Genomic DNA, 109,205 nt, shown 5'->3' with positions numbered 1-109,205 from the left:
GAATGCGTGACACGTCCCGTGAAATCGAAGTGATCCTATGCCGACCGCGCCAACACTTGAACTTCGCCGCTATTCACGCCTGAAAAATTTGCGGGAGCGCGCAGAACGCCAGGGTGCTGCATTGCAGTTCTGGGCGCGTACGGCATCGCTCGCCGCGATCTCCTGCTTCTTTTCATTGATCAGCCGCTGGGATGCCTCGCTGCTCTTCGTGCTGGCGGGCCTCGTGCTGTTCCAGCTCGTCGGCCTGATCCAGTTTCTCTTTGCGCGCCGCCGCAACGCGCCATGGTGGATCGGTTACCTCGTGGGAACGCTGGACATCATTCTGTTGACCGTTCTGCTGGTAACGCCCAACCCGTTTTCCCTGGAGGTCGCGCCGGCCGCGATGCAACTGCGCGAGGGCAGCTTCAAATTCCTGCTGATTTTCGTATGCCTTGGCGCGCTGACCCTTTCGACACGATTGGCGCTCTATCTCGGCGCGCTCGCGGCCTTGACATGGGCGATCGGGGTGGGATGGGTGATTTTTCATGCGGGAACCGTCATTCCGGCGACGAACCTCTATTCGCTGCCGATGACAGAGCGACTGAACCTCTATCTCAATCCCAATTTCGTCGATACATTCGCGCAGGCGACTAATGTGTTGGTTGTGCTGATTATCGGCGCGATCATGGCGCTGGTCGTCTCTCGTTCCCGACATCTGTCGGAAGACTATGTCAAGGCGGAGCGCGCCCGCGCCAATCTCGCCCGGCATTTTTCGCCCAATGTCGTCGACCAGCTCGCCACGGATGACGAGCCCTTCGGCCCGGTCCGCCGGCAGGATATCGCGGTGCTGTTCGCCGACATCGTCGGCTTCACACACTATTCCGAGGATCATCCGGCCGAAGCAGTGTTCGAACTTCTGCGTCAGTTCCACCGTCGCATGGAGCAGGTTGTTTTCGACCACCATGGCACAGTCGATAACTATATCGGCGATTGCATCATGGCGACATTCGGGGTTCCGCAAGCCAGCCATGACGACGCGACTCGGGCCATCCAGTGCGCTGAAGCGATGATCGCCGCTCTCAAAGACTGGAATGTGCAGCGGGTGTCCAGGGGATATCCGCCGCTGGACGTTCGGATCGGTGCACAATATGGCGCAGTCGTCATCGGCGCGGTCGGCAGCGAGCGCAATCTGTCCTTCGCGGTGGTGGGCGACACCGTCAACGTCGCCAGCCGTTTGCAGGCGCTATGCCGTGAGCTTCAGGCGAATATTTGCTTTGGGTCACGACTGATTGAGACCGCGCAGGCGGAATCGCCCACGACACAGTTGAATGCGCGCGATCATGGACCGGTGGGCATCCGCGGCCGGGACGAACCGGTCCATGTTTGGGTCGAACACAGAGCCGAAAACCAGGGCGCTGCTGTTGCGGTCTCGGCGTGATATAGGCCGCCATGTGAAACGCCTGCACCTCGGCCGGATAGCGGCCGCGCCATAGGGGTATGTCCTGACCAGGCCGAAAGCCGTCACGTGCCTGAGGTGATTGCTCCAGCCTTCGCGGCTGCGGCGTCTGTGCCTGCCTTGTCGTCCCAGGTCACTGCCCGGTAGTCGAAGCCGTATTCCAGCGTCGGCTTGACGATGCGGAAGAAGGGCGACAGGTCGAAGTCGCGCGGCGTGTAGAGCGAGTGGTGGCGGATGTGCAGGATTTCCCTGCGCATATAGCTTGACTGCGCCGAGGCGCGGCCGGGTGCGCGGGTGATCTCGGGCAGGATCGGATAGCGGATCTGGCCATAGGCCTCGGCGATCAGCGTCGAGCAGATCGCACGCGTCGGATCGCCGGACCCGAAAGCCAGCATGCGGCGGCGCCAGCGCACCGGCACCGGCGGCGTCGGCAGGAAATAGCGCAGCATGTCGAAAATGTTCTTGAGATCATATCTGAGGCCGAGCTTGCCGATCATGAAAGCGACGACCTTGTCGCGATCCTCTGGCGACAGCCCGCTCGCCCGGCAGATGCGGGTGTTGTAGGTGCGGTAGCGCGACAGCGGCACGGCGACGCAGCCTTCGCCAAGCGTGACCTCGATCAGGCGGCGCCGTTCCGATCCGTCCGCCGGTTCCGGCAAGGCATCGCCGACATAGAAGGCGGCATGCGACCAGGTCGACTGGGTCAGGTACTTGATTGCCGCCGAGATTTTCTGGTTGCCCTCGACGAGCAGGATGTCGCCGGGCTCGAGCGTCCGGCGCAGCGTTTCGGCGTCGGACGGCGTGTAGGGCTCATAGCCGGAGGATTCCTCCTGCAGCCGGCCGGCAAGCCAGCGGCCAAGTCGGTCCAGAAGCGTGTCGCCGGGCTCGGTCATGGTAGATGGCGATTAGCATATCGAGGTGGGTGGAAGCCAGCCGGGCGGCTGGGCGACAGTGCTGCGGAGAGGCCCCTTCATCCGGCTGCTTCGCGGCCACCTTTTCCCCGCTGGGGAGAAGAGGCTGGCATCGACGCTGGCGTCTCCTCTCCCCTCGGGAGAGGTCGGATTGCCCCGAATTGCCTTTCGCAATTCGGTTGGCAATCCGGGTGAGGGGTAGCGCCGATCAGCCGCCGGGCGCCGCAGCATCCGCCTGCGGCGCAGTGGCGAGATCCTCGCGCACTTTGCGGGCAAGTTTCCTTGTCGAGCGTTTGGGGCTGTCACCGAACAGCTCGGCCGCCTCGGCAAGACAGGTCTTCTTCAGGCTTTTTTCCGAGCGTTTCAGGAGCTTGCCCAGGAGCCGCGTTTCTTGGCGAGAGCCGAGCGGCTGGTCGTCGGCATCAAGAAGCGCGCGCATGACGAACACATCGTGCAGTTCGCCCAGCCGCTCACCCAGTTCATCGACCGCCTTGCGCCGGGCCTTGATCGGCGTCGGCCACAGCCTTCCAAGCAGCGACAAATGCATGCCGTGGGTCTTGGCTGCCTTGCGGAGATCGTGGAAATCGTCCGCCTCGCCGCGCGAGCCAGCCTTGTCCAGCGCCTTTCTGGCGCGCCGCAAGGTGGCGCGGGCGCCCTCGGCAAGTACGTCGGCGGCCTGCTCCGGCTGGTCGGGCAAGACAAGGCTGTCGACCCGGTTGATGCCTTCCTCGCAAGCGGCAGTCGCTGCACCTATCGCGGCACCGAGGCCAGCGCCGCCATGCAATTCCTGCTGGCGAGCGACAAGCCTGTCGCGGACCTCATCGAGACCGCCGCCTGCACTGTGTTCGGGAAAGCTTGCCGCCAGCCGGTCGATGGTCTCGACCAGCGCGGTTGCCTCCCGCGGGCCTGCCAGCAGAGCCGACACCTGGCGGTAGCACTGGTTCTCGGTCTGGCAGAATGTTTCGTCTCCGGAACGGACCAGGCGCAGCAGGGCGCGAACGTTTTTGAGGCGCTTGCGGCATTTGTGCAGCCCCTGCTCCGGCCTGTCGTGCGCCGTGTTCAGATGGACAAGCGCCTTGCCGATCTCCTCGACGAGAATGCGCCTGACCTCGCCGGTCAGCGGCAGGCGTGGATCAATGCGAAAGCTCATGCCGCGATCTCCGGAATCCCCCCAAGGGCGAGCGACGCGTTGTAAAACCCCTGCTCGCCGGTGACTTCGCGGCCGAGCCAGTCTGGCAGCATTTCGTCCGGCACATCCTCCGGCGTCTCGAGTTCGGCAACCACCAGACCGCTAAGCATCCCGCCGAAAACATCAACTTCATAGAGATAGCCGCGATGCCTAACATGGTGGCGTGTCTTCTCGATGACACGTCCGATGGCGAAGGCCAGCAACTCCTGCGCCTCGGCCAAAGGGATCGGATATTCGAATTCGTCGCGCTCGCGGGCCTTGCTGCCGAATTTGAGCGTCAACTTTGCCGAGGCATTGTCGCTGATGCGCACGCGCACGCTACGGCCCGGTGATGCGGCAAGGTAGAACTGGCGAATGCGGATATCCGCCTCGGCCAGATCCCGCCACTCGGAACCGGAGACCAGGAACTTGCGTTCGATTTCCTTGACCATGGCCGCGCACTAAAGCGCGGGATGGCTGATATGGCAAGCCATCTCAGGTTGCCTTCGACCAAGTGCAATGCAGCCGGCATACCGGTACTTGACATTTAATCAATCGATTGATTAAATACTTGACATGAGCAAGACCCCGAACGCCCCGCGCCGCGACCCCGCCGAGATGACGCGCACCGCGCTCGTGCGCGCGGCGCTGAAGCTGTTCGGCCGGCAAGGCTATGACGGCACCTCGACGCGCGAGATCGCGGCGGAGGCCAAGGCCAATATCGGCTCGATCGCCTATCATTTCGGCAGCAAGGAAGGCCTTCGCACTGCTGCGGCCGACTATATCGTCGAGACCATCCAGGCCATCGCCGGCCAGGCGATCGGCAATCCGCAGGCGCCAAGCGATTCCAAAGCGGGCGATTCCAAAGGGGGCGACCCCGAAGCCGCCCGGGCACAACTCCTTGCCGCGCTGGAACGGATGGTGGCCTTCGTCGTGGCGAGGCCCGAAGCTGGCGAGATCGTGCAATTCGTACTGCGCGAGCTTTCGCATCCGACAGCGGCGCTCGACCGCATCTATGACGGCGTGTTCGAGCCGACGCATCGCCGGCTCTGCCTGATCTGGGAACAGGCGACGGGCGAGGCGGCCGAGAGCGAGACGACCCGGCTCACCGTGTTCACACTGATCGGCCAGGTCATCTATTTCCGCATTGGCCGCGAGGCGGTGATGCGCCGCATGGGCTGGCGCGAGATCGGCGACGCCGAGGCCGCAAAGGTGGCGGCGGTGGTGGCGGATAATCTTGAGGCCATATTGGCTGCCCGGAAGGATCGTAGACCATGAGCTTCCTCTGCTCCCTGCCGCTCGCCGCGCAGCTTTTCAGCGCCTGCGCCCCGGCCGCACCGCTTGCCGTCGGCTATGTCGAGGGCGACTATGTGCTGCTGGCGCCGATCGAGGTGGCGCAGGTCGAGACCGTTGCGGTGAAGCGCGGCGATCGCGTCGCGCCGGGCACCCCTGTGGTGACGCTGGAGAGCGCCGACGCCAAAATCGCTGTCGCACAGGCCGAAGCCGGACTCGCCCAGGCGCAGGCGCAGCTCGCCGATCTCAAGGTCGGCAAGCGGCCGGAAGAGATCGCGGTGCTGAAAGCGCAGGTCGACATGGCGAGAGCCCAGGCCGCCGACGCCAAGCGCAGATACAGCCGTGCCAGCGACCTGTTCAAGCGCGGCACCGGCACGCAGGCCGATTTCGATACCGCTTCCGCCACGCTGGAGACGGCCAATGCGCAGGTCGGCCAGGCTGAGGCCAATCTCGCCGTTGGCGGCCTGCCGGCACGGCCGGAGACGATCAAGGCCGCCGACAATCTGGTCAGCCAAGCGCAATCGACGCTGGAGCAGGCCAAGTGGCGGTTGTCGAAGCGCGTGCTGGCGGCGCCCTCGCCCGGCCGCGTCACCGATGTGATCCGCAATCCCGGCGATACGGCCGGCCCGACGGCGCCGGTCATCTCGATGCTGCCCGACGGCGCGGTGAAACTCAGCGTCTATGTGCCGGAAAGCGCGTTCTCGTCGGTGAAAGTCGGCACGCTGCTCGGCGTCCATTGCGACGGCTGCGGGCCGGATCTCAAGGCGCGGGTCAGCTATGTCTCGCCGGACCCGGAATTCACGCCGCCGGTGATCTACTCGCTCGAGAACCGACAGAAGCTGGTCTATCTGGTCGAGGCTAGGCCGGAGGGCGATGCCGGTCCGCTGCAGCCCGGGCAGATCGTCGATGTCGATCTTGCGGACATCGGAAAATGAACGTCATCGACGTGCATGGCCTGGTCAAGCGTTTCGGCGACAAGACCGTTGTCGACCACGTGACGATGACGGTGGCCGAGGGCGAGATCGTCGGCTTCCTCGGCCCGAACGGTTCGGGCAAGACCACCACGATCCGCATCATGTGCGGCTTGCTGACGCCCGACGAGGGCGAAGGCACGGTGCTGGGCTTCAACATCCGCACCGACAGTCTGAGGATCAAGCGCGAAGTCGGCTACATGACGCAGAAATTCTCGTTCTACGAGGATCTGACGATCGGCGAGAATCTTGAATTCGTGGCACGGCTCTACCGGCTGAAACCGGTCGGCGAACATGTCGCCAGGACGCTGGAAGACCTCGGCCTGACGTCGCGCCGGGACCAGTTGGCCGGCACGCTGTCCGGGGGCTGGAAGCAGCGGCTGGCGCTGGCCGCCTGCATCATGCACAAGCCGAAACTACTGTTGCTCGACGAACCGACGGCGGGTGTCGACCCGAAGGCCAGGCGCGAATTCTGGGACGAGATCCATCGGCTGGCCAGCGGCGGGCTGACCGTGCTGGTCTCGACCCACTACATGGACGAGGCCGAGCGCTGCCACCGCATCAGCTACATCTCCTATGGCAAGATGCTGGCCACCGGCACGGTGGACGAGGTGGTGAAAAATGCCGGGCTGACCACCTTTGTCCTGCAGGGCCTAAAGCTCGACCAGGTCGCGACTGCGCTTCAAGGCCGCCCCGGCGTCGACCAGGTGGCGCCATTTGGCGCGACGCTGCATGTCGTGGGCTCCGACAGGAAGAAGCTTGAAGCCGCGCTCGCCGATGTCGAGAAGGAGCACAAGGGCGTGACGGTGAGCCCCGGCGAGACCAGCCTGGAGGACGTGTTCATCCAGTTCATGTCCGGCTCGAAGGACAATATGGCCAAGGACAACAAGGGATGAATGATTTGTTCTCCTTCGCTCGGCTCGGCGCGCTGCTGATCAAGGAGTTCATCCAGATGCGGCGCGACCGCATCACCTTCGCCATGATGCTGGGCGTGCCGCTGATGCAGCTGGTGCTGTTCGGCTATGCCATCAACAATGATCCGAAGAGCCTGCCGGCAGCGCTTGTGGCGATGAGCAGCGACCCCTACACGCGGGCCATGGTCTCGGCACTGCAGACCACCGGCTACTACCGGTTCGACCATGTCGCGCAAAGTGCCGAGGAGGCCGAGTTCCTGATGGCGCGCGGCGATGTCGCCTTCGTCGTCACCATCCCCGCCGATTTTGCGCGCCGCGTCGAGCGCGGCGACAGTCCGCAGATCCTGATCGAGGCTGATGCCACCGATCCGGCCGTGGCCAGCGGCGCTATTTCGACGCTGGGCACCGTCGCCAATCAGGCGCTGCTGCGGGCGCGCGGCATGCAGGAGACTGCCGCCGAGACTGCCCGGGGCCAGCTCGAAGTGGTGGTGCACCGGCGTTACAATCCCGAAGGCATCTCGCAATACAACATCGTACCCGGCCTGCTCGGCGTCATCCTGCAGATGACGATGGTGATGATGACCTCGATCGCGCTGACGCGCGAGACCGAGCGCGGCACGATGGAGAACCTCTTGGCAATGCCGTCCAGCCCGCTCGAAATCATGCTGGGCAAGGTGCTGCCCTATCTGGCGGTCGGCGCCGTCCAGGTCATGGTGGTGCTGGCGGCGGCGAAGCTGCTGTTTGCCATACCCTTCATCGGGTCGATGTCGCTGCTGTTGACCGCAGTCTTCATCTTCGTGCTGGCGCTGGTGCTGCTCGGTTATACGATTTCGACGATTGCACGCACGCAGATGCAGGCGCTGCAGCTCACCTTCTTTTTCTTCCTGCCGTCGATCCTGTTGTCCGGCTTCATGTTCCCCTATCGCGGTATGCCGGACTGGGCGCAGGTTTTTGGCGAGATCCTGCCGCTGACGCATTTCCTGCGCATCATCCGCGCGGTGATGCTGAAAGGCGCCGAACTGCCGGCGGTGGCGACGGAAATCGGCTGGCTGGTGGTGTTCGTGGCATTGTTTGCCGGCGTCGCGCTGGTGCGATTCAGGCGGACGCTGGACTGATTTTCCCCACATCCCCCGCGCGGCAGATGCCGGGCGCGGCCAGCCATGGATAATGGCGGCTGGCGGTGGATTACCTCGCCGATTTTGAGAATGCTGTTTTTTCAAGGAGACATGAAATGAGAAAGTCGTTGATTTTCAGCCTCGCAATGCTGGCCCAGGCTGCCGGCTATTCCAGCATGAGCAACGCTTCGGCCATGACGCTTGGCCGGGTCACGGCGCCGGCCGCGCAGGACGGCATCGTCATGGTCCTGTGCAAGTATGGCACGCCGCATTGCGTCAATCCCAACCCCGGCCCGAAGGCGCCGACGGGTCAACACCACCACGTTTCCGGATGACGGCTGGGTCGATCCGGACTGCAAATGCTATTCCGGCCTGTGCGATTTCCCCAACGAGGACTGGTTCGGATTCCCGCAGCTGTGATCCCGCCGAAATAAGCTGGCGCCGTCGCTGGCATGTTCACTACACCCGCTCCGGCTTGCCGGGGCGGGCCTCACCCTACGCCGCCATGATTTCCGCATAGGCGGCGAAATCGACATTGCCGCCCGATAGCACCACGGCGACGCATTTGCCTGTCAGCTCGATCTTGCCTGACGCAAGTGCCGCCAGGCCAACGCAGCCGCCGGGCTCGACCACCAGCTTGAGATGGGCCATGGCTCAGCATCAAAGCGACAGTTCCATAATCCTCGATGGCAAGATCGGTGCCAACGATGCGCCCGCATCTGCAAACTGCGCGTTTCATCGACGGCTTTTTGCTGGATGATCCCGAGACACCGGCGACGGACGCTGGAGAGGTCGGTCGTTTCATTTCAGCATGACCAGGTCTATACTCCACGGAGGACAGGCCAGATCGATGGATCGTAAGCTTTCCGCCATTCTCGCTGCAGATGTTGTGGGCTATTCCGCCCAGATGGAACGCGACGAGGCCGGCACGTTCGAGCGCCTTCGTGCTCGACGCAAGGAACTGTTCGAGCCTGAGATTGCCCGCTATCACGGCCACATCTTCAAGCTGATGGGCGATGGACTGCTGGCCGAATTCGGCAGCGTCGGGGACGCGGTCGAATGTGCCGTTTCGTTGCAGCACGCCTTGGCGGAACGCAACGCCGCCGTTTCCGAGGATCATCGGATACGCGTCAGGATCGGGATCAATCTCGGCGAGGTGATTGTCGAGGGCGAGGACCGATATGGCGAGGGCGTCAACGTCGCTGCCAGGCTCCAACAACTAGCGGAACCTGGCGGCATCTGTGTCTCGGCAAAGGTCGCAAAAGAGGTTGAGAAGAAGTTGGCTTTCGGCTTTGAGCCGATGGGCCAACAGAAGCTGAAGAACATCGCCGAACCGGTGCAGGTGTACCGGGTGCTGCTCGATCCCGCGGTGGCGGGAAAGCCCATGGCTGTCAATCGACACCCACGCTTCAGGCGCAATCTGGCCGTCGCTATTGGGGTCCTTGTTGTTACAGTCGGCCTTGCAGCAGCGTGGTGGCGACCGTGGGAGCCACCGCTTCGGCCCACCGCTCTGACGGCCAATGCGAAAGCCGACACCCGGCCATCCCTCGTCGTGCTTCCATTTGACAATCTCAGCGACGACAAGGCGCAAGGTTATCTGGCTGACGGTTTCACCGAGGACCTGACCACAGAACTTGCACGCGTGCCCGGCCTGTTCGTCGTATCGCGAAACGCGGCTTCCACCTACAAGGACAAGGAGACTAAACCCGCTGAGGTCGCCGCAGCGCTTGGCGTCCGGTACATACTGGAGGGCTCGATACGTCGGGTCGGCGACGACATGCGTATCAACGCGCAATTGATCGACGGCTCGACCACCGGTCATCTCTGGGCAGAACGTTTCGACGGCCAGTGGACGGATGTGTTTGCGCTGCAGGACAAGGTCGTCGTCAGCATCGCAGGCGCGCTCAAGCTCCGTCTCGTCAGCGCCCAAGGCAAGGCAGATGTCGCGGGCGGCACGCGCAATCCTGCTGCCTACGAAGCTTACCTCCAGGGCATGGAAATCTACAATCGTCGCAATACTCCAGACGAGTTTGCGCAGGCGGTGAGGTTTTTCCAGCAGGCGCTGGAACTCGATCCGAATTTCGGCGTGGCGGCAGCCTCGCTCGCATGGGCCTATTGGGACATGGACGGGCCGCGGGTCAAAGCTTTAGCCTCTTCGGATATCATTGCGCTGTACAACGTCTACAAGTACCTGGGGGAGGCGGCCAAGCATCCTTCGCCGTCCTACTATCAACTCGTCGCCAGTTTGCTGGTTCGCGAGCACCGGTCCGACGAGGCAGTCGCGGTTATGTTCAAGGCAGTGGCGCTCGACCCGAGCGATCCCCTGAACTATGTCGGGCTGGCAGAAGCCCTGAATTTCAATGGCAGGCCGAACGAGGCGCGCGACTACCTCGTCGCGGCCAACCGTGTCGACCCAGGCGGCAATGACCATCGGCACTACCTGGCTGGGCTGGCTGAATTTGGCCAGGGTCGTTTCGAGGAAGCTGTCGACTACCTTGAAAGGATCGATCTCCAATCGCCCGATCCATGGCCGAAATTCTACGGCCTGCAGGTGTTGGTTTCGGCCTACGCACATCTCGGGCGCAGCGACCAGGTCGCGGCCTATAGTGACAGGCTAAGGAACGTCATGTTGGAACGAAAGGATGGAGGGGCAAATCAGCTGGTCACGCAGAGGTACTTTGTGTTCAAGAACCCGGTTGACATCGGGCGTCTGCTGGACGGCCTGGACAAGGCCGGTTTGCCGGAGTTGCCGGAAGAGGTCGATCTGGATGCGAAGGACCGGCTTACCGGTTCGGAGATCAGGTCGCTCATCCTCGGTCGTGACCTGCGCGGGGGAGGCGCATGGATAGATAAGGGAACCAGCTGGGTGCAGGAGAACTTCCTGTGCGACACCATTCCGAAGATTCAGACAACCTGCGGCGCGATCTTCCGCAATCCTGCCGGGACGCCGGAGCGACGCAACGAGTATACGGCAGTCTTCCGTTTCGATCGTTTTGAGTTTTCGACCGTCAAATAAAACCACCCGGGATCTGCCGGCTAATGTTAGTCTAGGTCGTCGCACTCGTGGCGTCAGAGCGCTCCTGTGTGCAAAAGCTTTTGATGCCGGAGGCGCCTGCCGCTCAAGCCGCCGCCATGATCTCCGCATAGGCGCCGAAATCGACATTGCCGCCCGATAGCACCACGGCGACGCATTTGCCTGTCAGCTCGATCTTGCCCGACGCAAGTGCCGCCAGGCCAACGCAGCCGCCGGGCTCGACCACCAGCTTGAGATGGGCCATGGCGTCGCGCATGGCCTGCCGCGTCGCGTCGTCGGAGACGGCAATGCCGCCGGCGAGATTCCTGCGGTTGATCTCGAAGGTCAGCGCGCCCGGTTCGGCGACGAGGAGGGCATCGCAGATCGAAGCGTGGCCGGGCTCGTTCGCGACCCTGGCGCCCTTGACCAGCGAGCGGCTTGTGTCGTCGAAATACTCGGGTTCCACCGCCCACACCGAAGTGCCCGGCGAGGCATCCTTGACGGCGATCGAAATGCCGCTGCTCAAGCCGCCGCCGCCGCAGGGGATGACCACCGCGTCGAGGCTGACACCCAGCGCTTTTGCCTGATGCATCAGTTCGAGGCCGATCGTGCCCTGGCCGGCGATGATGGCCGGATCGTCATAGGGCGGCACCAGGACCATGCCTTTTTCCACGTAGGGTCGGACGACGGCCGCGCGATCTTCGCGGAACCGGTCGAATGGGACCACCTCCGCTCCCATCTTGCGGACATTGCCGATTTTCATCGCCGGCGCGTCGGCCGGCATGGCGATCACCGCCTTGACACCGAACATCTGAGCCGAGGCAGCGACGCCTTGCGCATGATTGCCGGAGGAGAAGGCGACGACACCGCGGCTGCGTTCCTCAGCCGAGAGTGAGGACAGCTTGTTATAGGCGCCGCGGAACTTGAACGAGCCGGTGCGCTGCAATGTCTCCGGCTTGAACAGGATGCGGCCGCCAAAGCGCTTGTTAAGCTCCGGCGATTCGATCAGCGGCGTTTCGACGATCAGGCCGGAGAGGCGCGCGGCGGCGCTGCGGATGTCGGCGATGCCGGGGAGCGTGGCGGTGGTCATGAAGTGATCCTGTGGAAATGTGGTGGCCCATGGTGAACGGAAAACCAGGCCGCGCACCACTGAAAAAATGTGACCGTTACAATGTTTGGGAGTCCTTGCGCCGGACAGCGCCGCCCCTCATCTGGCTGCCGCCATCTTCTCCCCGTAAATGGGGAGAAGGGCGCTTTCGTCGACCATTTTGCCAATCGCCGCCGGCGCAGGAGCGGTGCCGACGTTGCGGCCAGCTTCTTTCTCCCCGTTCACGGGGAGAAATGCCCGGCAGGGCATGAGGGGCAGCGCTGAGATCGGCGATTGGCTTTAGCGACGAACCAAACTTCTCACCCCAAAAGCGTCGGCCGCTTGGCACCACCCAGCTTGCGCCAGGTGTTGAAGCGATGGGTGGCGGCGGCGAAGGAGATCTTCATCTGCTGGGCGACCGAATAGCGCGACTTGCCTTCGTCGAACATGCGGTAGCAGCATTCAGCACCCTCCTCGGTCAGCTTGCCGTCGGGGGTCTTGTTGTGCGGATTGGCGGGATCGAATTTCTCGACCTGCTGCTCGACCAGGCCTTTCAGGCGCTGCAGGTCGGCCTCGATGCTGGCGATTAGGTCGAGAACGGGTTTCGGGTCGAATTGTGGGTGCTGTTTTGCCGGCATCCGTGGCTTCCTTTCTCTTGGCTTAGGTCCAGCTATATAGGTGAACATTTGCTGATAGTGAAGGGCCGGCGAAAGAATTCGGGTGTCAATAATTTTGACCCTCTAGCCGAGATGCATGATTGACCCACGGCGCGGCAAACCCTAGTTTAGAATAATTCTAAACTAGGGTGAATTCCTCATGCTTTCCCGCGTCTTCGGCTTTGGCCGCCGTCCTTTTGAATCGCTGTCGGAACAAGAGATCCTGGCGCTCGCCATTTCGTCGGAAGAGGATGACGGGCGCATCTACCGTGGCTATGCCGACGGGCTGGCGGACAGCTTTCCGCAATCGGCCAAGGTGTTCGAGGCGATGGCGGAAGAGGAGGACGGCCATCGCGATGCGCTGATCGAGCTCTACCGCAAGCGTTTCGGCGAGCGTATCCCCTTGATCCGGCGCGAGCATGTGAAGGGCTATTATGAGCGCAAGCCCGACTGGCTTGTCCGGCCGCTCGGCATCGCAGCCGTGCGGCGGCAGGCCGAGGCAATGGAGCGGCAGGCCTATCTGTTCTATGTCGAGGCGGCCAAACGCACCACCGATGTCTCGACCAGAAAACTGCTCGACGATCTGGCGGCCGCCGAACAGGGCCATGAGAACTCGGCGCATCAGCTGGAACAGAAACATGTACCGGGCGAGATCAAGGACGAAGAGGCGAGCGCCGAGCAGCGCCAGTTCATCCTGACCTATGTGCAGCCGGGACTGGCCGGGCTGATGGACGGGTCGGTGTCAACGCTGGCGCCAATCTTTGCCGCGGCGTTTGCCACGCATGATACATGGCAGACGCTTCTGGTCGGGCTGGCCGCTTCGATCGGCGCCGGCATCTCCATGGGTTTCACCGAAGTCGCTTCCGACGACGGCAAATTGTCGGGCCGCGGCTCGCCGGTGAAGCGCGGGCTGACCGTCGGCATCATGACGACTTTGGGTGGGCTGGGCCACGCGCTGCCCTATCTCATCCCGCATTTCTGGACGGCGACAGCTGTTGCCGCAGTGGTGGTGTTCTTCGAACTGTGGACCATCGCCTTCGTGCAGAACCGCTACATGCAGACACCGTTCCTGCGCGCCGCCTTCCAGGTGGTGCTGGGCGGCGCGCTGGTGTTCGCAGCGGGGGTGCTGATCGGGAATGCGTAGCGAACCCTATCCATGCAGAGCCCGGCTGTCCGCCGGCGCTTCGGCGCGTTCGGTCAGGCCGTAGTCGCGCACGACATGGGCGATGCGCAAGCGGTAGCCGGCAAAGATACCGCCACGGCCAGCCTTTTGCGCCTGCCGGTGCTCCTCGGTGTTGCGCCAGGCTTTCACCGCCTCCTCGTCGCGCCAGAACGACAGCGACAGGATCTTGTTCGGATCGACAAGACTCTGGAAGCGCTCGATCGAGATGAAGCCGTCGATGCCGTCGAGCAGCGGCCGCAGCTCGGCGGCGATGCCGAGATAGGCATCGCGCTTGCCTGCAGCCGGCTCGACCTCGAAGATGACGGCGATCATATTTTCACCAGGGGAGCATGCGGTCCGGAAGCCAATTTCAGGAACATGCGATCCTCCTTCAGGATGAATTTCTCGCGCCGGGCGAATTCATAGTTTGCCTTGCCGGCGGGATCGGCGGCAAGGCGCGCGCGATAGGCTTCGTAGGCGGCGAGGTTTTCGATATTGTAGGCGGCATAGGCCGTGGTGGCCGAGCCTTCATGCGGCGCGAAATAGCCGATCAGGTCGGCGCCGCAGCGCGGGATCGCCTGGCCCCAGTTGCGGGCATATTCCTCGAACGCTGCCTTGCCGAACGGGTCGATCTCGTAGCGGATGAAACAGGTGATGGCCATCTTTGCCTCCTTTGGCAGTGGTGTCGTGTGCATTGACAGTTCGATCAGGGTCGAAACGTTCCGTGGATCGGCGTGCTAGGCAGTCCCTTGGCCGATCATGCCTGCCAGAAGGACTTCGCGCATTCGCGGCGCACGTCTTCTCGTGTCAGGCCAAGGTCGCGCAGCAGGTGGTCGTCGATCTCGGCGAGGTCGAGGCGCTGCAGATGGCGATCGTACCAGCGCGCCAAGAGCCGCAAGCGCAGCCGGCGCAGGAACGGGAACGGCGGGCAAGCGATAGGGGCAGGGGTTGAAGCGGTTTTCGCGGTCATCGTCGTCTCCTTGATCTGACCGGAGAATAATGGTTATCTGACAGGAATGCTTCGATGATGAACGAACTATGCGTGAAGGACCCGACATAGCCCGCATCGCCAGCCTGGTCGGCGATCCGGCGCGGGCAAACATGCTCTCCGCACTGATGGGTGGCACGGCGCTGACGGCGAGCGAACTGGCGCTTGAGGCCGGCGTATCACTGCCGACCGCAAGCTCGCATCTGTCGAAACTGATGGAGGGCGGATTGCTGACGCTGGCGAGCCAGGGACGGCACCGCTACTACGGCCTCGCCGGACCGCAGGTGGCCGGCATGATCGAGGCCATCACCGGCGTTGCAGCTTCCGTCGGACCGCAGCGCGTGCGGCCGGGACCGCGCGACGCGGCGATGCGCGTGGCGCGGGTCTGCTACGACCACCTTGCCGGCGAACAGGCGGTGGCGATGCTGGACCGCCTCGTCGACAAAAAGGTTCTCTTGCGCGAGAACAAGGAGATCAGGCTCGGCCCGTCGGCCGCTTCACATTTCGCAGCGATCGGCATTGATGTGGCGGCCAAGCCGCGGCGGCCGGTGTGTCGCGCCTGCCTCGACTGGAGCGTGCGGCGCTCGCATCTGGCCGGCACGCTGGGGGCCGCCATTCTCGACAAGATCCTCGCCGAGAAATGGGCAAGGCGCGAGAAGGACAGCCGCGCGGTGGTGTTTTCGCCGGTGGGCAGGCAGGCGTTCGAGAAGGTGTTCCTGGCGTGATGGATCGCTGCGCTGCGCACATGCACGCTACCCCCGCTTCAGCACCTTCCCCTGCTTGAAGAAATCCTTCCACGGGTCCGCCTCAGCCAGCCGCTTCAGCGTCGTCTTGTCGCCAATCGGGAAGGCGTTCGGCGCCAGCCCCTTTTCGATCTCTGGCCAGGTCACCGGCATCGATACCGTTGCACCCTTCTTGGCGCGCGACGAATAGGGCGCGACCGTGGTCGAGCCGCGGCCGTTGCGCAAATAATCGACGAAGATTTTTCCGGTACGCGCCTTCTTCGACAGCGTCGCCGTGTAGCGGTCGGGTGCTGCCTGCTCCAGCGCGCGGGCGAAATCATGGGCGAAGGTTTTCACCTCGTCCCAATCCGCCGATGGTTTCAGCGGCACGACGACATGATAGCCCTTGCCGCCGGATGTCTTGACGAAATTGGGCAGCGACAGCTCGTCGAGCTGGCCGTGGATATCGAGGGCGGCCGCGCGCACCGCCTTGACGTCGACGCCTTCGTCGGGATCGAGGTCGAAGACGATCTGGTCCGGCTTTTCCAGTTCGTCTGTTGTGCAGCCCCAGATGTGGATCTCGACCACGCCGTACTGGACCAGGGCAGCGAGGCCGTCGAAATCTTGGATGAACAATATTTCCTCGCCGTCCGTCGGATCCTTCATCCTGGCGATCTTGTCATGCATGCCGGCCGATGCATGCTTCTGGAAGAAGCGCTGGCCGCCAATGCCGTCCGGCGCCCGCACCAGGCTGAGCGGCCGGTTGACAATGAATTGCTGCATGCGCGGCCAAACCAGAGCGTAGTGATCGAGCAGATCCTGCTTCGATATTTTTTCTTCCGGCCACAAAAGCTTGTCCGGGTGGGAGAGTTTTACGGCGGTTTTCGCCGCCGCTGTGGATTTCGGGTCAGCGGGCTTTGCCTTGGCCGCTGTCTTGTCTGTCGATGCTTTCGGCTTTTCCTGCACGACTTCCTCCGCCGGCTTGTCCTCGCGCAATCCCTGGAACGAGGCGTGGCGTATTATACGGTCGGAGGTCCAGCTGCGGAACTCCACTTCGCCGACCAACTCCGGCTTTACCCACACCAGTCCCTTGCCCTTCGGCACGGCCGCATCGAACGGCGAGGCCGTCGCCTTCAGCGCATCGAGCTTTTTCTTCAGATCCGCGGCGGTTTTGACCGAAAAGCCAGTGCCGACGCGGCCGGCATAGTGCAGCTTGCCGCGCTCGTGATAGCCTACCAATAGCGAGCGCAGGCCGCGTCCTGTCTTTTCGGACGGCAGATAGCCGCCGATGATGAATTCCTGGCGCAAGGTGCATTTCGACTTCACCCAGGTGAGGCCACGGCCGCTGCGATAGGGCGCGTCGGCGCGCTTGGAGACGATGCCTTCCAGCCCCATGCGGCAGGCATGCTGCAGCATCACCTTGCCGGGTTCGGCGAAATGATCGCTGAAGCGCACCGCCGCATTGTCCGCCTGCTTGCCGAGCAATTCCTGCAAGGCCCGCTTGCGCTCGACCAGCGGCTCGGCGCGCAGATCCTCACCGTCGAGCCGCATCAAGTCGAAGACGTAGTAGAGAAAGCGGTTGGTGCGGCGCGCCGACAGATCCGCCTGGAGCAGCGCGAAGGAAGAAACCCCGCTGTCGGCGAGCACGACGATCTCGCCGTCGATGATGGCGTCCGAGCATTTCAGTCGCCCGAGTTCAGCGACGATCTCGCCGCCGAATTTCTCGGTCCAGTCGAGACCGGTGCGGGTCAAGAGCCGCACCTCGGTGCCGGCAAGCTGCGCCTGCATGCGATAGCCGTCGAACTTCACCTCGTGCAGCCATTCCTCACCAGCGGGGGCATCCCTCTCCAGCGTTGCGAGGCATGGCTCGATGAAGGTGAGCCGCTTCGCTGCCTTGGCCTTTTTGCCGGCCGCCGGCTTGTTGGAATGCCAGACCTTCGGCTTCTTGCCGTCGGCGGTCTTGCCCTCCGCGACCTCTTCGATCGTCAAGCCCGACCTTACCGATTGCGGCGCCTCTTCAAGGATATCCTCGCCGGGGCGTGCCGCGGCATCGCTGGACTTGATCAGCAGCCAGTTGTCGCGCTTTTCGCCGGAGCGCGGCTTCAGCCGCACCAGATGCCAGAAGCCATGCAGTTTGTGGCCTTTCAGCTCGAAGCTGATATGGCCCTTGTTCATTGCCTTGGCCGGGTCGCTCTCCGGCGCCCAGGTGCCCTCGTCCCAGACGATGACGGTGCCGCCGCCATATTCGCCCTTGGGAATGGTGCCTTCAAAAGGCGCATAGTCGATCGGATGATCCTCGACATGCACGGCCAGCCGCTTTTCATGCGGATCAAGGCTCGGGCCGCGCGTCACCGCCCAGCTCCACAGCACGCCGTCGTGCTCGAGGCGAAGGTCATAGTGCAGCCTTGTGGCGGCATGTTTTTGGATGACGAAGATGCCGCCGGCTTTTTTCCCGACCCGTGAGACCCTGCCCGCCGGTTCGGTGGTCTTCTTGAAATCGCGCTTGGAATTATACTGTTCGAGGTTGGCCATCTTGCATCCTCAAGCCGATTTGCGCTTGGCGGCGGAAGCTTTCGGCTTGGCGCGTTTGGCCTCCGATCTGGCTTTTGCCTGGGGCTTTGCGCCCTCGCCCGACGACAGGCTCTTCTTCAGGGCATCGAACAGATTGACCACGTTTGACGGCTTCGGCGCTGCCTTGGCCTTCGGCGCCTTCTTGCCGGCCTTCTTGGCCCGGATCAGTTCGAGCAGCGCATTCTCATATTTGTCGTCGAATTTCGAGGGATCGAATTTCGCCTGCTTCTTATCGATGATGTGCTCGGCCAGATCGATCATCTCGCCGTCGGTCTTTGTCGTCTTGATCTCGCCAAAGACGCTGTCGGGCTGACGCACCGTGTTGTCATAGCGCAGGGTGGTCAGCACCATGCCCTTGCCCAGCGGCTCGATCACCACCGGGCGTTCCCGGCTGTAGAGCACGATGCGCGCCAGCCCGGCCATCTTTTTGCCCGCCATGGCATCGCGGATGACAGCAAAGGCCTCCTCAGACACCTTGTCGGCCGGCGATACATAATAGGGCGTGTCGAGATAGATCTGCTGGATCGAGGACTTTTCGATGAAACCGTCGAGGTTCATCGTGTGCGAGGATTCGATCTGCACGGCCTCGATCTCGTCCTCCTCGACATGGACGAACTCGCCATCCTCGACTTCATAGCCTTTGATCTCGTCGCCCTCCTCCAGTGGCTTGCCGGTTTCGGCATCGACATAGATGCGTTTGACCGTATTGCCAGTTTTGCGATTGAGGATGCGGAAGGAAACCTTTTCGGTATGGGTGACGACATTGGTCAGTTCGATGGCGCAGGTGACCAGTGAAAGCTTCAGATAGCCTTTCCAGGCCGGGCGCGGCGCCATGACAAACTCCCTCTGCGATGTGGGTTCAACCGAGAACGAGCGACACCCGATCCCGGTTCCCCAACCGCGAAAGGCGAGGCCGGCGCTTCTCGGCGCCGGCCTCGCCTCGTCAATCCACTATTCGGCAGCTTGCAGGTTGATCTTGCTTTCCGCCATTTCGGTGAGCTTGCGGTCGGTCGCCTGCTCCTCCTTCAAATTCTTGGCCAGCACATTGGCGCAGTCGCTGCGGCCAAGCTGCTTGGCCCAGGCGATCAGCGTGCCATAGCGGGTCATCTCATAGTGCTCGACGGCCTGCGCCGAGGCGATCAGGGCAGCGTCGAGAACCTCCTTGTCGTCAATGTCGCCGCTGACTTCGTCGGCTTCCTCGAGAATGCCATCAATGGCCGGGCATCTGACTGTCTTGGCCTTCACGCCATGCAGCTCGAAGACCTGCTCGACGCGCTCGATATGGCCCTTCGTCTGCTCGAGATGCTTCTCGAAACCTGCTTTCAATTGGGGATCAGTCGCCTTGTCGACCATCTTCGGCAAGGATTTCTCGATCTGCTTTTCTGCATAGTAGATGTCGCGCAGCGTGTGCACGAACAGGTCGTCCAGCGTCTTGATGTCTTTCGAAAAGAAGCCCATGGCCTTTTGCCTTCCATTGCTCTTGCTGTGTGAAGTCCGGTGGCAGCTCCGGTAGGAAGCCGCTGCCTGCGGGGCCGGTTCGTTCCGGCTTATCCGGTCAACGTGCCGATGCCGGAGGGGTTCCTGCTTTCCCTGCCCACGCACGGAAATTTCGCGAAGCGGACGAGGGTTGAAACAGAACCGCGCTTAGGCGACATCCAAACGAAACATATGTGATGCAAAAGTCACAGTGGGCGGAATGTCGACAAACCGCATGGAAAGACCCCGAATCAGCCGCATTCCGGCCACGAACCAAGGCATTTCGGACCAGAAATTAACATCACGTTCACCGACTATTCACGCCTCGACGCTATGATGCCCGCAATTCGGAAGGGACATCCGAAATCGGGACAGGGACAGGTAAAATGAACTTCTTGACGCACCTTATCGGCTATGCCGCCGCCATCCGCGAATTCGTCGCGCCAACCTACCGGCCGGAGCGCTATTACATGCGCGGCCCCGGCCCGGCTTGCGCACGTCGTGGCAACTCGCTTGGCATCAGCGCGCACTGATGATGACGCTCGAAAGCCGTCACGATAGCCGGATCTGCAGGCCGGCAGCGAACCATCGCGCAACCACCTACCGCGCTGAGCGCCCCGCGCTGGCCGACAGACGGCGTGCGACAATAGCTGGGCTTTGATGCAGCCACCGGCTGGCTTAGTGTTATCACGCACAAGCAGCCGGGGCGCACGTGACCAAGCTCGCAAAGCCGAACCATCCTCCTGAAACGCCTTCCTTCGATGCAACCCATCCGCTAATCGTATTCGACGGCGTCTGCGTGCTGTGCTCGGGCTTCGTGCGCATGGTGGTCAGGCTCGACCGCAAGCGCCGCTTCCGTTTCGCCACGGCGCAGTCGCCGCTCGGCGAGGCGCTGTTCAAAAAACATGGGCTGCGGACGGACAGCTACGAGACCAATCTGGTCCTCATCAACGGCGCCGCCTTCACGCGGCTGGAGAGTTTCGTTGCCGTCATGGCCGAGCTGGGCTGGCCGTGGCGGGCGGCGAGAGTGCTGCTCATCCTGCCGCGGCCGCTGCGCGGCTGGCTCTACGATCGCATCGCCAAAAACCGCTATGCCCTGTTCGGCCGGAAGGACAGCTGCGAGATTCCTTCGGCCGAGCTGAGAGGACGGCTGATTGGCTAAGCGAAGGCTCCTGGGAAGCTTCTGCGCTACCCGAGGCGGCAGCGCTTGGGAGAGCAGCCGATGAAGGTTCTCATCGTCGGCGGCTACGGCACCTTTGGTGGCCGCATCGTTGAACTGCTGGAGAACCAACCGCGCCTGACGCTCATCATCGCCGGCCGCTCGCTTGCCAAAGCCGATGCCTATTGCGGCAGCCGCCACGGCGCCGAGGCGCGGCTCGTGGCGGCACTGTTCGACCGCGACGGCGATCTTGCGGGGCAACTGGCCTCATTGCGCCCCGACACGCTGGTCGACGCCAGCGGTCCGTTCCAGGCCTATGGCGAGGGGCGCTACCGCGTTATCGAGGCCTGCATCGCCCAGGGCGTCAACTATCTCGATCTCGCCGACGGGTCGGATTTCGTCGCCGGCGTTTCTGCATTCGACGCGGCCGCGCGCGAGACCGGTCTTTTCGTGCTGTCCGGAGCTTCCAGCTTTCCGGTGCTGACGGCAGCGGCGGTGCGCCGGCTATCTCTTGATATGGCGCGGGTCGAGACCATTCGTGGCGGCATCGCGCCGTCGCCCTTTGCCGGGGTCGGCGAAAACGTCATCCGTGCCATTGCCGGCTATGCCGGACAACCAGTGCAGCTCGCACGCGACGGCGAACCGTCGCAAGGCCATCCGTTCACCGAACAGATGCGTTACACGATCGCGCCGCCCGGCCGCCTGCCGCTGAGGAGCACGCTGTTCTCGCTCGTCGACGTGCCGGACCTGCGGGCGCTCGCCGATCTCTGGCCGCGGGCACAGACGATCTGGATGGGCGCCGGGCCAGTTCCCGAAATACTTCACCGCGCCCTGATCGGTCTCGCCTGGCTCGTGCGCGCCGGCCTGGTCCGCTCGCTCTTGCCCTTGGCTTCGCTCATGCACTGGGCGAGCAACCGGCTGCGCTGGGGCGAGCATCGCGGCGGCATGTTTGTCGCGGTGGAAGGCGTGGATCGGTCGCGGACGCCGGTCAGGCGCTCATGGCATCTGCTGGCGGAAGGCAATGACGGGCCGCTGATCCCGTCGATGGCGGTCGAGGCGCTGATGCGCAAGGCGCTGGACGGACATATGCCTGCGCCAGGAGCGCGGGCGGCCGTGCGCGACTTGGAACTCGAGGACTATGAAGCGCTGTTCGCCAGCCGGACGATCCATACCGGCTTCAGGCACGATACCGCCGATGCGGACAAACCGCTCTATGTCGCCTTGCTCGGCGACGCCTGGCAAAACCTGCCCAAGCAGATCCGCGCCATGCACGATGGCATAACCACGGCGCAAGGACGCGCCAGCGTCGAGCGCGGAGGCAATATGCTTGGCCGGCTTGCAGCCTGGCTGGTCGGGTTCCCGAAGGCCCGTGACGACATCCCGGTCGATGTCCGCTTCCACGCCAACGAAAACGAAGAAACCTGGACGCGGACATTCGGCGGGCAGGGTTTCTCCAGCCGCCAGTTCGCCGGACGCGGCCGATCCGAGCGGTTGCTGTGCGAACGTTTCGGCCCGCTGACCTTCGCCATGGCGCTGGTCGCCGAGGAGAACCGGCTGTCGCTCGTGCTGCGCCGCTGGAGCATTTTTGGCCTGAAGCTGCCGATGTGGCTTTGCCCGCGCTCGACATCTTTTGAGAGCGTGGAAAACGGCCGCTTCCGCTTCCATGTCGAGATCTCGCATCCGCTCACCGGATTGATCGTGCGCTATCGCGGCTGGCTCGAACCCTCGCACGGTTCCAGCACGATCGTGCCGCCTGCCGCCTTGCCCAGTTCGCGGCAGTCTTCAACCGTGCACAGTGTCCAGCCTTCGCCGGTGGCGCCGGATGCGGCGAGCACGAGGCGCGGCTGAGGCTTGATCGGGGGCATATAGACCCACCAGCCGTCCCGCAGAACCGCGCCCTCGGGCGGTTCCATGCCGGCGCCCGATCCCTTGACCCGCGCCTCGACGACCTGCAGGCCGGACGGCAGCACGCTCCAGTCCTCCTGCCAGCGCGTCCTTTCCACCGAATGCGTCCAGGACAGGGTGAAGGCGGTGACAGCCAGCGTCACCGTCTTGCTGGCGGCAAGGATGCACAAGCTCATGCCGTACTATTTTTTTGTTTGAGCATGATCTTTTCCGAAAACCGGGTTCCACTTTTTGCTGGCGCTGACCTTCGGTTCGGGATCATGCTCTGGCGCTGGCCGCATGCCGCGCGTGCCAATAGTGCCAGCCGATCCATATGAGAGCGAGCGCCCAGCCGGCCTCGTCGGTGAGTGGCAGTGCGGCAACCAGCAGCGCACCGGCGCAGAAGGCGACGAGGCGTTCCCACAAGGCCATGCGCCGGACGAGAAAGCCGACGGCGGCCGCACCCCAGAGCACGATGCCCATGCATGCCTTGACAACGACATAGGCGACCTCGACGGGATAGCCGAACTGAGCGGCAATCGGGCCGGCGTCCTGTAGCATCAGGGCCGGAGTGTAGACCGCCATGAAGGGAACGACGAAGCCGGCGATGGCGAGCTTGGTGGCCTGGATGCCGATCTTGAGGCCGCTTTCCTTGGCCATGGGTGCGGCGGCAAAGGCGGCCAGCGCCACCGGCGGGGTGAGATCGGCCATGATGCCGAAATAGAAGACGAACATGTGGCTGACCACCAGCGGCACGCCGAGCGACAGAAGGGCCGGCCCGGCCAGCGACGAGGTGATGATGTAATTGGGAATGGTCGGAATGCCCATGCCGAGCACCAAGCAGGTGAGCATGGTCAGCACCAGCGACAGGAACAGATTGTTCTCGCCGATCGAGATGATCCAGCCGATGAAGGTGGAGGCGATGCCGGTGAGCGTCAGCGTGCCGATGACGATGCCGACGATGGCGCAGGCGATGCCGACCGGCAACGCGTTCTTGGCGCCCTCGGCGAGCGAGTCGATACAGATCCGCAGCGTCTCGCGCCCGCCCTTGAAGGTAAAGCAGGCGACAACGAGCGCAGCGATCACAAAGCTGAGGATGTTGACGCCGAACTTCATGAAAGAGGCGGCGGCAAACCCCAGCGCCAGCCAGAAGACGATGCGGAAGGCAAGCGGCCCGATCAACGCCGCCAGCGGCGTGCCGAGGATGAGCACGATGGTCAGTGCCAGCCCCATGGTGCCGGCGAAGATCGGCGTATAGCCGGCAAACAGCAGATAGATGAGCGCGGCCAGCGGCAGCACCAGCGGCCAGTGTCTTCTCACCGCGTCCCACGGATTGGGCAGGTCCGCCTTGGCCATGCCGTGCAGGTCGGCCTTGCCGGCTTCCAGATGCACCTGCCAGAAACAGGCGCCGAAATAGAGCAGCGCCGGGATGATCGCCGCCTTGACCACTTCGGCATAGGGGATGTTCAGCGTCTCGGCCATGATGAAGGCGACCGCGCCCATCACCGGCGGCATGATCTGGCCGCCCATCGAAGAGGTCGCCTCGACGGCGCCGGCGAAGGCCGAACGGAAGCCGAAGCGCTTCATCAGCGGGATGGTGAACTGGCCGCTGGCCACCACATTGGCGACGCCCGAGCCTGAGATGGTGCCCATCAGCGCCGACGACAGCACGCAGACCTGCGCCGGGCCGCCACGCCACGAGCCGACCAGGCCAAGGGCGAAATCATTGAACAGCGCGATCATGCCGGCGCGTTCGAGAAAGGCGGCGAAGACAACGAAGATGAAGATATATGCGGCCGAGACGTAGACCGGCGTGCCGTAAATGCCTTCGGTGCCAAAGGCAAAGGTGTCGACGAGCTGAGCGAAATCATAGCCGCGATGGATGAAGGGCGGCGGCAGATAGTTGCCGGCAAACGCATAGGCGAGGAAGATCAAGGCGATCAGGGCAAGCGGCAGCCCCATCAACCGCCGCGCGGCCTCGAAGACCAGCACCACCAGCACCGCGCCGACGATCAGGTCCGGCGTGGTGAGGAAGCCGGAGCGCCGGATGAGGTCAGCATAGAACACCCAATTGTAGAGGCCGGTGGCGAAGCCGAGCACACCGAGCGTCCAGAACGCTGCTTTCGCCGCGGCGCTTTTGGCGCGCAGATTGGCGATCAGGGCAAAGCCGAGCAGCAGCAGGAAACCAACGTGCATGGCACGCACCACCTGGCTCGGCAGGCTGCCATAGGCGGCGATGTAGATCTGGAAAATGGAGAAGGCGATGGCGATGAGAAAGGCGGCCTTGCCGGCGAGCCCTTCGCCGAAGCCCGGCGGCAGTCCTTCGATCTGCTCTTCGACAGCAAGGACACGGGTCGATGAAGTTTCGGACTGAGCGTCGGTCATTGGCGGGCTCCTGGCGGGGGCGGTTCCCTCCCCCTCGAGGGGAGGGTGGACAGCCGCCGAAGGCGGATGGACGGGTGGGGTCGTTGCGGCAGTGCGCGGCCTCAACCGATGCCACCTGCCTCGACCGTTGATCCAGAAAGCTGGAGCGCGTCGCCGAGGACCCCACCCGGCCCTGCGGGCCACCCTCCCCTCAGGGGGGAGGGAGCGCCCCTACTTCACCAGCCCTTTCTCCTTGTAATACCTCTCGGCGCCTGGATGCAGCGGCACCGGCATGCCGTCGAGCGCCTTGGCCGGGTCGATCGCCTTGGCGGCGGCATGGGCGGCGGCGAGCTGATCGAGATGTTCGAACAGCAGCTTGGTCATCTGATAGGCGGTCTCGTCGGAGACGTCGGCGCTGGTGATGAGGAAATTGCCGACGGCGGCGGTCGCGACATCCTCAGTCTGGCCCTCATAGGTGCCCTTGGGAATGGTCACCGAAAGATAGGGCGAGCCGATCTTGGCGACATCCGCCGCCGGCACGGCAACGACGTTGATCGGCACCGAGGTGGCGAGGTCGCGGATCGAGGCGACGCCGAGGCCGGCCGATTGCAGCGTGGCGTCGAGCTGGCGGTTCTTGATCAGCTCGACCGATTCGGCGAAGGGCAGGTACTCGACCCGTCCGAGATCCTCGTATTTCAGCCCGGCAGCGGCGAAGATGGCGCGGGCGTTGAGCTCGGTGCCGGAGGCCGGCGCGCCGACCGACAGGCTCTTGCCCTTGAGGTCGGCGAGCGTCTTGATGCCGGATTCCCTGCTGGCGACGATCTGGATGTAGTTGGGATAGATGGCGGCGATGCCGCGCAGCTTGTCGAGTTTGCCGGGGAAACCGGCTTCGGTGTTGCCCTCGGCGGCCAGCTTGACGGAATCGCCGAGCGCGAAAGCGATCTCGCCCTTGCCCTGCTGCAGCAGGTTGAGGTTCTCGACCGACGCTTTCGTCGCCTGCACCTGGGTGCGGGCACCTTCGATGCCCTTGCCGTAGATTTCCGACAGCGCGACGCCGAGCGGATAATAGACGCCCGAAGTGCCACCGGTCAGCACGTTGATGAATTCCTGCGCCTTGGCCGACACCGCGCCAAGGCCAAGCGACAGCGCCAGCGCGCCGACGGCAACAAACTTCGTCCTGAAATTGAGCATGTGATTTCCTCCCTGAAATATTTGCCACCGCACGACCCGAGGCGAGGCGAGTTTAGACAGCGGGCGGGAAATGCCAACCCGCAATTGCGCCCATTAGACCAACGGTTGAGTGGGCGCGAAATATATGCCCGCTTGCACAAGACGCCACCGCGGACGAAAGATTTTCCAACGCCTGTCGAAATTGGGCATAGCCACGCGACATACGTCCGGCCCGCACCGACGCGGCCTTCGAAAAACGGGAGAAGACCATGCGATACATGCTTTTGATCTATGGAAACGAAGCCGCCATGATGGCGGCGCCGGCACAGGCGCTGGCTGAGATGAAGAGTGCCTACTTCGCCTACAACGAAGCCTTGAAGAAGGGCGGCGCCTGGATTGGCGGCGACCAGCTGCGTCCGAGCCAGGCGACCGCCTCGGTGCGCATCGTCGATGGCAAGACCAATGTTCTCGACGGCCCTTATGCCGACACCAAGGAACAGCTAGCCGGTTTCTACATGATCGAGGCCGAGGACGCCGACGCCGCGATCGCCTGGGCGGCGCGCTGTCCGGGCGCCAGCACGGGCACGATCGAGGTGCGACCGATCTGGGAACAGCAGCCCAGCCCGTGATGGCCGAACAGCCCTTCACCCGCAAGGGCGGCGGCCGAGACCGCCGCCCGGCAAAGCTACGGCAAGCTGATGGCTTGGCTGCTCGCGGTCGCCCGGCGGCGGCGCGTGGATGCGGTGCGGCGGCGGCTGACCGGGGAGGGAGACGGAGGAGCATGACCAATGAAGAGTTGCCGGATGAGCGGCTCAGGCTGACGCTCGCCTGCGCCCATCCGGCGATCGAAGGCGAAAGATTTTGTGGCGCCTGTCGAAATCGCCCGAGACCGCACGACATAGGGTCGGCCCGCAACGGAGCGGCCGTTCGAGAAAACGGGAGAAGACCATGCGATACATGCTTTTGATCTATGCCGACGAAGCCTCGATGCCGGCCGCGCCGACAGACAAGACCTACGAGATCAGCGCCGCCTATGGCGCCTATACCGAGAGGTTGAAGAACTCCGGAGCGTGGCTCGCCGGCGCTCGACTGAAGCCGACCCAGGCCGCCACCCTGGTGCGGATGGCCAACGGCAAGACCAACGTGCTCGATGGCCCCTATGCCGATACCAAGGAACAGCTCGCCGGCTTCTTCATAATCGAGGCCGAGGATGCCGACGCAGCGATCGCCTGGGCGGAGCGTTGTCCGGGTGCCGGCACCGGAACGGTCGAGGTGCGGCCGATCTGGGAACATACAATGTGATGCAGGATGGCGCGGAGGTCGCGCGGGCGGCGGCGGAAGGGGCCGCCCGGCAAAGCTACGGCAAGCTCGTCGCCTTTCTCGCCGCCCGCACGCGCGACGTGGCCGGCGCGGAGGATGCGCTGGCGGACGCCTTCGCCGCGGCGCTCGAACGCTGGCCGCAAACCGGCGTGCCGCAAAAACCGGAAGCCTGGCTGCTTACGGTGGCGCGCCGACGCGGCATCGACGCGGTCAGGCGGCGTCTGACCAGCGAGGCGAGCCGCGATCATCTCAGGCTGATCGCCGAGGAGATGGAGGCCCGCATGGTCGATGAAGACCTGCCCGACGAGCGGCTCAGGCTGATGTTTGCCTGCGCCCATCCGGCGATCGAGGCCGGCGTGCGCGCGCCGCTGATCCTGCAGACCATTCTCGGCTTCGACGCAGCGACGATCGCCTCGGCCTTCCTAGTGTCGCCGGCAACGATGGGCCAGCGCTTGGTGCGTGCCAAGACCCGCATCCGCGAAACCGGCATTCCATTCCGCGTGCCTGAAAGAGCCGAGCTCGGCGAGCGGCTGGATGCGGTACTGGAAGCGATCTACGCGACGTTTGCGGAGGGCTGGTCCGACCCGGCCGGCACCGAGACCCGGCGCCGCAACCTCGCCACCGAAGGCATCTGGCTTGGCCGGCTTGTGGCCTCGCTGATGCCAGATGAGCCGGAAGCGCTCGGCCTGCTGGCGCTGATGCTGTTTGCCGAGGCGCGGCGGGTAGCCAGGCGCAGTACCGAAGGCGACTTCGTGCCGCTTGCGGAGCAGGATTGCCAGCTGTGGGACCGCACCCTCATCGATGAGGCGGAGGCGCTGCTTTCCCATGCCGCCACCAAGGCGGTGATCGGCCGCTACCAGCTCGAAGCAGCGGTGCAGTCCGCTCATGCGGCACGGCGGCTGACCGGCCGCACCGACTGGATGGCGATCCGCGAACTCTACGACGCCTTGCATTCGATCGCAGACTCGCCGGTGGTGGCGATCAACCGCGCGGTGGCCGTTGCCGAGGCCGACGGTGCGGCGGCGGGTTTGGCGGCCCTTTACGTGCTGGGTGACGACAAGCGGCTCGCAGACTACCAGCCTTATTGGGCCGCCCGCGCCGGATTGCTTGCCAGGCTCGGCAACACCAGCCAAGCCGCCGAGGCCTATGACCGGGCGATCGGCCTCGAGCGCGATCCGGCGGTGCGCCGGTTCTTGCAGCAGCGGCGGGCTGGGCTCGGCGGGAACTGATGCAGCCTCCCGGCTTCGCCATCCCAGGGCGAAGCAGGAGCGAAGCGACGTTGCGGAGATCCTGGGATGACGAAAGGGAGGAAGCCTACGCACCCAGCCCTTCGAACAGGATCGTCGACAGATAGCGTTCGGCGAAGGACGGGATGACGACCACCAGGGTCTTGCCCTTGTTTTCCGGCCGCGAGCCGACGACGATCGCCGCCTGCAGGGCGGCGCCCGAGGAGATGCCGACCGGCACGCCTTCGAGGCGGGCGACGAGGCGGGCATTGGCGACCGAATCCTCGTTCGAGACCTTGACGATCTCGTCATAGATCGTGGTGTCGAGGATCTTTGGCGCAAAGCCGGCGCCAATGCCCTGGATCTTGTGCGGGCCGGGCTGGCCGCCGGACAGCACCGGCGAGGCTTCCGGCTCAACGGCGACGACATGGACCGAGGGCTTGCGCTTCTTCAGCACCTGGCCGACGCCGGTGATGGTGCCGCCGGTGCCGATGCCGGCGACGAAGATGTCGACCTCGCCATGGGTGTCGTTCCAGATCTCCTCGGCCGTCGTCGTGCGATGGATTTCCGGATTGGCCGGGTTTTCGAACTGTTGCGGAATGACCGCGTCGGGCAGCGTCGCCGCCAGCTCGTCGGCCTTGGCGATCGCGCCCTTCATGCCCTTCGGCCCTTCGGTCAGCACCAGCTCGGCGCCGAGCAGCGCCAGCATCTTGCGGCGTTCGACCGACATCGTCTCCGGCATGGTCAGAATCAGCTTGTAGCCCTTGGCGGCAGCGGCAAAGGCGAGCGCGATGCCGGTGTTACCGGAAGTCGGCTCGATCAGCGTGGTGCGGCCGGGTGCAATCCTGCCCGATGCCTCCAGCGCCTCGATCATGGCGACGCCGATGCGATCCTTGACCGAGGCGATTGGGTTGAAGAATTCGAGCTTGGCAAGCAGATTGGCGACGACGCCTTTTTCCCTGGCGAATTTGTCGAGCCGCACCAGCGGCGTGTCGCCGATCGTCTCGGTGATCGAATTGAAGACGCGGCCGCGGCCGGGCACGCGGGCAGGGGTGACGGGCTTGTTCATTGGTTTCGCTCCCAGGTCAGGCAATTGGCATCAGCGGACAGAATAGGACTTTCAACCGCGCAAGATAGGCTGCGGCTCGAAAATATCCGAGTGGGACTCATGCTGAAAACAGTTGCACCCCGGAATACCATTTCCGGGAGCGGCCTCAATTCGGAATGGTTTGGCCGTAAAGGCCCCTATTGCCGCGCGGCAATCGCCGCGGCAGCCCCGACCATGAAGCCGGCGGCGGTGCGGTTCAGGGCTTTCAGCGCCCGCGGCGACTTCAGGAACCAGCGCGCCTTGGCCGCCAGCGCCAGATAGGGCACCAGCACCACCAGGAGCACGATCACGGTGAGCGCGACGAGGATGCCGTAATCGGCAAGCGTGATGGTCTTCAGGTCGACGATGGTCGGGGTGATGGCGAGGTAGAAGATCATGGTCTTCGGATTGCCGAGGGTGACCGCGAGGCCGGCGATGAAGCTCGACGCCAGCCCGCCCTTGCCCTTCTTCGCTTCAACTGTTTCGGGCGTGATGCCGCTCGTCCAGAAACGCCAGCCGAGGAAGGCGAGATAGGCGACGCCGGCCCATTTGATCGCCAGGAATACCATGCCGAAGGTCTGCGCGACGAAAGCGAGGCCGAGCACCACCGCGGTGAGATAGGTCAGATCGCCGAGCATCAACCCGAACGACATCGCCAGCGACGAGCGGAAGCCGGAGCCGAGCGCACGCGCCACAAGCGCGGTGACGCCGGGACCGGGAATGGCGGCGGCGACGCCGAGGGCAGCACTGTAGGCAAGAAATCCTGTAAGGGTCATAGTCAGCCTTGTCGCACAATGGCGGACTGGCGTGAATTCCCTGACGGCCGGATTCGATTGCACCAGTTGCGCGCAAGGCTATCGGATCAGGACCGGCTGGCGCTGTAGGTCACGCGCCAGATGGTGCCGTTGCCGTCCTCGGTGACGATCAGCGCGCCGTCTTTCGCCACCGCCACGCCGACCGGGCGACCCCAGACTTCTTCATCCGAGACGACGAAGCCGGTCATGAAATCCTCATATTCGCCGGTCGGCTTGCCGTCCCTGAACTTCAGCCGAACGACCTTGTAGCCGGTCCTGACGCCGCGGTTCCACGACCCGTGCAGGGCAACGAACGCATCCCCCTGATAGTCGGGCGGAAAGCTCTTGCCGTCATAAAAGACGATGTTGAGCGGCGCCGAATGCGCCTGCATCAGCACGTCGGGAATGGTGGCCTTGCCGGCAAGGTCGGGGCGCTCGCCCTTGCGGCGCGGATCCTCATTGTTGCCGATATAGTACCAGGGCCAGCCGTAGAAGCCGCCTTCCCTGACGGTTGTTGCGAATTCAAACGGCACATTGTCGCCCAGCGAGTCGCGCTCATTGACGACGCACCACAACGCACCCGTCGCCGGCTGGATGGTCATGCCCGCGCAATTGCGCAGGCCCGTGGCCACGACCCGCCTGTTCTTGCCGTCCGGATCGAAGGCCAGCACATTGGCGCGGCCCTCATCCATGCCCCAGGCCGCGCCCAGCGGCTTCGACTTCGCCCAGGCGTCGAGGCCGCCATCCGGTTCCTTCCCCATGCCCTCCTCGCCCACATTCGAGTAGGAGCCGACCGACAAATAGAGTGTCTTGCCGTCCGGAGAGAAGGCGATGTCGCGGGTCCAGTGGTTCTTTCCAGGAATATTGTCGACAATTGTCTCCGGCTTGCCTTGGGCTTTCAGGTCGCCATTACGGTATGCAAAGCGTATGACGCGGTTGCGGTTGGCGGCATAGACCCACTGCGGATTGTCTCCCAGGGGATAAAAGGCAATGCCGTAAGGCCGCGTGAGGTTGCTGGCGAAGATAGACTTCATGGCAGGATCAGCGCTGCCCTCGGCGAGACGATAAACGCGTATCTGATTGTCTCGGCTGTTGGCAACGAACAGGTCACCATTCGGCGCCACACGAACGACACGGGAATCGGCGAGGCCGGAGGCGATAAGCTCGGCGGTAAAGCCCGCCGGCAGGATCGGCTTGACCTCTTCGGGCCGTTCAACGACGCCGGGGCCATTCGAGGCCGATTCGGTAACGAATGGCGGCTGCAGGTCCTCAGGCCTGATCAAGCGGCGCACTCCCGGCCGGTCGGCATGCCAGTCGCCGAAGGCAGCTTCGCCTTTCAGCAGCGGCTCAGCCGCCTCCTCGGCAAAAGCGGCTGTCGCAACAAGCAGGGCGGCGCCCACAAGACCGGCAAATCGCATCATTCTGCCCTCCAGCGTCAAAATCGCGCTTGCCCGTCGCCTCACGTCCCCGCAGCGTAAAAGTCGTCGTCAAGGCGCTTTTCCAGCGTCACGAGGTCTTCCGGCAATGGCAGGCCCATGGCGCGCATTTCCCTCAGCTTTTCGCGCAACTGCTCCTGGATTTCATGCTGGTCCTCGGGCTGATTGACCATTTCTTCCAGCAACATGCTGATCTGGGCCTTGAATGATTCCAACGCCATTCTTTTTCTCCTTACCTCAGCATCCGGGAAATAAGCTGCGCCGTATAGTCGACCATCGGTACTATGCGCGCATAGTTCAGCCGGGTCGGGCCGATCACGCCGAGCGCGCCGATGACGCGGGCATCCTTGTCGCGATAGGGCGCGACGACCAGCGAGGAGCCCGACAGCGAAAACAGCTTGTTTTCCGAGCCGATGAAGATGCGGACGCCCGGCCCGTCCTCGGCGAGGTCAAGCAGCTGGATCAGCCCGTCCTGCGTCTCCAGATCCTCGAACAGGTGCCTGAGCAGCTCGATGTCGGCCTGGGCGGTGACGTTTTCCAGGAGATTGGCGCGGCCGCGCACGATGAGCCGCGCCGGTAGGCCACTTTCAGCGCCGGCCCACACCGCCAGGCCTTTCTCGACCAGATCCTGCGACAGCGTGTCGAGGGCAGCCCGCGTCTCTTCCTTGATGCGGGCGATCTCGATCCGTGCCTCGGCCAGCGTGCGGCCGCGGATATGGGCGTTGAGGAAGTTCGAGGCTTCATGCAGTTGCGACACGGTGATGCCGGCGGGCAGGTCGACGACGCGGTTTTCGACGTCGCCATTCTGCGACACCAGCACGGCCAGCGCCTTGGTCGGCTCGAGCTGGATGAATTCGATGTGTTTCAGCGCCACTTCGTTCTTGGCGGCGAGCACGAGGCCGGCGCCGCGCGACATGCCGGACAGCATCTGGCTGGCTTCGGTCAGCATGTGCTCCAGCGTCGCGCCCGAGCCGGACGCCCGCACCTGCGCCTCGATGATGCGGCGCTCCTCGTCGGAGAGGTCGCCAAGCTCCATGAAGGCATCGACGAAGAAACGCAGGCCCGCCTGCGTCGGCAGCCGGCCGGCCGAAATGTGCGGCGCGTAGATCAGGCCGAGATGCTCGAGATCGCTCATCACATTGCGGATGGTGGCCGGCGACAGCGACGACGGCAGTATCCGCGACAGGCTGCGCGAGCCGACCGGCTCGCCATCCCTGAGATAGGAATCGACTATGCGCCGAAAGATGTCGCGCGAGCGCATGTCAAGCGATTGGAGCGCTGGCGATTGCGACGCGGGATCGACTGCCTTGGTCATTCGGGCCAAAAACCTCCAATATCAAGGATATAGAGTTCGGCGGTGTCCGCGCAACCCGGTTGCGTGAGCGCTGCTCAGTCCATTTTCCTTTGCGCCATGCGCGCCATGCGGTTACAAGCCGGCCACGATTCCGAACATAACAAGAAAGAAGTCCGAATGCGCCCTTCCAAACGCCAACCCGACGAAATGCGCGCGATCTCCTTCGAGCGCGGCGTTTCCAAGCATGCGGAAGGCTCGTGCCTAGTGAAATTCGGCGATACGCATGTTTTGTGCACGGCGAGCCTCGAGGAGAAGGTGCCGGGCTGGATGCGCAATTCCGGCAAGGGCTGGGTGACGGCGGAATACGGCATGCTGCCGCGTTCGACCGGCGAGCGCATGCGCCGCGAGGCTTCCGCCGGCAAGCAGGGCGGCCGCACGCTGGAAATCCAGCGGCTGATCGGCCGTTCGCTGCGCGCCGTGGTCGACCTGCAGGCGCTGGGCGAGCAGCAGATCACCGTCGATTGCGACGTGATCCAGGCCGATGGCGGCACGCGCACCGCCTCGATCACCGGCGGCTGGGTGGCGCTCTACGACTGCCTGCGCTGGATGGAAGCGCGGCAGATGGCCAGTGTCGCCAAGGTGCTGAAGGACCATGTCGCGGCGATCTCCTGCGGCATCCATGACGGCCAGCCGGTCATCGACCTCGACTATATCGAGGATTCCTCGGCCGGCACCGACGCCAATTTCGTCATGACCGGCAAGGGCGGCATCGTCGAGATCCAGGGCACTGCCGAGGGCGAGCCGTTTTCGGAAGAACAGTTCGCGGCGCTGATGGGCCTGGCCAAGAAAGGCATCCAGCGCCTGGTCAGCCTACAGCAGATGGCTGTGGCTTAGTCTGATGCAACCCTCTGCTATCCTTGAGTCAGCGCTCTACGTCACCGATCTCGTCAAGGCCGAAACCTTCTATCGCGACGTGCTCGGCCTCGAAGTGCTCGGCAAGGTCGAGGGCAGACATCTCTTCTTCCGCTGTGGATCCGGCGTTCTCCTCCTCTTCAACGCCGAGGCGACCAAAATCCCGCCGGCGCCTGATGCAAAGCTAAAGGTGCCGCCGCACGGAACGGTCGGCGACGGCCATCTCTGCTTTGTCGCAAGCGCGGACGAAATCCTCCGCTGGAAGGCGCATCTCGAGGCGAAAGAAATCGCCATCGAAAGCGAGTTCGAATGGCCGCAAGGCGGCCGCTCGATCTATATTCGCGATCCCTCCGGCAATTCGATCGAATTCGCCGAACCAAGGATCTGGGGCATCTGATGCATTCGCCAACTGCTCATTCACTCGACGGAAACAGGATCGTCGTCGCCAGCCACAATGAAGGCAAGCTGCGCGAATTCGCCGACCTGATGGCGCCCTTCGGCTTCGAAGCGAAGTCGGCAAAGGAATATGGCCTGCCTGAACCGGACGAGACCGGTACCACCTTCGAAGAGAACGCCTATATCAAGGCTTTTGCCGCAGCCGAGGCGACAGGCCTGCCGGCGTTGTCGGACGATTCCGGCCTGTGCGTCGACGCGCTTGACGGCGCGCCCGGCGTCTACACCGCCAACTGGGCCGAAACGCCGAACGGTTCGCGCGACTTCGGCATGGCCATGCAGCGCACCGAAGTGGCGCTGCAGGACGTCGGCGCGGTCGATCCAGCGCAGCGCAAGGGCCGCTTCGTCGCCGTCATCTGCCTCGCTTTTCCTGATGGAGTGGCCGAATATTTCCGTGGCGAGGTCGAGGGCACGCTGGTGTGGCCGCCGCGTGGCGAACTCGGCTTCGGCTATGACCCAGTGTTCTTGCCGGACGGTTTCGAAAAGACCTTCGGCGAGATGAGTGCTGCGGAAAAGCATGGCTGGAAGCCCGGTCAGCCGGAGGCGCTGTCGCACCGCGCCCGCGCCTTCCAGAAATTCGCACAAGCCCGATTGGATTTGGCGCGATTGGATTTGGCCCGATCGGGCTCGAAATGACCATGCTGCTCGACCGCAGCCCCGGCTTCGGCGTCTACATCCACTGGCCATTCTGCGCGGCCAAGTGCCCCTATTGCGACTTCAACAGCCATGTGCGCCACCAGCCGGTCGACCAGGAGCGTTTCGCGCGTGCCTTCGAGACGGAGCTGGCGGCAATGCGCGCCCGCACCGGGCCGCGCGAGGTGACCAGCATCTTTCTCGGCGGCGGCACGCCGTCGCTGATGAAGCCACAAACCGTGGCGACGGTGCTGGATGCCGTGGCAAAGAACTGGACGGTGCCCGATGGCATCGAGGTGACGCTGGAGGCCAACCCTTCATCCGTCGAGGCCGAGCGCTTCCGCGGCTATCGCGCAGCCGGCGTCAACCGGGTGTCGCTCGGCGTGCAGGCGCTCAACGACAAGGATTTGCGCTTCCTTGGCCGGCTGCACAATGTCGAGGAAGCACTGCAGGCGATCGGGCTGGCCAGAGAGACATTCCCGCGCCTCTCCTTCGACCTGATCTATGCGCGGCCGGGCCAGACGCCCGAGGCCTGGCAGGCCGAGCTCGAGCAGGCCATCGGCCATGCCGCCGACCATCTGTCGCTCTACCAGCTGACCATCGAGGAAGGCACTCCGTTCCACGCGCTGCATGCGGCGAAGAAATTCACCATTCCCGACAATGATCACGCCGCCGATCTCTATCAACTGACGCAGGAGATCACTTCGGCGCATGGCCTGCCGGCCTACGAGATTTCCAACCACGCCAGGCCAGGCGCGGAAAGCCGGCACAATCTGACCTATTGGCGCTATGGCGAATATGTCGGCGTTGGTCCCGGCGCGCATGGCCGCTTCGTCGAGAATGGCCGCCGCACCGTGACGATCGCGGAGAGAATCCCGGAGACCTGGGCCAATCTGGTCGAGGCCAAGGGCCATGGCATCACCGGCGGCGAAACCTTGACGCGTTCCGAAGAAGCCGACGAGTTCCTGCTGATGGGGCTACGACTGACTGAGGGCATCGATCTCACCCGCTATGAGACGTTTTCCGGTCGCGGCCTGTCGACCGCGCGGCTGTCTATGCTGCAGGGCGAAGGCCTGGTGGCGCCGATCGGCAACACCCGCCTGCGCGCCACGCCAGCCGGCATGATCGTGCTCGACGCCGTGGTGGCGGATCTGGCTCGTTGAGCTCAACCGCAAGCCAGCCGATCCATCGCGGACAATTTATCGTCTCGCACAAGAATGTTAGACACTCGGCTCAGTCAAATGAAGCCGTCGCATCCAACATGGGCCTGCCATGAAGTTTCTGATCCATGAGACACTGCGAACTTTGAACACGGATGATGTTTTCGAGCTCAACGGACTTACCCTCGATCAGTACATACCGCTGACCAAGACAATACGTGAGATTTGGGATGAGTAATTGCCTTGGTCGAATAGGTGCTGGCAGATCTTGAAAAACGTCCTCTTCGTCTGCAGCCAGAACCGCTTGCGCAGCCCGACAGCGGAGCAGGTGTTTTCCAAGCGCTGGGATATCGAGGTCGCCTCGGCGGGAACGAACCACGATGCCGATACGCCGCTGACGCATGAGCTGGTTGCCTGGGCCGATATCATCTTCGTGATGGAAAAAGCACACCGCGCCAAGCTGCAGAAGAAATTCAAGGCAAGCCTGAAGAAGGCACGGGTGATCTGCCTCGATATCCCGGATGACTATGAATTCATGGATCCGGTTCTAATTCAGCTTCTGGAGACGCGGGTTTCACGGTATCTCGGTTGAGAGGCCACTTGCGAGGCATGCCAATGAACCTGACCGTTTCCTCCTGGCAATTCTGGGCGCTGTTGTCGGCGACCTTTGCGGCGCTGACGGCGATCTTCGCAAAGGTCGGCATTGAAAACATCAATTCCGATTTCGCCACCTTCATCCGCACGATCATCATACTCGTCGTGCTCGGCGCCATTCTCCTGGCCAGCGGCCAGTTCCAGCCGCCTGATACAATCTCTGGCAAGACCTGGCTTTTCCTCGGCCTGTCCGGCCTGGCGACCGGCGCTTCCTGGATTTGCTACTTCCGCGCCCTGAAAATCGGCAATGCGGCGCAGGTGGCGCCGATCGACAAGCTAAGCGTCGTGCTTGTGGCGGTGTTTGGCGCGGTCTTTCTCGGCGAGCGACTGTCCGGTGCGAACTGGCTTGGCGTCGCCCTTATCGCGGCGGGCGCGGTGCTGGTCGCCTATCGGGGGTAGCGGCACGCCCTCGCGGGCGCTTTTCGTTTCGAGACGGGTGATGAAGATATCGAAGCGATTGGGCATCGTCCGGTCAGTGCTCCGTCGTGCTGTCGGTTTCGGTCTTGGCATCCGCCAACAGGCGACGCAAAAGCCGTTTGCCGGCTTCCTTTCTATCGGCGTCCGCGGCCTCGGCAGGCAGGTTCTTGTCCCTTAGCGCTGCGAAGCGCTTGCGGCCGGCATAGTAGGGTTCAAAAACGTCCTGTATCTTCAGACTGTCCATCCTGCTCCTCCCAAGAGATCAAGATAAAAATCCGCCGGGACCGGTTTCGTTCCCTACTGTGGCGAAGGCATGGCGCCTCCTTGACATCTGCGTGGCTTTTGCAACCGGGCGTCAGCCGTGCCAAACAGGTCAAACGCATTGAAGCGGCTAGAGGGCAGCGGTGACCGGCGACAAACGCAGCTATGTGATCGGGCAAACCGAGCTGGCCGCCCGGCCGCTCGAGCCGGCGCTCTATCTGGTGGCGACGCCGATCGGCAATCTGGCCGACATCACGCTGCGGGCGCTGGAAACGCTGGCGGCCGCCGACATCGTCGCCTGCGAGGACACGCGCGTCAGCCGCGTGCTGCTCGACCGCTACGGCATCCGCCGCCGCACCACCGCCTATCATGAGCACAATGCCGGCGAGGCTGGGCCTAAGCTGATTGCGGCACTCGAGGCCGGGCAGAGTGTGGCGTTGATCTCGGATGCCGGCACGCCGCTGATCTCCGATCCCGGCTACCGGCTGGTCGGCGAAGCGATCGACCGCGGCATCCGCGTCGTGCCGATCCCCGGCCCGTCGGCGCCGCTTGCCGCACTGACGGCGTCCGGCCTGCCCTCGGACGCCTTCCTGTTCGCCGGCTTCCTGCCGGTGAAATCAGGCCAGCGGCTGACCCGGCTGGAAGCGCTGAAAACCGTCCCGGCGACACTGATCTTTTTCGAATCGCCGCGCCGGCTGGCCGAGACGCTTCTTGCCATGGTCGAGGCGCTGGGCGGGGCCCGCAAGGCGGCGATCGGCCGCGAACTGACCAAGACCTTCGAGGAAATGCGGACCGGCACCTTGCAGTCGCTCGCCGAACACTATGAGGCGGCCGACACGCCGAAGGGCGAGATCGTCATCTGCGTCGGCCCCGCCGAAACCAGGGCTGACGAACCAGAAGACATCGACCGGCTGCTTATTTCGCTGGCAGCCGAGATGCCGGCCTCCAAGGCGGCAGCGGAAGCGGCGAAGATGACCGGCGGCCAGAAGCAGGTGCTGTACCGGCGGCTGCTCGAACTCAAAGATAGCAAAGAGGGCCGGGGCATCACCGGGAAAGACGGTGATGGCTGAACGCCCGCTCGCCAGCCGCCAGAAAGCCTATCGGCGTGGCCATCGCGGCGAATGGCTGGCGTCAGCGGCACTGATGCTGAAAGGCTACCGGATCCTGGCCCGTCGCCACCGCACGCGGTTCGGCGAGATCGACCTGATCGCGCGGCGCGGCGATCTGGTGCTGTTCGTCGAGGTCAAGGCGCGCCGCACGCTGATGGAAGCGATGGAGGCTGTTCGCTACGATTCGGAGCGCCGTATCGAAAGCGCGGCCGACCTTTGGCTGTCGCGCCAGCCCGACTATGGCAGGCTGTCAATGCGCTTCGACATGGTGGCGGTGCTGCCCTGGCGCTGGCCGGTGCATGTCGAGAACGCGTTTTATGGAAGGAATTGAGGGAGGTCGTCCGAATCCAGCGAGACGTCAGCGGGACAGCGCCCCCCTCTGGCCTGCCGGCCATCTCCCCCACTTGGGGGGAGATCGGATGTCACCGCTGCTTTCGCCAATCACCAGCGTTGAAGGAAGAGTGCCGCCAGTAAGGCTGCCAATCTCCCCCCTCGTGGGGGAGATGTCCGGCAGGACAGAGGGGGGCGCGAAGGAACTCGACGGAGCAGTACAGGAACAGCCCTGCCGTCACCCCCAGATCATCAGCGCCACAAGCCCGACGCCGCCGACCACAAGCCGCCACCAGCCGAACAGCGCATAGCCGTGGCGCGATACGTATTCGAGCAGGAAGCGCACGACGAGCAGCGCGGTGACGAAGGCGGCGATGAAGCCGACGGCGATGATCGGCAGGTCGGCGCTGCTCAGCACGTTGCGGTTCTTGAACAGGTCGAAGGCGAAGGCGCCGACCATCGTCGGGATGGCGAGGAAGAAGGAGAATTCCGCCGCCGCCCGCTTGTCGACGCCCAGCAGCAGCGCGCCGACGATCGTCGAGCCGGAGCGCGACGTGCCGGGGATCAGCGACAGGCACTGGAACAGACCTATCTGCAGATAGAGCCGGGTCGGAAACCGCTCGACGTCGCGGTAGACCGGCTTCAGCTTCATGCGGTCGACCAGGAGCAGGACCACGCCGCCGATGATCAGCATGATGCAGATCAGCCGCGGCGATTCAAACAGGATCGTCTTGATGAAATCATGCGCCAGCGCGCCGATGATGGCCGCCGGCAGGAAGGCGATGAGGATGCCGAGGGCGAAATGGCGCGTCAGCCGGTCGTATGGCAGGTCCATCGCCATCTTCCACAGACGGTGGAAATAGACGCTGAGGATCGCCAGTATTGCGCCGAGCTGGATCAGGATCTCGAAGGCCTTGCCGGTCGAGTGGAAACCCAGAAAATGGCCTGCAAGCAGGATATGGCCGGTGGAGGAGACTGGAATGAACTCGGTCAGCCCCTCCAGCAGGCCGAGCAGCAGCGCTTCGACGATGGTCTGGCTTTCCATGGCAACCTCGGCGTTCGATTGAGAGCTTGAAGGAACGGCTTGCTAAAGGGCTTGCTTGTCACGGCGCGGAACTCCCCCTATAGGTCGCAGCACCCTGACAGCCCGGTGAATCGGGCGGTCAAGACTTACCGGCGCAGCCGGCGATTTGCCAGTGCGCTCTATTATCGCGGGACCATGCTGACGCTTTTTCACCACCCGATGTTCGCCTCCTGCCGGTTCGTGCGGCTCGCTTTCGGCGAGTATGGCGAGGAACTGGCGCTGATCGAGGAAAAGCCGTGGACGCGGCGCAAGGAGTTTTTGGCGTTGAACCCGGCCGGAACCTTGCCGATCCTGCTGGCCGAAGGCGATGTGCCGATCGTCGGCGCCATGGTCATCGCAGAATATCTCGACGAGACGCGCGGCGTGCTGAAGCGCGACAAGCGGCTGTTCGCCGAAGACCCGATGGAGCGCGCCGAAATCCGCCGGCTGACCGACTGGTACCTCAACAAGGCCGAGAGCGAGGTGACAAGGCATCTGGTGCGCGAACGCGTGCTGAAGCCGGTCATGCCGGAGACGGCGGGCGGCGGCTCGCCCGATTCGGGAGCGATCCGCGCCGCGCGCGCCAATATCCGCCAGCACATGAAGTACACTAACTGGCTGGCCGGCACGCGCCACTGGCTGGCCGGCAACAAGGTGACCTATGCCGACCTCGCCGCGGCGGCGGCACTTTCGGTGCTCGACTATCTCGGCGAGATCGACTGGCGCGAACACTCGGCGGCGCGCGAATGGTACACACGGGTGAAATCGCGGCCATCGTTCCGGCCGCTTCTGTCCGACAGGGTGCGCGGCCTGTCGCCGGTGTCGCATTATGCGGACCTCGATTTCTAAGAACGAACCCCTGCGCGCGCTGATCGACCGCGAGGCGAAGCGCGCCGGCTTCGACGCCATTGCCGTGACCACGCCCGATGCCATCCCGCTGGCGCCGGCCCGGCTCGCCGCATTCGTCGCCGACGGTTTTCACGGCTCGATGGGTTGGATCGCCGAGACGCTCGAGCGCCGGGGTGATCCGGCGGCATTGTGGCCCGAGGTCCGCTCGATCATCGTGCTGGCGATGAATTACGGCCCCGACCACGATCCGCGCGCGGTGCTCAACAAGCGTGACCGCGGCGCGATCTCCGTCTATGCGCAAAACCGCGACTATCACGAGGTAATGAAAGGCCGGCTGAAGGAGATCGCCGGCAAGATCGTGGCCCGCGCCGGCGGTGATGTTAAAGTGTTCGTCGACACCGCCCCGGTGATGGAAAAGCCGCTGGCCGAAGCCGCTGGCCTCGGCTGGCAAGGCAAGCACACAAATCTGGTAAGCCGCGAGCACGGTTCCTGGCTGTTCCTTGGCACCATCTTCACCACGGCCGAGTTTGCCGCGAACCACGCGGAGGAAGACCATTGCGGCTCCTGCCGCGCCTGTCTCGACGTCTGTCCGACCGACGCCTTTCCGGCGCCCTACCGGCTCGATGCGCGGCGCTGCATCTCCTACCTCACCATCGAGAACAAGGGACCGATCCCGCATGAATTCCGCGAAAGGATCGGCAACCGCATCTATGGCTGCGACGACTGCCTGGCCGCCTGCCCGTGGAACAAGTTCGCCCGCGCCGCCTCGGAGGCGAAGCTCGTCGCCCGCGCGGATCTGCGCGAGCCGCCGCTGGCCGAGCTGCTCGGCCTCGACGATGCCGCTTTTCGCGCGTTCTTCACCGGTTCGCCGATCAAGCGCATCGGCCGCGATCGCTTTGTCCGCAATGTGCTGATCGCCGCCGGCAATTCCGCCGATTTGTCGCTTGTGGGCTCGGTCCGCGCGCTGCTCGGCGATGCCTCGCCGCTGGTGCGCGGTGCGGCGGTGTGGGCGCTATCACGGCTTGTGCCTGAAACCGAATTTGCCGAACGCGCCAAGGTGGCGGTGAAAACCGAGAGTGAGGTGGCCGTTCGAGATGAATGGCGGATGGCGCTGCCAAGGCCGATCGAGGCGTATGCATGAGTGGATTCTTCATTTTCGGCGCCGGCTATTCGGGCAAGGCCTTTGCCCGCGCCAGCCAGGATGCCGGCACAATCTTCGGCACGACACGCTCGCCGGAAAAATTCGCGGCGCTACGGCAGGCCGGGATTGAACCTCTGCGTTTCGACGGCGCGCTCACAACTGAGATCGCGGATGCGCTCGGGAAGACAACCCATCTCATCGTCTCGGTGGCGCCGGAAGAAGCAGGCGATCCGGTGCTGAATGCAATGCGCCAGACGATTGCGGCCGGCATGCCGGCGCTCGAATGGATCGCCTATCTCTCGACCGTCGGCGTCTATGGCGATTACGGCGGCGCATGGGTCGATGAAACGGCTGAATGCCGGCCGGTGTCGAAGCGCTCGGTCCTGCGTGTCGCCGCCGAGCAGGAATGGTTGCAACTCGGCCAGGCGACCGGCCGGCCCGTGGCGATCCTGCGGCTTTCCGGCATCTACGGCCCTGGCCGCAATGCGCTGGTCAATCTGGAGAACGGCACGGCCCGGCGGCTGGTCAAGCCGGGCCAGGTGTTCAACCGCATCCATTGCGACGACATTGCCGGGGCGCTGCGGCATCTCGCCGGAAGCAATACCGGCGGCATCTTCAACGTCACCGACGACCTGCCGGCGCCACCGCAGGACGTCGTCGCCTATGCCGCCTCCCTGATGGGCGTCACGCCGCCGCCCGAAATTCCGTTCGAGACTGCTCAACTTTCGCCCATGGCGCGGTCCTTCTATGGCGAGAACAAGCGCGTCGCCAATAAAGCGCTCAAGGCGACCGGTTATCGCTTCCGCTTTCCCGATTATCGTGTCGCCTTCGACCGGATGTGGGCCGATCGCAATTGGCGCGATGGCGAAGCGCGCAGCCCGATGAGGTGATCGAAGCGGTGCGGCGTGATATGATTAGACTTGAACTCGCGGAGGGGCTCATGAAGATGTTGCAACGCGCATGGACGCCGCTCATGGCGGCAGCGTTCTGTGTCCTGACGGGACTTGCGGCGCAGCCCGCAGCGGCGGAGGAATTGGCGAAAGACCTGTTCGGCGCCAAGAAGCTGCCGGCGGTGGCGGCACCGCAATCCTTCGGCTTCTATTCCAAGGGCTGCTTTGCCGGCGGCGTCGCCATCCCCATGGACGGCCCGCACTGGGAGGTGATGCGGCCTTCGCGCAACCGCCGCTGGGGCCATCCAGCGATGATCGGGCTGATCGAGAAATTGTCGCGCGACGCCGCCGCCGATGGCTGGCCCGGCCTCTTGGTCGGCGACATTTCGCAGCCGCGCGGCGGCCCGATGCTGACCGGCCATGCCTCGCACCAGATCGGCCTCGACGCCGACATCTGGCTGACGCCAATGCCCGACAACAGGCTTTCGACCAACCAGCGCGAGAAGATGAGCGCCACCTTGCTGGTCGACGAAAAGACCCATCTGGTGAAGGAGGCGCTGTGGACGCCACAGCATGCGCGGCTCCTGAAGCGGGCGGCGAGCTACCCTGAAGTCGAGCGCATCCTGGTCAATCCCGGCATCAAGAAGAAGCTATGCGATACGGTGAAGGGCGACCGCGCCTGGCTGCGCAAGATCAGGCCGTTCTGGGGCCATGACTATCATTTCCACATCCGCATCGGCTGCCAGCCCGGCTCGCCCGACTGCAAACGGCAGGAGGCGACAGTGCCGGGTGACGGCTGCGACCAGTCGCTGGCCTGGTGGTTCACCGACGAACCATGGCGCCCTGCCAAGAACCCCGACAAGCCGAAGGCGCGCGAGCTGATGACCATGGCAAGCCTGCCCAGGGAATGCCGGGCCGTGCTCGACGCGCCGGCTCCGTCCTCGGCTGAAGCCGCCACCTATCATGGCGACGGCAGGTCGATCGCGGCCGCGGCCCCCGAACCCGCTGTCGCGGCTCCGGAACCGGCGATCACAGATGGTGCCGGCGCGCTGCCGGCTTCGGTCAATGCCTTCGCGGCAACGCCCGAGATCGGCATCCCGCTGCCCCGGCCGCGGCCGGGCAACTGACATTGAAGCGACTTCCCCTTTCCCAGGTCATGCGCTAGTCAACAAAGAACAGCGGCAGACTAGAGCAATTCCAGGAAAAGTGTGTAACGGTTTTCCGTCCGGAATTGCGTCAAAACAAAGAGATAGAGCCGTTCTGCGCTCACAGAAACGCAGAACGGCTCTAGTGGAACGGGGACAGACAAGAGCATGGCAGGCGACGACGACACCGTGTTGCGGTTTCCGATCCTGATCGGCGACATTGGCGGCACCAATGCGCGCTTCTCGATCGTGCTCGACGCGAATTCCGAGGCGGGCGAACCGACCATCGTGCAGACCGCCAATTTCAACACGATCGACGAGGCGATCCAGGCGGCGGTGCTCGATCGCTCGTCGGTGCGGCCCAACTCCGCCGTGCTGGCGGTGGCCGGCCCGGTCGACAGCGACGAGATCCCGCTCACCAACTGCCCGTGGGTCGTCAAACCTAAGCAAATGTTTGCCAGCGTCGGCATTGGCGATGTCGTGGTGCTCAATGATTTCGAGGCGCAGGCGCTGGCCGTCGTGGCGCTCGGCGAAGAGCATATGGAAAAGATCGGCGGCGATGCGCCGGAGCCCAATGCGGGACGGGTGGTGCTCGGTCCCGGAACCGGGCTTGGCGTCGCCGGGCTGGTCTATGCGCTGAACCACTGGATACCGGTGCCCGGCGAGGGCGGGCACATGGATATCGGGCCGCGTACGCCGCGCGATTTCGAGGTGTTTCCCCATATCGAGAAGCTGGATGGCCGCATCTCGGGCGAACAGATCCTGTCCGGACGCGGCCTCGTCAACGCCTACCGGGCGGTGGCCAAGGCGGACGGCAAGCCGGCGCCCTTCACCAAGCCGGCCGAGGTCACCGCCGCGGCGCTGGCGAAGTCGGATCCGGTGTCCGAGGAAGCGCTCGAGATGTTCGTCACCTGCCTCGGGCGCACCGCCGGCGACCTGGCAATGGTGTTCATGAGCCGTGGCGGCGTTTTCTTGACCGGCGGCATTGCCCAGAAGATCCTGCCGGCGCTGAAAGCCGGCAATTTCCGCGCCGCCTTCGAGGACAAGGCGCCGCACAGCGAGCTGATGCGCACCATGCCCGTCTATGTCATCACCCATCCGCTGGCGGCACTTTCCGGCCTTGCCGCCTATGCCAGGAACCCCTCGCTGTTCGGCGTCCAGACGGCGGGGCGGCGCTGGCGGGCTTAGTCTCTCTTTCCAAAAAACCGGTTCCCACTTTTTGGGATCATGCTCTGACGCGCGACGAAGTTAGTCATCCCAAGCCATAGGCAAGCCGTCGCCGGGACGCTAAGAGAAGTGCCTGATATCAGCCCGGCCGCGACGCCGAACGGATCACGGAACGACTTGAACCAAGCGCCCAAACACCATGCGAAGGCCCAGCCCGGCGAGGTCGTGGCGGTGGTGCGCCGTATCCTGACCGAGAACGGACGCGACTACCGGTGGTCCTACGTCTTCACCATACTCTGCCTGCTGACCGTGTCGGGAACGACAGCGGTCACCGCCTTGATCATGAGTCCCGTGGTCAACCAGATCTTCTACGAACGGCGTGGCGATCTCATCGCCTGGATCTGTGCTGCGATCCTGGGCGCCTTCATCCTGCGCGGCCTGGCCGGCTACGGCCAGGCGGTGACGCTGGCCAAGATCGGCAACAATCTGGTGGCGCGCTACCAGAAGCGCATCTTCGACCATCTGATGAAGCTCGGTGTCGGCTTCTTCAGCGACACGCGTTCGGGCCGTCTGGCCGCGCAGATCAACGAGAACGTCAACGGCATCCGCGACCTTCTGTCGATGACGCTGACATCGATCGCGCGCGACGGCGTGACGCTGATCGGGCTGATCTGCGTCATGATCTACCAGGACCCGATCCTGTCCTTGAGCTCGCTGCTGATCGGGCCACCGCTGATCTACACCGTCACCTATCTGATGCGGCGGGTGCGGCGCATTACGCGTGAATCGGTGCAGATCAACGCGCGGCTGATCGGCGCCATGCAGGAAGCCACGCAAGGCATCGCCATCGTCAAAGCCTTCACCATGGAGGACGAGCTATCGCGCCGCATCGGCAAGCTCGCCGACGACGCGGAGCAGCGGACGAACAAGATCGCCCGCGTCTCGGAACGGCTGACGCCGATCTCAGAAATACTGGCCGGTTTCACCGTTGCCGGCGTCATTGCCTATTCCGGCTATCGGGCGACCGTGCTCGGACAGCCGCCGGGCGCTGTCTTCTCCTTCATCACCGCGCTGCTGCTCGCCTACGACCCGGCGCGGCGGCTGGCCCGCATGCAGGTTGGCATGGAGCGGGCGCTGGTCAATGCGCGCATGATCTACGAGCTGCTCGACCTCGAGCCGCAGCAGGGCGATGCACCGGGAGCGGTCGCGGCGAAGTTCACCAAGGGCGAGGTGCGCTTCAACAATGTGTCGTTCGGCTATGTCGCGGAGACGCCGGTGCTCAGAGATCTGAGCTTCGTTGCCGCCGCCGGCAAGACGACGGCGATCGTCGGCGCCTCGGGCGCCGGCAAATCGACGCTGGTGGCACTGTTGCAGCGCTTCCATGATGTCGACAAGGGCAGCATCGAGATCGACGGGGAGGACATTTCGCGGGTGACCAAGCAGTCGCTGCGCGGCTCCATCGCCTATGTCTCGCAGGCGCCCTATCTGTTCGAAGGCACCATTCGCGACAATATCCGCTATGGCCGGCCGAGCGCCACGGACGCAGAGATCGAGCTTGCCGCGCAACAGGCCGCCGCCGACGATTTCATCCGCCAGCAGCCTGAGGGTTACGACACGCCAGTCGGCGAAAACGGCGTGACGCTGTCGGGTGGCCAGCGCCAGCGCGTGTCGATCGCCCGCGCCATCGTGCGCAATGCACCGATCCTTCTGCTCGACGAGGCGACCTCGGCGCTCGATAATGAGGCGGAAGCGCGCGTCCAGCAGGCGCTGACCCAGGTGATGGAAGGGCGTACCACCATCGTGATCGCGCACCGGCTGTCGACCGTGGTCAATGCCGACCAGATCATCGTGCTGGAGGAGGGCCGGCTGGTCGAGCAGGGTACGCATGCCTCGCTGATGGCCGACCCGCACAGCGTCTATGCCCGTTTCCACCGGGTGCAGGGCAACAAGGGGCTGGGGCTTGTCGACGACGCCAAGTCTATCCAAAATGCCGGGCACATCCAAACTCCGGCGCCACAACCACCGGTGCGACGCGCGAAGAAGGCGGTCGGGAGAATCTTATGAGCGGCACGTCCCCAAACGACACAAGCGATATGGGCCTGGTGGTGGTGGGCGCGGCCGGCCGCATGGGCCAGGCGCTGATCCGCGCCATCCATACGATCCCTGGCGCGCGCGTCGCCGGTGCGGTCGAGCGGTCCGGTTCGGCCTATCTCGGCAAGGATGCCGGCGAGCTTGCCGGCATCGGCATCATCAACGTGCCGATCGGCGACGATCCGTTGCCGGCCTTCGCCAAGGCCGATGGCGTTCTCGATTTCACGGCCCCTGCTGCAACGGTCGAATTCGCCGGCTATGCGGCGCAGGCGCGCATCGTCCATGTCATCGGCACCACCGGCTGCTCGGATGATGACAATGCCAGGATTGCCGCCGCCGCGCGCCACGCGACGATCGTCAAATCAGGCAATATGAGCCTCGGCGTCAATCTTCTGGCGGTGCTGGTGGAACAGGCGGCGCGCGCGCTCGACGCCGACGATTTCGATATCGAGATCCTTGAAATGCACCACCGGCACAAGGTCGACGCGCCTTCTGGAACGGCGCTGCTGCTCGGCGAAGCGGCGGCGGCCGGGCGCGGCATTCAACTTGCCGGCAACGATGTGCGGTCGCGCGACGGTCACACCGGCGTGCGAAAAGCCGGCTCCATCGGCTTTGCCGCGCTGCGCGGCGGCTCGGTGGTCGGCGATCATTCCGTGATACTGGCCGGCACCGGCGAGCGCATCACGCTTGCCCATCATGCCGAGGACCGGGCGATCTTCGCCCGCGGCGCGGTCAAGGCAGCGCTTTGGGCGCGCGGCAAGAAGCCCGGGCTCTATTCGATGCGGGACGTGCTCGGGCTCGGTTGAGAAAATCCAGAACTATTTGTCTTTACGCAATTCCGGACGGAAAACCGCTACACACTTTTCCTGGAATTGCTCAAACCTGAAGGAGCAGAAATGTCGAGAACTCTCGTGCTCGTGCGGCATGGCCAGAGCGAATGGAACCTGAAGAATCTGTTCACCGGCTGGCGCGATGTCGACCTGACCGAGCAAGGCCACAAGGAGGCCAAGGAGGCGGGCGCCAAGCTTAGGGCACGCGGCCTGAAATTCGACATCGCCTTCACCTCGGCGCTGATCAGGGCGCAGAAGACCTGCCAGCACATTCTCGACGCGGTCGGCCAGAGCGAGCTTGAAACCATCCGCGACCAGGCACTGAACGAACGCGACTATGGCGATCTTTCCGGTCTCAACAAGGACGACGCACGCAAGAAATGGGGGGAGGAGCAGGTGCATGTCTGGCGCCGCTCCTACGACGTGCCGCCGCCCGGCGGCGAAAGCCTGAAGGACACCGGCGCGCGCGTCTGGCCCTATTATCTGCACGATCTGCAGCCGCATGTGCTGCGCGGCGAAACCGTGCTGGTGGCGGCGCACGGCAATTCGCTGCGCGCGCTGATCATGGCGCTGGACGGCAAATCGGGCGAGGAGATCGTCAAGCTGGAACTCGGCACCGGCGTGCCGATCGTCTACACGCTCAACGCCGATTCGACGGTGGCGTCGAAGGAAGTGCTGGAGAGCTGAGCCGCAGTGGATTGCGGCTTTCAAAAAAGCGCGTTGACACCCATCGCTTGCCCGCTTACATGAGCCCGCACCAGCCCAGATGGCGGAATTGGTAGACGCGCACGGTTCAGGTCCGTGTGCCGCAAGGCGTGGAGGTTCGAGTCCTCTTCTGGGCACCAAATTCCTGTTTCGAACCGTTCGATACGGTTCAGAAGCCCAAGAAAAGCCCGGTTTTGTCGGGCTTTTTTTGTTGCACTAAACAATTCCAGGACAGTGAGAATTGGTTTTCCCTCACGTTCAGCTCAACGAGTGCTATCTCGGCCGACGTGCAGCAGCAATGACCTGCATAAGAGCAACGCTGTCGATGTCGGGGTCACTGGATTCAGCTATAGCAAGCGCCACGGCGTCCGCCATCTGGGCGACGGCATCGCTGCTGATCGTCCCCTGCCTTTCCAGTAAGTTGATTAGTTCGACAACGAGAAGGAAGCCGTTCACGCCATACCGTTCGGCTTTGAGCTCGAATTCGTCCGGCGCCAATTTCTTCGAATCTCCGTCAGCCCTTTTATCCACGAATGGCCGCCTCCTTTGCAGCAAGCTATCATCACTTAACGTACGAAAGGTCTAATCCTTGCTATTCCGGCTGGTAACTTCCCGTAGGGGCAAGGTCATGCTGACGGTTCAGCCAAGGATGACGCCTGCCAGCAAAAAGTGTTTGTTTGCCAAGAATCCATCGCTCGCCTCCCATTAGGCTTTGTTATTTAACGGATAAAGCCAGGACGATAGTCCCGCCTATAGGTCCAAATCACTTCATTCAGCACCAGATTGGACGCGGACCCGGCTTGAATTCGTATAGGCGCCCGTCTTCCTCAGCCGGGATGGCTGAGTTAGCTTTTCAGCACCCCGTAGCACCGCCTCGGCGGTGGCGGCCCGCTCTTCATCGACCCGCGCCATCACCAAGATGACGCCTTGTGCAACGTTCAGCTGCCCTGTCTTTTTGCCAAAATCGGTAAGTATACTGCAAAGCCCGCCAGCAAAGCCGCCCCAGGCGGCACCGACAAGGGCCAAACCAGCCATCATTCCGACAGCACTACTGCCGAAGCCGGCTAACAGACCGGCCGTCGCGCCGATAGCCATGCCCGCGCTCGGACCGAGCCAGACACTCGTCTCATCGCTGTAGGATCCGACGACGCTAATATGTTCACCGTTGTCGTTGTAAGCTCCCACCACGGTAATCTGTTCGCGAGGAACTCCCGACGCTCGAAGCGCGGCAACGGCACTCGCCGCCTGCGAATGGGAATCGAACAGTCTGCTAATCGTTCGCATTTGACATCAAGTCGCCCGCCGCTGGTAAGCGGCGGGCTTCTCCTCCTCCCCACGCCATCCAGGTCAATTGATGATCTTGACGGCCTTGCGTGTACCTGGATCAACAAGGACGGTGCGATGGACGGCATCATCTTCACGCCAGGCCTACCCAAACTTGAGACAGCTTTGAACGTTCCCTGGTCAGCCTTCAGTCCGTCCCGAGCCCGTCTTTCATAGGACTTAAGTCCGACGTGTCGCGCGCAAAGGGCGGGAGGATGGTGCCACTCCGGAACTGCAACTGATCATCCTCGTTGCTCACTGCAAGTTACCGGAGGAGCCCCATGGAGAAGAGTGTTTATCAAGCCCGCTGGCTACTGGCGCCGATCTTCGCTGTCTCCATGACGTTCCTGGCGATTGGCATGCTCGTCAACTGAGGTCGATTTCAATGGCATCTGCGCAGCTACGTCCCTTCCTGCGCCGATAGGGTTCGCACCACCACGCCGCCGCGGTGATGCGAACCCTCAATTGCGGGGTGCCTGTGATCAACATTCGGAAGGTGCGGGTTGGGTGTGCGGCCGCATAATAAGCGCTAGATCTGATCGGAGCCGAGACATCAAAATGAAGTACGCCGGCTGAAAATCCAGGGGAACATTAGCGGCCTCTGAAAGTTCGAGTAATGGCGGGTAGTGCCCTCCACTCCCTGCCGGAGATCGGGCCATAGACCTGATCGGGCCCGCGCTTCGCCGCCAGAAGCGCGGGCTCACTGTTTTGCTTTTCAAACGGAGTTGCAGAACGCGCCTTCCGACACAGAACACCTTCACCCCTTATGCGCCAACGTCGGACCTAAGGCCGAATCAAACCCGGCAAAGGTCCTACCGACGTCAGGACCAAAGCCTAAGTTGGGAACATCGGCAGGAAAGGCACGTTCGCCTCCTGGGTGTCCGCATCAACGCCGACTGTCACAGGACGAGAGCCGCGAGAGTGATGCAAACAGCGGTTCGCTCGCATCAAGGAGAGAACTTATGAGAATCCCCCTTTCGACTTCGCTTGCAGGAATTTTGCTCTTGGCCGGCATCGGAGCGGTTGCCGCACAGGACGTGATCATCGCGCCCGAGCAGGAGACGGTTGTACGTGAATACGTAAAGAAAAAGCCGCTCGCCTCGGTCAAGATACCAGGGGTGGAACTGAACATAGGGTCCGCCCTTCCAGAAACGGTCGAGCTGTATGAAGTGCCGGATGTGCAGTATCGCTATGTGGTTGTTGATGACCGGACTGTCCTGGTCGATCCCGGCACGCGCAAGATTGTGAAGATCTTGGACTGAAATAACTGTCGGTGAAATAATTCCACCGCTGCCCTTCTTCGAGTGGCGGTGGAATTTCGGGAGGTCGAAATGTCCTATGATTTGATGGAAGCTATGTTCGAACGCAGGAATGAGGGCGCCCGGATTTCGGGCGTATACGATGTCCGGCGCAAGCAGGACGCCAAACTTGCGCCTCGCAGATTGGGCGAAGCAATCCAATTCGTGGCGCTGGCCCCGCCCGAGTGCTACGTTGTGCGCTCGGCTAAGGTGGCGTTCGGGGAGAAAAGGAACGAAGGCCTCCGCGCAAATGAATGCGCAAGGATCTGGGCCAAATACGGAATGTCGCTTTTGGATAGAATTTGAAGCCCGACATCGTATTGCCGGTAGTGTTTCACTTGTTCGCACCTCCAACTGTTCTAAATGTCGAGTCACCAAGCAGGGTAGGCGAGGACACGGCCGGTGAAGCCCAGACAAATGAACCGTGCGCTACGTTGAAAATTTCTACCGATATTGGAGCAGGCTTTCGCTGGCCTTGCAGTTCGTTATTGCTGGCGGCATCGCCCTGCTGGCTGCGATGCTGGTGGTGGGCTTGTGGGTTACCTCGCAGATCAGGGAGGCCGTTATTCGCAACTCCGCCGGCACCACCGCCCTTTATGTCGACAGCGTCATTGCGCCGCTTCTGCCGGATATGCGCAAGAGCGAGGAGCTCAGCGAGGGTGTCAAACGAGCGCTCGACGAGACGTTGGACCAGGGCGCGCTTGGAAAAAAGCTGGTCTCGTTCAACCTCTGGGGGCGTGATGGCAAGATACTATACGCCAAAGACCCGCGGCTGATCGGCCAGGTGTTTAAGCCGAGTGCGAGCCTGATACGCGCGTTCGGGGGAGAGGTCGTTGCAGAGTTCGACAGATTGGACGGCAGCGAGCGGCCAGGGCAGAAGGCGACCACTTCGCCTCTGCTTGAGATTTACAATCCGGTGCGCGAGCCATGGTCGGGCGATGTGGTTGCCGTTTCGGAATTCTACGAAGTCGCCGACGACCTCCAGAAAACCCTGAATGCGGCTCTGTGGTCGAGCTGGCTTGTGGTGGGAGGAGCGACGGCGGCGGCGCTGGCAATGTTGTCCGGCATCGTGCTTCGCGGCAGTCGCACAATTCAGAGACAGCGTTTGGCGCTTGAAGCAAAAATCGTTGAACTTCAAGAACTGCTCTCGCAAAACTCGAAATTGCGCCATCGCGTCCAGCGCGCATCGCGGCGCGCCACGGCAATCAACGAGCGCTACTTGCGGCGCATTGGCGCTGATCTTCACGACGGCCCAGCTCAGCTTGTCGCGCTGGCGGCGCTTCGGCTGGACAGTCCGCAACTGGTCGATCCAGCCGCGTCATCGACAAATCGCAAAGCCGAGATAACAGACATCCATCATACGCTGGACGAAGCAATGCGCGAGATACGCGCCATCTGCAACGGCCTTGTGCTTCCACAGATCGAAACCGCGGCAGTTGGGGATATATTGCGACTTGCCGTTACCGAGCATCAGCGACGGACCGCGTCCTCGGTGTTGCTTACACTTCCTGCGAGGCTCCCCGAACTCGGAACATCCGAAAAGATCAGCATCTATCGTTTCGCCCAAGAGGGTTTGAACAACGCCTGGCGTCACGCAAACGGCAAAGACCAGGCGGTCAACGCTTCAATGACGGGCGGCAAGCTCCAGATTCAGGTCTCAGATGGCGGCCCCGGCTTCGATCTGGCATCCAGCGAAGGGCTCGGACTGGCCGGCTTGAGGGAGCGCATAGAGAGCATTGGCGGGCGTTTCGAAACGTCTTCCAGCGGCATGGGTACGCGGTTGACCGTGACCCTATCAATCGAGGAACAACAATGAGCGCTGTCGTCCGCATCACCGTTGTTGATGATCATCCCCTTTTTCGCGAGGGTGTTTCACGCAGCCTGCGTGAAATCGGTGGTTTCGAAATCGTTGGTGAAGGCGCTACCGCTGCCGATGCTGAAAGGCTTGCCCAGATCGAGAAGCCAGACGTGATGCTGCTCGACATAAGCATGCCCGGCGGCGGCCTGCGGGCCGCTGCGAACATTCTGGCAAAGGACCCGGACCAGAAGATCGTCATTCTCACCGTATCGGAAGCAAATGCCGATCTGGCCCTCGCACTTAGGACAGGTGTTCGTGGCTACGTTCTGAAAGGGGTCCGTTCGAGTTCGTTGGCCGAGATCCTGAAAAGCATCGCCGCCGGAGAAAAATACGTCTCGCCCATGCTGTCAGCCCAATTGTTGAACGAGCTGATCCAGCCCCGGAAAGTCGATCTTGTTGACCAACTCTCCGACCGTGAAATTGGAATATTAGAGTTGGTGGCGGAGGGCCTGAGCAACAAGGAAGCCGCAAAGCGGCTCTTCCTGCAGGAGAAGACGATAAAACATCACATGACGCGTATTCTTGCCAAACTCAAAGTCCGCAATCGCACAGAGGCAGCGCTTTTACTGTACGAGTCCAAGACCAAGGCCAGCTGACCTGATGCACCAGCCTGCCCGTGGTTCGGGGTCTTTGCGCAATTCCTAGGGAAAGTGCTACGCGCTTTCCCGGGAAAACCGTTTCACACTTTTCCTGGAATTGCTCCAGAGCGCCTTGACGTCAAAGGGCCTTTAATCGCTTCACGTCGGAAGCTCTTGCGGCGCGATCTATAATCGTGCGGCCAAGCGCGTCCTTCATACTGAACCGGCCAGCCTCGATTTTCTCGCTGATCCCGTCGGGGTGGACAACCTCGATGACGTTGCCTCGAACTGTCACTTTGTCCCCCGTCGCGAGATTTACCCTGGTTTTCTGGCTGCTATTGCTGGCATTGTCGGCGTCACTTCCATCGTCACTCTCACCGCTGTCATTGCCGTTAGAGTTGCCGTTATTGCCCTTGCCCTTGCCGCCTCCGCTGTTGCCGCCTCCGCTGTTCTTCGCATAAGCAGCAGCGGGATCAACCTTGAGAATCCCTGTCTGGCCGAGTTCGAGACTGTAGGGCAGGACTGTCAGCATCCCCGCTAGCGAGACACGAGCGATAAGCCGGCAAAACCAACGCAATGAGGGAATGGGCATTCTGCTTCTCCCTGGCGGCGAGGACGCAAGCATAAGCTCTACAGCCGGCCTCGTGCCTCATAGTAATCAATTTGATCCAGCATAGAAATTGCTCCACTTGGGCCTTTTTCGCGAACCTAAGAATTTCATCAAAGGTTCCAATCAACTTGAAACGGCCCTCCATCCAGCTTTGTTCCTCGCCGGATCCTTCTGGTATTTGTCAACTTCCGACAATCAGACCTTGGTCGTAATCGGATATGTCCAGAAGTCTGATGCCGCCCGTCTAAAGGCCCGGCATGGGAACGTCTGCTTAACGCCGGCGTTTCCGGCTCTGCTTACAGCCATATCCTCACGGGAAAGAACAAGGAAATGCGGGAGTCCCCCTATGTCAACACTGGCAATGGCCCGGGCACCGCGATTGCTGTCCTGGTGGTCGGGGTGATGGCAATCGGAATCGTGTTCGTGGTTCTAGGTGGTGCCCTGTACCTCAATGAAGGGACCAATGAACGCTCGCTCTCAACTGTCCCTGCCCGAGCGGTCGTGACGTTAGACGGTAGCGCAGGACGGTGAGCCAGTATGAATTTGCAAATGCAGCCGCCAGCAACGCTCGAATCGATCACGACGGCTGCCTGGTTGCCGCATCGTTGATAAACCAGACGGCGGATGACCAGTGATGCAAACGATCAGCAGGATTTATGATTCTCGTTCCGATGCGGCCAGCTCTGTCAGAGCCCTGCTGCTGGCAGGAGTGCCTCGGGAAAACATCACTGTATTCTGGCCTCCGAATGATGAAATTGGGGCTGTTTCGGCCATCCCACTCGTAGTAGCAGCCTTTGGGTCTTCAATTGGTCTGCTCGCCGCCATGTCCTTAGCGGTTTATGGTCTCATTCCTCCCGGACTGGGATGGCTGGCAATGGCGGTTGTCGGTGGCGTGATCTACGGTGGCTTCTCCGGTTGGCTTCTCGGCACGTTCGCTGATACGCGCGGGGAATCTGTCGGGAACAGTTCCCCACAGGGCGTCGTCCTGGTTATCGTAGAAGTCGAGGAACAGATCGCAGCAGAATGCGGCGTCTGTCTTGGCGCCGCGAAACCTCAGGCGGCATATTTGCCGCAGTCCGATTGCAACCTTCCCTTACGGCATTTTTGCCACACAGATGGACTTTGATCGGTTTATCCACAACCGCTGATATTGATCCAGTGTTTTCGCCATCGCTAATGTGCCGCCCATTGCGTGACTTGGCGGGGAACTGGGGCAAGGCACGCAATGTCGCCGGCTACTTTCAGTGGTCAGCGCGGCGGACCTGCGCTTGGCCCTGCGGCTGTAGATTACACGCTACAGCCGCAGGGCCTTGACCAGCGATCTTGGCGGGGGGCGCCGGCCGGCGAACATGTGCAGAGAGAAATTGGAGCCGAAACATCTGAATGAAGTACGCCGGCTGAATACTGCTTACGCAGGGAATGACCCGAAATGGGTCAACAAGGTTGGCACCGCAATTGCATCGCTGGGCTTGGGGCCTGGGGTGGAGGGCTCGTCGCTTCGCGAATGACCGGCGGGCCCTCTCACTGATTGTCGGCGCTGCGGCATCCGCCGCTTTGGTTGGAGATTGATAATGCCAAAATTCGTTGTCGAAGAAATACACGGTAGTACGGTTACAGCGTCCCAAAGCATTGTTGCGCCTTCGGCGTTCAAAGCCGCCGCCAATGCGACTGGTCGCCTGATAACGCTATGGTCCGGTGAGCCGGCTTGTGTGCGCGTCACTGAATTCGGGATGAGTCGGTCGTTCACCTACGCTTATTGCGGCCATTTCTAGGGTGGGTTTGTTGGTAGCCACAGCCGATCTAATGCTCAGGATTTCTCTTAAAGAGCGTCGCATGCGATAGGATCCACGCGACGCGCTTTAAGTCTTTGTTTCCATGCATGTCGTTATCGCAAAACCGCTGCGCACCCTCGGGTCAAGCCCGTGGGCATGCTTTTGCGCGACATGCATTAGTCCGCAAATCCTGGCAGCGATTTGTGCAGTGTGAGTTGAACCGCGTCAAAGACCTGTCGGACTTCATGGCGCGCAGCTTCGGTTTCATAGCCTCGCTCGATCGCGACTGAGAGCAGGTGGCTGGCTGTTTCCCGCCAGAATGTGACTGCATCCTCGCCATGAAGTTGGCCAATAGTGTTGGCGATGAGCCGCACAGTGGAAATCTCTCGACTGATCGGGAACGCGACAACTGACATTGACGAATAATCCTGGCGGCACGAATCGAGACTAATCTTCGACACAAGGCGTACCGCCAAAATCGGAAATGGATCGTTAAGGCCGAAGCGTGCGAATGGAGGAAGCCAACGCCGTGCCACAGGCGATGACAGACAACCGGGAAAGACCTAGATCAATCGCTTGGGAGTCGGCGGGTGGTGTAGACCAACGGCGCTAGTGCAAGGCGGTGGCTGCATCCAGATCGTGCTGCTATCTTGCCGGCCGGCGGACCTATCGAGGAAGCACGGACCAATGAACACAGATGAGATGCAGTCTATCGCCGATACGCTCATGCGTATTGTGACGCCAGACATGAGCCCGAAGCAGTTGCTGAAGGCCGTCAAGAGCCAGCACCCGAAGGCATCCAAAAAGGACATTGCGCGCGCGGCCTTCTTTTCAATCATTGCGAATGCGGAAGAGGACCACGGCAAGGCCAGGAACCTGCAGGCATTCGCCATCGCGGAGCGCGTGGGAGGCACGGCCTAAGGTCTTCGTTTATGCGAAACCATGCGGTTTATGCGAAACCATGCGCACCCTCGGGTCAGGCCCGTGGGCATGCCTTTGGGCGACATCAGGGTCCGCCAGCTTTGTCATGGTGTGTGCCGCCGCGCTTTCGCGCCTGCACTATTTTCGCCACTCGCAGCATCGCCCCTCGATGAGGTCCCACCAGCTCGATAAGCATCAGCGCCTCGTTCATGGTGACTCCGGTCTCTCGGGCGAGCACGTTCGCCTGAAGTTCCTTTTGGCGATCAAGGTCAGCCCTTTCGTTGTCCATGCCCGTTGCCTTCTCGCAATGAAGCCCGCCAGACATGTTCCCAACAAATTATGTCATGTACATTTCCGTCACCTAATATAATCGCGCAGGCCGAACTGTGTTCCTCGCGTGCCTTCTATGCGTTTGAAGCTCGTCGGGCTGTTGATGCCGACCCTGGCCGAGCAGCCTTCGCGCATGCCGGTCGATACGGGAGCGCGACTCGATTGAAACGACATTTCCTTCTCCGCGGCTTTCTCGGCATCCTGATGGTTTTCATCCCAAGTGCTCTGCTGCTGCTCGTGCTGGTTCAGCCCTGGAACCCTTGGCATGTCAGATTTTTGACTCGCCTTCACGCGCAAGAACGGACGCTCGACAGCATCATCGTGATTGGCACGTTCGGGCATTCGCTGTACCATCCCTATGTCGGTCGTCGACGCGGCGCTTTCCGCGGGCCGGCAAGGGAGAAACGTCCATGTTACGATCAATTTCGCTTGCGGTTTTCCTGGCGGTCGTTCCTGCGACAGCCTTTGCAAATTCATGCCCGACCATCATGGCCGCCATCGACGCGGCGTTGCCAAGCGCGACCCTCGGCGAAGCCGATATGACCAAAGTCAAGGAACTGCGCGCCCAGGGCGAGAAATTGCACGCGGCTGGCGATCATGCAGGGTCAGAGGCTGCGTTCAACGAAGCCAAGACAATGCTCGGCATATAGTTTTGCGACAAACGCGGCATGGCCGATTGCGGGCTTTTTGTTCGGTTGTCGGACGCTGCCGATCGCGTTTTAGTTGACCATTGTTGAACTGACCGGATGAAGCATCCGGTCCGAGCTTGGATCGGGTCACCCCAGCCCGATCCTTCTCGCCCCCTCCCGGAACAGCGCCTCGGCGTCCGGCTCGAAGCGGAAGGTGTTGATGAAATCGTCGGCGCGGTAGTTCGGCAGCGTCTTGCGCAGCGCGGCGGCGAAATTTCGCGCCTCGTCCTGCCGCCCGGCCAGCGCCAGGCAATGCGCGGCGATGGCCAGGATGATGGCGTGGGCATTGGGGCGGGCGGCGGCCTTCAGCGCCCATTCGGCGGCCTCGTCGAATTGGCCGAGCCGGGCAAGCGCCATGGCGCGGGAGCCGAGCATGCCGAACAGCAGCGGATCGAAGGGGCTGAGATGCCTGGAATGATCGGACGAGCCGATCGCGGATTTCGGGTCGCCGGACTGCGATTGCACGAAGGAAAGCGCGTAGTGGCCGAGCGCGAAATTCGGGCTCAAATCGACGGCCCGTTCCAGCTCGATGAGCGAGCCGTCCTGCTCGCCGCGCAGCCACAGCGCCCGGCCCATCGCCCAGTGCGCGGCCGGATTGTGATCGTCGACCAGAAGGCTTTGCCCGGCACTCTCGAAGGCAAGCGCGGTTTCCTGCTCGCGATCGCCCCAGCGCTGGAAAGCATTCTGCCAATGGGTGAAGGAGAGGCCGGCATAGGCGCGGGCGAAGGTCGGATCGAGCTTCAAGGCCATGTCGAAGAAATGCCTGGCCTGCTCGTTCTCCGTGCGAGTGAAGCGATACATGTGCCAGAGGCCGCGATGATAGGCCTCCCAGGCATTCAGCGAGTTCGGCGCCTTCAGCATGGCGCGGTTGCGCTCGACTGTCCCGATCTCGGTCGAGATCGACGAGACGATGGCATTGCCGATCTCGTCCAGCACGGCAAAGATGTCGTCGGGCCGGCGCTCGAACGTCTCGGTCCAGACGATCCTGGCGGTGCGCACCTCGACGAGTTCGGTGCTGACGATGACGCGGCCTGGCAGGCTGCGCACCGCGCCGGTGGCGACATAGTCGACATTCAGCCGCCGTCCGGCATCCTCCGGCGCGATGTCCTTTTCCGCCAGCGCAAACACCGAGCCGCGTGCGATGACGAAGAAATCCCTGAGCTTGGCCAGGCGGGTGATGATGTCGTGGGTGAGGCCGTCGGCCAAGCCACCACGGGGGCCAATGCCGACTTCCTCGAAAAACGGCATCACCGCAAGCGAGGCCCGGCGTGGTGCGGCGGCATCGGGTGCAAGCGCAATCGGGGGCGCCAAACTTACCACGGAACGCGCGCATGGCGTGGCTACCGATGGCCGGTCCTTGATCGCCCGCCATGCCTCGCGCACAGGAGCAAAATCCAGGTCCTCGGACTGGAAGAGCTGCGCTGCAGCGGCAAGATGCTCCTCGCACGCGCCGATCTGGCCGCGTTGTGCCAGGTTTTCCAGCAACGCTACATGCGCGCGCCCGTCGAAAGGTGCCAGCGCAAGCCACTTCTCGATATAGGCGGACACGTTCCCGGAGGTCGCCGGGAGATTGTTGACGAGATGTTCCAGGATGGCGGCATGGCATGAGCTGAAACGGCGGCGCTGCGCGGTCACCCAATTCATGAAATGCGGGCTGCGGTCGATCTCCAGTCCTTCGAGGAAATCGCCGGAGAACAGTTCGGACAAGGCTTGCAGCCGCTCCAGGTCGAGCGTCTCGATGCCCTTGGCGGCGGCCGAGGCAATGTCGATCGCGTCGACGAAAATGCCACTGAGTTCAAGCGCGACCGTGTCGCCCGACGTCTTGATCCTGGCGGGGTCGTCGAGAATACTTCTGAGCTTGCTCAGGCACCAGCGGACCTCACCCCTCGGGTCGTTCGGCACATCCCAAAGCAGCTCGCACAGGCGGCTGCGGCTCACAGGATGCTGGGCAAGCGCCAGATAGGCGACCAGCGCGCGCAGCTTGCGCGATGCCGGCAGTTGCACCGTGGCGCCGTCGCGGACGATGGTCAGCGGCCCGAACAGGCGCACGCAAAGCCCTGCCGTGTCGCCATCCAGGCTCATTCGAGTGGATTCCACGTGCGTTTCCACGCCTGCTCCCACGCTGGCCAATCGGCCAATGTTCTATCACCAAACCCGACAAGGTGCACCGGCGGCGAATTTCCACGCCGGACGCACCCGTTGCGGCATATGCCGTCAGGCCACCCTAGCGCGGCAAGGTCTCGAAACCTCGCCGCCCAATCCGCCGGTTTGTAACCGGCGCGTGACCACAAGATCGAGGAGATGAACATGTTGCATAAACAGAAAATCAGGACCACGGCCGGTCGCGGCCGCCTGTTCGACAGCATTCTCGACACGGTTGGCGATACGCCGGTGATCCGGATCAACAATCTCGGCCCGGCCCATGCGACGATCTATGTGAAGGCCGAATTCTTCAACCCGGCGGCGTCGGTGAAGGACCGGCTGGCGCTCAACATCATCGAGGAAGGCGAGCGCAGCGGCGCGCTGAAGCCGGGGCAGACCATCGTCGAGGCGACCAGCGGCAACACCGGCATCGGGCTGGCCATGGTCTGCGCGCAGAAGGGTTATCCGCTGGTGGTGACGATGGCCGACAGTTTCTCGGTCGAGCGCCGCAAGCTGATGCGCATGCTGGGCGCCAAGGTGGTGCTGACGCCGCGCGCCCAAAAAGGCTTCGGCATGTACAAGAAGGCGGTGGAACTGGCTGAAGCCAATGGCTGGTTCCTGGCCCGTCAGTTCGAGACCAAGGCCAATGCCGACATCCACGAGGCGACGACGGCGCGCGAGATCATCAACGACTTCGCCGGCTCGCGGCTCGACTGCTTCGTCACCGGCTATGGCACCGGCGGCACGGTCGTCGGCGTCGGGCGCGTGCTGCGCCGCGAGCGGCCGGAGACGCGGATCGTGCTGGCCGAGCCTGCCAACGCCCAGCTCATCGGCAGCGGTACGGCACAGGAGCGCGGCGCCGGCGGCGCGCCCGCCGCCAGCCATCCGGCCTTCGAGCCGCACCCGATCCAGGGCTGGACCCCGGATTTCATCCCCAACGTGCTGCAGGAGGCGGTCGACGCCAGCCTCTATGACGAGGTGATACCGGTGCCCGGCCCGGAAGGTATCAAATGGGCCAAGGCGCTAGCGCAGAAGGAAGGCATCTTCACCGGCATTTCGGGCGGAGCCACCTTCGCGGTGGCGCTTCAGGTCGCCGAAAAAGCAGCACCGGGCTCGGTGATCCTGTGCATGCTGCCAGACACCGGCGAGCGCTACATGACGACGCCGCTGTTCGACGGCATCGAGGCCGAGATGGACGCCGAAGAGATCGCGCTTTCGCAGTCGACGCCCGGCTGCCAGTTTCCGGCGTGACGGCGACATATCGGGAGCGACCTGCATGGACACGCCGTCTGGATTCACCGCCACGACCACCGAGGAAACGCTTGACCCCTCGGACTGGGCCGATGTGCAGGTCCTGTCGCATCGAATCGTCGACGATGCCGTCGCTTATCTGCGCGATGTCAGAGAGCGGCCGGTGTGGCAGGAGATGCCTGGAGATGTGAGGGACTTCTTCACCGCGTCGCTGCCGCAATCGCCAACGCCGCTGGCCGACGTCTATGGCGACGTCGTCGAGAAGCTGATGGCCTATCCGATGGGCAATATCCATCCGCGCTTCTGGGCCTGGTACATGGGGTCGAGCAATTTCACCGGCGCGCTCGGCGATTTCCTGGCGGCGATCCAGGGCTCCAATCTCGGTGGCGGCAACCATGCCGCCGCCCTGATGGACAGCCAGGTCGTCGACTGGCTGAAGCAGATGCTGGGCTTTCCCCAATCCGCCAGCGGCACGCTGCTCAGCGGCGGCTCGATGGCCAACATCATCGGGCTGACCGTGGCGCGCAACGCCAAGGCCGGCGTCGACGTGCGCGAATATGGCGTCGCCGCCATAGCCAAGCCGTTGCGTTTCTACGGCTCGGACCAGCTCCATTCCTGCCACCGCAAGGCGATGGAAGCTCTCGGCCTCGGCAACGGGGCGCTGCGGCGCATCCCAACCGATGCCGGATTGCGGATCGACATCGACGCGTTGCGCAAGGCGATCACCGAGGACCGCAAGGTGGGCTTCAAGCCGGCCTGCGTCATCGGCACGGCAGGCACCGTCAACACCGGCGCGATCGACGATCTGCAGGCGCTGGCGAGGCTGGCGGCGGAAGAGGACCTCTGGTTCCATGTCGACGGTTGCATCGGCGCCCTGATCGCGATTGCGCCGGAAAATGCCCATCGTGTCGCCGGCATCGAACGCGCCAACTCGATCGCGCTCGACCCGCACAAATGGCTGCACGCGCCATTCGAGGTCGGCTGCGCCCTGGTCAGGGACGGTGCCTCGCATCGCAATGCGTTCGCGGTGACGCCGGAATATCTGGAATCGACGCCGCGCGGGCTGGCCTCCGGGCAATGGCTGCATGATTACGGCCTGCAGACGTCACGCGGTTTTCGCGCGCTCAAAGTGTGGATGGCGTTGAAAGAGCACGGCATCGAGAAGTTCGGCCGGCTGATCGACCAGAACATCGCCCAGGGCCACACCCTCGCCGGGCTGATCGAGGCCGAACCGGCGCTTGAGCTGACGGCGCCGACCAGCATAAACATCGTCTGTTTTCGCTACCGCGGCGATGGGCTGAGCAGCGAGGCCCTGAAGGCGCTCAACACCGAGATCATGCTCAGGCTGCAGGAAGAAGGCATCGCCGCCCTTTCGGACACGACGGTGCATGGCCAACATTGCCTCAGGGTGGCGATCAACAATCACCGGACCCGGCGCGAGGATCTGGACCTGCTGGTGCGGGAAACGGTTCGACTTGGGCGGGAGATTTCGAGGTCGCGCGCCGGCCGCTGATTCAAAGCGACCGGCGACGACAAGGGTCACGCGTCGAGCCAGACCTTCTCGAAATGCTGCTCGAGCGACTGGTGCTGCTCGCAGCCATGCACGCCCTTGCGATAGGTGCGGTAGACCGAGCGCCAGTAGGGTTGGATGATGATGCCGGAATCGCGCAGATTCTGCTCGATCTTGGCCATGATCTCCTTGCGGGCGGCGGCATCGGGAGTGGCCAGCGCCTTGTCGAGCAAAGTATCGAATTCCGGATTGGCGTAGGCGCTCTCGTTCCAGGCGGCGCCCGATTTGTAGGCGAGCGCCAGCACCTGGACGCCGAGCGGCCGGCCGAGCCATTCGGTGCAGGAGAAGGGATATTTGCTCCAGTCGTTCCAGAACGTCGCCGCCGGCAGCACGGTGCGCTTGACCTTCAGCCCGGCCTCGCGCATCTGCGCGGCAATCGCATCGCCGCTCGTCTTCTGCCAGTCGACATCGACCGAGATGAGATCGAATTCATGATCGGCCTTGCCGGCCTCGGCGAGCAGCGCCTTGGCCTCGTCGACCTTGCGCACGGCCGGCCCGATATCGGCATATTCGGCATGCATCGGCCCGACATGGTGGTTTTCGGCCGGCTTGCCCCGGTTGTCGATGCCAAGCTTCAGCACTGCGGTGTTGTCGACCGCGAGCTGGGCGGCGCGCCGCACCTTGACGTCGTCATAGGGCGGATTGCCGACATTGAAACGCGCGACCAGGGTCGAGCCGGTTGCGAGTTCCGAATTGCCGAGCTCCATCTGTTCGGTCTGGGACACTGTGTCGGCGGCGGTTTCGTGATTGGTGTCGATTTCGCCCGATTCGAAGGCCGACAGCATCGCATTGGGATCGGAGCCGTAGTCGACCCATTTGATGCCGTCGAGATAGAAGTCGCCCTTCCACCACGGCTTGTCCTTGCGGCGGACCTCGGCGCCGGTCTCGGCGTCCCATGACACCAGTTCGCAAGGTCCGGTGGTGATCGCCAGCGCCTTCAGCGGATCGCCGTCTCCGTCATAGGAGCGGTGCATGATCAGTCCGGGATAGTCGGCTACACCGGCAATCAGTGAAATATCGGGCTTCGGCAGATTGAGCTTGATGGTGAAATCGTCGACGCGCTCGATGCCGCCATCGACGGCTTTCTTGGTGTCGGCGTTGACCAGCGCGCCCAGGCGCGCGGCGACCGAATTGCCGGCGACGGAAGCATCGCACCAGCGCGTGAGATTATGGACGACGTCATCGGCATTGAAGGTGTCGCCGTTCGACCAGGTGATGCCCTTGCGGACATGCAGCGTCAGCGTCTTGGCATCGTCGCTGGTCTCCCAGCTCTCGAGCAGCCACGGCTCGAAGGTGAAGTCGCGATTCCAGCGGACCAGATATTCGTTGCACTGGCGGGCGATATTGGACATTTCGACGCCATCGAAGGTGCGTGGATCCTTGAAGCCCTTGACGTTCATGGCGACGCGAAGAACACCGCCGCGCTTCGGCTCCTCGGCCCGGGCCGGCGAGGGCGCCAGCCCGCCCAGCGCCAGCGCACCGGCGGCGCTGACGCCAAGTGCGGCCATGGTCGCGAGATATTCGCGCCGGTTCATCTGGCCCTTCTTGAACCCGTCGGCAACGGGTTCAGCCTGTGGGTGCAGTCGTCTGTTGGTCAGCATGAATTTCATCATTGTTCCCCTGTTGTTGGGCGCCCCGGCCGATCGCCAAACGCGGGGGACGGATACAATCGCCGGGACGCCATTGCCTCGGGGATGATAGGGCGAGCTCCCGCAGGGAAATGTTCTGACTTCCGCAGTTCTTGTGCGCTGTTCCGCAGGTGGAAGGTTCGCTCTTCGCGACCTCAGTACGGCCAGTCGCCTTTGCCGAGCGCGGCGATGGCCGCAACGATACGGGCGAAGGCTTCGCCGGCGCGCGGCACGGTCTTGCGGGCGCGCAGGAAACTGTGCACGAGGCGCGGTTCCTCGCGCCACCAGGCGCGGCCGCCGGCGGCGAGGATGCGGTCGCGATAGGCCTCGCCGTCGGACGACAGCGGATCGCACTCGGCCGTGATGATGAAGGTTGGCGGCAGGCCGGAGAAATCGCTGCCTCGGAGCGGCGAGAATGTCGGGTCGTCGGGCGACTGCCCCTTGCCGGAGCGGACGTTGCGGTAGAATTCGATATCGCCCAGCGTCAGCAGCGGCGCTTGCGCGTGCTCGATATAGGAGCCGGCGCTCTCGTCGCCGCCGAGGCCGGGATAGATCAGCACCTGGCCGATCGCGTGGCGAGGGTGGTTGCGCGAGGCGTGCGCCACCCCTGCGGCAAGATTGCCGCCGGCGCTCTCGCCGCAGAGCACGATCGGCAGATCGGATGTCGCAGCGGCCCATTCAAACACGGAAAGCGCGTCGTCGAAGGCGGCGGGATGCAAATGCTCGGGCGCCAGCCGGTAGTCCGGCGACAGGACGTCAAAACCGGTGCCGGCGCAAATCTCGGCACAGATGTCGTCATGGCTGTCGAGCCCGCCGAGGATGAAGCCGCCGCCGTGATAGTAGATAACGATCGCCTGCGCCGTCTTGCCCGCCATCCGGTAGCGCCGGACCGGGATCGCACGCTCGCCGGCGGCAACCGTGCCGTCGCCGGCCTCGACCCCCGAGGGGTAGGCCTCGCGGAACGCCCGGCACATCGCGTCATAGACAGCGCGCTGCCTGTCGATCGGCAGGCCGGACATCTCGGGCGGGTACCAGCCATTGACCCGGTCAATGTAATCCCACAGCGTGAGATCGAGCCGGGTGGCGTATTGTCCCCGGCCGGTCTTTCCGGGGCGATCGATGTCAATGGCCATAGCAGTCCGCACCCGGTGTCAGAGTTCGGCGTAGAGCCGGGCCGCATTGTCGAAGCTGAAGCGCAGCGGCACCGAGCCTTCGACCTGCCAGGCGGTTACGCTTTCGCCGGACAGCAGCCGGCAGGCGCCGTCGGTGTCGGTCACCGCGCCGCCATAGAGGCGGTTGGCAAGGTTGAGGATGGCGATCTGGTGCATGGCGGGGCTGCCGCTGCCGCAGGCGTCCTTGACCAGAAGCACGCGAAAGCCTGATGCCACGGCGTCCTTGACGGTGGCGTCGATGCAGGCCTCGGTCCAGACCCCGGCGACGACAAGCCATTCGATGCCGCGCGCCTTGATCTCGCCTGCCGCCGACCCCGAACGAAAGGCGCTGGCCTCGGCCTTGATCCGCAAGGCTTCGCCATCTATCGGCGCGACCTCGTGACAGATCGCCGTCAGCGGGTCGTCCTTGTCGGAGAAGGCCGACTTGCCGTCGGCCTCGACCGGGTGGAACGGCCGGTCCTGGGTGCCGAGATCGACGATGTAGGCCCAGTGATACAGCGGCACATCGTTGGCCCGCGCCGCAGCCTGCAGGCGCTGGACATTGGCGAGGATTTTTTTATAGCCGTGGACGAGATAGCGCTGGTCCTGACGATGTTCTTCCTGCAGGTCGATGAAGATCGCGGCCACCGCGCCGCGTTTGATGGAAATGGGAGTTTTCATGCGAATGCCTGAGCTTCGTCATTCCAGGGCGAGGCAGCCGCGAAGCGGCGTCGCGAAGGCCCTGGAATCCATGCCGTTACCTCTAGCGAAGAATACAGCGGAACAGAATTCTGCACCATCGGGAAGCCGAGATGTAGCGGCATGGATCCCAGGGTCTGCGCCGCGTCGCTGCGCTCCTTGCTCCGCCCTAGGATGACGAACGCATGAGCGCTGCGGCTCGTCTCGAAAGCTTGCGATACCGCACCGGGACCAGTGGTGGATGCCGGGATCAAACCTGCTTCTCCAGAAACTCATCCTCATAGGGGAAGCGCGATAGAAGTTCGGTGCCGGTCCCGGTGATCAGGATCTCATCCTCCAGCTTGACGCCCTCGCGGCCGCCCTTCTCGCCGATATAGCTCTCGACGCTGACCACCATGCCAGGAACGATGATGCCGTCGCGGCCGTAGGTCTCGTAGTCCATGGAATGCGCAATGAACGGCGTCTCGCCATGCATGCCGACGCCGTGCATGACCGAAGTATAGCGCTGGTCGACGAAGCGGTCCGGGATTTTCCATGCCTTTTCGGCGATCTCGCGAAACGCCATGCCCGGCCTGACGATCCCGATGTTGTGCTGAACCTGGTCATGCGCCATGCGGTAGAGCGATTTCTGATAATCGGTCGGCTTGCCCGGCCCGCAGCGGAAGGTGCGCGAGAAGTCCGAATAATAACCGTAGCAGCCGATCGTATCGGTATCGAGCGCCAAAAGCTCGCCGGGCCTGATCTTGCGGCCGCTCGCCTCGTTGAACCAGGGATTGGTGCGCTGGCCGGAGGTGAGCAGCCGGGTTTCGATGAACTCGCCGCCCTGGCGAATGACCTCGCCATACATGATGGCGAAGAGGTCGTTTTCGGACACGCCGGGCTTGATCGCCTCGCGCACCGCATAGACGGCGGCTTCCGCACCCGCCATCGACACCTGCAGGCACTTTACTTCCTCGGGCGTCTTGACCGCGCGCACCGCGAGGATCTCGCCCTGGCAGTCCCTGACCTCGCAGCCGCGCTTTTCCAGCGCCAGCGCCTGCAGATGGCTGCAGCGGTCGAGCCCGAGCTTCATCGAACCGCCGCCATGCTGTTTGAGAAGTTCGGCGATCTCGTCGGCGAAGGGGCCGGCGGTCTCGTCGTCGCGGCCTGAGACCGAAGACCAGACCAGCTTGGACGGCCGCGCCTCGTCGATCGTGTCGAGCACCATGGAGACATGGTAGCTCTGCGGATATTCGAACAGCACGATCGGCCCAACGGTCGGGATGAAGAAATAGCGGGTCGAGTTGCGCAGGAAGTAACCGAACATGTTGCGCGAGCCGGTGGCGTAGCGCTGGTTGTAGGGGTCGAACAGCACGACTCCGCCATAGCCGGCCTCGCCCATCCAGCCGCGCAGCTTGGCCAGCCGCCCCTTGCGCAGAGCGTCGGCATCGATGAAGGACGGCTCGGTGTCCGACAGCCACATGCCGCCGGCGGGATCGGCAGCGGCGGGGTGGCGCATGCGGTCCTTGAAATCCACATCCTGGGTGCTGTCGGGATCGAAAACGACGATGCTCATGGGCGCCTCCTGGAAGGCAGACCATGGAGCAAACGACGTACTGGGATTGTGCGGAAAACCGCAAATGTCGTGCCGGATGCCGTAGGTGACAGCACCTTTTCAATACCTCCGCGATTGGCTGTAAGCCCCAATGTCTTCGTCATCCTAGGGCGAAGCAGGAGCGAAGCGACGTCGCGGAGACCCTAGGATCCATGCCGTGACATCGGCCGAAGAATGCAGCAGATCAAGGATAGCTGTCCGACAGATCGCCAGCTACCATTCCATCATGACCGGCTACGTTTACATGACCGCAAGCCAGAAGCGCGGCACGATCTATATCGGGGTTCACCAATGATCTCGGCCGTCGCATGCCGGAGCACAAATCCGGGCAGGGTTCGCGCTTCACCAGCCGATACGGCGTGCAGCGTCTGGTCTGGTACGAGGAATATTTCGATATCACCGACGCCATCCAGCGCGAGAAATCACTGAAGCGCTGGCCGCGTCAGTGGAAGATCGAACTGATCGAGACCAATCCGGAATGGTTCGAGCTATTTCGGGGGACCGGGTGGTGATGCTTCCGCGCCTTCGTCATCCTCGGGTCTGCGCCGCGTCGCTTCGCTCCTTGCTCCGCCCCAGGATGACGAAGAGAGGGATGCTTCGGCCAATCTCCAGGTTTGCGATTTGCCGCTGAAAGCAACTATCGACATTCGCTGCCGATCGGCATCCAACTACTCCGCAAGACCTAGATGTTTAGTCCCGGCATTTGCTGGAGCGGATTGAGTTTGAAGCGTTCCGGTTGTGACGCCCACGCATCCCTTGATTCGGAGGACAAGGATGCCCCATCAAAGCCTGGGATCAAACACATCTAATGCCGTCGCATCAGCTTCGGCGCATGCCCGTGCTCCTCGCGAAAGGCGCGCGCAAAACTCGACATCGAGGCAAAACCACAGGCCAGCGCGACGTCGCGCACCATCAGCGTCGAATGCGCCAGCAGGTCGGCGGCGCGCTTCAGCCGCAGGCGGCGATAGTAGCCGTTGGGCGAGATGCTGAGCTCGGCGCGGAAATTGCGTTCGAGCTTGTCGGAAGAGACGCCGAGCCGGGCGGCAAGGTCGGCCATGCCAAGCCGCTCCTCCACCGCATCCTCCATGATGGCGATGGCCGACAGGACCAGTTCGTTCTGGACGCCGGTGCGCAGGCGCAGCGGCATCAGCTTGCGGTCGACGCTCGAGCGAAGGGGACTGTGCACGAACCATTCGGCAATGCCGGCGGCAAGCTCGGCGCCATAGTCCGATGCGACGATCTCCAGCATCATGTCGAGGCTTCCGACGCCGCCGGCCGAGGTGAAGCGCTTGCGGTCGATGACGTAGAGATCGCGCCTTAGCTCGATATCTGGGAACGCTTCGGTGAAGGCGGCCTGGCTGGTCCAGTGCAAGGTGCAGGCATGGCCGTCGAGCAGGCCCGCGCGTGCAAGGAAGAACGCGGCATCCGCCACCGCGCCGATATGGGCGCCGCCGCGCAGGCTCTTGCGGATCCAGCCCACCGCGTCCTCGGCCACGAGATGATCGGCATCGCCGCCCGAGCAAACGACGATGCGGTCGACCTTCGGCGCGACGGCTGCAGAAAAGCCGGGCTGGATGACGACCCCGTTCGAGGCCTCGACCGGACCCCTGTCGGTGCCGACGATGATCCAGCGATAGCAGTCCCGCTTGGCCAGCACATTGGCGGCGCGCAACGGTTCGATCACCGAGCTGAACGCCATCATTGGAAAGCCGGGGAAGACGAGGATGGCGAAGGTGAGGGGGGCTTCGGTCGCCGCCTGAGCTGCCTGGCTCCGTGCGCTCATGGCGCGCGGCCATAGCGCGGCAGGACGATTTCGGCGGTGAGCGGCGCGAGCTCCATGCAGATTGCGAGCTCGGGGTTCAGCCAGATCATTTCCTCGATCTCCGCCGCCGGGACAGGCTCGTCAGCTATGGAAAGCTCGAACAACTCCGCCTCGATGCGGGCATCCGGCTCGTTGGCGGCGGGCGCCGAGAACGAACCGAGATAGGAGGTCGCGGCAGGGTCGACCGTGATGCCCAATTCTTCCCGCAATTCACGCGCAAGTGCGACGGCGGGCAGTTCGCCCGGCTCGATCTTGCCGCCGGCCTGCATGAAGGCGCTGGTGCCGCGCTTGCGCACCAGAAGCAGTTTGCCGCTTTCATCGCGGATTACGGCTGCCGCGATCCGGATCGTTCTGGCATGGTTGGAATTCACAACAGACTGTTTCACCGACGGTGACCTTGGTGGCAGAGCGAACGTAAGCTGTAGCGGGCCCTTTGGCGCCCTGGCAACGGAGAGACGACACGATGTTTTCGGCAACCGCCATCGACATGAGCAACAAGCAGGCCTTCTACACTGAGCTGGCCGCGCAATTAAAGGCGCTGCTGGAAGGTGAGCGCGATTCGATCGCCAATGCCGCCAACACCGCCGCACTGATCTACCAGATGGTGCCGGATCTCAACTGGGCGGGCTTCTATTTCCTGGCCTCCGACGACGAGCTGGTGCTCGGGCCATTCCAGGGCAAGCCGGCCTGCGTGCGCATCGCCGTCGGCAAGGGCGTTTGCGGAACCGCCGTGGATCTCGGCGTGTCGATGCTGGTCAAAGACGTACACGAATTTCCGGGCCACATCGCCTGCGACGCGGCTTCACGCTCGGAGCTTGTCGTGCTGCTGCGCGATGCCGATGGCGCGTTCGGCGTGCTCGACCTCGACAGCCCGCTGCCTGGCCGCTTCGACAAGGAAGACCAGGCCGGCCTTGAGAGGCTGGCCTCTATCTATGTCGCGGCCAGTTCCTTCGAGGAATAGAGCGACGTGCGTCCAATCGGACGCACAAAGTACGTTCTTTTCGAAAATCGCTTCCGATTTTCGGGCCGATGCGACAAAGCCAGCCATTCATTCACGTAGCGCCTGATCCAGATCCGCAATCAGATCATCACCATCCTCGATGCCGGCCGACAACCGCACCAGCGAATCCGAAATGCCGATCTCGGCGCGCTTCCCGGCCGGAATCGAGCCGTGCGTCATCAGCGCCGGGTGCTCGATCAGGCTTTCGACGCCGCCGAGGCTCTCGGCCAGCGTGAACAGCTGGGTGCGTTCGAGGAAGCGTTTGGTGCCGGCAAGGTCGCGGTCGAGATCGACGGAGATCATGCCGCCGAAGGCGTGCATCTGCCGCTTGGCGATATCGTGCTGCGGGTGGCTGGCGAGGCCGGGATAGATGACGCGGCGCACATCTTTCCGCGCCTCCAGCCACTTGGCGATCTTGAGGCCGTTGGCGGAATGGCGCTCCATCCTGAGCGCCAGGGTCTTGATGCCGCGCAGCGCCAAAAAGCTGTCGAACGGACCGGAGATGGCGCCGATGGCGTTCTGGAGGAATTTCAGGCGATCGGCGAGATCCTTGTTGTCGCCGACCACGGCGACGCCGCCGACCATGTCGGAATGGCCGTTGAGGTATTTCGTCGTCGAGTGGACGACAATGTCGATGCCAAGTTCCAGCGGCCGCTGCAGATAGGGGCTGCAGAAGGTGTTGTCGGCGACCGAGAGCAGATGCTTGCGCTTCGCCAGTGCCGCAACGCCTTCGAGGTCGACGATGCGCAGCAGCGGATTGGTCGGCGTCTCGACCCAGAGCAGTTTCGTCTCCGGCCGGATCGCCGCCTCGACTGCGGCCAAATCGGTGAAGTCGACAAAGCTGACCTGCAGATTGGCCGAGCGCTTGCGCACCCGCTCCATCAGGCGGAAGGAGCCGCCATAGATGTCGTCGGTGGCGACGATATGCGCACCGGAATCGAAGAGTTCGAGCACGGTGGCGATCGCCGCCAGGCCCGAAGCGAAAGCAAACGCGGCGGTGCCGCTTTCGAGATCGGCCACCGCGCGCTCGAAGGCGAAGCGGGTCGGGTTCTGGCTGCGCGCATATTCGAAACCCTTGTGCACGCCGGGCGACTGCTGGCCATAGGTCGAGGTGGCGTAGATCGGCACCATCACCGCGCCGGTCAGCGGGTCGTGGCTCTGGCCGCCATGGATGGTGCGCGTCGAGAAGGCCAGGCGGTTCCTGCCCGATATTGTTGCTTTGATGGTCATCGGGCGCGCCTCAGATGGTTGATCAGGTCGATGCGGGTAATCAGGCCGACGAACTCGTCGCCGTCGAAGATGATGGCGACTTCATTGCGGTCGAAGACCGGCAGCAGCGCGTCCAGCGTCTGGCTGGCCTGCAGCGTGTGCAAATTGGAGGTCATCGCGGTACGGACCGGAGCCTTGAAGCGATCCCAGCGGCTGTCATAGGGGCCGTCGACCTGGGCGAGGATGTCGCTTTCATCGACGATGCCGACCAGCTTGCCCTCGTCCAGCACCGGCAGCTGCGAAACGTCCGAGCGGCGCATGCGGCCATAGGCGTTGAGCAGACTTTCGTCGGGGCCGACATAGACCGTGTCGCCGGTGCGGTGCGAGCGCATCACCAGATCGCGCAGGTCGCCATGCTGCTCCTGCTCGGCAAGGCCCTGTTCGGCCAGCCAGAAATCGTCGAAAACTTTCGACAGATATTTGTTGCCGCTGTCGCAGACGAAGGTGACGACGCGCTTGGGCGTCGTCTGCTCGCGGCAATAGCGAAGTGCGGCCGACAGCAGCGTGCCCGACGACGAGCCGGCGAGGATGCCTTCCCTGGACAAGAGGTCTCGGACGGCCAGCATGCTCTGCTTGTCGGTGATGGAGTAGGCCTTTTTCACCAGCGACAGATCGGCATTGGGGGGCACGAAATCCTCGCCTATGCCTTCCACGGTCCAGCTGCCGGCCTCTTCCATCTTGCCGGTCTTGATCAGCGGCGCCAGCACCGAGCCGACCGGATCGGCAAGGATCATCTCGGTCTTCGGCGACACCTTGGCGAAGTAGCGGCCAAGCCCGGTCAGCGTGCCGCCGGAGCCGACGCCGACGACCACCGCGTCGACATCGCCTTCGAGCTGCTTGAATATCTCGGGGCCGGTGGTGGTCTCATGCGCCAGCGGATTGGCCGGGTTGGCGAACTGGTTGGCGTAGAAGGCGCCGGGCAATTCGGCGGCGATCTTTTCGGCCATGTCCTGATAATATTCGGCATGGCCCTTGCCAACATCGGAGCGGGTCATGCGAACTTCGGCGCCGAGCGCGCGCAGATGCTGGATCTTCTCGCGCGACATCTTGTCGGGCACGACCAGGATGATGCGATAGCCCTTGGGGATGCCGACCTGGGCGAGGCCCAGACCGGTATTGCCGGCGGTCGCCTCGACAATGGTGCCGCCGCGCTTCAGCTTGCCCTGTTTTTCGGCGGCGGCGATCATCGACAGCGCGATGCGGTCCTTGATCGAGCCGCCGGGATTCTGGCTTTCGAGCTTGATGAACAGCCGGCACTTGCCGGTGTCGAATTTGGTCAGCTCGACGACCGGCGTCTGGCCGATCAGGTCGAGCACCGATGCATAGGGCGGCCGCAGGCGCTGCAGGCTCCTGTCGGATGCGGCGGTCTTGTGCTCGCTCATATCAGATGCTCCATGGTAACAGGCGAGCGACCGCCTTTGGACAAGCCTACCGTCTTTTCCAGCCGTTTGCAGTCTGAAAGAAGATAGATCGTCCCAATCGACTGGCCAGATGAGGAATGAAATTCCGGTTTCGCACCTTCGTCATCCTCGGGCTTGACCCGAGGACCCATGCCGTGGCGTGGACCGAGGAATTCAGCGGTCCAGACCATCGCCATCCCACCAGCTCCGCCCAAACTGCTGTGACGCTCGCAGGTCACGGAATGGATCCCAGGGTCTCCGCGACGTCGCTTCGCTCCTGCTTCGCCCTAGGATGACGAAAGGAAGGGTAACCAAAGGAACCCTTTCAACCCAGCAGCCGCTTGCTCAACCTTGCGCACTGCACCCGAATATCGGGAATGGCGTCGATCTCGAAGAAGGTGCCGCGCGTCAGCGGTCCGACGGCGAGGATCTTGGCCGACACCGTTCCGTCGCTGGCGATGAGCTCGCAGTTGGCGGTCACGTCGAGGCCAAGGCGCAGCGGGTCCGGCCGGGCCAGGCCGCGGTCGACCAGCGAGCGCACCACGCTGTTCGACGTGGTCGAGATGTCCCTGGCGATGCCGGTGCAATCGTAGATGCGGGCGACTTCGAGCGTTTCGAGACGCTGCGTGTGGCGCGACTGGACCTCAACGATGAATGCCTCGCCCGCCGTGATGGTAACGATGCGCCCGGCGACAGGCCGGATGCGGCCCGCCTGCACGGCCTCGGTGACGCGGCCGTAGACTTCGGGGGCCATGCGATGGCGGTGGATGTCCCACCAGGCCTTGGTGTGCTCGACGAAACGGCGCTTGGCGGAAGCCGGCCAGTTCTGCCAGATCTTCTGGTTGAAAGGTCTCAGACCATCGACGACGTCGCGCCAGTCGATGCCGGCCTTCTGGTTTTCCCGGATCAGGTCGCGGAACCAGCCGACGAAATAGGAAAGCTGGGTGCCGAGCGGAATATCGGCGACGTCGAGCTTGATCGGATTGCCCTTGCGGTGCGGCGACGGCAGCAGGCCGCGCCTGGACAACGCGACGATCTCGCCGCGATGTCCGCGCTGTTCGAGCGACAGGAACGCATCGACCATGCTGAGGCCAGTGCCCAGCACCAAGACCCGGGCTTCCGGATCCAGCGGCGTGTCGGCCTCCGATCCCATCCTGATCGCGTGGCCCTGGCCGGCGCCCGGCTCCTCGTCATGTCCGGTGGCCAGCACGGCAAGGTGGGCGACCACGCTGGTGCCATTGGCCAGCGCCACCTCCACCCCGGATGGAGTGGGCGAAATCGACAGGCTCTCCTCGCGGATCAGCCGAAGGCGGCCCGTCTCGCGCTCTCGGGCCTCGAGCTCGTCCAGCAATTCCTTGAGGTAGCGGGCGTAGACGCTGCGTGGCGCATAGACCGGCGCCTGCTCTGATGTCGCCAGGCCGCGCTCGAGCAGCCAGCGCCAGAAATGCCTGATATCGTCGGCATAGGCGCTCATGCCGGCGGCGCTGACATTCAGCACATGCGCCGACAGCAACGTGGAATAGGCCATGCCCTGACCGAAATGCGGACGCTTCTCGATCAGCGTGACGCGCAGGTCGGGATTGGGCGATTTCAAGAGATGTGCGGCAAGCACGACGCCGCTGGCGCCGCCGCCGACAATGATAATTGAATTGGCGCGCCCGGTCATGTGCGCACCAGTCGTGTTAGCGATTGCCGCCTCAGGCCTGAATTTTGACCGCAACCGGAAGATCGTCGATGGCGATATCGCGCATCTCGGCAAGGCTGCGCTGGTCCAGCACCTCCGCGATCGCCTGCCGGACCTCCAGCATCAGATGACGGACTTGGCATGTCGCCTCGTTGCAATCTTCACAGCGCTGATACTGGGTGCGGCTGGCACAGGGGATCGGAGCAAGCGGACCGTCGAGCACGCGCACGACGTGGCCGACCATGATCTCATCGGCCGGCCGCGCCAGGCGATAACCGCCGTCCTTGCCCTTGCGGCTCTGGACGAAGCCGGCATTGCGCAATTCGCCGAGGATGGCGTCGAGAAACTTCTTCGGGATGTTGTTGCCGGCGGCGATATCGCCGACGAATGCGAGCTGCCCGGCCGGCAATTGCGCCAGGTGGACGAGCGCCTTGAGCCCGTACTTACCCTTTTTTGTGAGCATAAACCGAACGTTTCTCTGTCATGCAATGGCGGCGAGCCATCGGTTGCGAAACGCCTGGCACTCCGGTGCATCCCCGCCGCGTCCAAGCTGCCATGACACATAATTTCTAGTGACATGATATACAAGCCAATTGCAGTTGATTTTGCTTGGTTTTCAAGCCGTTGTGGCGATTTTAGGCCAGGCTTGTGACGCCGAGGCCACAGAAACACGGCTCGCATGCACCGAAGCATGTCGCCCGGAGCTGATGCCACGAGCGATCGCCGGGACACGGTGGGTATGGTCGCTCATCATCCTAAACTCCCTAATATCGATAAGAGTACTATAGTTATCGACGAAGACAGGGAATGAGGTTCCAATTCGTGGGCTGTTTGAAGCATGGATTTTTCGGCCATGGGCCTGATTGGGAATTCCAGTTCGCGCCGATTGTGGCCGGTCGCAACCGGTCAGCTTCGATCCTAAACTCCAAGGTCTGCCATAGATGCAGGGCGTCGCAGCGGCCCTATCCGCTTCGCCAGCCCGCCACCGATAGGTTTTTTCCACCAAACCCGCCACCGTTGGAAGGATTTAACTCTACAAGAACGATAGAATTAGCGGACTATGAAGGGCAATCCGGTTTTTCTCTTTTCACGGAGCCTTTCATGTCAACCATTTCGCGACGAATCATTCTCCTGTCGTCGGCAGCCCTTGCGGGCGCCGCCTTCCTCGGCCCGGCAGAGGCGCAAGATCTCAAAATCACCATCGGCTACCAGACGGTGGTCGAACCCTCGAAGGTGCCGCAGGCCGACGGCGCCTATGAGGCCGCGACCAAGGCGGCGATAGACTGGCGCAAATTCGATTCCGGCGCCGATGTCATCGCGGCGGTGGCTTCCGGTTCGGTCGATATCGGCTATGTCGGATCGAGCCCGCTGGCGGCGGCGGTCAGCCGCGAGCTGCCGATCCAGACCATCTTTGTCGTCGGCCTGATCGGCGAATCCGAAGCGCTGGTCGCCCGCAATGGTGCCGGCATCGAAAATGTCGCCGATCTTGCCGGCAAGAAGGTGGCGGTGCCGTTCGTCTCGACGACGCATTACAGCCTGCTCGCCGCGCTGAAGCATGAAGGCGTCGATCCGAAGTCGGTCGAGATCCTCAATCTCAGGCCGCCGGAAATCGCGGCCGCCTTCGCGCGCGGCGACATCGACGCGGCTTACGTCTGGGATCCGGCACTCGGCCAGATCAAGACCAGCGGCAAGATTGTGCTGGATTCCTCGCAAGTCGCCGCCTGGGGCGCGCCGACCTTCGACGCCTGGATCGTGCGGACTGACTTTGCCGAGAAGAACCCGGAAGCGGTGCGCGACTTCGTCAAGGTGACGGGGGCTGCCTACGCCGAGTTCCTGGCCAAGCCGGACGCCTGGTCGGTGTCGTCGCCGCAAGCGGCGAAGATCGCCAAGATCACCGGCGCCAAGCTGGAGGAAGTACCGCAACTGCTCAAGGGCTATGTCTTCCCGACGCTCGGAGAGCAGGCCTCGGACAAGTTCCTCGGCGGCGGCACGGTCAAGGCGATCGAGGCGACGTCCGCCTTCCTCAAGGAGCAAGGCAAGATCGACGCCGTGCTGCCCGACTATTCGAAATATGTGTCGTCGAAATATGTCAGCGAGGCGCTGGCTTCGAACTAACGCGCGGTTCTTCTTCCCTGACGCCGCGTGCTGCCTGCCCCGAACTGCTTACGAGGAGCCGTTTCGGGGCAGGCGGATTTTCTCAGAAGGTTCTGCGAGGCCACATGCCGCATCTCGTCCTCGATAAAGTCACTGTCCATTACGACGGCCAGCCGGCGCCGGCCGTCGAGCGCGTCTCGATCGACGTCGCCAAGGGTGACTTCGTCGTGCTGGTCGGCCGCTCCGGCTGCGGCAAGACCTCGCTGCTCAATGTCGCCGCCGGCTTGGTCGAGCCGGCGCGCGGCACTGCTGCGATCGGCGGCAAGCCGATCACCGCGCCGGGTTCGGACCGCGCCGTGGTGTTCCAGAACGACGCGCTGTTTCCATGGCTGACGGCGCGGGAAAATGTCGCCTTTGCGCTTCGGCTGCGCGGCATCCCGCCCGGCGAACGGGCACGCCGCGCCGACGAGCTTTTGGCGCTGGTGAAGCTCGACGGCGCCGGTGACAAGCGCATCTGGGAGCTTTCCGGCGGCATGCGCCAGCGGGTCGGGCTGGCCCGCGCCTTGGCCGCCGAACCCGAATTCCTGCTGCTCGACGAGCCGCTGGGCGCGCTCGACGCGCTGACGCGCGAGCGCATGCAGACGACGCTGCTCGATCTGTGGACCGCAAGCCCCATCGGCGTGCTGATGGTCACGCATGGCATCGAGGAAGCGCTGGTGCTCGCCACCAGCATCGTGGTGCTGGCGCCCGGGCCTGGGCGGGTGGTGCGGACCTTCGAGACCGGCTTCAGCCGGCGCTATGCATCAGGCGAAGCCATTCGCACCATCAAGGCCGACCCCGCTTTTGCCGCGGCCCGCGGCGAACTGACCGACGCTATCTTCGAGGGAGAGGCGGCGTGACGGTCACCTCCTACACCGAACGGCCAGTTGCCAAGGCCGGCGCCAAGCTTCCCAAGGTCAATGACGAGCCCGATGCGCTGTCGGTGCCATGGTCGCGGCCGCGTCCGAAACGCAGCCGGGTTTCGGCACGCGTTGTCAGCGCTATCACCATTCTGGTCGTGCTGGCGGCGTGGGCGCTGTCGGCCCGCCTGCAACTGGTGTCGCCGGTCTTTCTTCCGTCGCCCGCCGCCGTCTGGACCAAGTTCATTACGGTCGCCCGCGACGGTTTTGTCGACGCGACGCTCGCCCAGCATGTCGCCGCCAGCCTGGGCCGCGTGTTTGCGGCGCTGGTTGCAACCATTATCGTGGGTGTCCCAGTCGGGCTGGCCATCGGCATCAGCACGATCGGGCGCGGCATTTTCGATCCACTGCTGGAGTTCCTGCGGCCGATCCCGCCGCTTGCCTATCTGCCGCTGGTCGTCATCTGGTTCGGCATCGGCGAGCCGTCGAAGATCCTGGTGATTGCCATCGCCATGCTGGCGCCGGTGGCGCTGTCGACGGCAGCCGGCGTTCGCGGCGTCTCGCAGGAACGCATCAATGCGGCGCGCTCGCTTGGCGCGACGCGGGCGCAGCTTGTCCGGCATGTCATCCTGCCCAGCGCGCTACCCTCGATCCTGACCGGCTTGCGCATCGCGCTTGGCGCCGGCTGGTCGACGCTGGTCGCGGCCGAGCTGGTGGCGGCGGCACGCGGGCTTGGCTTCATGATCCAGTCGGCCGCCCAGTTCCTGGTCACCGATGTCGTGGTGATGGGGATATTGGTGATCGCGGCCATCGCCTTCGCGCTCGAATTCATCATCCGCCGGATCGAGCGCGTGCTGGTTCCCTGGGCGGGACGGGAATGAACAAAAGGAGAGACAGTGATGGACCATTCCACCGCAACGCTGTTTGCCTTTCTCGGCAGCCGGCTACACCCGATCCAGGCAAAGGACAGGAAGCCGCCTGAGGACGACGCCAGGTCGCCAGTGCCTGTCCAGTTGGATGCGGAGCGCAACCGCCTGCCGCCGCGCGACGAAAGTTTCTATTGGGCCTGGCAGTATTGGTCGCAGTGAGTGATGGCCGGCGCACGAACGCAGCGCCGCGGAATCCGCGCCGGCGATCCTTCGCGCCAGCAGCAGAAAATAAATCCAATTTCCCTGCCTAACTCGCAAGATTGTTCCTCTACTAAATTTATAGAACTACCTAGCCTTATCCCTCATCCAACGGCAGGGAACCCTTCCCGGCGCCGATCCGCATCGCAAGGAGAGGGATCATGTTCAAATTGACGAGACGCGTTTTCGGCATCGGCCTGCTGGCAGCGACCGTCGCCACATCCTTCGGCGCCGCCGCGCAGGAGCTCAAGGCGTTCAACATCGGCTACCAGAAGACCGGCCTGCCTGTCATCGCCAGGCAGCAGCAGGTCATCGAGAAGGCGCTGGGCGACAAGGGCGTCACCGTCAAATGGGTCGAGTTCACCGCCGGACCGCCGCTGGTGGAAGCGCTCAATGTCGGCGCCATCGATGTCGGCTGGACCGGCGATGCACCGCCGATCTTCGGTCAGTCGGCCGGCGCCAACATCGTTTATGCGGCGGCGCTGCCCTCCAACGGCGACGGCGAGGCGATCTTCGTCAAGCCGGCGTCGCCGATCCAGTCGGTTGCCGACCTCCGGGGCAAACGCGTCGGCGTCGGCAAGGGCACCAGCGCACACAATCTGCTGGTCGCCGCGCTGGAAAAGGCCGGCATCGCCTTCGACCAGATCACGCCGGTCTATCTCAGCCCGGCCGATGCGGCGGCCGCCTTCGCCAGCGACCAGATCGATGCCTGGACCGTCTGGGATCCGTTCTTCGCCATCGCCGAAACCCGCTACCAGCCGCGCGTGCTGGCCCGCTCCAGCGACGTGCTGAAGGTGAGCACCTATTTCCTCGCCAACAAGGATTTCGCCAAGGCGCACCCGGAAGTCCTCACCACGTCGATATCGGCGCTGGACGAAGCGGCGAAATGGGCGGACCAGAACCGCGACAAGGTGGCCGAGGCGCTGCATGAGGTGACCGGCGTGCCGCTCGATGCGCAGACGATCGCCGCCAACCGCTCAAAATTCGGCATCTACCCGATCACCGACGAGATTGTTGCCGGCCAGCAGGCGACGGCCGACCGCTTCTACAAGCTCGGGCTGATCCCGAAAGCGGTCAGGATCTCCGACGCCGTGTGGACCGCGCCGGGCAATTGATCCTTTGCCAGGTGGCGCCGGGTGAGAACGCCCGGCGCCATTGCCGTTTCCGATACATGATTTGAGGAAGCCCGCCATGAGTACTCCGGCCAGCCAGCAAACCGCGCCGCTCGATTTCTTCTGGTTCATCCCGACGCATGGCGACGGCTCTTATCTCGGCTCCGAAGAGCAGCAGCGGCCGCCGGAGTTCGGCTACTTCAAGGAAATCGCGCAGGCCGTCGACCGGCTCGGCTTTCCCGGCGTGTTGTTACCGACCGGCCAGAATTGCGAGGATTCCTGGATCACCGCCACAGGGCTCGCCACGCTCACCGAAAAGCTCAAATTCCTCGTTGCGCTCAGGCCAGGCGTGACGCTGCCGACCTTCGCCGCGCGCCAGACCGCGGCGCTCGACCGGCTGAGCAATGGCCGCCTGCTGCTCAATGTCGTGGTCGGCGGCAATCCGACCGAACTTGCCGGCGACGGCGTGTTCCTGGCGCATGACGAGCGCTATGCGCAGGCGCGTGAGTTCCTGACCATCTGGCGCGCGCTGGTGTCTGGCGAACGTGTCAATTTCGAGGGTAAGCATTATCGCGTCGAGAATGGCCGCCTCGACCTTCTGCCGCTGCAGGAGCGGCCGCCGCTCTATTTCGGCGGCTCGTCGGATGCCGGGCAAGAGCTCGCCGCCGATCTCGTCGACATGTACCTGACCTGGGGCGAGCCGCCGGCCCAGGTCGCCGAGAAACTCAATTCCGCACGCAACAAGGCGGCCTTGCGCGGCCGCAAGCTGCGCTTCGGCATCAGGCTGCACTTCATCGTCCGCGAGACGGAGGAAGAAGCCTGGCGCGCCGCCGACAGGCTGATCAGCCATGTCACCGATACCCAGATCGAGAATGCCCAGGCACGTTTCCTCAAGGAGATGGACTCGGTCGGCCAGCGGCGCATGGCCGAACTGCATGGCGGCCGCCGCGACAGGCTCGTCGTCTCGCCGAGCCTGTGGGCCGGCGTCGGGCTGGTGCGCGGCGGCGCCGGCACGGCGCTGGTCGGCACACCGGAGCAGATTGTCGAGCGCATCCGCGAATACCAGGCGATCGGCATCGACACGATCATCGGCTCCGGCTATCCGCATCTCGAAGAGGCCTACCGCGTCGCCGAGCTTCTGTTCCCGCGGCTTGGCCTCGGCACCAGGCGGCTTCAGGCGCACAAGGACATCGCCAACGAATTCTCGGTCGGCTTCCATGGCGCCAACCGCCTGCAGGCCTCGTCGTGAGCCTCCAGGCGTCAACCCTGGTCGCGCGCATCGGCAGGAACGGCATCGGCTGGGTGCTGCCGGTGCTGGTCATCGCCGGATGGGAGCTCGCCAGCCGCGCCGGCGTCATGCCGGCCAACGTGCTGCCGGCCCCGAGTGCCGTCGCCGAGGCGTTCTGGCGCCTGCTGCTTTCGGGCGAATTGATCCGCAATATCGGCGTCAGCACCGCACGGGCCTTATCGGGCTTTGCCATTGGCGGCTCGATCGGCTTCGCGCTCGGCCTTGCCAACGGACTGTCGCGGCTCAGCCGCGGCCTGACCGACACGACGCTGCAGATGATCCGCAACATTCCGCATCTGGCGCTGATACCGCTGGTCATCCTGTGGTTCGGCATCGACGAGGAAGCCAAGCTGTTCCTGGTGGCGCTCGGCGTGTTCTTTCCGATCTATGTCAACACGCTGCTCGGCATTCAAAGTGTCGACCCGCAACTGGTCGAGATGGGCCGGGTCTATGGAATGGATCGCCGGGCGCTGTTCTTCCGGGTCATTCTTCCAGGCGCGCTGCCGGCGATCTTCGTCGGGCTGCGCTACGCCTTGGGCATCATGTGGCTGACGCTGATCGTCGCCGAAACCATCTCGGCCAGTTCGGGCCTCGGCTACATGGCCATGCAGGCGCGCGAATTCCTGCTGATCGACGTCGTCGTTCTGTCGATCCTGATCTACGCGCTGCTCGGCAAGCTTGCCGACAGCTTCGCCCGCCTGCTCGAGCGGCTGTCGCTCGGCTGGCATCCCGCCTTCCAGAACGCCTGAGGTTGTCCCGATGCCAGCCGCCAGCCTCACCGCCATCCGCTCCTTCGTCGCCACGCCGCCTCCGTCCCGGCCGGCAGAACCCGTCGAGAGAAAGCGCGCCTTCGCCTTCAAGGGCGTTGAAAAACGCTTCGGCGACAAGATCGTGCTCGACGGCATCGATCTGGAGGTTCCCGCCGGGCAATTTCTTGCCGTCATCGGCAAGAGCGGCTGCGGCAAGAGCACGCTTTTGCGGCTTCTCGCCGGGCTTGACCGGCCGACGGCCGGATCGCTGACGTTTGGGACGGAAGAAGAAGGGCACAGCCGCACGCGCTTCATGTTCCAGGAGCCGCGGCTGTTGCCATGGGCCAGCGTGGTCCGGAATGTCGAGGTCGGACTGACCGGCATCGCCACGGGCGCTGAAGCCCGGCGGCGCGCATTGGACATTCTCGGCGAAGTCGGCCTCGCCGACCGTGCCGACGAGTGGCCGTCGGTGCTGTCCGGCGGCCAGAAGCAGCGCGTGGCGTTGGCCCGCGCGCTGATCGGCCACCCGCCGATTCTGGCGCTCGACGAGCCGCTGGGCGCGCTCGACGCCCTGACCCGGATCGAGATGCAGCAGCTTCTGGAACGCATCTGGCTCGCCCAGACATTCACCGCGGTTCTGGTCACGCATGACGTGGCCGAGGCCGTCGCGCTGGCCGACCGCGTCGTGGTGATCAGCGCTGGCCGGATCGCGCTCGATCTCGACGTGCCGGTGGCGCGGCCGCGCCGACGCGGCTCGGCCGAACTCGCCCGCCTGGAGGGCGAGATACTGGATCATCTCTTCGGCTAGCAAATGACCCAGAAAATCGGACGCGGTTCAACGCGGCCGATCAGATACGCGAACGATTCGCCCACACCAACCCCACCAGGCCGACCAGCGCGGTGACGATGCCGATATAGAGCCATTGCGACTGGCCGGTCATGAAGCTGCCCTGGACAAGGCCGATGCCTTGCAGCGACCACAGCACGCCGACGGCGAGCACGACCAGCGCCAGCAGGTTCTTGATCAATCTCGTCATTGGAAATCTCCTGTCCAAGTCGATCGTGGCTTAGTCGATCGCGTCCGCCATGACCGCGATGATATACGAAAGGAAAGCGATCCAATCGCACTCTTCTACATTGCTTTACTAACGTGCGATCTTGCCGAAGAAAGCCAGGATATCCACACGGATATCAGCCAAGACTCAAGGCAGAGCATTGGAAATCTCTGACAGACTGTTTCGTAGCGACTCCAAACGTGTGCTCTTGCCACGGAACTGCCGGATGCTTGCCGCATTTCCTGCCTTATTCGCCACCTAACGGCGCGGTTCTGTCAACGGAGCCTTTCCAAATGAAGAAGAACAACAAGACCGCGCTTGTCGCGGTAACGGTGGCGGCTGGCCTGATGGTCGGCGCATCCGCCTCCCCCGCCGCTGCCCAGTGCGGCCGTGCTTCCTGGTACGCGCTGCATTCAAAGACCGCTTCCGGCGAGCGTATGAATCCTTCGGCGCTGACCGCGGCGCACCGCAGCCTGCCCTTCGGCACCAGGCTGAAGGTGACCAACCGCAACAACGGCCGCAGCGTCGTTGTGCGCATCAACGATCGCGGCCCATTCATCAAGGGGCGCATGCTCGACCTGTCGAAGGGCGCCGCCAGCCGGCTCGGCTTCATCAGCTCGGGCCATACGTCGGTATGCATGGCACGCATCTGAGAGCCCGCCGGATACCATCCGGCGCCTTCGCAGCCGCACACTGAGCCGGCTCTCACCGTTCAAGGCGGATTCACAACGTGTTGGACGAAAGGATAAGCATAAGTCACGCGACATGACGTATTGCATTGCAGCAATTTGTTGCTAACCTCCCCGGCAGACATTTTAGGGTTCGGCGCTGCCCGTCGTCCTCTTGGTGCAGCAGCCGCGGGGTTCCGATGTTCTACCAGCTCTACGAACTGAACCACGCAGCCGTGCAGCCGGCGCGCCTTTATGCCGATGCGGTGCGCCTGCTCTACACCAACCCGCTCAATCCGTTTTCACACACGCATTGGGGCCGTTCGGTCGCCGCGGCGGCCGAATTGTTCGAACGCACCACGCGCCGCTACGGCAAGCCGCAGTTCGGCCTGGCGAAGACGGTCGTCGACTGGAAGAATGTCGACGTGACCGAAAAAACCGTCTGGTCGCGGCCTTTCTGCAATCTGGTCCGTTTCGAGCGGGCCGTTCCCGCCGGGCGCCGGCCTGACCCGAAGCTGCTGATCGTGGCGCCGATGTCCGGCCACTACGCAACGCTTTTGCGCGGCACGGTCGAGGCGATGCTGCCTCACGCCGATGTGCACATCACCGACTGGGTCGACGCCCGCATGGTGCCGCTCAGCGAGGGCAGCTTCGACCTCGACGACTATATCGATTACATCGTCGACATGCTGCATGCGCTAGGCCCCGACACCCATGTCATGGCGGTGTGCCAGCCTTCGGTGCCGGTGCTGGCGGCGGTGGCGCTGATGGAAACGCGGGGCGACCCGTTCGTTCCCTCGACGATGACGCTGATGGGCGGGCCGATCGACACGCGCCGCAATCCGACCGCGGTCAACCTTCTGGCCGAGGAAAAGGGCATCGACTGGTTCCGCGACAATGTCATCCTGCAGGCGCCCTGGCCGGTGCCGGGCTTCGGCCGCGAGGTCTATCCCGGCTTCCTCCAGCTCTCGGGCTTCATGAGCATGAATCTCGACCGCCACATCATCGCCCACAAGGACTTCTTCATGCATCTGGTGAAGCATGATGGCGACAATGCCGAGAAGCACCGCGATTTCTATGACGAATATCTGGCGGTGATGGACCTGACGGCGGAGTTCTACCTGCAGACCGTCGACACCGTGTTCGTCCGCCATGCCCTGCCCAAGGGCGAGATGACACATCGCGGCGTGGCAATCGATCCGTCTGATATCCGCAATGTCGCCCTGTTCACGGTCGAGGGCGAGAACGACGATATTTCCGGTCTCGGCCAGACGAAGGCGGCGCACGATCTGTGCGTCAACATCCCCGCCGACAGGCATGCCCACTACATGCAGCCGGCGGTCGGCCACTACGGCGTCTTCAACGGCTCGCGCTTCCGCTCCGAAATCGTGCCGCGCATCGTCGACTTCATCACCAGCTATGGCCGCCAGACCCGCGTTGCGGCGAAACCGAGGCTGGTGCGCGCCACCAAGCGATAGGCCAAGGGGCGGCAGGTCGGGCGGCAGGCTGTTGCACAATAGCCGCTTTTTCGGCCATGCCGGTAACCATGTCAAAATTCTCGCCGTTTGCATAATTGACACGGAGTGTAAATCGCCCTTAACGTTTCGTTAACAACAAAGGGACGAGCGGGGACAATGATTTCCTCAAGGGTGGCGAGACAGCTGCGCCGGTGCGTTGTAGCCGGGCTGGCGATTTCGGGAGGTTGGGCGACGGCGGCTCTGGCGGCCAGTCCAATGGTGACCGGTGGTCCGACATCGCAACCGATCGGTCATTACGATTTCTGCAAGGCCAATCCGGGCGAGTGCTCGATCCGCCCGGCTGATCTCAACCCCGCCGCAATGACCGGCTCGCTCTGGCGCAAGATGATCGGCGTCAATGACAGGGTCAACGCCGCCGTCAAGCCGGAGAGCGACTTTGAGATCTACGGCAAGGACGAGGTCTGGGCCTATCCTGACAAGGGCGTCGGCGACTGCGAGGACTATGTCCTGGAAAAGCGCCGCGAGTTGAACCGCCTCGGCGTGTCGTTCGCCGACCTGCTGATGACCGTCGTGCGCAAGTCCGACGGCGAGGGCCACGCGGTGCTGACGGTGCGCACCACCAAGGGCGACTACATCCTCGACAATCTGAACACCAAGGTCCTGTCATGGGACCAGACCGGTTACCGTTTCCTCAAGCGGCAGGCAATCGACAATACCGGCCGCTGGGTCTCGATCCGTGGTGGCCAGCAGGTTCTGGTCGGCTCGGTCCAGTAGTTTAAGCGGAGCTAACGCGAAGAGCGGAGCGCAGACCCTGCGATCCATGCCATAGCTGTCAGCTACTGGCATACGTAGCGATCCTTCCCACCCCCCTCTGCCCTGCCGGGCAACCACGTTCTACAGCCTCGGTTCAAGCGCTGACCCCCTGAAAAAATTTTCGCATTCTCCGTGAACCAAATCGTCTTGGCCAACGACACATGGCCGTAGATGGAAAACACAACCCACGGAGAATTCAGATGACTGCACTTTTGCGAAATACCCTTCTCGCCGCCATCGCGGTATTGTCGCTGGCCGGATCCGCTTTGGCCGACCAGACCGTCAGCTGTGGCAAGACCTCGACCAACGACCTGTGGAGCGGCCGCTGTTGCGGCGAAGGCGACGCGAACTGCCTGGGCGGTGGAAACGGCGGTCGCGACCATGGCGATCGTGGTGGTCGTGGCGGCCAGGCCGGCGCAAAGTAATCCCGCCACATGCCCGCTGGCTCCCCGCCGGCGGGCATCGCTTTATTGTGGAGCGAGTGTCTGCGCCACAGTGCAGGCGAACTCGCGCCCCCTGGCGTCATCGTCTGCTTAAGCCCGTCGGCCAAGTGCTGCGCGGATCGATGCGGTGATGCGGCGAAGCTCCGCTTCGTCCAGTTTTTCGATGTTTTCGGCCAGAAGATTGGCAAGCTCGGTGGCGGCGGGCGTCAGGCCCGACGTGTCGAGCTTCACGCGCGGATGCGAGCTCTCGGCCAGCCGCGCCAACTCCTCCGCATCGTCCCAGATGATGTTGAAATAGCCGATGATCTTCTGGATCAGCGTCCAGGTCGGCGCGCCGCGGCGGCCATGCTCCAGCGCCGACAGATAGGCGGCGCTGACGCCGATCGCCTCGGCCATGGCCTTCTGGCTGACGCCGCGTTCGCCGCGCAGTTGGCGCAGCTTTTCGCCGAACGGGGTCACAGTTGCGTCCTCATGAGGCCTCTCCTCATATAGAGCAGTTCACCGGTTCACGGAACGCCGAACCGCTCTAATCTCTTTTTTTGCGCAATTCCGGACGGAAAACCGTTTCACACTTTTCCTGGAATTGCCTAGCGCACCCGCCGCAAGCGGACATAGAGCGCGCCCGAACCGCCATGATTGCGCGCGGCATGGTCGTGGCTGGAGACGAGTGGCCTGAATGCGGGCGTCGACAGCCAGGCCGGCACGGCGCGCCGCAAAACGCCGTCGCCGCCCGAGGACGACCCCTTGCCGGTGATCACCAGCACATAGCGGATGCCGCCGGCATGCGCCCGGTGCAGGAAGGAAAACAACAGCGAATAGGCTTCGTCCTGGGTCAGGCCATGCAGGTCGACGCGGCCTTCGATGGGCAGCCGGCCCTTGGACAGTTTGTCCAGCGTCGGTTCGTCGAGCGCATGCGAAACATGCTGCGTCTTGGGTTTTGGCGTGCCGGCCAGGGTGGCTGCAGCTGGAGCCGGCGGCGAGGCTGGCTTGGCTTCAACGCCGAAGTCCGGGATGTCGACGGCGGTTCGGCCCTTCAACGGCTTGGCCGTGCGCGCCACAAGGTTCCACAGGACGCGGTCGTCCTCGCTCAGCCGGTCGCTGCGGCGGGTCACGACACCGCCCCCGAAACGAGTTGGCGCGGGATCAGCGCATAAAAGTCGGCGGCGTTGCGAACGACGCCGGCGATCTCGCCGGCGGCATCGCCCGATCCGGCGAACAGGTCGCCGCGAGCGGGTCCGGTGATGGCCGAGCCGGTGTCCTGCGCAATCATCAGCCGCCGGAACGGTTTTTTGCCGAAAGCCATCAGCGATGGTGCGTCGATGTAGAAGGGCGTGCCGAATGTGTGGAGCAGGCGGTCGACCGCGACCGAGCGGCCCGGCGTCAGCGGCACTTTGGCGGCGGCGATCGGGCCGAGCTCCAGGTCTTCGACAGCCGCCTCGCGAAAGAAAATATAGGAACGGTTCTGCCACAGGATCTCGTCGACACGGTCCGGATGCGCCTTGAACCAGGCGCGGATCGACTGCATCGTCACCTTTTCCAACGGGATTTCGCCTGATGCAGCCAGGATCTTGCCAGCTCCGGTAAAGCGCTGGCCGGATTTGGCGGCATAGGTGACGCGGCAAAGCCGGCCGTCGGTCATGGCGAGCCGCGCGGATCCCTGCACATGGATGAAGAAGGCGTCGACCTTGTCGGCGAGCCAGGCGATTTCCAGGGCTTTGTCCCGCAGCGCACCACGTTCGATCTCGCCGCGGTCGAAATACTCGATCGGTCCGGCCGGCGTTTCGCGGCCGAAGGCGAGATAGGGATCCATGCCGGAAGGCCGGTTGGCGTCATCGATATCGATGAGATCCGCCGGGCGGGACAGCAGCGGCACGACAAATCGTTCGGTGCGGACCGGCGAGGCCTCGACCACGGGTTCATAGAAGCCGGTGACGAGGCCCGCGCGGCCGTCTTCCGAAGCTATATGTGCCGGAACAAAATTGCGCTCGAAGAAGTCCCGCGCCTGCTTCCGATTCGAAAATGGGGACCGATTCGCCGGCGAAACGGCACGCGCTTCCGCATAGGCCTGGGCAAAGGCGCTGAAATCGACACCGAGGGTGCCGGAGCGATAGGGCCTGGTCAGGACATGGAAGGCCGAGCGGCGAAGGGCGACGAAGGCGGCAAGATGGTCGTCCTCGGTCCAGCCGGGCAGCTCATCGAAAGTTTTTTCGCTGAAGGCCGGGGATAGCGACACGACAGTCCGCCGCTGCCAAGCTCAATCTTCTTCTTCGGTGGCGACGAGCTTCCAGTTCGGATCGCGCGAGCGGGTGTCGCGGGCGAAGGTCCAGACATCCTTGACCTCGGCGACGGTCTCGGGATCGCCGTCGATGACCGCACCGGCCTTGTCGCGGGTCGCCGAAATCAGTTCGCTGACGATGCGCAGGGTGATATGCGCCTCGCCGCCCTTCATCTCGGCGGAAACGATGTCGGCCTTGTCAATGCCGACGAAGGAGGACTGGATCTTTTCCGATTTCGCCTCGCGTTCGCCGATTGCCGCGACAAAACCGTCATAGACCTCGCGCGACAACAGGTTCTTCAGCGTTTTGCGGTCGCCGTCGGCATAAGCCATGACGATCATCTCATAGGCCATCTTGGCGCCATCGACGAAGGTCTTCGGCTCGAATGTCGGATCATTGTCCTTGATCGTCCGCAGGCCCTTGTTGAGATCGGTGTCGGGCTTGGCGAAGGCGTCTATCGCCGCATAAATGTCGCCCGCCGGCTCTCCCGGCGCCCGCTTGCGCGGCAGCGAGACCACGTTCTCGGGCTTCTGGGCGGCGTCCTTATCCGTACGGCTTGCCGTATAGGGATCGAAGGGCGGGCGTTCGCTGCCAGTCCGGCGGCCGAGCACGTTACGCAGCTGGAAAAAGATCACCACCGCCGCGATCAGAAAGAAAATCGTGCCGAAGTCGAAGAATCCCATATCTTCCGCCAATCAATCCCTACTCCGGCCGGACCGCGCACCAAGCAAGAGCGGCGGTCGCATAGCGTTCAACATCCAAAGCATATAGAACGCAAGCTGCAATCATTCAAATCAAAGGCAGGCATACCTATCTAACAGGCCCAGTGCCAGCGGCGATTGCCCGCCGGCCGGCAAAACACGGAAACGATCGGTCAAGACTTGCGCATTTCGCTGTTCCCCCTCTTCCTGCTGGCGCTCCCGCTGCTGGAGATCGCAGGTTTCGTCGTTGTCGGCCGCCAGGTCGGCGCGCTGGCGACGGTCGGGCTGGTGCTGGCTTCGAGCGTGGCGGGCATGCTGCTGCTCCGGCACCAGGGCTTTGGCGTCATGGCGCGCGTGCGTGCCGAAATGGACGCCGGACGCGACCCAAGCCGCCAGCTGGCGCATGGCGCCATGATCGTGCTGGCCGCCATCCTGCTCATCATCCCTGGCTTCATCACCGATATTTTCGCCATTCTGTTGCTGCTGCCAATGGTTCGCGATCTCGCCTGGCGGATGCTGAAAGGCCGCATCGTGCTGGCGACCGATTTCGGCGCCGGCGGGTTCCGGACCCGCCCCCGCGACAAGGTCATCGACCTGGACGACGGCGATTATTCGCGGGAGGACGATTATTCGCGCGGCCCCGATCACAATTCTCCCTGGCGCCGCCTCAAGGACGAATAGCGCCTGCAAAACTTGTCTTGTCATGCCGACCATGGTAGCGAACGCCCGATTTCAATCCGGCAGCAACGCTGCCGAGGCAAAAGGACAACAGCTAATGGCCAGCAATGACGACGCGCCGACCGGCGCGGCCAATGGCAACGGCGAGACGGCGCAGCCCTCGCTCAACGTGCTCGCCCAGTATGTGAAGGATCTTTCCTTCGAAAGCCCCGGCGCGCCGAACTCGCTGCGCGGCCGCGACAAGGCCCCCGGCATCGCCATCAACGTCAATGTCAACGCCAACCCGCTTTCCGACAAGCAATTCGACGTCAACTTGACGCTGAACGCCAAGGCGTCCTTCGACCAGGAAGTGCTGTTCAATGTCGAGCTGGTCTATGGCGGCGTGTTCGCCATCAGCGGCTTCCCGCAGGAACACATGCTGCCGATCCTGTTCATCGAATGCCCGCGGCTCCTGTTCCCGTTCGCCAGGCAGATCATCGCCGAGGCGACGCGCAATGGCGGCTTCCCGCCGCTGATGCTCGACCCGATCGATTTCGCGCAGATGTTCCAGCAGAAGCTGGCCGAAGACCAGGCCGCCGCCAAGGTCCAGGTGAGCTGAGGTAGGCTACCGTGGCTTCTGAAAAACCCGGCCTCGCGCCGGGTTTTTGTTTTGAGACGCCAGCGGGACAGCGCCCCTCTCTGTCCTGCCGGACATCTCCCACACATGGGGGGAGATCGGACGTCACGTCGGCTTTCGCCAATCTCCAACGTTGGAAGGGAGGCGCGATCGCCGAAGCTGCCAATCTCCCCCCTCGTGGGGGAGATGTCCGGCAGGACAGAGGGGGGCGCGAAGGAACGCTACCTCTGCCCCATCGCCACCTTCAGCCAGAGCGCCTTTTCACCGAGCGTACCGACCAGGCTGGCATGGGCGGCGTGCTCGGCATCGGTCAGGCGCGGCGGCAGGGCGATCGGCCTGGCGGCGATGGAGATGTCGATGTCGGCGACTTCGCCCGCACCGTTGACCTGTACCGCCACGCTATCGAGGATGAGCGCCGCCTGCTTGCCGCCGATGAGCTCGATATAGACTTCGGCCAGCAATTCCGAATCGAGCAGCGCGCCGTGCTTGGTACGGCGGCCATTGTCGATGCCGTAGCGCCGGCACAGCGCATCCAGCGAATTGGGACCCATCGGATGCCTGCGGCGCGCCAGCGCCAGCGTGTCGACGACACGGCCGGGATCGATAACCGGATGGCCAAGACGGCCGAATTCGAGGTTGAGGAAGCCGATGTCGAACGTCGCATTGTGAGCGACCAGCTTGGCGCCGTCGATGAAGGCGAGAAACTCCTCGGCGATGTCGCTGAAGGTCGGCTTGCCGACAAGGTCGGCGGCGCTGATACCATGCACCGCCTGCGCCTCGGCATGGATCGGGCGGCCCTGCGGATTGATGTAGTGATGGAAGGTGCGGCCGGTCGGGAAGCGGTTGACCAGTTCGACGCCGCCAAGCTCGATGACGCGATCCTCGCGGGAATCGAGACCGGTGGTTTCCGTATCGAAGATGATCTCGCGCATCGAATCAATCCGTCCTGAAGACGCAGAATCATACACCAGAACAAAATGGCAATAGAGAAGCTGGCGTCAGGAGCCGGACTTATCCCCGGTCAGTTCGCCGATGATCGAAGCAACCGCGGCGCGCGCGGCCTCGAAACCCAGGCCGGTATCGATAATGAAATCGGCCTGCCGACGCTTTTCGGCATCGGGAACCTGCTTGGCCAGGATCGCCGCCAGCTTGGTCTTGCTCATGCCGGGACGCGCCAACACGCGGGCGCGCTGGATGTCGGCCGGCGCGGTGACGACCACGACCTTGTCGACCCTGCCCCGGCCGCCGGTCTCGAACAGCAACGGGATATCGAGCACGACAAGCGGCGCGCCGGCGGCGCGGTTCCTGGCCAGGAAGGCATCGGCATCGGCCCGCACCAGCGGGTGGATGATCGCTTCCAGCCGTTTCAAAGCCGCGGCATCGCCGAGCACGTACTCGGCCAGCTTCGCGCGGTCGACAGAACCGGAGACGGTGGTTCCCGGAAAGGCGGCTTCCACCAGCGGCGCGGCCTTGCCGGCGTAGAGACGATGCACCGCTTCGTCGGAATCGTGCACCGGCACGCCCGCCTCGGCGAACATCTTTGCCGTGGTCGACTTGCCCATGCCGATCGATCCGGTAAGGCCGAGCACGATCATTTGACACCAAGATCGGCAACGATCATCCGCCTGAGTTCGGCGGTCACTTCGGGCCGCACGCCAAACCAGCGCTCGAAGCCGGGCACGGCCTGGTGCAGCAGCATGCCGAGCCCGTCGACAGTCTTCAGGCCGCGCGCCCTGGCCGCGGCAAGAAGCGGCGTTTCCAGCGGCACATAGACGAGGTCGGTGACCAGCGCATGGGCCGGCAGACCAGCCGGGTCGGCGGACAGGCCCTCATTGCCATGCATGCCAAGTGCCGTGGTGTTGACCAGCAGACCGGCATCGGTAAGCAGCTCGCTGGTTGCTGCCACGCCATGCGCGGAAACACCGGCACCGAAGCGATGGCTGAGCTCTTCAGCCCTCGCCAGCGTCCGGTTGACAATGCGGATGTCGCTCACGCCACGCTCGATCAGCGCATGGATGACCGCGCGCGACGCGCCGCCCGCGCCGAGCACCACGGCCGGGCCGTTGCCGGCCCAGCCCGGCGCGTGCTCGTCGAGATTGGCGGCAAAGCCGTGGCCGTCGGTGTTGCCTCCCCACAGGGTGCCATCCTCGAACCACAGCGTGTTGACGGCGCGGATCGCTTCGGCCGCATCGTCGCGGCGCGAGACAAGCGCGAACGCCGCCTCCTTGTGCGGAATGGTGACGTTGCCGCCCCGGTAGCCATTCGCCTCGAGCGTCTGCACGAAGTCGGCAAAGTCGGCCGGCGCGACGTCGATCGCCTGGTAGCTGCCGTCGATGCCGTATTTGGCCAGCCAATGGCCATGGATCTTCGGCGACCGCGAATGCGCGATCGGATGGCCGGTGACGAAGGCTTTTTTCGACGCCTCAGCCATCGATGGCTCCAAGTTCGCGCAGCTTCGCCAGCACCGGCAGCAGCGGCAGGCCGACAATCGTGAAATAGTCGCCCTCGATTCTTTCAAAGAGCTGGATGCCTTCGCCCTCGATCTGATAGGCGCCGACGCTGGCCAGCGCCTTGGCGCCGACGCGCGCCAGATGGCGGCCGATGAAGGCAGGATCGAGTTTTCGCATGGTCAGGCTGGCGACACCGACATGGCGCCATAGAATCTCGCCGTCGCGGGCAAGCACCGCGGCGCTGTTGAGCTGATGGGTCTTGCCCGACAGCGCCAGGAGATGGCGGCGCGCGCCTTCCATATCGGCCGGCTTGTGGAACACTTCGTCACCGAGCGACAGCGTCTGGTCGCAGCCGAGCACCAGGGCGCCGGGCCGGCGCTCGCTGACCTCGGTGGCCTTGGCCTCGGCGAGCACGAGAGCAACGTCCTCCGGCGAAATGCCACTGTCCTGCAACGGCGCTTCGAGAGCGCGTTCATCGACTTCAGGCGGAACCTCCTCGATGGCGACGCCGGCATTGACGAGCATCGCCTTGCGGAACGGACTGCCCGAAGCGAGGATGATTTTTTCAGTCATGGTTTTCGCGCCCGATTACCCGTGGTTGAGATGCTTGCAGAGTGGGGCGCTAGCGGCCGCCGCACCCCTTGGCCACCGTAACGGCATGGATCCTAGGGTCTTCGCGACGGAGCTTCGCTCCTGCTCCGCCCTAGGATGACGAAGGCATAACAGTCTACGGCTAATCTCAACCGTCAGAGATTGGCAGGTGTGACGCCGCATAGGAAGTGACGATGCTGGCAAGTCGCAAACCTTCGAGATTGGCTGAGACGATCGTCCCTTCGTCATCCTAGGGCGAAGCAAGGAGCGAAGCGACGCGGCGCAGACCCTAGGATCCATGCCGTGACCTTTCGAGCTACGCGGCGGTGGAGTTAGCAATGCGTCGCACGGCCCCAATTATCTGTTCTTGCCCCGCAGGGCAACGATCGCCGCTGCCGTTTCCTCGATCGAGCGGCGGCTGACATCGATCATCGGCCAGCCATGCCGGGTGCAGATCTGGCGGGCATAGGCAAGCTCCTCGTTGATCGCGGCACGGTCGACATAGTCGGTCGGTTCATAGGAACTTGTGTTGCCGAGGATGCGGTTCTGGCGGACCTGCGAGATGCGCTCGGCGGTGGCGACCAGTCCAACGATCAGAGGTGTCTTGGCGTAGACCAAGCTTTCCGGCACCGGCACGCCAAGCACGATCGGGATGTTGGCGGTCTTGATGCCGCGATTGGCGAGATAGATGCTGGTCGGCGTCTTCGAAGTGCGCGAGATGCCGATCAGCACGACGTCGGCATCATCCATATTGGCCGGCAGCTGGCCGTCATCATGGTCCATGGTGAAGTTGAGCGCGTCGATGCGGCGGAAATAGTCGGCGTCGAGCACATGCTGCGCGCCGACGCGGCGGCCCGCCGGCGTGCCGAGATAGGATTGGAACACCGTCAGCACCGGCTCCAGCACCGAGACACAGGGCAGGCCCATGGTGGCGCAGCGCTCATCGATGCCGCGGGCGAGCTTCTGGTCGACGACGGTATAAAGGACGATGCCAGGCTCCTCCTCAATATCCTCGAAGACCTTCGTCACCTGCTTTTCGGTGCGGATGAGCGGATAGATATGCTCGATGGCGCGCGCATCCTTGTATTGCGCCGACGCCGCGCGGCCAGCGGCGAGCAGCGTTTCGCCAGTGGCATCGGAAATCAGATGAAGGTGAAAGAAGCTCTGGGGTTTGTTCACAGGGGGTCATTCCAAGCTGTGGGCCGATGTGGATAAGGCTGGACGGAAAGATCGCCCGGTTGGGTGGGACTGTATCAGATGCCGGTTTGTCCACAATTCGATGCGCTGTCGGCTTCGCCGGACCGCTGGGGACAAATCCGTGGACGGTTGCTTTTGCCTTCGTATCATCCACAGGGCCGTTTTCCTCGGGCCGGAGATAACGCATTGAATCCAGTTGGAGATTCCCGGCCTTCCACAAAGTCATACAATCCTGTCGGCGGAGCGCGCGACAATATGCTGGCTGGCCTTTGCCGGGGTAAAGCGGGACAGGTTGCAACCACCACAACCAACAGACTCTTAGAATCAGAAGAATCTTAGAAATAGAATATTTGATTATAGAGAAGCCTGGAGAGGCAGAGGATTTGGCTCTTTGACCTGGCCTAAAAGGGATCATGAACGATCGTTGCAGACCGGCCTTCAACCGCCGATCACTAACGTTCGCGATTGGCTGCAGGCCACCCAGCCTTCGTCATCCCAGGGCGGAGCGAACGCGAAGCGGAGCGCAGACCCTGGGATCCATGCCGTGACATTGGTCGAGGAATGCAGCGGTTCGGAATGGCGACTGTATCCGCCTGCTGATGCGAAGAAGCACTCGATTCTGATTCGCTTTCGTGTATCGCAGAGGTCACGGCAAGGATCCCAGGGTCTCCGCAACGTCGCTTCGTTCCTGCTACGCCCTGGGATGACGAAGCTCACTACACCGGAGAGGCGAGTGCTGAATGCCTGAGAACCGCATCATGCTGGACGTGCTGAAGGGCAAGACGACATCGCCGCCGCCGCTCTGGATGATGCGTCAGGCCGGCCGCTATCTGCCGGAATACCGGGAGACCCGTAAACGCGCCGGCTCGTTCCTTGATCTTTGCTACAATCCGGATCTTGCCGTCGAGGTCACGCTGCAGCCGATCGAGCGCTTTGGCTTCGACGCTTCGATCCTGTTTTCCGATATCCTTGTCGTGCCGCATGCGCTGGGCCGCGACGTGCGCTTCGAGGAAGGCCGTGGGCCTTTGCTGACGCCGATCTCGGCGGCCGAGATTTCGGCTCTCGATGGCGAAACGTTTCACGTGAATCTCGAACCGGTCTACGAGGCGGTTCGCCGGTTGCGGGCGAAATTGCCCAGCGAGACGACGCTGATCGGCTTTTGCGGCGCACCGTGGACGGTGGCGACCTACATGATTGCCGGCCATGGCACGCCCGACCAGGCGCCGGCGCGGCTGTTCGCCTATCGTGAGCCTGCGGCTTTCTTGCGCCTGCTGAAAGTGCTGGCCGATCATTCCGCCGCCTATCTGATCCGCCAGATCGAGGCCGGCGCTGATGTGGTGCAGATTTTTGACTCATGGTCCGGCGTGCTCGACGAGGCGTCTTTCGAACTGTTCTGTGTGCAGCCAGTGGCGGAGATCGTCAGGCAGGTTCGAGCCGTCCATCCCGATGTTCCGATCATCGGCTTTCCCAAGGGCGCCGGCGATCACTATCGGAGCTATCGCCGGAAGACCGGCGTGACCGGCCTTGGCCTCGACTGGACCGTGCCGCTGACGGCGGCGCAAGAGTTGCAGCGGGATGGCGCTGTCCAGGGCAATCTCGACCCATTGCGGCTGGTAGCCGGCGGCAAGGCGCTTGCCGAGGGCATAGAGGCGATCCTGAAGGCGTTGGGCAATGGGCCGCTGATCTTCAATCTCGGCCATGGCATCACGCCGGAGACGCCGCTGGCGCATGTCGAGCAGATGGTGAGACTGGTGAGGAACGCATCATGACGATGATGGGAAAAGGCAGCCAGGGCGCCAATAGCGGCGGAGCGGCGATGCGCCGTGCGGCAATCGCGATTGCCGTTTTCCTCGTTCTGGCCGGGCTGCTGTTCCTGTTCGGGCCGGAGGATTTCTATCCCTGGGCAAAGGCGATCCATGTGATTGCCGTCATCTCGTGGATGGCCGGCATGCTCTATCTGCCGCGGCTGCTGGTCTATCATGCCGACGTGGAGAAGGGCTCGGTGCAGTCGGAAACCTTCAAGGTGATGGAGCGCCGCCTGCTGCGCGGCATCATCAATCCGGCGATGGTCGTCAGCTGGGCGTTCGGCCTCTGGCTGGCCTGGAAAGGCTTCGGTTTTCAGGGCGGCTGGCTGCATGCTAAGATCGCCGCGGTGCTTGGCCTCTCGGCCGTTCACGGCTATCTGGCGGGCGCAGTGCGAAAATTCGCCGAGGATCGCAACGAAAAGCCCGCGCGGCACTGGCGGATCGTCAATGAGATCCCCACATTGCTGATGATCGTCATTGTCGTGCTGGTTATCGTGAAGCCGTTCTGACGCATCTTGGTGCTGCTGGGTAACCAGCAAAAGGCGGCTTGCTCTTTCACCCGACCGACGATAAAAGACGGGTCTTCCTTCCCGTCATGCGCCGCCCCTTCATCGCTTTCGGCCGCGCCCGGCATTTGTCGCATCCCGCCGATATTTTTTCCCAAATCCGATTCAGAGTCCGTCTATGCAAGAAATGAAACTCACCGAGTTCAAGAACAAGAAACCACCAGAGCTGATCGCCTATGCCGAATCGCTCGAGGTCGAGAACGCCAGCGTCATGCGCAAGCAGGAGCTGATGTTCGCCATCCTGAAGAAACTGGCCGCCCAGGAGATAGAGATCATCGGCGACGGCGTCGTCGAGGTGCTGCAGGACGGTTTCGGCTTCCTGCGCTCGGCCAATGCCAATTATCTGCCGGGTCCCGACGATATCTATATCTCGCCCTCGCAGATCCGCCGCTTTTCGCTGAAGACCGGCGATACCGTCGAAGGGCCGATCCGCAGCCCGAAGGAAGGCGAACGCTATTTCGCCCTGCTCAAGGTCAACACCATCAATTTCGACGATCCCGAGAAGATCCGCCACAAGATCCATTTCGATAATCTGACGCCGCTCTATCCGACCAAACGGCTGAAGATGGAGATCGACAATCCGACCAGCAAGGACATCTCGGCGCGCGTCATCGACCTGGTGGCGCCGATCGGCAAGGGCCAGCGGGCTCTGATCAACGCGCAGCCGCGTACAGGCAAGACCGTGCTGATGCAGAACATCGCCCACTCGATCACCGCCAACCATCCGGAGTGCTACCTGATCGTGCTTTTGATCGACGAGCGGCCGGAGGAAGTGACCGACATGCAGCGCTCGGTGAAGGGCGAGGTGATCTCCTCGACCTTCGACGAGCCGGCGGTGCGCCACGTCCAGGTCGCCGAAATGGTGATCGAGAAGGCCAAGCGCCTGGTTGAGCATGGCCGCGACGTCGTCATCCTACTCGATTCGATCACGCGGCTGGGCCGCGCCTACAACACCGTGGTGCCGTCATCCGGCAAGGTGCTGACCGGCGGTGTCGACGCCAATGCGCTGCAGCGGCCGAAGCGCTTCTTCGGCGCCGCCCGCAACATCGAGGAAGGCGGCTCGCTGACCATCATCGCCACCGCGCTGATCGATACCGGCAGCCGCATGGACGAAGTCATCTTCGAAGAGTTCAAGGGCACCGGCAACTGCGAAATCCAGCTTGACCGCAAGGTGGCCGACAAGCGCATCTATCCGGCCATGGACATCCTGAAGTCCGGCACCCGCAAGGAAGACCTTCTGGTCTCCAAGCAGGACCTGCAGAAGGTCTTCGTGCTGCGCCGCATCCTGGCACCGATGGGAACGACCGACGCGATCGAGTTCCTGATCGACAAGCTGAAGCAGACCAAGACAAATGCCGATTTCTTCGATTCGATGAACACGTAGGCGGTGACTGATCACGAGAGCAACTGGTGGCAGCCAGCAGTTGCTTTCATCTTCACCAATTCCTCGGCAGCGAACGTCGATAGTTGCTTTCAGGGCTAATCGCCAACATTGGAGATTAGCCGAAACATCCCTCCCTTCGTCATCCCAGGGCGGAGCAAGGAGCGCAGCGACGCGGCGCAGACCCCAGGATCCATGCCGTTACCTTGCGGCAGTTCTCCGGCGGACCAGAACCGAACGCTACCATCCCGTCCCGCGAAAAAGCTCGAACCACTCCGGATTGATCTTCTCGATCAGGTCGATTTTCCATTGGCGCGGCCAACGCTTCAGGGATTTCTCGCGTTGAATAGCGTCGGTGATGTCGAAGTATTCCTCGCACCAGACCAGACGCTGCACACCGTAGCGGCTGGCGAAGCACGAACCTTGGCCGGATTTGTGCTCCGGCATGCGGCGGCCGAGATCATTGGTAACGCCAATGTAGATCGTGCCGCGCTTCTGGCTCGCGGTCATGTAGACGTAGCCGGTCATGGTTTCAGGGTAGCGAGCGTCGATGCGCACAAGCGCCATTCTGATCCGCCGCATTCTACGACCAATGTCACGGCATGGATCCTAGGGTCTGCGCTGCGTCGCTTTGCTCCTTGCTCCGCCCTAGGATGACGAAGGCATGGTAAACTGCGGCTTCGCGGACGTTTGAGATTGGCGAGTCCACCGGCGGCGGTCAATCAACCAGAGGGACGACGCAAGAGGCGCTCCAGCTCTTCGGCTTCCGTCACCACTGGCAAGCACACCTGCCCGGTGCACAGCCACGCGCCGGGCTTATTGGTTGGCGGCAGGATACCACCGGGCAATGTCGGCCGATTCACTTCCGTTCCGACCCTCACCACAATATCGACCCGGCGCGGGTCTGGATTTCGATTCGCAACCGGAACAAGCCTTGGGTTTTCCGGACTATCCACGATCACCAGCTTCAGCGGTTCGAGCGCCAGTGCGCAGGCATTGACGATGCCGGCCTGGCCATAGGTCTGGTGGGCGGCGCGGCCGGCAGCGTGTTCGGCGACCTTCCAGGTCCGTTCCTGGAGATCGAGATCGCCGGTGATGGAAGACAACCGAACCAAAGCCTCGATGATCTGGCCGGTGGCCGAGGAAACGGCTTCGTCGACATCGCCCCTGATGCGGATCGGCACATCGGTGCTGTCCGACGCGGTCAGATAGTAGCCGGTCTTGTCACCATCCTGGTGCCAGTGGTCGAGCTGTTTGCTGAATTCGCCTGCCCGCTCGACGTATTTCGACTTGCCGGTGGCCTCGGACAGTGCAATCGCGGCGTTGGTCATGGCGGCATAGTCGCTGGACAGGGCGGGAAACAGTTTCTTGGCGCCAAGCATAGAATGCGGCAACCGGCCATCCTGGCCGGCATCGGCGATGTGGGCAAACGCAATTTCAGCCGCTTCGATCCAGTCGGCCCGGCCAAGAGATCGCCCCGCTTCGGCAAGCGCGGCGATCATCAGGCCGTTCCAGTCGGTCAGGGCCTTGCCGTCGCGACCAGGCCTGACGCGGTTTTCTCTCGCTGTCAGCAATCTTTCCTTTAAGGGAACGAGCCGGTCATGATCGGCGACGCTTTGCAGCTGCTGGGCAGCCGTCTGATGAAGGATCGGCTTGCCTTCCCAGCCATGCGGCCTGGAAAGCGTGAAGTATTTTAAAAACAAGGCTGATTCGTCGCCAAGGACGGCTTCGATCTCATCCCGGCCCCAGGTGTAGAAAAGCCCCTCCTCGCCGTCGCTGTCGGCATCGAGGCTTGCAGCGAAGGCGCCGCCTTCGACGCGCATCTCGCGCAACAGCCAGTCTATCGTCTCTTCGATTCGTATCCGGAACAAATCATTGCCTGATGCCGCATAGGCCCAGTTGCACAGGCGGATGGACTGGGCGTTGTCGTAGAGCATCTTTTCGAAATGCGGCACCAGCCACTCAGCATCGGTCGAGTAACGGCTCAGGCCGCCGCCGACATGGTCATAGATGCCGCCGGCCAGCATCTTTTCGAGGCTGAGCAGCACGGCGTCGCGATGGGGTGTGGCGCCGTCGCGCAGCCAGGACAGCCAGAGGGTGTGCATGAAGGATGCATTGGGGAATTTGGGCGCGCCGCGCAGGCCGCCCAATTCCCTGTCGATCATACCGTCAATGCCATTGGCGAGTGTCGCCAGCGTGTCGCGGTCGAGCACGGCCTTGGCATGGGCGCCGGCCAGCCGCGCCTCGACATGATTGGTCAAGCCGTCGGCGCTCTGGTTGAGGCTTGGCCGCTTGTCGCGCCAGGCCTTGTCGACCGCTTCCATCACCTGGATGAAGCCTGGGCGGCCGTAGCGCGCCTCGCGCGGGAAATAGGTGCCGCCCCAGAACGGCTTGCCGTCCGGGGTCAGGAACATGGTCAGCGGCCAGCCGCCCTGCTCGCCCATCGAAGACAGCGCGGCCATGTAGATCTGGTCGATGTCCGGCCGCTCCTCGCGGTCGACCTTGATATTGACGAAGAGACGGTTCATGACGGCGGCGACGTCGTCGTTCTCGAAGCTCTCATGCGCCATGACGTGGCACCAGTGGCAGGCGGCATAGCCGACGGAGAGCAGGATCGGCCGCTCCAGGGCCTTGGCTTCGGCAAGTGCCGCGGGCGACCAGGCCCGCCAATGCACCGGATTGCCGCTATGCTGCTGCAGATAGGGGCTGGCTTCTTCGGCAAGCAGGTTTTGCGCGGGCAATGTCACGGGCAACTCGGCGGAAAAGGGATTGAACAGGCATAGCTAGGGCGCTTCATGAGAGCGGGCAAATGATTTCAGGCGATTCCATTGTTGCTCTTTCCAGCGGCCGCCTGCCCGCCGGCATCGCCGTGATCCGCATTTCGGGCGCGCAGACTCGATTCGTAGTCGAAACGATTGCCGGTACTATGGTTAAGGACCGCATCGCGACGCTGCGCAAGCTCCGCGCACCAGATGGAACCTTGCTCGATACCGGGTTGATTGTCTTCTTCCCCGCTCCCCACAGCTTTACCGGCGAGGATGTCGCCGAGTTCCATGTTCATGGCGGCCGCGCCGTCGCCGCTAAAATGCTGGAGACGATCACGGGGCTTGACGGCGTCAGGCATGCCGAGCCCGGCGAATTCACCCGGCGCGCGTTTCTCAATGGCAAGGTCGACCTGGTCGAGACCGAGGCGCTGGCCGATCTCGTTAACGCCGAGACCGAGGCACAGCGGCGCTTTGCGGTGCGGAATGCCGAGGGCGCGCAGAGCGAGCTCTATCTTGGCTGGCGCCGGCGGCTCATCCACGCCCGGGCGATGATCGAGGCCGAGATCGACTTTGCCGATGAGGATGATGTACCCGGTTCGGTGGCCGAGGCGGTGTGTTCGGATGTCGGGGCAATGATTGACGAGATCGGCCATCATGTCGAAGGGTTCCGGGCCGCCGAGATCATTCGCGATGGGTTCGAAGTCGTTATCCTCGGCGCGCCGAATGCCGGAAAATCCAGCCTGTTCAACGCACTGGCCCGGCGCGAGGCGGCGATCGTCACCGATGAGCCCGGCACGACCCGCGATCTGCTTGAAGTGGTGCTGGATCTCCAGGGGATGCGGGTAAGGGTGACCGACACGGCTGGTCTGCGCGAGGCGCCGGGCAAGGTTGAGGCGATCGGCATAGAGAAGGCGCGCGCAAAGGCGCATGGCGCCGACCTTCTGCTGGTGCTGGAGGACATGGCCAATCCGGTCTCAGTCGGCGCGATACCAACCAATGCCCCAGTGTTAAAGATTGGAACAAAAGCCGATCTGATCCTGCCGCTGTCGCCGGCCGCAGCTTACGATGCGGCTATTTCGGTCCTGAATGGCAGCGGTGTGTCGGAATTGCTGGAAGAGATCGGGCGCCGCGCCGCGGCGGAAATCGGGCAGGCTGGCGATATCCTGCCGTCGCGGCTGCGGCATGTCGAACTTCTCAACGAGACGAAACGCTTTCTGCTTGCGGCCCTGACCGAGGATGGGCGCGGGCAGGAGCTGCGTGCGGAGGATTTGCGCCTGGCGGCGGACCGGCTCGGGCGAATCGTCGGATCGGTGGACGTCGAGGATCTACTGGATGTCATTTTTTCGCAGTTCTGCATCGGGAAGTGACTCACGTGAAACAGTGCGACAGCAGGCCCCGAGGTGATTCACGTGAAACATGCGGTCTCGTCATCCTAGGGCGAAGTGACGCGAAGCGGAGCGCAGACCCTAGGATCCATGCCGTCACCTCCGAGAGAGACAGCGGTCCAGAATGGCCTGTACCGCACCCTCGCCCGATTGGATTGATCGAAGGAGAAGCACTCGATCCGGACAGGCCATCGCCTGCCATCGATGTCACGGCATGGATTCTAGGGCCTGTGCTGCGTCGCTTCGCTCCTTGCTTCGCCCTAGGATGACGAAGTTCAGGAGTTGCCGCGTCGTTTGCATTGTTTCACGTGAAACGACTCTGCTCTGCGTCCTTGACAGCAGCTCCTCTCGGGCACATGTGTCGACCACTCTGAAACTGGAACACTGGAATGACCGATCACTATGATGTGGTTGTGGTGGGCGGCGGCCACGCGGGTTGCGAGGCGGCCAGTGCGGCCGCGCGCGTCGGTGCGCGGACTGCCCTGGTGACGCTGCGCTTCGACACGATCGGCGTCATGTCCTGCAATCCGGCGATCGGCGGCCTTGGCAAGGGGCATCTGGTGCGCGAGATCGATGCCATGGACGGGCTGATGGGGCGCGTCGCCGATGCGGCCGGCATCCAGTTCCGCTTGCTCAACCGCCGCAAGGGGCCGGCGGTGCGCGGGCCGCGGACGCAAGCCGACAGGAAGCTCTATCGCCTTGCCATGCAAGCAGCGATTCGGCAGCAGAACGATCTGGACGTGGTCGAGGGCGAGGTTCTGGATTTCAAGATTGACGATGGGCAGATCATCGCCGTTCTTCTCGCAGATGGCAGGCGCCTTGCCTGCGGCGCCGTGGTGCTGACCACCGGAACCTTCCTGCGCGGCCTTATCCATATCGGCGAGAAGAAGATCGTCGCCGGCCGCATGAACGAACAGGCCAGTCTTGGTCTGTCGGCGACGATGAGCCGTGCGGGCTTTAGGCTTGGACGGTTGAAGACTGGCACGCCGCCCCGGCTTGACGGCCGCACCATCGACTGGGCCTCGTTGGAGAGCCAGGCGGCGGATGAAGATCCCGTGCCGTTCTCTCTGATGACTGACGCTATCCAGAACCCGCAGATCCATTGTGGCATCACGCGTACGACGGCGGCCACGCATGAGCTGATCCGCGCCAATCTCGGCCGCTCCGCCATGTATTCCGGCTCGATCGAAGGTGTGGGGCCGCGCTACTGCCCGTCCATCGAGGACAAGATCGTCAAGTTCGGTGACCGCGAGGGTCATCAGATCTTCCTCGAACCCGAGGGGCTGGACGACGATACCGTTTACCCCAACGGCATTTCGACCTCCCTGCCGCAGGATGTGCAGCTCGACATATTGAAGACCATCCCCGGCCTGGAACGGGCGACCATGCTGCAGCCCGGCTACGCCATCGAATACGACCATGTCGATCCGCGCGAATTGTTTCCGACCCTGGAAACGAAGCGGATCGGCGGTCTTTTCCTGGCCGGGCAGATCAATGGCACAACGGGTTATGAAGAGGCTGGCGCCCAAGGCTTGCTGGCCGGCCTGAATGCCGCCCGCAAGGCGTCGGCAACAGAGAAAATCGTGCTCAGCCGTACCGAGGCCTATATCGGGGTGATGATCGACGATCTGACCAGCCGCGGCATCAGCGAACCCTACCGCATGTTCACCTCACGGGCCGAGTTCCGGCTGTCGCTCAGGGCCGACAATGCCGATGAGCGGCTGACACCGCTGGCGACGAAGCTCGGGATCGCTTCGCGGGAACGTACGCAGCGGTTCAACAGGGTTCAGCGGGATCTGGACAAGGCGCGGGTGCTCGCGCAGGGCATCACCATGACGCCCAACGAGGCGGCGCGCCATGGGTTGGAGATCAACAAGGATGGCGTGCGCCGCTCGGCCTATGAATTGCTGGCCTACCCCGGTGTCGATATCGCCTGGCTGGCACGAATCGCGCCGGAGTTCAGCGCCATCGACGCCAAGACGGCGGAGCGCCTTGAAACGGAAGCGAAATATTCCGTTTACCTTGACCGCCAGCAAGCCGACGTCACGCAGATCAGGCATGAGGAGAGCCGGCTGATCCCGGCTTCGCTCGATTTCAACGCAGTCCCGGGCCTGTCCAACGAGCTGAAGCAGAAGATGCTGACGCGCCAGCCGCGCTCGATTGCCGATGCGCAGCGCATGGAGGGCATGACACCGGCGGCGCTGGCTATTATTGTCGCGCATGTCCGCAACGCTGAGGCGGCCCTACAAAAGAATGCGCAAAGGGATGTTGCGTGAGCGCTGCGTCCTGGGCGAGCCTGCAAGAGGCAGCCGGCCCGGTTTCACGTGAAACATTCGATCGTCTGGTCGAGTTCGAACAGGTTTTCCAGAAGTGGAACCGCAGCATAAATCTTGCCGCGCCGTCGACGCTGGATGATGTCTGGGGCCGTCACATCCTCGACAGCGCGCAACTGGCACGAATCGAACCTGCGGCCAGGCGTTGGGTCGATCTCGGTTCCGGCGGCGGCTTTCCGGGCCTGGTCATGGCCTTTCTGCTTGCCGAACGCGACGGCGCCAGCATCGATCTCGTTGAAAGCAATCGGAAAAAAGCGTCGTTCCTGCAAGCGGTCGTCGGCCAGTTCAAGCTGCCGGCGCGGGTCGTCGCGCGGCGCATCGACCATAGCTATCTGATTGTTTCTGCTCCAGAAATCGTTACCGCCCGAGCGCTTGCGTCGCTGCCGGACCTGCTCAACCTGTCGGCCCCCTGGCTGACCAGGGGGGGTCGCGCGCTGTTCCACAAAGGCCGGGATTACCGCGCCGAAGTGGCAGAAAGCACTCAACGATGGTCCTTCGATCTGGTAGAACATGCCAGCGTGACCGACGCCCAAGGCGTCATCCTCGAATTGTCTGGCTTGCGACCCCGCTGACTTGTTCCCTTTTACTGGCGACCTCGGAATGAATTTCTGGCATAGACCCATGATGAAGAACGGCCCTCGAATCATCACCGTAGCCAACCAGAAGGGCGGCGTCGGCAAGACGACGACCGCCATCAATCTGGCCACGGCGCTGGCGGCGATCGGCGAAAAGGTGCTGATCGTCGACCTCGATCCGCAAGGCAATGCCTCGACGGGCCTTGGCATCGACCGCAAGGACCGCACCGTCTCGTCCTATGACGTGCTGACCGGAGAGCTGGATCTGGAAGCAGCGGCGATCCCGACCGCGGTGCCCGGCCTGTCGATCGTGCCGTCGACGCTCGACCTGCTCGGCATCGAGATGGAGATCGCTTCCGCGCCCGACCGCGTGCTCAAGCTGCGCAATGCGCTGCGTGCCGCCAGCGAGCGTGGCGCGCCCTTCGGCTATGTGCTTATAGACTGTCCGCCGTCGCTCAATCTTTTGACTTTGAATTCAATGGCGGCAGCCGATTCTGTTCTTGTTCCGCTGCAATGCGAGTTCTTTGCGCTCGAAGGCCTGAGCCAATTGCTGGAAACCGTCGAGCAGGTGCGGCGAACGATCAATCCCGAATTGATTATCCAGGGCATCGTGCTGACCATGTATGACGGCCGCAACAATCTCGCCAATCAGGTGGTGCAGGATGTGCGGGCGCATATGGGCGACAAGGTCTACGAGACCATTATTCCGCGCAATGTCCGCGTTTCCGAGGCGCCGTCCTACGGCAAACCGGCGATCCTTTACGACCTCAAATGCTCGGGCAGCCAGGCCTATCTGCAGCTTGCCTCCGAAGTGATCCGCCGCGAGCGCAAATTGCGCGCCGCGTAAGGCATTCCGCCCTGATTTTGGGACGCAATATTAACTAGAAGCCGATTCGATACCGAAACGATCTGGACGGATGATGAGTGAAGACCTTTCGAGAAAAAGACTGGGGCGGGGACTGGCGGCGCTGATCGGCGAAATCGATCGCCCGGCAGCAGCAGTGGAAAAGCCGGGCATGGGCGCCGACGGCAAGGTGCCGATCGAGTTCGTCAGCCCCAATCCGAAGAACCCGCGCCGGCATTTCGGCGATGCCGAACTGACCGATCTCGCGCAGTCGATTCGCGAGCATGGCGTGGTGCAGCCGGTGGTGGCGCGGCCCTCGCCGTCGCAGCCCGGCCGTTACGAGATCATCGCCGGCGAGCGGCGCTGGCGCGCCGCACAGCGCGCCGGCCTGAGCGAGATCCCGATCATCGTGCGCGACGTGAACGATCGCACCGCGCTGGAACTGGCGATCATCGAAAACGTCCAGCGCGCCGACCTCAATCCGGTCGAAGAGGCGCAGGGCTATCAGCAATTGATCGACGACCATGGTTATACCCAGGCCGATCTCGGCAATGTCATTGGCAAGAGCCGCAGCCATGTCGCCAACACGCTCAGGCTGTTGAAGCTGCCCGAGGTGATCCGCGACATGCTGGTCGAGGGCGCGCTGTCGGCCGGCCACGCCCGCACGCTGGTGACATCAGAGGATCCGGCCGGCCTTGCCAAACGGATCGTCGAAGACGGGCTCTCGGTGCGCCAGGCCGAAGCGCTGGCGCAGATGCCGACCGGCGCGAAAGCCGCGCCAAAGAAGGCCGAACCGGTGCAGAAGGATGCCGACACGCTGGCGTTGGAGAAGCTGATGACCGACACGACCGGCATGATCGTCACGATCGAGCACAAGGGGAAGGGTGGGGTGCTCCACGTCTCCTACCGGACGCTGGAGCAGCTCGACGAGCTTTGTCGGCGGTTGAAACAAGAGCGGTAGGCTGCTGAAACGGTACTATATTTAGCCGGCAAATTAAGTTCTGGCTTAAGCTTAAGAGGAAGGGCCGGCACTTGTGTCGGCCCTTCCTTTTCGTGGCGTTGGCAATTGGCGAAATCGGTGCGGCCGCGAATCTCCCCCCTCGAGGGGGGAGATGGCCGGCAGGCCAGAAGGCGTCGCCGAGCGTCGAGCGCCCAACCTCCATTCGTTGCAGGAGGCGAGCCCGGTCGGACCGACCCCTCTGTCGCCTTTGGCGATATCTCCCCTCAAGGGGGGAGATCATCCTCGCTGAGCCAGCCTTGCGCTCTCCACCGCGATGCCGAGCAGCGCCTGGCGCGCCAGCGCGACCGACAGATCCGGCCGTCGCCGGGTCTGCAGCACGGCGGTCTGCAGGCGGTTGAGCGCGCGGCCGAGCGCCTCGCTGTTCCAGCGTTCGAGCGCTCTTTCAACCAGCTTGCGGCGCGAGAAAAAAACCGGCGGGCGGGCCGTGGCCACGACCGAGGCGGCGTTGCGGCCGCCGGAATCCATCTGGCCGCGCATGGCTTGCATCGCCTGCAACTGCCGCATCGCCGACGACAGCACCAGGAAAGGCTGGCCGCCGGACTGGCAATGGCGGGTGAAGGCGGTGTCGAAGTCAGCGATCTTGCCTTCGAGCAAGGCGTCGACGGCATCGTCGAAGGAGGCGCCGGAGACATCGCCCGACATCGCCCGGACATCGTCGAGGCTGATCTCTTTCTGGCCAT

At 63.2% G+C, this 109,205-nt stretch carries 114 protein-coding genes, 1 tRNA gene and 4 pseudogenes (1 of these 119 only partly in view); 66 read left to right on the top strand and 53 right to left on the bottom strand.

Annotation, left to right across the window (positions count from 1 at the left end; translation table 11 throughout):
• Positions 1 to 37: 37 nt before the first annotated feature.
• Positions 38 to 1,417: an adenylate/guanylate cyclase domain-containing protein gene (locus OHD62_RS00850; RefSeq protein WP_263780310.1), complete on the top strand. Its 1,380-nt coding sequence runs from the start codon at positions 38 to 40 to the stop codon at positions 1,415 to 1,417.
• 83 nt (positions 1,418 to 1,500) lie between these two features.
• On the opposite strand, the gene OHD62_RS00845 is transcribed toward OHD62_RS00850, so the two are convergent.
• The 3 genes from OHD62_RS00845 to OHD62_RS00835 form a co-directional block, all read right to left on the bottom strand.
• The gene (locus tag OHD62_RS00845; RefSeq protein WP_263780309.1) at positions 1,501 to 2,328 is read right to left on the bottom strand and encodes a YiiX/YebB-like N1pC/P60 family cysteine hydrolase; all 828 of its coding nucleotides are present in this window, start codon (positions 2,326 to 2,328) and stop codon (positions 1,501 to 1,503) included.
• A gap of 226 nt (positions 2,329 to 2,554) precedes the next feature.
• On the bottom strand, positions 2,555 to 3,496 hold the full coding sequence (locus OHD62_RS00840) for a CHAD domain-containing protein (RefSeq protein ID WP_263780308.1): 942 nt from the start codon (positions 3,494 to 3,496) through the stop codon (positions 2,555 to 2,557).
• Positions 3,493 to 3,966, bottom strand: a complete 474-nt coding sequence (locus tag OHD62_RS00835; protein ID WP_263780307.1) for a CYTH domain-containing protein — start codon at positions 3,964 to 3,966, stop codon at positions 3,493 to 3,495. Before OHD62_RS00835 ends, OHD62_RS00840 begins: the two co-directional genes overlap by 4 nt.
• Before the next feature lie 124 nt (positions 3,967 to 4,090).
• Here OHD62_RS00835 and OHD62_RS00830 point away from each other — a divergent pair, with 124 nt between their 5' ends.
• The 5 genes from OHD62_RS00830 to OHD62_RS00810 all read left to right on the top strand — a co-directional run bounded on the left by OHD62_RS00830 (position 4,091) and on the right by OHD62_RS00810 (position 8,142).
• Positions 4,091 to 4,792 carry a CerR family C-terminal domain-containing protein gene (locus tag OHD62_RS00830; RefSeq protein WP_263780306.1) on the top strand — a complete coding sequence of 234 codons (702 nt, stop codon included), beginning with the start codon at positions 4,091 to 4,093 and terminating at the stop codon, positions 4,790 to 4,792.
• Positions 4,789 to 5,742: an HlyD family secretion protein gene (locus OHD62_RS00825; RefSeq protein ID WP_263780304.1), complete on the top strand. Its 954-nt coding sequence runs from the start codon at positions 4,789 to 4,791 to the stop codon at positions 5,740 to 5,742. The genes OHD62_RS00830 and OHD62_RS00825 overlap by 4 nt, the downstream gene beginning before the upstream one ends.
• Positions 5,739 to 6,674, top strand: coding sequence for an ABC transporter ATP-binding protein (locus tag OHD62_RS00820; protein WP_263780303.1), 936 nt, complete (start codon positions 5,739 to 5,741; stop codon positions 6,672 to 6,674). Before OHD62_RS00825 ends, OHD62_RS00820 begins: the two co-directional genes overlap by 4 nt.
• Positions 6,671 to 7,807, top strand: a complete 1,137-nt coding sequence (locus OHD62_RS00815; RefSeq protein ID WP_263780302.1) for an ABC transporter permease — start codon at positions 6,671 to 6,673, stop codon at positions 7,805 to 7,807. The genes OHD62_RS00820 and OHD62_RS00815 overlap by 4 nt, the downstream gene beginning before the upstream one ends.
• Before the next feature lie 116 nt (positions 7,808 to 7,923).
• Positions 7,924 to 8,142 carry a hypothetical protein gene (locus OHD62_RS00810; protein WP_263780300.1) on the top strand — a complete coding sequence of 73 codons (219 nt, stop codon included), beginning with the start codon at positions 7,924 to 7,926 and terminating at the stop codon, positions 8,140 to 8,142.
• 160 nt (positions 8,143 to 8,302) lie between these two features.
• Here OHD62_RS00810 and OHD62_RS00805 read toward each other — a convergent pair.
• Positions 8,303 to 8,461: pseudogene (locus OHD62_RS00805) on the bottom strand (pyridoxal-5'-phosphate-dependent protein); the annotation flags it as partial.
• A 196-nt stretch (positions 8,462 to 8,657) separates the two neighbouring features.
• On the opposite strand from OHD62_RS00805, the gene OHD62_RS00800 reads away from it, so the two are divergent.
• Positions 8,658 to 10,823, top strand: a complete 2,166-nt coding sequence (locus tag OHD62_RS00800) for an adenylate/guanylate cyclase domain-containing protein (protein ID WP_263780298.1) — start codon at positions 8,658 to 8,660, stop codon at positions 10,821 to 10,823.
• Positions 10,824 to 10,926: 103 nt separating this feature from the next.
• Here the strand turns inward: OHD62_RS00800 and OHD62_RS00795 are convergent, their stop codons facing one another.
• Positions 10,927 to 11,910 (bottom strand): threonine/serine dehydratase, encoded by a 984-nt coding sequence (locus OHD62_RS00795; RefSeq protein ID WP_263780297.1) that lies wholly within the window; start codon positions 11,908 to 11,910, stop codon positions 10,927 to 10,929.
• A 317-nt stretch (positions 11,911 to 12,227) separates the two neighbouring features.
• Complete coding sequence (locus tag OHD62_RS00790) at positions 12,228 to 12,545, bottom strand: hypothetical protein (RefSeq protein ID WP_263780296.1); 318 nt, start codon at positions 12,543 to 12,545, stop codon at positions 12,228 to 12,230.
• 178 nt (positions 12,546 to 12,723) lie between these two features.
• Here OHD62_RS00790 and mbfA point away from each other — a divergent pair, with 178 nt between their 5' ends.
• The gene (gene mbfA / locus OHD62_RS00785; protein ID WP_263780294.1) at positions 12,724 to 13,707 is read left to right on the top strand and encodes an iron exporter MbfA; all 984 of its coding nucleotides are present in this window, start codon (positions 12,724 to 12,726) and stop codon (positions 13,705 to 13,707) included.
• A 6-nt stretch (positions 13,708 to 13,713) separates the two neighbouring features.
• Here the strand turns inward: mbfA and OHD62_RS00780 are convergent, their stop codons facing one another.
• From OHD62_RS00780 to OHD62_RS00770, 3 genes are all read right to left on the bottom strand, one after another.
• Positions 13,714 to 14,058 (bottom strand): antibiotic biosynthesis monooxygenase family protein, encoded by a 345-nt coding sequence (locus OHD62_RS00780; RefSeq protein ID WP_263780293.1) that lies wholly within the window; start codon positions 14,056 to 14,058, stop codon positions 13,714 to 13,716.
• Positions 14,055 to 14,387 carry an NIPSNAP family protein gene (locus OHD62_RS00775; RefSeq protein ID WP_263780292.1) on the bottom strand — a complete coding sequence of 111 codons (333 nt, stop codon included), beginning with the start codon at positions 14,385 to 14,387 and terminating at the stop codon, positions 14,055 to 14,057. Before OHD62_RS00775 ends, OHD62_RS00780 begins: the two co-directional genes overlap by 4 nt.
• A 95-nt stretch (positions 14,388 to 14,482) precedes the next feature.
• The gene (locus tag OHD62_RS00770) at positions 14,483 to 14,695 is read right to left on the bottom strand and encodes a DUF1127 domain-containing protein (RefSeq protein ID WP_263780291.1); all 213 of its coding nucleotides are present in this window, start codon (positions 14,693 to 14,695) and stop codon (positions 14,483 to 14,485) included.
• Between the two features lie 68 nt (positions 14,696 to 14,763).
• On the opposite strand from OHD62_RS00770, the gene OHD62_RS00765 reads away from it, so the two are divergent.
• On the top strand, positions 14,764 to 15,438 hold the full coding sequence (locus OHD62_RS00765) for an ArsR/SmtB family transcription factor (RefSeq protein ID WP_263780290.1): 675 nt from the start codon (positions 14,764 to 14,766) through the stop codon (positions 15,436 to 15,438).
• A 27-nt stretch (positions 15,439 to 15,465) separates the two neighbouring features.
• Here OHD62_RS00765 and ligD read toward each other — a convergent pair whose 3' ends face one another.
• From ligD to OHD62_RS00750, 3 genes are all read right to left on the bottom strand, one after another.
• Complete coding sequence (gene ligD, locus OHD62_RS00760; RefSeq protein ID WP_263780289.1) at positions 15,466 to 17,967, bottom strand: DNA ligase D; 2,502 nt, start codon at positions 17,965 to 17,967, stop codon at positions 15,466 to 15,468.
• Positions 17,968 to 17,976: 9 nt separating this feature from the next.
• Complete coding sequence (locus OHD62_RS00755; protein WP_263780288.1) at positions 17,977 to 18,840, bottom strand: Ku protein; 864 nt, start codon at positions 18,838 to 18,840, stop codon at positions 17,977 to 17,979.
• Between the two features lie 117 nt (positions 18,841 to 18,957).
• Positions 18,958 to 19,464, bottom strand: coding sequence for a ferritin-like domain-containing protein (locus tag OHD62_RS00750; protein ID WP_263780287.1), 507 nt, complete (start codon positions 19,462 to 19,464; stop codon positions 18,958 to 18,960).
• A 404-nt stretch (positions 19,465 to 19,868) separates the two neighbouring features.
• On the opposite strand from OHD62_RS00750, the gene OHD62_RS00745 reads away from it, so the two are divergent.
• From OHD62_RS00745 to OHD62_RS00735, 3 genes and pseudogenes are all read left to right on the top strand, one after another.
• Positions 19,869 to 20,015, top strand: coding sequence for a hypothetical protein (locus tag OHD62_RS00745; protein WP_097576576.1), 147 nt, complete (start codon positions 19,869 to 19,871; stop codon positions 20,013 to 20,015).
• A gap of 179 nt (positions 20,016 to 20,194) precedes the next feature.
• The gene (locus tag OHD62_RS00740; RefSeq protein WP_263780286.1) at positions 20,195 to 20,644 is read left to right on the top strand and encodes a thiol-disulfide oxidoreductase DCC family protein; all 450 of its coding nucleotides are present in this window, start codon (positions 20,195 to 20,197) and stop codon (positions 20,642 to 20,644) included.
• 60 nt (positions 20,645 to 20,704) lie between these two features.
• A pseudogene (locus tag OHD62_RS00735) lies at positions 20,705 to 22,300 on the top strand (DUF4166 domain-containing protein); the annotation flags it as partial.
• 44 nt (positions 22,301 to 22,344) lie between these two features.
• Here OHD62_RS00735 and OHD62_RS00730 read toward each other — a convergent pair.
• The 3 genes from OHD62_RS00730 to OHD62_RS00720 all read right to left on the bottom strand — a co-directional run bounded on the left by OHD62_RS00730 (position 22,345) and on the right by OHD62_RS00720 (position 26,080).
• Entirely contained in the window at positions 22,345 to 22,722 is a 378-nt protein-coding gene (locus OHD62_RS00730) for a DUF1850 domain-containing protein (RefSeq protein ID WP_263780285.1), read from the bottom strand.
• Between the two features lie 82 nt (positions 22,723 to 22,804).
• Positions 22,805 to 24,910: a TRAP transporter permease gene (locus tag OHD62_RS00725; RefSeq protein WP_263780284.1), complete on the bottom strand. Its 2,106-nt coding sequence runs from the start codon at positions 24,908 to 24,910 to the stop codon at positions 22,805 to 22,807.
• 210 nt (positions 24,911 to 25,120) lie between these two features.
• On the bottom strand, positions 25,121 to 26,080 hold the full coding sequence (locus OHD62_RS00720; protein ID WP_263780283.1) for a TAXI family TRAP transporter solute-binding subunit: 960 nt from the start codon (positions 26,078 to 26,080) through the stop codon (positions 25,121 to 25,123).
• A gap of 248 nt (positions 26,081 to 26,328) precedes the next feature.
• On the opposite strand from OHD62_RS00720, the gene OHD62_RS00715 reads away from it, so the two are divergent.
• The 4 genes and pseudogenes from OHD62_RS00715 (at position 26,329) to OHD62_RS00700 (ending at position 28,608) form a co-directional block, all read left to right on the top strand.
• Positions 26,329 to 26,688: a YciI family protein gene (locus tag OHD62_RS00715; protein ID WP_263780282.1), complete on the top strand. Its 360-nt coding sequence runs from the start codon at positions 26,329 to 26,331 to the stop codon at positions 26,686 to 26,688.
• 21 nt (positions 26,689 to 26,709) lie between these two features.
• Positions 26,710 to 26,909 (top strand): annotated as a pseudogene (locus OHD62_RS00710) (RNA polymerase subunit sigma-70); the annotation flags it as partial.
• A gap of 98 nt (positions 26,910 to 27,007) precedes the next feature.
• Complete coding sequence (locus tag OHD62_RS00705; RefSeq protein ID WP_263780281.1) at positions 27,008 to 27,361, top strand: YciI family protein; 354 nt, start codon at positions 27,008 to 27,010, stop codon at positions 27,359 to 27,361.
• On the top strand, positions 27,361 to 28,608 hold the full coding sequence (locus OHD62_RS00700; RefSeq protein ID WP_263780280.1) for an RNA polymerase sigma factor: 1,248 nt from the start codon (positions 27,361 to 27,363) through the stop codon (positions 28,606 to 28,608). Before OHD62_RS00705 ends, OHD62_RS00700 begins: the two co-directional genes overlap by 1 nt.
• 85 nt (positions 28,609 to 28,693) lie before the next feature.
• Here the strand turns inward: OHD62_RS00700 and cysK (OHD62_RS00695) are convergent, their stop codons facing one another.
• The 5 genes from cysK (OHD62_RS00695) to hrcA all read right to left on the bottom strand — a co-directional run bounded on the left by cysK (OHD62_RS00695) (position 28,694) and on the right by hrcA (position 33,237).
• Entirely contained in the window at positions 28,694 to 29,674 is a 981-nt protein-coding gene (gene cysK / locus OHD62_RS00695; protein ID WP_263780279.1) for a cysteine synthase A, read from the bottom strand.
• A 176-nt stretch (positions 29,675 to 29,850) separates the two neighbouring features.
• A complete protein-coding gene (locus OHD62_RS00690; RefSeq protein ID WP_263780278.1) occupies positions 29,851 to 30,468 on the bottom strand; it encodes a LysE family translocator in 618 nt (205 codons plus the stop codon).
• Between the two features lie 86 nt (positions 30,469 to 30,554).
• Entirely contained in the window at positions 30,555 to 31,907 is a 1,353-nt protein-coding gene (locus OHD62_RS00685; RefSeq protein ID WP_263780277.1) for a PQQ-dependent sugar dehydrogenase, read from the bottom strand.
• Positions 31,908 to 31,945: 38 nt separating this feature from the next.
• On the bottom strand, positions 31,946 to 32,143 hold the full coding sequence (locus tag OHD62_RS00680) for a hypothetical protein (protein WP_263780276.1): 198 nt from the start codon (positions 32,141 to 32,143) through the stop codon (positions 31,946 to 31,948).
• A gap of 11 nt (positions 32,144 to 32,154) precedes the next feature.
• Positions 32,155 to 33,237 (bottom strand): heat-inducible transcriptional repressor HrcA, encoded by a 1,083-nt coding sequence (gene hrcA / locus OHD62_RS00675; RefSeq protein WP_263780274.1) that lies wholly within the window; start codon positions 33,235 to 33,237, stop codon positions 32,155 to 32,157.
• A 156-nt stretch (positions 33,238 to 33,393) separates the two neighbouring features.
• On the opposite strand from hrcA, the gene rph reads away from it, so the two are divergent.
• From rph to OHD62_RS00645, 6 genes are all read left to right on the top strand, one after another.
• Complete coding sequence (gene rph / locus OHD62_RS00670) at positions 33,394 to 34,110, top strand: ribonuclease PH (RefSeq protein ID WP_097576566.1); 717 nt, start codon at positions 33,394 to 33,396, stop codon at positions 34,108 to 34,110.
• 4 nt (positions 34,111 to 34,114) lie between these two features.
• Entirely contained in the window at positions 34,115 to 34,525 is a 411-nt protein-coding gene (locus tag OHD62_RS00665) for a VOC family protein (RefSeq protein ID WP_263780273.1), read from the top strand.
• Positions 34,525 to 35,217: an RdgB/HAM1 family non-canonical purine NTP pyrophosphatase gene (gene rdgB, locus OHD62_RS00660; RefSeq protein ID WP_263780272.1), complete on the top strand. Its 693-nt coding sequence runs from the start codon at positions 34,525 to 34,527 to the stop codon at positions 35,215 to 35,217. Before OHD62_RS00665 ends, rdgB begins: the two co-directional genes overlap by 1 nt.
• A complete protein-coding gene (gene hemW / locus OHD62_RS00655) occupies positions 35,214 to 36,377 on the top strand; it encodes a radical SAM family heme chaperone HemW (protein ID WP_263780271.1) in 1,164 nt (387 codons plus the stop codon). The genes rdgB and hemW overlap by 4 nt, the downstream gene beginning before the upstream one ends.
• Before the next feature lie 265 nt (positions 36,378 to 36,642).
• Entirely contained in the window at positions 36,643 to 36,966 is a 324-nt protein-coding gene (locus OHD62_RS00650) for a low molecular weight protein tyrosine phosphatase family protein (RefSeq protein WP_263780270.1), read from the top strand.
• Positions 36,967 to 36,989: 23 nt separating this feature from the next.
• A complete protein-coding gene (locus OHD62_RS00645) occupies positions 36,990 to 37,427 on the top strand; it encodes an EamA family transporter (RefSeq protein WP_263780269.1) in 438 nt (145 codons plus the stop codon).
• A gap of 73 nt (positions 37,428 to 37,500) precedes the next feature.
• On the opposite strand, the gene OHD62_RS00640 is transcribed toward OHD62_RS00645, so the two are convergent.
• The gene (locus OHD62_RS00640; protein WP_263780267.1) at positions 37,501 to 37,689 is read right to left on the bottom strand and encodes a hypothetical protein; all 189 of its coding nucleotides are present in this window, start codon (positions 37,687 to 37,689) and stop codon (positions 37,501 to 37,503) included.
• Between the two features lie 160 nt (positions 37,690 to 37,849).
• On the opposite strand from OHD62_RS00640, the gene rsmI reads away from it, so the two are divergent.
• Positions 37,850 to 38,776, top strand: a complete 927-nt coding sequence (gene rsmI / locus OHD62_RS00635) for a 16S rRNA (cytidine(1402)-2'-O)-methyltransferase (RefSeq protein WP_263780266.1) — start codon at positions 37,850 to 37,852, stop codon at positions 38,774 to 38,776.
• Positions 38,769 to 39,146: a YraN family protein gene (locus OHD62_RS00630; protein ID WP_263780265.1), complete on the top strand. Its 378-nt coding sequence runs from the start codon at positions 38,769 to 38,771 to the stop codon at positions 39,144 to 39,146. Before rsmI ends, OHD62_RS00630 begins: the two co-directional genes overlap by 8 nt.
• A gap of 237 nt (positions 39,147 to 39,383) precedes the next feature.
• Here OHD62_RS00630 and OHD62_RS00625 read toward each other — a convergent pair whose 3' ends face one another.
• Positions 39,384 to 40,190, bottom strand: coding sequence for an undecaprenyl-diphosphate phosphatase (locus tag OHD62_RS00625; protein WP_263780264.1), 807 nt, complete (start codon positions 40,188 to 40,190; stop codon positions 39,384 to 39,386).
• Between the two features lie 174 nt (positions 40,191 to 40,364).
• On the opposite strand from OHD62_RS00625, the gene OHD62_RS00620 reads away from it, so the two are divergent.
• From OHD62_RS00620 to OHD62_RS00580, 9 genes are all read left to right on the top strand, one after another.
• On the top strand, positions 40,365 to 41,057 hold the full coding sequence (locus OHD62_RS00620; RefSeq protein WP_263782248.1) for a glutathione S-transferase family protein: 693 nt from the start codon (positions 40,365 to 40,367) through the stop codon (positions 41,055 to 41,057).
• Positions 41,038 to 42,198, top strand: a complete 1,161-nt coding sequence (queG, locus tag OHD62_RS00615; protein WP_263780263.1) for a tRNA epoxyqueuosine(34) reductase QueG — start codon at positions 41,038 to 41,040, stop codon at positions 42,196 to 42,198. The genes OHD62_RS00620 and queG overlap by 20 nt, the downstream gene beginning before the upstream one ends.
• Complete coding sequence (locus tag OHD62_RS00610) at positions 42,195 to 43,088, top strand: SDR family oxidoreductase (RefSeq protein ID WP_263780262.1); 894 nt, start codon at positions 42,195 to 42,197, stop codon at positions 43,086 to 43,088. Before queG ends, OHD62_RS00610 begins: the two co-directional genes overlap by 4 nt.
• Before the next feature lie 50 nt (positions 43,089 to 43,138).
• Positions 43,139 to 44,215 (top strand): penicillin-insensitive murein endopeptidase, encoded by a 1,077-nt coding sequence (mepA, locus tag OHD62_RS00605; protein ID WP_412177329.1) that lies wholly within the window; start codon positions 43,139 to 43,141, stop codon positions 44,213 to 44,215.
• 186 nt (positions 44,216 to 44,401) lie between these two features.
• Positions 44,402 to 45,421: a glucokinase gene (locus OHD62_RS00600; protein WP_263780261.1), complete on the top strand. Its 1,020-nt coding sequence runs from the start codon at positions 44,402 to 44,404 to the stop codon at positions 45,419 to 45,421.
• A 156-nt stretch (positions 45,422 to 45,577) separates the two neighbouring features.
• Positions 45,578 to 47,464: an ABC transporter ATP-binding protein gene (locus tag OHD62_RS00595; protein WP_263780260.1), complete on the top strand. Its 1,887-nt coding sequence runs from the start codon at positions 45,578 to 45,580 to the stop codon at positions 47,462 to 47,464.
• Positions 47,461 to 48,297 carry a 4-hydroxy-tetrahydrodipicolinate reductase gene (gene dapB / locus OHD62_RS00590; RefSeq protein WP_263780259.1) on the top strand — a complete coding sequence of 279 codons (837 nt, stop codon included), beginning with the start codon at positions 47,461 to 47,463 and terminating at the stop codon, positions 48,295 to 48,297. Before OHD62_RS00595 ends, dapB begins: the two co-directional genes overlap by 4 nt.
• 90 nt (positions 48,298 to 48,387) lie before the next feature.
• On the top strand, positions 48,388 to 49,008 hold the full coding sequence (locus OHD62_RS00585; protein ID WP_263780258.1) for a 2,3-bisphosphoglycerate-dependent phosphoglycerate mutase: 621 nt from the start codon (positions 48,388 to 48,390) through the stop codon (positions 49,006 to 49,008).
• Between the two features lie 73 nt (positions 49,009 to 49,081).
• A tRNA-Leu gene (locus OHD62_RS00580) sits at positions 49,082 to 49,166 on the top strand.
• Positions 49,167 to 49,299: 133 nt separating this feature from the next.
• Here OHD62_RS00580 and OHD62_RS00575 read toward each other — a convergent pair.
• Positions 49,300 to 49,557 carry a hypothetical protein gene (locus OHD62_RS00575; RefSeq protein ID WP_263780257.1) on the bottom strand — a complete coding sequence of 86 codons (258 nt, stop codon included), beginning with the start codon at positions 49,555 to 49,557 and terminating at the stop codon, positions 49,300 to 49,302.
• A gap of 237 nt (positions 49,558 to 49,794) precedes the next feature.
• A complete protein-coding gene (locus OHD62_RS00570; protein ID WP_263780256.1) occupies positions 49,795 to 50,310 on the bottom strand; it encodes a hypothetical protein in 516 nt (171 codons plus the stop codon).
• Between the two features lie 1,001 nt (positions 50,311 to 51,311).
• Here OHD62_RS00570 and OHD62_RS00565 point away from each other — a divergent pair.
• The 4 genes from OHD62_RS00565 (at position 51,312) to OHD62_RS00550 (ending at position 54,101) form a co-directional block, all read left to right on the top strand.
• Positions 51,312 to 51,611 (top strand): DUF1236 domain-containing protein, encoded by a 300-nt coding sequence (locus OHD62_RS00565; RefSeq protein ID WP_263780255.1) that lies wholly within the window; start codon positions 51,312 to 51,314, stop codon positions 51,609 to 51,611.
• A 69-nt stretch (positions 51,612 to 51,680) separates the two neighbouring features.
• A complete protein-coding gene (locus tag OHD62_RS00560; RefSeq protein ID WP_263780254.1) occupies positions 51,681 to 51,953 on the top strand; it encodes a hypothetical protein in 273 nt (90 codons plus the stop codon).
• Positions 51,954 to 52,122: 169 nt separating this feature from the next.
• Positions 52,123 to 53,463, top strand: a complete 1,341-nt coding sequence (locus tag OHD62_RS00555; protein ID WP_263782246.1) for a sensor histidine kinase — start codon at positions 52,123 to 52,125, stop codon at positions 53,461 to 53,463.
• Complete coding sequence (locus OHD62_RS00550; protein ID WP_263780253.1) at positions 53,460 to 54,101, top strand: LuxR C-terminal-related transcriptional regulator; 642 nt, start codon at positions 53,460 to 53,462, stop codon at positions 54,099 to 54,101. Before OHD62_RS00555 ends, OHD62_RS00550 begins: the two co-directional genes overlap by 4 nt.
• 121 nt (positions 54,102 to 54,222) lie before the next feature.
• On the opposite strand, the gene OHD62_RS00545 is transcribed toward OHD62_RS00550, so the two are convergent.
• Positions 54,223 to 54,675 (bottom strand): hypothetical protein, encoded by a 453-nt coding sequence (locus tag OHD62_RS00545; protein WP_263780252.1) that lies wholly within the window; start codon positions 54,673 to 54,675, stop codon positions 54,223 to 54,225.
• Between the two features lie 652 nt (positions 54,676 to 55,327).
• Here OHD62_RS00545 and OHD62_RS00540 point away from each other — a divergent pair.
• Positions 55,328 to 55,819, top strand: coding sequence for a hypothetical protein (locus OHD62_RS00540; protein WP_263780251.1), 492 nt, complete (start codon positions 55,328 to 55,330; stop codon positions 55,817 to 55,819).
• Positions 55,820 to 56,641: 822 nt separating this feature from the next.
• Here OHD62_RS00540 and OHD62_RS00535 read toward each other — a convergent pair.
• Positions 56,642 to 56,881 carry a DUF6074 family protein gene (locus tag OHD62_RS00535; protein ID WP_263780250.1) on the bottom strand — a complete coding sequence of 80 codons (240 nt, stop codon included), beginning with the start codon at positions 56,879 to 56,881 and terminating at the stop codon, positions 56,642 to 56,644.
• Positions 56,882 to 57,152: 271 nt separating this feature from the next.
• On the opposite strand from OHD62_RS00535, the gene OHD62_RS00530 reads away from it, so the two are divergent.
• Positions 57,153 to 57,386, top strand: a complete 234-nt coding sequence (locus tag OHD62_RS00530) for a hypothetical protein (protein ID WP_263780249.1) — start codon at positions 57,153 to 57,155, stop codon at positions 57,384 to 57,386.
• Between the two features lie 85 nt (positions 57,387 to 57,471).
• On the opposite strand, the gene OHD62_RS00525 is transcribed toward OHD62_RS00530, so the two are convergent.
• Both OHD62_RS00525 and OHD62_RS00520 read right to left on the bottom strand, forming a co-directional pair.
• Positions 57,472 to 57,675 (bottom strand): hypothetical protein, encoded by a 204-nt coding sequence (locus OHD62_RS00525; RefSeq protein ID WP_263780248.1) that lies wholly within the window; start codon positions 57,673 to 57,675, stop codon positions 57,472 to 57,474.
• Positions 57,676 to 57,743: 68 nt separating this feature from the next.
• Positions 57,744 to 58,058: a hypothetical protein gene (locus OHD62_RS00520; RefSeq protein ID WP_263780247.1), complete on the bottom strand. Its 315-nt coding sequence runs from the start codon at positions 58,056 to 58,058 to the stop codon at positions 57,744 to 57,746.
• A 68-nt stretch (positions 58,059 to 58,126) separates the two neighbouring features.
• Between OHD62_RS00520 and OHD62_RS00515 the strand changes: the two genes are divergently transcribed.
• Positions 58,127 to 58,366, top strand: a complete 240-nt coding sequence (locus tag OHD62_RS00515; RefSeq protein ID WP_263780246.1) for a hypothetical protein — start codon at positions 58,127 to 58,129, stop codon at positions 58,364 to 58,366.
• Between the two features lie 126 nt (positions 58,367 to 58,492).
• On the opposite strand, the gene OHD62_RS00510 is transcribed toward OHD62_RS00515, so the two are convergent.
• A complete protein-coding gene (locus OHD62_RS00510) occupies positions 58,493 to 60,487 on the bottom strand; it encodes a transcriptional regulator (protein WP_263780245.1) in 1,995 nt (664 codons plus the stop codon).
• A gap of 225 nt (positions 60,488 to 60,712) precedes the next feature.
• On the opposite strand from OHD62_RS00510, the gene cysK (OHD62_RS00505) reads away from it, so the two are divergent.
• Together cysK (OHD62_RS00505) and OHD62_RS00500 are read left to right on the top strand one after the other, a co-directional pair.
• Positions 60,713 to 61,798 carry a cysteine synthase A gene (gene cysK / locus OHD62_RS00505; RefSeq protein WP_263780244.1) on the top strand — a complete coding sequence of 362 codons (1,086 nt, stop codon included), beginning with the start codon at positions 60,713 to 60,715 and terminating at the stop codon, positions 61,796 to 61,798.
• A gap of 25 nt (positions 61,799 to 61,823) precedes the next feature.
• On the top strand, positions 61,824 to 63,311 hold the full coding sequence (locus OHD62_RS00500) for a pyridoxal phosphate-dependent decarboxylase family protein (RefSeq protein ID WP_263780243.1): 1,488 nt from the start codon (positions 61,824 to 61,826) through the stop codon (positions 63,309 to 63,311).
• A gap of 26 nt (positions 63,312 to 63,337) precedes the next feature.
• Here the strand turns inward: OHD62_RS00500 and OHD62_RS00495 are convergent, their stop codons facing one another.
• The 4 genes from OHD62_RS00495 to OHD62_RS00480 all read right to left on the bottom strand — a co-directional run bounded on the left by OHD62_RS00495 (position 63,338) and on the right by OHD62_RS00480 (position 68,401).
• Positions 63,338 to 64,978 carry an ABC transporter substrate-binding protein gene (locus OHD62_RS00495; protein ID WP_263780242.1) on the bottom strand — a complete coding sequence of 547 codons (1,641 nt, stop codon included), beginning with the start codon at positions 64,976 to 64,978 and terminating at the stop codon, positions 63,338 to 63,340.
• Between the two features lie 173 nt (positions 64,979 to 65,151).
• On the bottom strand, positions 65,152 to 66,129 hold the full coding sequence (locus tag OHD62_RS00490) for an alpha/beta hydrolase (protein WP_263780241.1): 978 nt from the start codon (positions 66,127 to 66,129) through the stop codon (positions 65,152 to 65,154).
• Positions 66,130 to 66,147: 18 nt separating this feature from the next.
• On the bottom strand, positions 66,148 to 66,828 hold the full coding sequence (locus OHD62_RS00485) for an isochorismatase family protein (protein ID WP_263780240.1): 681 nt from the start codon (positions 66,826 to 66,828) through the stop codon (positions 66,148 to 66,150).
• Positions 66,829 to 67,096: 268 nt separating this feature from the next.
• A complete protein-coding gene (locus tag OHD62_RS00480) occupies positions 67,097 to 68,401 on the bottom strand; it encodes a M24 family metallopeptidase (protein WP_263780239.1) in 1,305 nt (434 codons plus the stop codon).
• A 265-nt stretch (positions 68,402 to 68,666) separates the two neighbouring features.
• Here OHD62_RS00480 and OHD62_RS00475 point away from each other — a divergent pair.
• A pseudogene (locus tag OHD62_RS00475) lies at positions 68,667 to 68,952 on the top strand (GIY-YIG nuclease family protein).
• A 293-nt stretch (positions 68,953 to 69,245) separates the two neighbouring features.
• Here the strand turns inward: OHD62_RS00475 and OHD62_RS00470 are convergent.
• Positions 69,246 to 70,223: a GlxA family transcriptional regulator gene (locus OHD62_RS00470; RefSeq protein WP_263780238.1), complete on the bottom strand. Its 978-nt coding sequence runs from the start codon at positions 70,221 to 70,223 to the stop codon at positions 69,246 to 69,248.
• A complete protein-coding gene (locus OHD62_RS00465; RefSeq protein WP_263780237.1) occupies positions 70,220 to 70,648 on the bottom strand; it encodes an NUDIX hydrolase in 429 nt (142 codons plus the stop codon). The genes OHD62_RS00470 and OHD62_RS00465 overlap by 4 nt, the downstream gene beginning before the upstream one ends.
• A gap of 77 nt (positions 70,649 to 70,725) precedes the next feature.
• Between OHD62_RS00465 and OHD62_RS00460 the strand changes: the two genes are divergently transcribed.
• A complete protein-coding gene (locus OHD62_RS00460; RefSeq protein WP_263780236.1) occupies positions 70,726 to 71,223 on the top strand; it encodes a GAF domain-containing protein in 498 nt (165 codons plus the stop codon).
• Between the two features lie 87 nt (positions 71,224 to 71,310).
• Here the strand turns inward: OHD62_RS00460 and OHD62_RS00455 are convergent, their stop codons facing one another.
• From OHD62_RS00455 to OHD62_RS00435, 5 genes are all read right to left on the bottom strand, one after another.
• The gene (locus tag OHD62_RS00455) at positions 71,311 to 72,492 is read right to left on the bottom strand and encodes a cystathionine gamma-synthase (RefSeq protein WP_263780235.1); all 1,182 of its coding nucleotides are present in this window, start codon (positions 72,490 to 72,492) and stop codon (positions 71,311 to 71,313) included.
• Positions 72,489 to 73,913, bottom strand: a complete 1,425-nt coding sequence (locus tag OHD62_RS00450; protein WP_263780234.1) for a pyridoxal-phosphate dependent enzyme — start codon at positions 73,911 to 73,913, stop codon at positions 72,489 to 72,491. Before OHD62_RS00450 ends, OHD62_RS00455 begins: the two co-directional genes overlap by 4 nt.
• A complete protein-coding gene (locus tag OHD62_RS00445; protein WP_263780233.1) occupies positions 73,910 to 74,128 on the bottom strand; it encodes a hypothetical protein in 219 nt (72 codons plus the stop codon). The genes OHD62_RS00450 and OHD62_RS00445 overlap by 4 nt, the downstream gene beginning before the upstream one ends.
• Before the next feature lie 128 nt (positions 74,129 to 74,256).
• Complete coding sequence (locus OHD62_RS00440) at positions 74,257 to 75,597, bottom strand: FAD/NAD(P)-binding protein (protein ID WP_263780232.1); 1,341 nt, start codon at positions 75,595 to 75,597, stop codon at positions 74,257 to 74,259.
• Between the two features lie 31 nt (positions 75,598 to 75,628).
• Entirely contained in the window at positions 75,629 to 76,078 is a 450-nt protein-coding gene (locus OHD62_RS00435) for an RrF2 family transcriptional regulator (RefSeq protein WP_263780231.1), read from the bottom strand.
• Between the two features lie 638 nt (positions 76,079 to 76,716).
• Between OHD62_RS00435 and tauA the strand changes: the two genes are divergently transcribed.
• The 8 genes from tauA (at position 76,717) to OHD62_RS00395 (ending at position 83,692) form a co-directional block, all read left to right on the top strand.
• Positions 76,717 to 77,730 carry a taurine ABC transporter substrate-binding protein gene (tauA, locus tag OHD62_RS00430; protein ID WP_263780230.1) on the top strand — a complete coding sequence of 338 codons (1,014 nt, stop codon included), beginning with the start codon at positions 76,717 to 76,719 and terminating at the stop codon, positions 77,728 to 77,730.
• A 104-nt stretch (positions 77,731 to 77,834) separates the two neighbouring features.
• Positions 77,835 to 78,608 carry a taurine ABC transporter ATP-binding protein gene (locus tag OHD62_RS00425; protein ID WP_263780229.1) on the top strand — a complete coding sequence of 258 codons (774 nt, stop codon included), beginning with the start codon at positions 77,835 to 77,837 and terminating at the stop codon, positions 78,606 to 78,608.
• Positions 78,605 to 79,489 (top strand): ABC transporter permease subunit, encoded by an 885-nt coding sequence (locus OHD62_RS00420; protein ID WP_263780228.1) that lies wholly within the window; start codon positions 78,605 to 78,607, stop codon positions 79,487 to 79,489. The genes OHD62_RS00425 and OHD62_RS00420 overlap by 4 nt, the downstream gene beginning before the upstream one ends.
• 18 nt (positions 79,490 to 79,507) lie before the next feature.
• Positions 79,508 to 79,696, top strand: coding sequence for a hypothetical protein (locus OHD62_RS00415; protein ID WP_263780227.1), 189 nt, complete (start codon positions 79,508 to 79,510; stop codon positions 79,694 to 79,696).
• 200 nt (positions 79,697 to 79,896) lie between these two features.
• Positions 79,897 to 80,850 carry a sulfonate ABC transporter substrate-binding protein gene (locus OHD62_RS00410; RefSeq protein WP_263780226.1) on the top strand — a complete coding sequence of 318 codons (954 nt, stop codon included), beginning with the start codon at positions 79,897 to 79,899 and terminating at the stop codon, positions 80,848 to 80,850.
• A gap of 76 nt (positions 80,851 to 80,926) precedes the next feature.
• Entirely contained in the window at positions 80,927 to 82,096 is a 1,170-nt protein-coding gene (ssuD, locus tag OHD62_RS00405) for an FMNH2-dependent alkanesulfonate monooxygenase (protein WP_263780225.1), read from the top strand.
• 17 nt (positions 82,097 to 82,113) lie between these two features.
• Entirely contained in the window at positions 82,114 to 82,884 is a 771-nt protein-coding gene (locus tag OHD62_RS00400) for an ABC transporter permease subunit (RefSeq protein ID WP_412177350.1), read from the top strand.
• Positions 82,885 to 82,894: 10 nt separating this feature from the next.
• Positions 82,895 to 83,692, top strand: a complete 798-nt coding sequence (locus OHD62_RS00395; RefSeq protein ID WP_263780223.1) for an ATP-binding cassette domain-containing protein — start codon at positions 82,895 to 82,897, stop codon at positions 83,690 to 83,692.
• Between the two features lie 40 nt (positions 83,693 to 83,732).
• On the opposite strand, the gene OHD62_RS00390 is transcribed toward OHD62_RS00395, so the two are convergent.
• Positions 83,733 to 83,921, bottom strand: a complete 189-nt coding sequence (locus tag OHD62_RS00390) for a hypothetical protein (protein ID WP_263780222.1) — start codon at positions 83,919 to 83,921, stop codon at positions 83,733 to 83,735.
• Between the two features lie 311 nt (positions 83,922 to 84,232).
• Here OHD62_RS00390 and OHD62_RS00385 point away from each other — a divergent pair, with 311 nt between their 5' ends.
• The 4 genes from OHD62_RS00385 to OHD62_RS00370 all read left to right on the top strand — a co-directional run bounded on the left by OHD62_RS00385 (position 84,233) and on the right by OHD62_RS00370 (position 87,323).
• A complete protein-coding gene (locus OHD62_RS00385; protein WP_263780221.1) occupies positions 84,233 to 84,592 on the top strand; it encodes a septal ring lytic transglycosylase RlpA family protein in 360 nt (119 codons plus the stop codon).
• A 215-nt stretch (positions 84,593 to 84,807) separates the two neighbouring features.
• On the top strand, positions 84,808 to 86,085 hold the full coding sequence (locus OHD62_RS00380; protein WP_263780220.1) for a polyhydroxyalkanoate depolymerase: 1,278 nt from the start codon (positions 84,808 to 84,810) through the stop codon (positions 86,083 to 86,085).
• Positions 86,086 to 86,241: 156 nt separating this feature from the next.
• Entirely contained in the window at positions 86,242 to 86,859 is a 618-nt protein-coding gene (locus OHD62_RS00375) for a transglutaminase-like cysteine peptidase (RefSeq protein WP_263780219.1), read from the top strand.
• A 239-nt stretch (positions 86,860 to 87,098) separates the two neighbouring features.
• Entirely contained in the window at positions 87,099 to 87,323 is a 225-nt protein-coding gene (locus tag OHD62_RS00370; protein ID WP_263780218.1) for a hypothetical protein, read from the top strand.
• Positions 87,324 to 87,431: 108 nt separating this feature from the next.
• Here the strand turns inward: OHD62_RS00370 and OHD62_RS00365 are convergent, their stop codons facing one another.
• The 4 genes from OHD62_RS00365 to OHD62_RS00350 all read right to left on the bottom strand — a co-directional run bounded on the left by OHD62_RS00365 (position 87,432) and on the right by OHD62_RS00350 (position 90,300).
• Positions 87,432 to 87,800, bottom strand: coding sequence for a helix-turn-helix domain-containing protein (locus tag OHD62_RS00365; protein WP_263780217.1), 369 nt, complete (start codon positions 87,798 to 87,800; stop codon positions 87,432 to 87,434).
• Positions 87,801 to 87,928: 128 nt separating this feature from the next.
• The gene (locus OHD62_RS00360; protein WP_263780216.1) at positions 87,929 to 88,453 is read right to left on the bottom strand and encodes a Smr/MutS family protein; all 525 of its coding nucleotides are present in this window, start codon (positions 88,451 to 88,453) and stop codon (positions 87,929 to 87,931) included.
• A complete protein-coding gene (locus OHD62_RS00355) occupies positions 88,450 to 89,574 on the bottom strand; it encodes a murein transglycosylase A (RefSeq protein WP_263780215.1) in 1,125 nt (374 codons plus the stop codon). The genes OHD62_RS00360 and OHD62_RS00355 overlap by 4 nt, the downstream gene beginning before the upstream one ends.
• 21 nt (positions 89,575 to 89,595) lie before the next feature.
• Positions 89,596 to 90,300 carry a Tim44/TimA family putative adaptor protein gene (locus OHD62_RS00350; RefSeq protein ID WP_263780214.1) on the bottom strand — a complete coding sequence of 235 codons (705 nt, stop codon included), beginning with the start codon at positions 90,298 to 90,300 and terminating at the stop codon, positions 89,596 to 89,598.
• A 198-nt stretch (positions 90,301 to 90,498) separates the two neighbouring features.
• Between OHD62_RS00350 and OHD62_RS00345 the strand changes: the two genes are divergently transcribed.
• Together OHD62_RS00345 and secB are read left to right on the top strand one after the other, a co-directional pair.
• Positions 90,499 to 90,999: an FxsA family protein gene (locus OHD62_RS00345; protein WP_263780213.1), complete on the top strand. Its 501-nt coding sequence runs from the start codon at positions 90,499 to 90,501 to the stop codon at positions 90,997 to 90,999.
• Between the two features lie 94 nt (positions 91,000 to 91,093).
• Entirely contained in the window at positions 91,094 to 91,594 is a 501-nt protein-coding gene (gene secB / locus OHD62_RS00340) for a protein-export chaperone SecB (protein WP_263780212.1), read from the top strand.
• A gap of 239 nt (positions 91,595 to 91,833) precedes the next feature.
• Here the strand turns inward: secB and dnaQ are convergent, their stop codons facing one another.
• The 5 genes from dnaQ to OHD62_RS00315 form a co-directional block, all read right to left on the bottom strand.
• Positions 91,834 to 92,544: a DNA polymerase III subunit epsilon gene (gene dnaQ / locus OHD62_RS00335; RefSeq protein ID WP_263780211.1), complete on the bottom strand. Its 711-nt coding sequence runs from the start codon at positions 92,542 to 92,544 to the stop codon at positions 91,834 to 91,836.
• A gap of 66 nt (positions 92,545 to 92,610) precedes the next feature.
• Positions 92,611 to 93,207, bottom strand: coding sequence for a dephospho-CoA kinase (gene coaE, locus OHD62_RS00330; RefSeq protein ID WP_263780210.1), 597 nt, complete (start codon positions 93,205 to 93,207; stop codon positions 92,611 to 92,613).
• The gene (locus tag OHD62_RS00325; protein WP_263780209.1) at positions 93,204 to 94,043 is read right to left on the bottom strand and encodes a shikimate dehydrogenase; all 840 of its coding nucleotides are present in this window, start codon (positions 94,041 to 94,043) and stop codon (positions 93,204 to 93,206) included. Before OHD62_RS00325 ends, coaE begins: the two co-directional genes overlap by 4 nt.
• Positions 94,036 to 94,635, bottom strand: coding sequence for a Maf-like protein (locus tag OHD62_RS00320; RefSeq protein WP_263780208.1), 600 nt, complete (start codon positions 94,633 to 94,635; stop codon positions 94,036 to 94,038). Before OHD62_RS00320 ends, OHD62_RS00325 begins: the two co-directional genes overlap by 8 nt.
• 375 nt (positions 94,636 to 95,010) lie before the next feature.
• Complete coding sequence (locus OHD62_RS00315) at positions 95,011 to 95,832, bottom strand: pyruvate, water dikinase regulatory protein (RefSeq protein ID WP_263780207.1); 822 nt, start codon at positions 95,830 to 95,832, stop codon at positions 95,011 to 95,013.
• A 758-nt stretch (positions 95,833 to 96,590) separates the two neighbouring features.
• Between OHD62_RS00315 and hemE the strand changes: the two genes are divergently transcribed.
• The 3 genes from hemE (at position 96,591) to rho (ending at position 99,605) form a co-directional block, all read left to right on the top strand.
• Positions 96,591 to 97,619, top strand: a complete 1,029-nt coding sequence (gene hemE, locus OHD62_RS00310) for a uroporphyrinogen decarboxylase (RefSeq protein ID WP_263780206.1) — start codon at positions 96,591 to 96,593, stop codon at positions 97,617 to 97,619.
• A 2-nt stretch (positions 97,620 to 97,621) separates the two neighbouring features.
• Entirely contained in the window at positions 97,622 to 98,164 is a 543-nt protein-coding gene (hemJ, locus tag OHD62_RS00305) for a protoporphyrinogen oxidase HemJ (RefSeq protein WP_412177349.1), read from the top strand.
• 175 nt (positions 98,165 to 98,339) lie between these two features.
• Positions 98,340 to 99,605, top strand: a complete 1,266-nt coding sequence (gene rho, locus OHD62_RS00300) for a transcription termination factor Rho (protein ID WP_006326593.1) — start codon at positions 98,340 to 98,342, stop codon at positions 99,603 to 99,605.
• Positions 99,606 to 99,842: 237 nt separating this feature from the next.
• Here the strand turns inward: rho and OHD62_RS00295 are convergent, their stop codons facing one another.
• Positions 99,843 to 100,130 (bottom strand): GIY-YIG nuclease family protein, encoded by a 288-nt coding sequence (locus OHD62_RS00295; RefSeq protein WP_263782245.1) that lies wholly within the window; start codon positions 100,128 to 100,130, stop codon positions 99,843 to 99,845.
• A gap of 194 nt (positions 100,131 to 100,324) precedes the next feature.
• The gene (locus tag OHD62_RS00290; protein WP_263780204.1) at positions 100,325 to 102,349 is read right to left on the bottom strand and encodes a thioredoxin domain-containing protein; all 2,025 of its coding nucleotides are present in this window, start codon (positions 102,347 to 102,349) and stop codon (positions 100,325 to 100,327) included.
• 62 nt (positions 102,350 to 102,411) lie between these two features.
• Here OHD62_RS00290 and mnmE point away from each other — a divergent pair, with 62 nt between their 5' ends.
• The 5 genes from mnmE (at position 102,412) to OHD62_RS00265 (ending at position 108,465) form a co-directional block, all read left to right on the top strand.
• The gene (mnmE, locus tag OHD62_RS00285) at positions 102,412 to 103,734 is read left to right on the top strand and encodes a tRNA uridine-5-carboxymethylaminomethyl(34) synthesis GTPase MnmE (RefSeq protein ID WP_263780203.1); all 1,323 of its coding nucleotides are present in this window, start codon (positions 102,412 to 102,414) and stop codon (positions 103,732 to 103,734) included.
• A 407-nt stretch (positions 103,735 to 104,141) separates the two neighbouring features.
• Positions 104,142 to 106,028 carry a tRNA uridine-5-carboxymethylaminomethyl(34) synthesis enzyme MnmG gene (gene mnmG / locus OHD62_RS00280; protein WP_263780202.1) on the top strand — a complete coding sequence of 629 codons (1,887 nt, stop codon included), beginning with the start codon at positions 104,142 to 104,144 and terminating at the stop codon, positions 106,026 to 106,028.
• Positions 106,025 to 106,657: a 16S rRNA (guanine(527)-N(7))-methyltransferase RsmG gene (gene rsmG, locus OHD62_RS00275; RefSeq protein ID WP_263780201.1), complete on the top strand. Its 633-nt coding sequence runs from the start codon at positions 106,025 to 106,027 to the stop codon at positions 106,655 to 106,657. Before mnmG ends, rsmG begins: the two co-directional genes overlap by 4 nt.
• A 49-nt stretch (positions 106,658 to 106,706) precedes the next feature.
• Positions 106,707 to 107,507: a ParA family protein gene (locus OHD62_RS00270; protein WP_263780200.1), complete on the top strand. Its 801-nt coding sequence runs from the start codon at positions 106,707 to 106,709 to the stop codon at positions 107,505 to 107,507.
• A 73-nt stretch (positions 107,508 to 107,580) separates the two neighbouring features.
• The gene (locus OHD62_RS00265) at positions 107,581 to 108,465 is read left to right on the top strand and encodes a ParB/RepB/Spo0J family partition protein (RefSeq protein WP_263780199.1); all 885 of its coding nucleotides are present in this window, start codon (positions 107,581 to 107,583) and stop codon (positions 108,463 to 108,465) included.
• A gap of 276 nt (positions 108,466 to 108,741) precedes the next feature.
• On the opposite strand, the gene holA is transcribed toward OHD62_RS00265, so the two are convergent.
• Positions 108,742 to 109,205, bottom strand: partial view of a DNA polymerase III subunit delta gene (gene holA / locus OHD62_RS00260; protein WP_263780198.1) — the final stretch only. 583 nt of this gene lie beyond the right edge of the window; 464 of the gene's 1,047 nt are visible here — the last part of the coding sequence; its start codon lies off the right edge, out of view — the gene reads right to left on this strand; its stop codon occupies positions 108,742 to 108,744.

Source organism: Mesorhizobium sp. YC-39 (assembly GCF_025753795.1).
Lineage (GTDB): Bacteria > Pseudomonadota > Alphaproteobacteria > Rhizobiales > Rhizobiaceae > Mesorhizobium.
The sequence above is the reverse complement of the archived record's forward strand: the minus strand, read 5'-3'. Positions and strand labels throughout refer to the sequence as shown.

Excerpts from the sequence above, each read along its gene's own strand:
- OHD62_RS00395 (WP_263780223.1), top strand. The coding sequence starts at position 82,895 with ATGCCAGCCGCCAGCCTCACCGCCATCCGCTCCTTCGTCGCCACGCCG.
- hemW (WP_263780271.1), top strand. The coding sequence starts at position 35,214 with ATGACCATGCTGCTCGACCGCAGCCCCGGCTTCGGCGTCTACATCCAC.
- OHD62_RS00705 (WP_263780281.1), top strand. The coding sequence starts at position 27,008 with ATGCGATACATGCTTTTGATCTATGCCGACGAAGCCTCGATGCCGGCC.
- OHD62_RS00715 (WP_263780282.1), top strand. The coding sequence starts at position 26,329 with ATGCGATACATGCTTTTGATCTATGGAAACGAAGCCGCCATGATGGCG.
- OHD62_RS00445 (WP_263780233.1), bottom strand. The coding sequence starts at position 74,128 with ATGGCGATGGTCTGGACCGCTGAATTCCTCGGTCCACGCCACGGCATG.
- OHD62_RS00725 (WP_263780284.1), bottom strand. The coding sequence starts at position 24,910 with ATGACCGACGCTCAGTCCGAAACTTCATCGACCCGTGTCCTTGCTGTC.
- OHD62_RS00750 (WP_263780287.1), bottom strand. The coding sequence starts at position 19,464 with ATGGGCTTCTTTTCGAAAGACATCAAGACGCTGGACGACCTGTTCGTG.
- OHD62_RS00845 (WP_263780309.1), bottom strand. The coding sequence starts at position 2,328 with ATGACCGAGCCCGGCGACACGCTTCTGGACCGACTTGGCCGCTGGCTT.
- OHD62_RS00770 (WP_263780291.1), bottom strand. The coding sequence starts at position 14,695 with ATGACCGCGAAAACCGCTTCAACCCCTGCCCCTATCGCTTGCCCGCCG.
- OHD62_RS00850 (WP_263780310.1), top strand. The coding sequence starts at position 38 with ATGCCGACCGCGCCAACACTTGAACTTCGCCGCTATTCACGCCTGAAA.
- queG (WP_263780263.1), top strand. The coding sequence starts at position 41,038 with ATGCGGACCTCGATTTCTAAGAACGAACCCCTGCGCGCGCTGATCGAC.
- ssuD (WP_263780225.1), top strand. The coding sequence starts at position 80,927 with ATGAGTACTCCGGCCAGCCAGCAAACCGCGCCGCTCGATTTCTTCTGG.
- OHD62_RS00720 (WP_263780283.1), bottom strand. The coding sequence starts at position 26,080 with ATGCTCAATTTCAGGACGAAGTTTGTTGCCGTCGGCGCGCTGGCGCTG.
- OHD62_RS00425 (WP_263780229.1), top strand. The coding sequence starts at position 77,835 with ATGCCGCATCTCGTCCTCGATAAAGTCACTGTCCATTACGACGGCCAG.
- dnaQ (WP_263780211.1), bottom strand. The coding sequence starts at position 92,544 with ATGCGCGAGATCATCTTCGATACGGAAACCACCGGTCTCGATTCCCGC.
- OHD62_RS00840 (WP_263780308.1), bottom strand. The coding sequence starts at position 3,496 with ATGAGCTTTCGCATTGATCCACGCCTGCCGCTGACCGGCGAGGTCAGG.
- OHD62_RS00730 (WP_263780285.1), bottom strand. The coding sequence starts at position 22,722 with ATGAGCTTGTGCATCCTTGCCGCCAGCAAGACGGTGACGCTGGCTGTC.
- ligD (WP_263780289.1), bottom strand. The coding sequence starts at position 17,967 with ATGGCCAACCTCGAACAGTATAATTCCAAGCGCGATTTCAAGAAGACC.
- hemJ (WP_412177349.1), top strand. The coding sequence starts at position 97,622 with ATGATGGGAAAAGGCAGCCAGGGCGCCAATAGCGGCGGAGCGGCGATG.
- OHD62_RS00415 (WP_263780227.1), top strand. The coding sequence starts at position 79,508 with ATGGACCATTCCACCGCAACGCTGTTTGCCTTTCTCGGCAGCCGGCTA.
- OHD62_RS00350 (WP_263780214.1), bottom strand. The coding sequence starts at position 90,300 with ATGGGATTCTTCGACTTCGGCACGATTTTCTTTCTGATCGCGGCGGTG.
- hrcA (WP_263780274.1), bottom strand. The coding sequence starts at position 33,237 with ATGACCAAGGCAGTCGATCCCGCGTCGCAATCGCCAGCGCTCCAATCG.
- OHD62_RS00470 (WP_263780238.1), bottom strand. The coding sequence starts at position 70,223 with ATGAGCGCACGGAGCCAGGCAGCTCAGGCGGCGACCGAAGCCCCCCTC.
- OHD62_RS00745 (WP_097576576.1), top strand. The coding sequence starts at position 19,869 with ATGAACTTCTTGACGCACCTTATCGGCTATGCCGCCGCCATCCGCGAA.
- coaE (WP_263780210.1), bottom strand. The coding sequence starts at position 93,207 with ATGATCGTGCTCGGCCTTACCGGATCGATCGGCATGGGCAAGTCGACC.
- hemE (WP_263780206.1), top strand. The coding sequence starts at position 96,591 with ATGCCTGAGAACCGCATCATGCTGGACGTGCTGAAGGGCAAGACGACA.
- OHD62_RS00510 (WP_263780245.1), bottom strand. The coding sequence starts at position 60,487 with ATGAGCCTGGATGGCGACACGGCAGGGCTTTGCGTGCGCCTGTTCGGG.
- mepA (WP_412177329.1), top strand. The coding sequence starts at position 43,139 with ATGAAGATGTTGCAACGCGCATGGACGCCGCTCATGGCGGCAGCGTTC.
- OHD62_RS00570 (WP_263780256.1), bottom strand. The coding sequence starts at position 50,310 with ATGCGAACGATTAGCAGACTGTTCGATTCCCATTCGCAGGCGGCGAGT.
- rho (WP_006326593.1), top strand. The coding sequence starts at position 98,340 with ATGCAAGAAATGAAACTCACCGAGTTCAAGAACAAGAAACCACCAGAG.
- OHD62_RS00550 (WP_263780253.1), top strand. The coding sequence starts at position 53,460 with ATGAGCGCTGTCGTCCGCATCACCGTTGTTGATGATCATCCCCTTTTT.
- OHD62_RS00480 (WP_263780239.1), bottom strand. The coding sequence starts at position 68,401 with ATGAGCATCGTCGTTTTCGATCCCGACAGCACCCAGGATGTGGATTTC.
- OHD62_RS00835 (WP_263780307.1), bottom strand. The coding sequence starts at position 3,966 with ATGGTCAAGGAAATCGAACGCAAGTTCCTGGTCTCCGGTTCCGAGTGG.
- OHD62_RS00530 (WP_263780249.1), top strand. The coding sequence starts at position 57,153 with ATGAACACAGATGAGATGCAGTCTATCGCCGATACGCTCATGCGTATT.
- OHD62_RS00625 (WP_263780264.1), bottom strand. The coding sequence starts at position 40,190 with ATGGAAAGCCAGACCATCGTCGAAGCGCTGCTGCTCGGCCTGCTGGAG.
- rdgB (WP_263780272.1), top strand. The coding sequence starts at position 34,525 with ATGCATTCGCCAACTGCTCATTCACTCGACGGAAACAGGATCGTCGTC.
- OHD62_RS00830 (WP_263780306.1), top strand. The coding sequence starts at position 4,091 with ATGAGCAAGACCCCGAACGCCCCGCGCCGCGACCCCGCCGAGATGACG.
- OHD62_RS00375 (WP_263780219.1), top strand. The coding sequence starts at position 86,242 with ATGATTTCCTCAAGGGTGGCGAGACAGCTGCGCCGGTGCGTTGTAGCC.
- secB (WP_263780212.1), top strand. The coding sequence starts at position 91,094 with ATGGCCAGCAATGACGACGCGCCGACCGGCGCGGCCAATGGCAACGGC.
- OHD62_RS00600 (WP_263780261.1), top strand. The coding sequence starts at position 44,402 with ATGGCAGGCGACGACGACACCGTGTTGCGGTTTCCGATCCTGATCGGC.
- OHD62_RS00610 (WP_263780262.1), top strand. The coding sequence starts at position 42,195 with ATGAGTGGATTCTTCATTTTCGGCGCCGGCTATTCGGGCAAGGCCTTT.
- OHD62_RS00435 (WP_263780231.1), bottom strand. The coding sequence starts at position 76,078 with ATGCTCACAAAAAAGGGTAAGTACGGGCTCAAGGCGCTCGTCCACCTG.
- mnmE (WP_263780203.1), top strand. The coding sequence starts at position 102,412 with ATGATTTCAGGCGATTCCATTGTTGCTCTTTCCAGCGGCCGCCTGCCC.
- OHD62_RS00565 (WP_263780255.1), top strand. The coding sequence starts at position 51,312 with ATGAGAATCCCCCTTTCGACTTCGCTTGCAGGAATTTTGCTCTTGGCC.
- OHD62_RS00795 (WP_263780297.1), bottom strand. The coding sequence starts at position 11,910 with ATGACCACCGCCACGCTCCCCGGCATCGCCGACATCCGCAGCGCCGCC.
- OHD62_RS00535 (WP_263780250.1), bottom strand. The coding sequence starts at position 56,881 with ATGTCAGTTGTCGCGTTCCCGATCAGTCGAGAGATTTCCACTGTGCGG.
- OHD62_RS00825 (WP_263780304.1), top strand. The coding sequence starts at position 4,789 with ATGAGCTTCCTCTGCTCCCTGCCGCTCGCCGCGCAGCTTTTCAGCGCC.
- OHD62_RS00515 (WP_263780246.1), top strand. The coding sequence starts at position 58,127 with ATGTTACGATCAATTTCGCTTGCGGTTTTCCTGGCGGTCGTTCCTGCG.
- OHD62_RS00390 (WP_263780222.1), bottom strand. The coding sequence starts at position 83,921 with ATGACGAGATTGATCAAGAACCTGCTGGCGCTGGTCGTGCTCGCCGTC.
- OHD62_RS00485 (WP_263780240.1), bottom strand. The coding sequence starts at position 66,828 with ATGAAAACTCCCATTTCCATCAAACGCGGCGCGGTGGCCGCGATCTTC.
- rph (WP_097576566.1), top strand. The coding sequence starts at position 33,394 with ATGCGCCCTTCCAAACGCCAACCCGACGAAATGCGCGCGATCTCCTTC.
- OHD62_RS00630 (WP_263780265.1), top strand. The coding sequence starts at position 38,769 with ATGGCTGAACGCCCGCTCGCCAGCCGCCAGAAAGCCTATCGGCGTGGC.
- OHD62_RS00450 (WP_263780234.1), bottom strand. The coding sequence starts at position 73,913 with ATGAGCGAGCACAAGACCGCCGCATCCGACAGGAGCCTGCAGCGCCTG.
- cysK (WP_263780279.1), bottom strand. The coding sequence starts at position 29,674 with ATGAACAAGCCCGTCACCCCTGCCCGCGTGCCCGGCCGCGGCCGCGTC.
- OHD62_RS00820 (WP_263780303.1), top strand. The coding sequence starts at position 5,739 with ATGAACGTCATCGACGTGCATGGCCTGGTCAAGCGTTTCGGCGACAAG.
- OHD62_RS00455 (WP_263780235.1), bottom strand. The coding sequence starts at position 72,492 with ATGACCATCAAAGCAACAATATCGGGCAGGAACCGCCTGGCCTTCTCG.
- OHD62_RS00440 (WP_263780232.1), bottom strand. The coding sequence starts at position 75,597 with ATGACCGGGCGCGCCAATTCAATTATCATTGTCGGCGGCGGCGCCAGC.
- OHD62_RS00560 (WP_263780254.1), top strand. The coding sequence starts at position 51,681 with ATGTCCTATGATTTGATGGAAGCTATGTTCGAACGCAGGAATGAGGGC.
- OHD62_RS00700 (WP_263780280.1), top strand. The coding sequence starts at position 27,361 with ATGCAGGATGGCGCGGAGGTCGCGCGGGCGGCGGCGGAAGGGGCCGCC.
- OHD62_RS00500 (WP_263780243.1), top strand. The coding sequence starts at position 61,824 with ATGGACACGCCGTCTGGATTCACCGCCACGACCACCGAGGAAACGCTT.
- OHD62_RS00690 (WP_263780278.1), bottom strand. The coding sequence starts at position 30,468 with ATGACCCTTACAGGATTTCTTGCCTACAGTGCTGCCCTCGGCGTCGCC.
- OHD62_RS00495 (WP_263780242.1), bottom strand. The coding sequence starts at position 64,978 with ATGAAATTCATGCTGACCAACAGACGACTGCACCCACAGGCTGAACCC.
- OHD62_RS00620 (WP_263782248.1), top strand. The coding sequence starts at position 40,365 with ATGCTGACGCTTTTTCACCACCCGATGTTCGCCTCCTGCCGGTTCGTG.
- OHD62_RS00270 (WP_263780200.1), top strand. The coding sequence starts at position 106,707 with ATGATGAAGAACGGCCCTCGAATCATCACCGTAGCCAACCAGAAGGGC.
- OHD62_RS00265 (WP_263780199.1), top strand. The coding sequence starts at position 107,581 with ATGAGTGAAGACCTTTCGAGAAAAAGACTGGGGCGGGGACTGGCGGCG.
- mnmG (WP_263780202.1), top strand. The coding sequence starts at position 104,142 with ATGACCGATCACTATGATGTGGTTGTGGTGGGCGGCGGCCACGCGGGT.
- OHD62_RS00665 (WP_263780273.1), top strand. The coding sequence starts at position 34,115 with ATGCAACCCTCTGCTATCCTTGAGTCAGCGCTCTACGTCACCGATCTC.
- OHD62_RS00790 (WP_263780296.1), bottom strand. The coding sequence starts at position 12,545 with ATGCCGGCAAAACAGCACCCACAATTCGACCCGAAACCCGTTCTCGAC.
- OHD62_RS00545 (WP_263780252.1), bottom strand. The coding sequence starts at position 54,675 with ATGCCCATTCCCTCATTGCGTTGGTTTTGCCGGCTTATCGCTCGTGTC.
- OHD62_RS00810 (WP_263780300.1), top strand. The coding sequence starts at position 7,924 with ATGAGAAAGTCGTTGATTTTCAGCCTCGCAATGCTGGCCCAGGCTGCC.
- OHD62_RS00780 (WP_263780293.1), bottom strand. The coding sequence starts at position 14,058 with ATGATCGCCGTCATCTTCGAGGTCGAGCCGGCTGCAGGCAAGCGCGAT.
- OHD62_RS00525 (WP_263780248.1), bottom strand. The coding sequence starts at position 57,675 with ATGGACAACGAAAGGGCTGACCTTGATCGCCAAAAGGAACTTCAGGCG.
- OHD62_RS00410 (WP_263780226.1), top strand. The coding sequence starts at position 79,897 with ATGTTCAAATTGACGAGACGCGTTTTCGGCATCGGCCTGCTGGCAGCG.
- OHD62_RS00755 (WP_263780288.1), bottom strand. The coding sequence starts at position 18,840 with ATGGCGCCGCGCCCGGCCTGGAAAGGCTATCTGAAGCTTTCACTGGTC.
- OHD62_RS00320 (WP_263780208.1), bottom strand. The coding sequence starts at position 94,635 with ATGACTGAAAAAATCATCCTCGCTTCGGGCAGTCCGTTCCGCAAGGCG.
- OHD62_RS00765 (WP_263780290.1), top strand. The coding sequence starts at position 14,764 with ATGCGTGAAGGACCCGACATAGCCCGCATCGCCAGCCTGGTCGGCGAT.
- OHD62_RS00540 (WP_263780251.1), top strand. The coding sequence starts at position 55,328 with ATGCAAACGATCAGCAGGATTTATGATTCTCGTTCCGATGCGGCCAGC.
- tauA (WP_263780230.1), top strand. The coding sequence starts at position 76,717 with ATGTCAACCATTTCGCGACGAATCATTCTCCTGTCGTCGGCAGCCCTT.
- OHD62_RS00325 (WP_263780209.1), bottom strand. The coding sequence starts at position 94,043 with ATGGCTGAGGCGTCGAAAAAAGCCTTCGTCACCGGCCATCCGATCGCG.
- OHD62_RS00800 (WP_263780298.1), top strand. The coding sequence starts at position 8,658 with ATGGATCGTAAGCTTTCCGCCATTCTCGCTGCAGATGTTGTGGGCTAT.
- OHD62_RS00815 (WP_263780302.1), top strand. The coding sequence starts at position 6,671 with ATGAATGATTTGTTCTCCTTCGCTCGGCTCGGCGCGCTGCTGATCAAG.
- OHD62_RS00385 (WP_263780221.1), top strand. The coding sequence starts at position 84,233 with ATGAAGAAGAACAACAAGACCGCGCTTGTCGCGGTAACGGTGGCGGCT.
- mbfA (WP_263780294.1), top strand. The coding sequence starts at position 12,724 with ATGCTTTCCCGCGTCTTCGGCTTTGGCCGCCGTCCTTTTGAATCGCTG.
- OHD62_RS00460 (WP_263780236.1), top strand. The coding sequence starts at position 70,726 with ATGTTTTCGGCAACCGCCATCGACATGAGCAACAAGCAGGCCTTCTAC.
- cysK (WP_263780244.1), top strand. The coding sequence starts at position 60,713 with ATGTTGCATAAACAGAAAATCAGGACCACGGCCGGTCGCGGCCGCCTG.
- OHD62_RS00645 (WP_263780269.1), top strand. The coding sequence starts at position 36,990 with ATGAACCTGACCGTTTCCTCCTGGCAATTCTGGGCGCTGTTGTCGGCG.
- OHD62_RS00775 (WP_263780292.1), bottom strand. The coding sequence starts at position 14,387 with ATGGCCATCACCTGTTTCATCCGCTACGAGATCGACCCGTTCGGCAAG.
- OHD62_RS00685 (WP_263780277.1), bottom strand. The coding sequence starts at position 31,907 with ATGATGCGATTTGCCGGTCTTGTGGGCGCCGCCCTGCTTGTTGCGACA.
- OHD62_RS00370 (WP_263780218.1), top strand. The coding sequence starts at position 87,099 with ATGACTGCACTTTTGCGAAATACCCTTCTCGCCGCCATCGCGGTATTG.
- dapB (WP_263780259.1), top strand. The coding sequence starts at position 47,461 with ATGAGCGGCACGTCCCCAAACGACACAAGCGATATGGGCCTGGTGGTG.
- OHD62_RS00585 (WP_263780258.1), top strand. The coding sequence starts at position 48,388 with ATGTCGAGAACTCTCGTGCTCGTGCGGCATGGCCAGAGCGAATGGAAC.
- OHD62_RS00295 (WP_263782245.1), bottom strand. The coding sequence starts at position 100,130 with ATGACCGGCTACGTCTACATGACCGCGAGCCAGAAGCGCGGCACGATC.
- OHD62_RS00490 (WP_263780241.1), bottom strand. The coding sequence starts at position 66,129 with ATGGCCATTGACATCGATCGCCCCGGAAAGACCGGCCGGGGACAATAC.
- OHD62_RS00640 (WP_263780267.1), bottom strand. The coding sequence starts at position 37,689 with ATGGACAGTCTGAAGATACAGGACGTTTTTGAACCCTACTATGCCGGC.
- OHD62_RS00520 (WP_263780247.1), bottom strand. The coding sequence starts at position 58,058 with ATGCCCGAACGTGCCAATCACGATGATGCTGTCGAGCGTCCGTTCTTG.
- OHD62_RS00680 (WP_263780276.1), bottom strand. The coding sequence starts at position 32,143 with ATGGCGTTGGAATCATTCAAGGCCCAGATCAGCATGTTGCTGGAAGAA.
- OHD62_RS00380 (WP_263780220.1), top strand. The coding sequence starts at position 84,808 with ATGTTCTACCAGCTCTACGAACTGAACCACGCAGCCGTGCAGCCGGCG.